The sequence below is a fragment of the Pseudomonas jessenii genome (genome assembly GCF_002236115.1).
Taxonomy (GTDB): domain Bacteria; phylum Pseudomonadota; class Gammaproteobacteria; order Pseudomonadales; family Pseudomonadaceae; genus Aquipseudomonas; species Aquipseudomonas jessenii.
Genome location: NZ_NIWT01000001.1, coordinates 115,343 through 229,772 on the forward strand (window position 1 = coordinate 115,343; position 114,430 = coordinate 229,772).

At 56.3% G+C, this 114,430-nt stretch carries 104 protein-coding genes, 1 tRNA gene and 5 pseudogenes (2 of these 110 cut by a window edge); 69 read left to right on the plus strand and 41 right to left on the minus strand.

Annotated features, from left to right (window positions below; translation table 11 throughout):
• The 4 genes from PSJE_RS00495 to PSJE_RS00510 all read left to right on the plus strand — a co-directional run.
• Window positions 1-620: the final stretch of a sugar ABC transporter ATP-binding protein gene (locus PSJE_RS00495; RefSeq protein ID WP_090455837.1), read on the plus strand. It extends 943 nt beyond the left edge of the window; the window shows 620 of its 1,563 coding nt (coding positions 944-1,563); its start codon lies beyond the left edge, outside the window; the stop codon is at window positions 618-620.
• 38 nt (window positions 621-658) lie between these two features.
• Window positions 659-1,660 (plus strand): ABC transporter permease, encoded by a 1,002-nt coding sequence (locus PSJE_RS00500; protein WP_090455835.1) that lies wholly within the window; start codon window positions 659-661, stop codon window positions 1,658-1,660.
• A 219-nt stretch (window positions 1,661-1,879) separates the two neighbouring features.
• Window positions 1,880-3,109, plus strand: coding sequence for a maltoporin (locus tag PSJE_RS00505; RefSeq protein WP_090455833.1), 1,230 nt, complete (start codon window positions 1,880-1,882; stop codon window positions 3,107-3,109).
• A gap of 227 nt (window positions 3,110-3,336) precedes the next feature.
• On the plus strand, window positions 3,337-4,077 hold the full coding sequence (locus PSJE_RS00510; protein WP_090455831.1) for a sulfite exporter TauE/SafE family protein: 741 nt from the start codon (window positions 3,337-3,339) through the stop codon (window positions 4,075-4,077).
• A gap of 200 nt (window positions 4,078-4,277) precedes the next feature.
• Here PSJE_RS00510 and PSJE_RS00515 read toward each other — a convergent pair.
• Window positions 4,278-4,659: pseudogene (locus tag PSJE_RS00515) on the minus strand (transposase); the annotation flags it as partial.
• Between the two features lie 247 nt (window positions 4,660-4,906).
• On the opposite strand from PSJE_RS00515, the gene PSJE_RS00520 reads away from it, so the two are divergent.
• The 9 genes and pseudogenes from PSJE_RS00520 to PSJE_RS00565 all read left to right on the plus strand — a co-directional run bounded on the left by PSJE_RS00520 (window position 4,907) and on the right by PSJE_RS00565 (window position 15,825).
• A complete protein-coding gene (locus tag PSJE_RS00520) occupies window positions 4,907-5,332 on the plus strand; it encodes an Rrf2 family transcriptional regulator (protein WP_090455829.1) in 426 nt (141 codons plus the stop codon).
• 61 nt (window positions 5,333-5,393) lie between these two features.
• Window positions 5,394-6,257: an SDR family NAD(P)-dependent oxidoreductase gene (locus PSJE_RS00525; RefSeq protein WP_159439185.1), complete on the plus strand. Its 864-nt coding sequence runs from the start codon at window positions 5,394-5,396 to the stop codon at window positions 6,255-6,257.
• A 437-nt stretch (window positions 6,258-6,694) separates the two neighbouring features.
• Entirely contained in the window at window positions 6,695-7,810 is a 1,116-nt protein-coding gene (locus tag PSJE_RS00530) for an oxidoreductase (RefSeq protein WP_159439184.1), read from the plus strand.
• 12 nt (window positions 7,811-7,822) lie between these two features.
• Window positions 7,823-8,725 (plus strand): NmrA family NAD(P)-binding protein, encoded by a 903-nt coding sequence (locus tag PSJE_RS00535; RefSeq protein WP_090455823.1) that lies wholly within the window; start codon window positions 7,823-7,825, stop codon window positions 8,723-8,725.
• Between the two features lie 298 nt (window positions 8,726-9,023).
• Window positions 9,024-9,326: pseudogene (locus tag PSJE_RS00545) on the plus strand (histone-like nucleoid-structuring protein, MvaT/MvaU family); the annotation flags it as partial.
• Between the two features lie 443 nt (window positions 9,327-9,769).
• Window positions 9,770-11,125, plus strand: a complete 1,356-nt coding sequence (locus PSJE_RS00550) for an MFS transporter (protein ID WP_090457905.1) — start codon at window positions 9,770-9,772, stop codon at window positions 11,123-11,125.
• A 227-nt stretch (window positions 11,126-11,352) separates the two neighbouring features.
• Window positions 11,353-12,996 carry an acetolactate synthase large subunit gene (locus tag PSJE_RS00555; protein ID WP_090455821.1) on the plus strand — a complete coding sequence of 548 codons (1,644 nt, stop codon included), beginning with the start codon at window positions 11,353-11,355 and terminating at the stop codon, window positions 12,994-12,996.
• Between the two features lie 59 nt (window positions 12,997-13,055).
• The gene (gene gabD, locus PSJE_RS00560) at window positions 13,056-14,498 is read left to right on the plus strand and encodes an NADP-dependent succinate-semialdehyde dehydrogenase (RefSeq protein WP_090455819.1); all 1,443 of its coding nucleotides are present in this window, start codon (window positions 13,056-13,058) and stop codon (window positions 14,496-14,498) included.
• 262 nt (window positions 14,499-14,760) lie between these two features.
• The gene (locus tag PSJE_RS00565; protein WP_090455817.1) at window positions 14,761-15,825 is read left to right on the plus strand and encodes an AbrB family transcriptional regulator; all 1,065 of its coding nucleotides are present in this window, start codon (window positions 14,761-14,763) and stop codon (window positions 15,823-15,825) included.
• A 102-nt stretch (window positions 15,826-15,927) separates the two neighbouring features.
• Here PSJE_RS00565 and prpF read toward each other — a convergent pair whose 3' ends face one another.
• Window positions 15,928-17,100: a 2-methylaconitate cis-trans isomerase PrpF gene (gene prpF, locus PSJE_RS00570; RefSeq protein WP_090455815.1), complete on the minus strand. Its 1,173-nt coding sequence runs from the start codon at window positions 17,098-17,100 to the stop codon at window positions 15,928-15,930.
• Between the two features lie 168 nt (window positions 17,101-17,268).
• Here prpF and PSJE_RS00575 point away from each other — a divergent pair, with 168 nt between their 5' ends.
• From PSJE_RS00575 to PSJE_RS00610, 8 genes are all read left to right on the plus strand, one after another.
• Window positions 17,269-18,174, plus strand: a complete 906-nt coding sequence (locus PSJE_RS00575; RefSeq protein ID WP_090455813.1) for a GntR family transcriptional regulator — start codon at window positions 17,269-17,271, stop codon at window positions 18,172-18,174.
• A 179-nt stretch (window positions 18,175-18,353) separates the two neighbouring features.
• On the plus strand, window positions 18,354-21,161 hold the full coding sequence (gene acnA / locus PSJE_RS00580; RefSeq protein ID WP_090455811.1) for an aconitate hydratase AcnA: 2,808 nt from the start codon (window positions 18,354-18,356) through the stop codon (window positions 21,159-21,161).
• An 80-nt stretch (window positions 21,162-21,241) separates the two neighbouring features.
• Window positions 21,242-21,949 (plus strand): TerC family protein, encoded by a 708-nt coding sequence (locus tag PSJE_RS00585; protein WP_090455809.1) that lies wholly within the window; start codon window positions 21,242-21,244, stop codon window positions 21,947-21,949.
• Between the two features lie 2 nt (window positions 21,950-21,951).
• Complete coding sequence (locus PSJE_RS00590; protein WP_090455807.1) at window positions 21,952-22,680, plus strand: ABC transporter substrate-binding protein; 729 nt, start codon at window positions 21,952-21,954, stop codon at window positions 22,678-22,680.
• A gap of 130 nt (window positions 22,681-22,810) precedes the next feature.
• The gene (locus PSJE_RS00595) at window positions 22,811-23,782 is read left to right on the plus strand and encodes a tripartite tricarboxylate transporter substrate binding protein (protein WP_090455805.1); all 972 of its coding nucleotides are present in this window, start codon (window positions 22,811-22,813) and stop codon (window positions 23,780-23,782) included.
• Between the two features lies 1 nt (window position 23,783).
• Window positions 23,784-24,278, plus strand: coding sequence for a tripartite tricarboxylate transporter TctB family protein (locus PSJE_RS00600; protein WP_090455803.1), 495 nt, complete (start codon window positions 23,784-23,786; stop codon window positions 24,276-24,278).
• 23 nt (window positions 24,279-24,301) lie between these two features.
• Complete coding sequence (locus PSJE_RS00605) at window positions 24,302-25,810, plus strand: tripartite tricarboxylate transporter permease (protein ID WP_090455801.1); 1,509 nt, start codon at window positions 24,302-24,304, stop codon at window positions 25,808-25,810.
• A gap of 344 nt (window positions 25,811-26,154) precedes the next feature.
• Window positions 26,155-28,281 (plus strand): TonB-dependent siderophore receptor, encoded by a 2,127-nt coding sequence (locus PSJE_RS00610; RefSeq protein ID WP_090455799.1) that lies wholly within the window; start codon window positions 26,155-26,157, stop codon window positions 28,279-28,281.
• Between the two features lie 139 nt (window positions 28,282-28,420).
• Here the strand turns inward: PSJE_RS00610 and cuyB are convergent, their stop codons facing one another.
• Complete coding sequence (gene cuyB, locus PSJE_RS00615; RefSeq protein WP_090455797.1) at window positions 28,421-29,941, minus strand: cysteate racemase; 1,521 nt, start codon at window positions 29,939-29,941, stop codon at window positions 28,421-28,423.
• A gap of 10 nt (window positions 29,942-29,951) precedes the next feature.
• Complete coding sequence (locus PSJE_RS00620; RefSeq protein WP_090455795.1) at window positions 29,952-31,238, minus strand: dicarboxylate/amino acid:cation symporter; 1,287 nt, start codon at window positions 31,236-31,238, stop codon at window positions 29,952-29,954.
• 229 nt (window positions 31,239-31,467) lie between these two features.
• Between PSJE_RS00620 and PSJE_RS00625 the strand changes: the two genes are divergently transcribed.
• The 3 genes from PSJE_RS00625 to PSJE_RS00635 all read left to right on the plus strand — a co-directional run bounded on the left by PSJE_RS00625 (window position 31,468) and on the right by PSJE_RS00635 (window position 34,367).
• A complete protein-coding gene (locus PSJE_RS00625) occupies window positions 31,468-32,397 on the plus strand; it encodes a LysR substrate-binding domain-containing protein (protein ID WP_090455793.1) in 930 nt (309 codons plus the stop codon).
• Window positions 32,398-32,563: 166 nt separating this feature from the next.
• Window positions 32,564-33,433: an isocitrate lyase/PEP mutase family protein gene (locus tag PSJE_RS00630; protein ID WP_090455791.1), complete on the plus strand. Its 870-nt coding sequence runs from the start codon at window positions 32,564-32,566 to the stop codon at window positions 33,431-33,433.
• A 382-nt stretch (window positions 33,434-33,815) separates the two neighbouring features.
• Window positions 33,816-34,367, plus strand: coding sequence for a cupin (locus PSJE_RS00635; RefSeq protein ID WP_090455789.1), 552 nt, complete (start codon window positions 33,816-33,818; stop codon window positions 34,365-34,367).
• Between the two features lie 99 nt (window positions 34,368-34,466).
• On the opposite strand, the gene PSJE_RS00640 is transcribed toward PSJE_RS00635, so the two are convergent.
• Entirely contained in the window at window positions 34,467-34,847 is a 381-nt protein-coding gene (locus PSJE_RS00640) for a winged helix-turn-helix transcriptional regulator (RefSeq protein WP_090455787.1), read from the minus strand.
• A 96-nt stretch (window positions 34,848-34,943) separates the two neighbouring features.
• Between PSJE_RS00640 and PSJE_RS00645 the strand changes: the two genes are divergently transcribed.
• A complete protein-coding gene (locus PSJE_RS00645) occupies window positions 34,944-35,351 on the plus strand; it encodes a DoxX family protein (RefSeq protein WP_090455785.1) in 408 nt (135 codons plus the stop codon).
• A 12-nt stretch (window positions 35,352-35,363) separates the two neighbouring features.
• Window positions 35,364-36,107 carry an SDR family NAD(P)-dependent oxidoreductase gene (locus tag PSJE_RS00650; protein ID WP_090455783.1) on the plus strand — a complete coding sequence of 248 codons (744 nt, stop codon included), beginning with the start codon at window positions 35,364-35,366 and terminating at the stop codon, window positions 36,105-36,107.
• A 60-nt stretch (window positions 36,108-36,167) separates the two neighbouring features.
• Here PSJE_RS00650 and PSJE_RS00655 read toward each other — a convergent pair whose 3' ends face one another.
• A complete protein-coding gene (locus tag PSJE_RS00655) occupies window positions 36,168-37,367 on the minus strand; it encodes an MFS transporter (RefSeq protein WP_090455781.1) in 1,200 nt (399 codons plus the stop codon).
• Between the two features lie 268 nt (window positions 37,368-37,635).
• Here PSJE_RS00655 and PSJE_RS00660 point away from each other — a divergent pair, with 268 nt between their 5' ends.
• From PSJE_RS00660 to PSJE_RS00670, 3 genes are all read left to right on the plus strand, one after another.
• Complete coding sequence (locus PSJE_RS00660; RefSeq protein WP_090457903.1) at window positions 37,636-38,553, plus strand: AraC family transcriptional regulator; 918 nt, start codon at window positions 37,636-37,638, stop codon at window positions 38,551-38,553.
• Window positions 38,554-38,837: 284 nt separating this feature from the next.
• Window positions 38,838-39,887: an NAD(P)-dependent alcohol dehydrogenase gene (locus PSJE_RS00665; protein ID WP_090455780.1), complete on the plus strand. Its 1,050-nt coding sequence runs from the start codon at window positions 38,838-38,840 to the stop codon at window positions 39,885-39,887.
• A 265-nt stretch (window positions 39,888-40,152) separates the two neighbouring features.
• Complete coding sequence (locus PSJE_RS00670; RefSeq protein WP_090455778.1) at window positions 40,153-41,262, plus strand: MBL fold metallo-hydrolase; 1,110 nt, start codon at window positions 40,153-40,155, stop codon at window positions 41,260-41,262.
• Between the two features lie 141 nt (window positions 41,263-41,403).
• On the opposite strand, the gene PSJE_RS00675 is transcribed toward PSJE_RS00670, so the two are convergent.
• From PSJE_RS00675 to PSJE_RS00700, 6 genes are all read right to left on the minus strand, one after another.
• Window positions 41,404-42,423, minus strand: coding sequence for an XdhC family protein (locus tag PSJE_RS00675; protein ID WP_090455776.1), 1,020 nt, complete (start codon window positions 42,421-42,423; stop codon window positions 41,404-41,406).
• A gap of 100 nt (window positions 42,424-42,523) precedes the next feature.
• Window positions 42,524-43,876, minus strand: a complete 1,353-nt coding sequence (locus PSJE_RS00680) for a c-type cytochrome (RefSeq protein WP_090455774.1) — start codon at window positions 43,874-43,876, stop codon at window positions 42,524-42,526.
• A gap of 12 nt (window positions 43,877-43,888) precedes the next feature.
• Complete coding sequence (locus PSJE_RS00685; protein WP_090455772.1) at window positions 43,889-46,147, minus strand: xanthine dehydrogenase family protein molybdopterin-binding subunit; 2,259 nt, start codon at window positions 46,145-46,147, stop codon at window positions 43,889-43,891.
• The gene (locus tag PSJE_RS00690; RefSeq protein WP_090455770.1) at window positions 46,147-46,614 is read right to left on the minus strand and encodes a (2Fe-2S)-binding protein; all 468 of its coding nucleotides are present in this window, start codon (window positions 46,612-46,614) and stop codon (window positions 46,147-46,149) included. Before PSJE_RS00690 ends, PSJE_RS00685 begins: the two co-directional genes overlap by 1 nt.
• Window positions 46,615-47,429: 815 nt before the next feature.
• Window positions 47,430-47,639 (minus strand): hypothetical protein, encoded by a 210-nt coding sequence (locus tag PSJE_RS00695; protein ID WP_090455768.1) that lies wholly within the window; start codon window positions 47,637-47,639, stop codon window positions 47,430-47,432.
• Between the two features lie 443 nt (window positions 47,640-48,082).
• Complete coding sequence (locus PSJE_RS00700; RefSeq protein WP_090455766.1) at window positions 48,083-48,862, minus strand: IclR family transcriptional regulator; 780 nt, start codon at window positions 48,860-48,862, stop codon at window positions 48,083-48,085.
• Between the two features lie 214 nt (window positions 48,863-49,076).
• Between PSJE_RS00700 and PSJE_RS00705 the strand changes: the two genes are divergently transcribed.
• From PSJE_RS00705 to PSJE_RS00735, 5 genes are all read left to right on the plus strand, one after another.
• Window positions 49,077-49,859, plus strand: coding sequence for an ABC transporter substrate-binding protein (locus PSJE_RS00705; protein WP_090455764.1), 783 nt, complete (start codon window positions 49,077-49,079; stop codon window positions 49,857-49,859).
• Window positions 49,856-50,524, plus strand: coding sequence for an amino acid ABC transporter permease (locus tag PSJE_RS00710; RefSeq protein ID WP_090455762.1), 669 nt, complete (start codon window positions 49,856-49,858; stop codon window positions 50,522-50,524). Before PSJE_RS00705 ends, PSJE_RS00710 begins: the two co-directional genes overlap by 4 nt.
• Entirely contained in the window at window positions 50,521-51,273 is a 753-nt protein-coding gene (locus PSJE_RS00715) for an amino acid ABC transporter ATP-binding protein (protein WP_090455760.1), read from the plus strand. The genes PSJE_RS00710 and PSJE_RS00715 overlap by 4 nt, the downstream gene beginning before the upstream one ends.
• Window positions 51,270-52,538 carry an NAD(P)/FAD-dependent oxidoreductase gene (locus PSJE_RS00720; RefSeq protein WP_090455758.1) on the plus strand — a complete coding sequence of 423 codons (1,269 nt, stop codon included), beginning with the start codon at window positions 51,270-51,272 and terminating at the stop codon, window positions 52,536-52,538. Before PSJE_RS00715 ends, PSJE_RS00720 begins: the two co-directional genes overlap by 4 nt.
• An 870-nt stretch (window positions 52,539-53,408) precedes the next feature.
• The gene (locus tag PSJE_RS00735) at window positions 53,409-53,801 is read left to right on the plus strand and encodes a MerR family transcriptional regulator (RefSeq protein WP_090455753.1); all 393 of its coding nucleotides are present in this window, start codon (window positions 53,409-53,411) and stop codon (window positions 53,799-53,801) included.
• Here the strand turns inward: PSJE_RS00735 and PSJE_RS00740 are convergent.
• The 6 genes from PSJE_RS00740 to PSJE_RS00765 form a co-directional block, all read right to left on the minus strand.
• Window positions 53,787-54,767, minus strand: a complete 981-nt coding sequence (locus PSJE_RS00740; protein ID WP_235863946.1) for an NAD-dependent epimerase/dehydratase family protein — start codon at window positions 54,765-54,767, stop codon at window positions 53,787-53,789. The two genes, PSJE_RS00735 and PSJE_RS00740, sit on opposite strands and share 15 nt — an antisense overlap.
• 342 nt (window positions 54,768-55,109) lie before the next feature.
• Window positions 55,110-55,427, minus strand: coding sequence for a hypothetical protein (locus tag PSJE_RS00745; RefSeq protein ID WP_090455749.1), 318 nt, complete (start codon window positions 55,425-55,427; stop codon window positions 55,110-55,112).
• 186 nt (window positions 55,428-55,613) lie between these two features.
• Entirely contained in the window at window positions 55,614-56,579 is a 966-nt protein-coding gene (locus PSJE_RS00750) for an endonuclease (RefSeq protein WP_090455747.1), read from the minus strand.
• A gap of 112 nt (window positions 56,580-56,691) precedes the next feature.
• Window positions 56,692-57,051, minus strand: coding sequence for a hypothetical protein (locus tag PSJE_RS00755; protein ID WP_090455745.1), 360 nt, complete (start codon window positions 57,049-57,051; stop codon window positions 56,692-56,694).
• A gap of 199 nt (window positions 57,052-57,250) precedes the next feature.
• Complete coding sequence (locus tag PSJE_RS00760) at window positions 57,251-57,442, minus strand: MbcA/ParS/Xre antitoxin family protein (protein WP_090455743.1); 192 nt, start codon at window positions 57,440-57,442, stop codon at window positions 57,251-57,253.
• A 39-nt stretch (window positions 57,443-57,481) separates the two neighbouring features.
• Window positions 57,482-58,000 (minus strand): hypothetical protein, encoded by a 519-nt coding sequence (locus PSJE_RS00765; RefSeq protein WP_090455741.1) that lies wholly within the window; start codon window positions 57,998-58,000, stop codon window positions 57,482-57,484.
• Window positions 58,001-58,119: 119 nt separating this feature from the next.
• Here PSJE_RS00765 and PSJE_RS00770 point away from each other — a divergent pair, with 119 nt between their 5' ends.
• The 6 genes from PSJE_RS00770 (at window position 58,120) to PSJE_RS00795 (ending at window position 61,728) form a co-directional block, all read left to right on the plus strand.
• Window positions 58,120-58,428 carry a helix-turn-helix domain-containing protein gene (locus PSJE_RS00770; RefSeq protein ID WP_090455740.1) on the plus strand — a complete coding sequence of 103 codons (309 nt, stop codon included), beginning with the start codon at window positions 58,120-58,122 and terminating at the stop codon, window positions 58,426-58,428.
• Window positions 58,429-58,577: 149 nt separating this feature from the next.
• Entirely contained in the window at window positions 58,578-58,796 is a 219-nt protein-coding gene (locus PSJE_RS00775; RefSeq protein WP_090455738.1) for a hypothetical protein, read from the plus strand.
• Window positions 58,797-59,191: 395 nt separating this feature from the next.
• Window positions 59,192-59,884 (plus strand): ImmA/IrrE family metallo-endopeptidase, encoded by a 693-nt coding sequence (locus PSJE_RS00780; RefSeq protein ID WP_090457901.1) that lies wholly within the window; start codon window positions 59,192-59,194, stop codon window positions 59,882-59,884.
• 20 nt (window positions 59,885-59,904) lie between these two features.
• Complete coding sequence (locus PSJE_RS00785; protein WP_090457899.1) at window positions 59,905-60,141, plus strand: hypothetical protein; 237 nt, start codon at window positions 59,905-59,907, stop codon at window positions 60,139-60,141.
• Window positions 60,138-60,608: a hypothetical protein gene (locus PSJE_RS00790; RefSeq protein WP_090455736.1), complete on the plus strand. Its 471-nt coding sequence runs from the start codon at window positions 60,138-60,140 to the stop codon at window positions 60,606-60,608. Before PSJE_RS00785 ends, PSJE_RS00790 begins: the two co-directional genes overlap by 4 nt.
• A 160-nt stretch (window positions 60,609-60,768) precedes the next feature.
• Window positions 60,769-61,728, plus strand: a complete 960-nt coding sequence (locus PSJE_RS00795) for a toll/interleukin-1 receptor domain-containing protein (RefSeq protein WP_090457897.1) — start codon at window positions 60,769-60,771, stop codon at window positions 61,726-61,728.
• A gap of 153 nt (window positions 61,729-61,881) precedes the next feature.
• Here the strand turns inward: PSJE_RS00795 and PSJE_RS00800 are convergent, their stop codons facing one another.
• Window positions 61,882-62,430: a hypothetical protein gene (locus PSJE_RS00800; RefSeq protein ID WP_208601463.1), complete on the minus strand. Its 549-nt coding sequence runs from the start codon at window positions 62,428-62,430 to the stop codon at window positions 61,882-61,884.
• A gap of 186 nt (window positions 62,431-62,616) precedes the next feature.
• Window positions 62,617-62,901 carry a hypothetical protein gene (locus tag PSJE_RS00805; protein ID WP_090455734.1) on the minus strand — a complete coding sequence of 95 codons (285 nt, stop codon included), beginning with the start codon at window positions 62,899-62,901 and terminating at the stop codon, window positions 62,617-62,619.
• Between the two features lie 253 nt (window positions 62,902-63,154).
• Between PSJE_RS00805 and gapS6a the strand changes: the two genes are divergently transcribed.
• Window positions 63,155-63,496: a GapS6a family protein gene (gene gapS6a / locus PSJE_RS00810; protein WP_090455732.1), complete on the plus strand. Its 342-nt coding sequence runs from the start codon at window positions 63,155-63,157 to the stop codon at window positions 63,494-63,496.
• 20 nt (window positions 63,497-63,516) lie between these two features.
• Complete coding sequence (gapS6b, locus tag PSJE_RS00815; protein ID WP_090455730.1) at window positions 63,517-66,855, plus strand: GapS6b family protein; 3,339 nt, start codon at window positions 63,517-63,519, stop codon at window positions 66,853-66,855.
• 155 nt (window positions 66,856-67,010) lie between these two features.
• Here gapS6b and PSJE_RS00820 read toward each other — a convergent pair whose 3' ends face one another.
• The 5 genes and pseudogenes from PSJE_RS00820 to PSJE_RS00840 all read right to left on the minus strand — a co-directional run bounded on the left by PSJE_RS00820 (window position 67,011) and on the right by PSJE_RS00840 (window position 70,755).
• Window positions 67,011-67,898, minus strand: a complete 888-nt coding sequence (locus PSJE_RS00820) for a TIR domain-containing protein (RefSeq protein WP_090455728.1) — start codon at window positions 67,896-67,898, stop codon at window positions 67,011-67,013.
• 105 nt (window positions 67,899-68,003) lie between these two features.
• A pseudogene (locus PSJE_RS30145) lies at window positions 68,004-68,199 on the minus strand (IS66 family transposase); the annotation flags it as partial.
• Complete coding sequence (locus PSJE_RS00825) at window positions 68,153-69,085, minus strand: DUF6216 family protein (RefSeq protein ID WP_425320316.1); 933 nt, start codon at window positions 69,083-69,085, stop codon at window positions 68,153-68,155. The gene PSJE_RS00825 and the pseudogene PSJE_RS30145, both read right to left, overlap by 47 nt.
• 773 nt (window positions 69,086-69,858) lie before the next feature.
• Window positions 69,859-70,338 (minus strand): hypothetical protein, encoded by a 480-nt coding sequence (locus PSJE_RS00835; protein ID WP_090455722.1) that lies wholly within the window; start codon window positions 70,336-70,338, stop codon window positions 69,859-69,861.
• A 326-nt stretch (window positions 70,339-70,664) separates the two neighbouring features.
• A tRNA-Ser gene (locus PSJE_RS00840) sits at window positions 70,665-70,755 on the minus strand.
• Between the two features lie 254 nt (window positions 70,756-71,009).
• On the opposite strand from PSJE_RS00840, the gene PSJE_RS00850 reads away from it, so the two are divergent.
• Window positions 71,010-71,681, plus strand: a complete 672-nt coding sequence (locus tag PSJE_RS00850) for a Bax inhibitor-1/YccA family protein (RefSeq protein WP_057714309.1) — start codon at window positions 71,010-71,012, stop codon at window positions 71,679-71,681.
• Window positions 71,682-71,741: 60 nt separating this feature from the next.
• On the opposite strand, the gene PSJE_RS00855 is transcribed toward PSJE_RS00850, so the two are convergent.
• Together PSJE_RS00855 and PSJE_RS00860 are read right to left on the minus strand one after the other, a co-directional pair.
• Window positions 71,742-72,071, minus strand: a complete 330-nt coding sequence (locus PSJE_RS00855; protein ID WP_090455721.1) for a YceK/YidQ family lipoprotein — start codon at window positions 72,069-72,071, stop codon at window positions 71,742-71,744.
• A 56-nt stretch (window positions 72,072-72,127) separates the two neighbouring features.
• Entirely contained in the window at window positions 72,128-72,565 is a 438-nt protein-coding gene (locus PSJE_RS00860) for an Lrp/AsnC family transcriptional regulator (RefSeq protein WP_090455719.1), read from the minus strand.
• A gap of 136 nt (window positions 72,566-72,701) precedes the next feature.
• On the opposite strand from PSJE_RS00860, the gene PSJE_RS00865 reads away from it, so the two are divergent.
• Window positions 72,702-73,595 carry a DMT family transporter gene (locus tag PSJE_RS00865; protein WP_056724342.1) on the plus strand — a complete coding sequence of 298 codons (894 nt, stop codon included), beginning with the start codon at window positions 72,702-72,704 and terminating at the stop codon, window positions 73,593-73,595.
• A gap of 16 nt (window positions 73,596-73,611) precedes the next feature.
• On the opposite strand, the gene PSJE_RS00870 is transcribed toward PSJE_RS00865, so the two are convergent.
• Both PSJE_RS00870 and PSJE_RS00875 read right to left on the minus strand, forming a co-directional pair.
• Entirely contained in the window at window positions 73,612-74,628 is a 1,017-nt protein-coding gene (locus tag PSJE_RS00870; RefSeq protein WP_191622261.1) for an FUSC family protein, read from the minus strand.
• A 47-nt stretch (window positions 74,629-74,675) separates the two neighbouring features.
• The gene (locus PSJE_RS00875; RefSeq protein ID WP_090455715.1) at window positions 74,676-76,301 is read right to left on the minus strand and encodes an NADP-dependent glyceraldehyde-3-phosphate dehydrogenase; all 1,626 of its coding nucleotides are present in this window, start codon (window positions 76,299-76,301) and stop codon (window positions 74,676-74,678) included.
• A 263-nt stretch (window positions 76,302-76,564) separates the two neighbouring features.
• Between PSJE_RS00875 and PSJE_RS00880 the strand changes: the two genes are divergently transcribed.
• From PSJE_RS00880 to PSJE_RS00890, 3 genes are all read left to right on the plus strand, one after another.
• Window positions 76,565-76,951, plus strand: coding sequence for a c-type cytochrome (locus PSJE_RS00880; protein ID WP_224795458.1), 387 nt, complete (start codon window positions 76,565-76,567; stop codon window positions 76,949-76,951).
• Window positions 76,952-76,973: 22 nt separating this feature from the next.
• The gene (locus PSJE_RS00885; protein ID WP_090455713.1) at window positions 76,974-78,368 is read left to right on the plus strand and encodes a D-arabinono-1,4-lactone oxidase; all 1,395 of its coding nucleotides are present in this window, start codon (window positions 76,974-76,976) and stop codon (window positions 78,366-78,368) included.
• Window positions 78,369-78,442: 74 nt separating this feature from the next.
• The gene (locus PSJE_RS00890; protein WP_167362894.1) at window positions 78,443-79,651 is read left to right on the plus strand and encodes a DSD1 family PLP-dependent enzyme; all 1,209 of its coding nucleotides are present in this window, start codon (window positions 78,443-78,445) and stop codon (window positions 79,649-79,651) included.
• Window positions 79,652-79,776: 125 nt separating this feature from the next.
• Here PSJE_RS00890 and PSJE_RS00895 read toward each other — a convergent pair whose 3' ends face one another.
• On the minus strand, window positions 79,777-80,721 hold the full coding sequence (locus tag PSJE_RS00895) for a SphA family protein (protein WP_090455709.1): 945 nt from the start codon (window positions 80,719-80,721) through the stop codon (window positions 79,777-79,779).
• Between the two features lie 208 nt (window positions 80,722-80,929).
• Here PSJE_RS00895 and PSJE_RS00900 point away from each other — a divergent pair, with 208 nt between their 5' ends.
• The 11 genes from PSJE_RS00900 to PSJE_RS00955 all read left to right on the plus strand — a co-directional run bounded on the left by PSJE_RS00900 (window position 80,930) and on the right by PSJE_RS00955 (window position 91,719).
• Window positions 80,930-81,970 carry an AraC family transcriptional regulator gene (locus PSJE_RS00900; RefSeq protein WP_090455707.1) on the plus strand — a complete coding sequence of 347 codons (1,041 nt, stop codon included), beginning with the start codon at window positions 80,930-80,932 and terminating at the stop codon, window positions 81,968-81,970.
• A 249-nt stretch (window positions 81,971-82,219) separates the two neighbouring features.
• Window positions 82,220-83,107 (plus strand): Dyp-type peroxidase, encoded by an 888-nt coding sequence (locus PSJE_RS00910; RefSeq protein ID WP_090455703.1) that lies wholly within the window; start codon window positions 82,220-82,222, stop codon window positions 83,105-83,107.
• Window positions 83,108-83,123: 16 nt separating this feature from the next.
• Window positions 83,124-84,107 (plus strand): Gfo/Idh/MocA family protein, encoded by a 984-nt coding sequence (locus PSJE_RS00915; protein WP_090455701.1) that lies wholly within the window; start codon window positions 83,124-83,126, stop codon window positions 84,105-84,107.
• Window positions 84,108-84,338: 231 nt separating this feature from the next.
• The gene (locus PSJE_RS00920) at window positions 84,339-85,091 is read left to right on the plus strand and encodes a GntR family transcriptional regulator (protein WP_090455699.1); all 753 of its coding nucleotides are present in this window, start codon (window positions 84,339-84,341) and stop codon (window positions 85,089-85,091) included.
• Complete coding sequence (locus tag PSJE_RS00925) at window positions 85,088-86,818, plus strand: fumarate reductase/succinate dehydrogenase flavoprotein subunit (protein ID WP_090455697.1); 1,731 nt, start codon at window positions 85,088-85,090, stop codon at window positions 86,816-86,818. The genes PSJE_RS00920 and PSJE_RS00925 overlap by 4 nt, the downstream gene beginning before the upstream one ends.
• Window positions 86,819-86,842: 24 nt before the next feature.
• Window positions 86,843-87,088: a 4Fe-4S dicluster domain-containing protein gene (locus PSJE_RS00930; RefSeq protein WP_008050632.1), complete on the plus strand. Its 246-nt coding sequence runs from the start codon at window positions 86,843-86,845 to the stop codon at window positions 87,086-87,088.
• Between the two features lie 213 nt (window positions 87,089-87,301).
• On the plus strand, window positions 87,302-88,708 hold the full coding sequence (locus PSJE_RS00935) for an ABC transporter substrate-binding protein (RefSeq protein WP_167362869.1): 1,407 nt from the start codon (window positions 87,302-87,304) through the stop codon (window positions 88,706-88,708).
• Between the two features lie 146 nt (window positions 88,709-88,854).
• Window positions 88,855-89,637 carry an ABC transporter permease gene (locus tag PSJE_RS00940; protein WP_090455695.1) on the plus strand — a complete coding sequence of 261 codons (783 nt, stop codon included), beginning with the start codon at window positions 88,855-88,857 and terminating at the stop codon, window positions 89,635-89,637.
• The gene (locus PSJE_RS00945; RefSeq protein ID WP_090455693.1) at window positions 89,637-90,485 is read left to right on the plus strand and encodes an ABC transporter ATP-binding protein; all 849 of its coding nucleotides are present in this window, start codon (window positions 89,637-89,639) and stop codon (window positions 90,483-90,485) included. The genes PSJE_RS00940 and PSJE_RS00945 overlap by 1 nt, the downstream gene beginning before the upstream one ends.
• Window positions 90,482-91,444 (plus strand): HEAT repeat domain-containing protein, encoded by a 963-nt coding sequence (locus PSJE_RS00950; RefSeq protein WP_090455691.1) that lies wholly within the window; start codon window positions 90,482-90,484, stop codon window positions 91,442-91,444. Before PSJE_RS00945 ends, PSJE_RS00950 begins: the two co-directional genes overlap by 4 nt.
• Window positions 91,441-91,719: a DUF971 domain-containing protein gene (locus tag PSJE_RS00955; RefSeq protein WP_090455689.1), complete on the plus strand. Its 279-nt coding sequence runs from the start codon at window positions 91,441-91,443 to the stop codon at window positions 91,717-91,719. Before PSJE_RS00950 ends, PSJE_RS00955 begins: the two co-directional genes overlap by 4 nt.
• Window positions 91,720-91,788: 69 nt before the next feature.
• Here the strand turns inward: PSJE_RS00955 and PSJE_RS00960 are convergent, their stop codons facing one another.
• Window positions 91,789-92,508, minus strand: coding sequence for an AAA family ATPase (locus tag PSJE_RS00960; protein ID WP_090455688.1), 720 nt, complete (start codon window positions 92,506-92,508; stop codon window positions 91,789-91,791).
• The gene (locus PSJE_RS31990) at window positions 92,508-93,251 is read right to left on the minus strand and encodes an ABC transporter permease (RefSeq protein ID WP_090455687.1); all 744 of its coding nucleotides are present in this window, start codon (window positions 93,249-93,251) and stop codon (window positions 92,508-92,510) included. The genes PSJE_RS00960 and PSJE_RS31990 overlap by 1 nt, the downstream gene beginning before the upstream one ends.
• A gap of 447 nt (window positions 93,252-93,698) precedes the next feature.
• Between PSJE_RS31990 and PSJE_RS00970 the strand changes: the two are divergent.
• From PSJE_RS00970 to PSJE_RS01000, 7 genes and pseudogenes are all read left to right on the plus strand, one after another.
• Window positions 93,699-93,808: pseudogene (locus PSJE_RS00970) on the plus strand (gamma-butyrobetaine hydroxylase-like domain-containing protein); the annotation flags it as partial.
• A gap of 66 nt (window positions 93,809-93,874) precedes the next feature.
• Window positions 93,875-95,107, plus strand: a complete 1,233-nt coding sequence (locus PSJE_RS00975; protein ID WP_090455685.1) for an MFS transporter — start codon at window positions 93,875-93,877, stop codon at window positions 95,105-95,107.
• A pseudogene (locus tag PSJE_RS00980) lies at window positions 95,089-95,209 on the plus strand (gamma-butyrobetaine hydroxylase-like domain-containing protein); the annotation flags it as partial. The gene PSJE_RS00975 and the pseudogene PSJE_RS00980, both read left to right, overlap by 19 nt.
• A gap of 165 nt (window positions 95,210-95,374) precedes the next feature.
• Entirely contained in the window at window positions 95,375-95,992 is a 618-nt protein-coding gene (lexA, locus tag PSJE_RS00985) for a transcriptional repressor LexA (RefSeq protein WP_090455683.1), read from the plus strand.
• A complete protein-coding gene (gene imuA / locus PSJE_RS00990; RefSeq protein ID WP_090455681.1) occupies window positions 95,992-96,609 on the plus strand; it encodes a translesion DNA synthesis-associated protein ImuA in 618 nt (205 codons plus the stop codon). The genes lexA and imuA overlap by 1 nt, the downstream gene beginning before the upstream one ends.
• Window positions 96,610-96,616: 7 nt before the next feature.
• Window positions 96,617-98,032, plus strand: a complete 1,416-nt coding sequence (locus PSJE_RS00995) for a Y-family DNA polymerase (RefSeq protein ID WP_090455679.1) — start codon at window positions 96,617-96,619, stop codon at window positions 98,030-98,032.
• The gene (locus PSJE_RS01000) at window positions 98,008-101,106 is read left to right on the plus strand and encodes an error-prone DNA polymerase (protein WP_208601462.1); all 3,099 of its coding nucleotides are present in this window, start codon (window positions 98,008-98,010) and stop codon (window positions 101,104-101,106) included. Before PSJE_RS00995 ends, PSJE_RS01000 begins: the two co-directional genes overlap by 25 nt.
• 186 nt (window positions 101,107-101,292) lie before the next feature.
• Here the strand turns inward: PSJE_RS01000 and PSJE_RS01005 are convergent, their stop codons facing one another.
• The 7 genes from PSJE_RS01005 to PSJE_RS01035 form a co-directional block, all read right to left on the minus strand.
• Window positions 101,293-101,955 (minus strand): flavin reductase family protein, encoded by a 663-nt coding sequence (locus PSJE_RS01005; RefSeq protein ID WP_007973324.1) that lies wholly within the window; start codon window positions 101,953-101,955, stop codon window positions 101,293-101,295.
• Between the two features lie 12 nt (window positions 101,956-101,967).
• Window positions 101,968-103,455 carry an amidohydrolase family protein gene (locus PSJE_RS01010; protein WP_090455675.1) on the minus strand — a complete coding sequence of 496 codons (1,488 nt, stop codon included), beginning with the start codon at window positions 103,453-103,455 and terminating at the stop codon, window positions 101,968-101,970.
• Complete coding sequence (locus PSJE_RS01015) at window positions 103,452-104,648, minus strand: amidohydrolase family protein (protein WP_090455673.1); 1,197 nt, start codon at window positions 104,646-104,648, stop codon at window positions 103,452-103,454. Before PSJE_RS01015 ends, PSJE_RS01010 begins: the two co-directional genes overlap by 4 nt.
• A 136-nt stretch (window positions 104,649-104,784) precedes the next feature.
• On the minus strand, window positions 104,785-105,852 hold the full coding sequence (locus PSJE_RS01020; protein WP_090455671.1) for an extracellular solute-binding protein: 1,068 nt from the start codon (window positions 105,850-105,852) through the stop codon (window positions 104,785-104,787).
• Window positions 105,853-105,868: 16 nt separating this feature from the next.
• Complete coding sequence (locus tag PSJE_RS01025) at window positions 105,869-106,657, minus strand: ABC transporter permease (RefSeq protein WP_090455670.1); 789 nt, start codon at window positions 106,655-106,657, stop codon at window positions 105,869-105,871.
• Window positions 106,654-107,571 (minus strand): ABC transporter permease, encoded by a 918-nt coding sequence (locus tag PSJE_RS01030; protein ID WP_090455669.1) that lies wholly within the window; start codon window positions 107,569-107,571, stop codon window positions 106,654-106,656. Before PSJE_RS01030 ends, PSJE_RS01025 begins: the two co-directional genes overlap by 4 nt.
• Before the next feature lies 1 nt (window position 107,572).
• Complete coding sequence (locus PSJE_RS01035; protein ID WP_057714359.1) at window positions 107,573-108,658, minus strand: ABC transporter ATP-binding protein; 1,086 nt, start codon at window positions 108,656-108,658, stop codon at window positions 107,573-107,575.
• A gap of 140 nt (window positions 108,659-108,798) precedes the next feature.
• Between PSJE_RS01035 and PSJE_RS01040 the strand changes: the two genes are divergently transcribed.
• From PSJE_RS01040 to PSJE_RS31205, 4 genes are all read left to right on the plus strand, one after another.
• The gene (locus PSJE_RS01040) at window positions 108,799-109,488 is read left to right on the plus strand and encodes a GntR family transcriptional regulator (RefSeq protein ID WP_007973313.1); all 690 of its coding nucleotides are present in this window, start codon (window positions 108,799-108,801) and stop codon (window positions 109,486-109,488) included.
• A 226-nt stretch (window positions 109,489-109,714) separates the two neighbouring features.
• Window positions 109,715-111,826, plus strand: a complete 2,112-nt coding sequence (locus PSJE_RS01045; RefSeq protein WP_090455667.1) for a hybrid sensor histidine kinase/response regulator — start codon at window positions 109,715-109,717, stop codon at window positions 111,824-111,826.
• A 224-nt stretch (window positions 111,827-112,050) separates the two neighbouring features.
• Entirely contained in the window at window positions 112,051-112,284 is a 234-nt protein-coding gene (locus PSJE_RS01050; RefSeq protein ID WP_090455666.1) for a hypothetical protein, read from the plus strand.
• A 107-nt stretch (window positions 112,285-112,391) separates the two neighbouring features.
• On the plus strand, window positions 112,392-112,553 hold the full coding sequence (locus tag PSJE_RS31205) for a hypothetical protein (RefSeq protein ID WP_167362868.1): 162 nt from the start codon (window positions 112,392-112,394) through the stop codon (window positions 112,551-112,553).
• Between the two features lie 145 nt (window positions 112,554-112,698).
• Here PSJE_RS31205 and PSJE_RS01055 read toward each other — a convergent pair whose 3' ends face one another.
• Window positions 112,699-113,778 (minus strand): SMP-30/gluconolactonase/LRE family protein, encoded by a 1,080-nt coding sequence (locus tag PSJE_RS01055; RefSeq protein ID WP_090455664.1) that lies wholly within the window; start codon window positions 113,776-113,778, stop codon window positions 112,699-112,701.
• Window positions 113,775-114,430, minus strand: partial view of a sterol desaturase/SRPBCC family protein gene (locus PSJE_RS01060; protein ID WP_090455663.1) — the 3' portion only. 490 nt of this gene lie beyond the right edge of the window; the window shows 656 of its 1,146 coding nt (coding positions 491-1,146); its start codon lies off the right edge, out of view; it ends in the stop codon at window positions 113,775-113,777. The genes PSJE_RS01055 and PSJE_RS01060 overlap by 4 nt, the downstream gene beginning before the upstream one ends.

Consider the following 114,430-nt stretch of genomic DNA (forward strand, 5'->3'; position numbering starts at 1 on the left):
CCGATGGATGCGATGAAGGGATCATCTACGTGAACGGTCGCCAGGTTTCTCCGTTTCGATCGCCTCGTGAAGGCATCGCTGCCGGAGTCGCGCTTGTGCCGGAGGACAGGAAGCAGCAGGCCTGCTTCTTGGGGCACTCCATTCGCTGGAACATGAGCCTACCGAGCTTGGGTGGGATGAAGCGCTGGGGCATGTTCATTGATGACCGAGCTGAAACCCAACTCATTCAGGACTACCAGAAGCGACTGCGAATCAAGATGGCTAACGACAGTGTGGCCATTGGGACTCTGTCAGGGGGAAACCAACAGAAAGTCATCCTGGCCCGATGCATGGCGCTCAAGCCGAAAGTTCTCATTGTCGACGAGCCAACGCGAGGCATTGATGTTGGGGCCAAAGCAGAAGTTCACCAAGTTCTGTTCGATATGGCGCGCGCTGGCATCGCCGTGATTGTCATCTCTTCCGAGCTGCCCGAAGTCATGGCCGTCAGCGACCAGATTGTCACGTTCCGGGAAGGAACAATCACCGGTGTTGTCTCGGCTGATGAGGCAACTGAAGAGCTACTGATGCAGCGAATGGCTCAGGGAGTGAGTTCGACGCTTTCACACCAAGGCGTGGCCTAAACGGGCCGCACCCGCATCATCTATCGAGTAAACATAAAATGATCAAACCAGCATCTAGTGAGTCGGCCGTGGAGCATCGGAAAAAATTCGAGATGGTCGGGTTCTTCGAGAAGTATGGCGTGGTGTTGTTCCTCGTCGCACTGATCGCCATTTTCACCCTCTACAACCCAATGTTCCTGTCGGTTCGCAACATCAAGAACATTCTCACCGAGGTCTCAATCTACGGGATTATCGGCGTGGGAATGACCTACGTGATTCTCACGGGAGGTATCGATCTGGCAGTGGGATCGCTGCTCGCATTTGCCGCTATTAGCGGTGCATTCCTGATGCAGGCATTGGGCGGCGACTTCTTCATGGGATGGCTTGTTGCGATGCTGGCAGCGTGTGCTGTCGGTACGATGGCAGGCTACCTCCACGGTAAGGTCGTGACTCGATTTGGCGTTCCTGCATTCATCGTGACACTGGGTGGTCTCACGGTATGGCGCGGTGCGACGCTCATTGTGAATGATGGTGCTCCTGTGAGCGGCTTCAATGAAGCGTTCCGTTGGTGGGGGAGAGGAGACGTGTTGGGCGTACCTGTTCCCGTCCTGGTCTTCATGATCGTCGCTTTGGTGGGATACATCGCACTGCGATACACACGCTATGGCCGCCAGGTTTATGCCGTTGGCGGTAACCCTGAGGCAGCTCGGCTTTCAGGTTTGAGCGTGCAGGCGGTTGTGTTGAGTGTTTACGTCATCACGGGCTTCCTCGCAGGTCTTGCAGGGTTCCTTCTTTCTGCCCGACTTGGGTCGGCTGAGGCGGTCGCTGGCTCGGGCTACGAACTTCGCGTCATTGCTTCGGTGGTGATCGGAGGGACGAGCCTGTTCGGTGGCCTGGGCGGTGTCGGCGGCACGATTATCGGAGCGCTGCTTATCGGCGTCCTCATCAATGGACTCGTGATCATGAACGTGTCCGCGTATTACCAGCAAGTGGTGATTGGAATCATCATCGTGCTGGCGGTTGGCTTCGATACCTACGCTAAATCCAGAGGCAAATCGTGATCAGAGCAGTTCGTTAAGACTGCTAATTTATAGCTCTAACTGAAGCTATACGAGTGCCTTACTGACTGTCAGTACCCACGCAGACAGTTTCGGTTTCAAGCTCTCATTCAATTACTGCAACTCAATAAAAAAGCCCACAACATCGGAAGAGAAATCTCCCGGAGTGGGCTCGGCTGTCCCGAAAAATAAAAAAAAACAACAACAAGTGGAGAGAAGAGCATGTCGTTCAACACCAAGGGAGCTTTCTGGTCTGTACTTTCAGTGGCGGTATTTCCGCTGTCTGCGCATGCGTTAGATTTCAGCGGCTATTTTCGTACCGGTGTCGGAGATTCTACGGAGGGAGGCCGGCAATCGTGCTTTCAGCTTCCAGGGGCACAATCCAAGTATCGCTTGGGTAACGAATGCGAGCAGTACTTCGAGTTTGATCTGCGTCAAGACCTGCTCAAGCTGGAGGACGGCTCTAAAATCAGTGTCGAGGGCATGGCGCAACTGTATAACGAATATGGACATACACCTAAATTCACCGGTGACTATGGCTTTGCTCGAATGAACCAAGCGTACGCCGAATGGAGCAAGATGCCTGTACTCAACGGTGGTTCCTTCTGGGCTGGCCGCCGTTACTATAATCGTAACGATATTCACATGACTGACTACTACTACTGGAACCAGAGTGCTAATGGCTTTGGTTTTGACCAGGTAGGTATCGGCGACCTCAAGTACAGCTACGTGTTCTCGCGCAAGGACAACCTCTTCCAAGAGGACTACACAAACCGTCACGACTTCACTGTCAGCGGCTTCGATACCAATCCTGGCGGTGGTCTGGAGTTAGGAGTCAGTTATCTCGAAAAGCCAGATAACAAGGAAGATTCCCACAGTGGTTGGTCAGCTATTGCGCAGCACAAGCAGAAAGGGTTTCTGGGGGGGCTCAATACCTTTGCTGTGCAGTATGGGCAAGGGCCAGGAACGGCTATGAGTTACACCGGCGATTCCTCTCTGGACAGCAACAATCAGAGTTGGCGCGTTGTAGAGTACTTCGACTGGCAAATGACTCCACGATTCAGTGGGCAATTCCAAATTGTGTACCAAAAGGATACCCACCCTAATGAAGATGATGACCAGAATTGGTTGTCGATCGGCGTCCGTCCTGTCTATGCGTTCACTGAGCAATTCAAGCTGGGCACCGAGGTTGGTCGAGATCAAGTGGATGCTCCCGGGGGGACGCGGAAATTGACGAAATTCACCATTGCTCCAACCTGGTCGCCGGCCGGGCCAGGCTACTGGTCTCGTCCGGAACTTCGCCTGTATTACACCTATGCCTCTTGGAACAAGGCAGCCCAACGGGCCGCGAGCGAAATGTCTGCTGGCTCAGCGCTCTCAGACAGTGGCGCCTTCGGTAATGCCCTTCATGGTTCGAACGTCGGCCTCCAGCTTGAGTACTGGTGGAAATGATGTGTAGTTCGCCAGCGTTGTGTAGCTGACCTGGAAGAAGTCCCACTAGGGCGATACCTCGGTGGGACTTCGATTAACGGATACGTGAAGAGGCTCGGAACCGCTCGCAAGATGTTCTGGGACGCAGAGGTGCGCTGTTGGATGCAAGTGGAGAACTTCGTCAGCGAGTTAGTCAATTTGAAGCTTGAGTCTGAGCCTCGGCCTCAAGGATCAGAATGGAGTAGGGCATGTCGCTAGTTGAGTTGTTCTTGTTGGGGGTACCGGCTGTCTTGCTGACGGGGATATCGAAGGGTGGTTTTGGAGGTGCGCTTGGCGGTATTGCCGTGCCGCTGCTTGCTCTGAATATGCCACCAACTCAGGCCGCAGCGATCATGCTACCGATCCTCTGCATCGCCGATATCACCGGACTGCGCCGCTTCCGAGGTAAGTGGGACATAAGCAATCTGCAGATCATGCTTCCAGGTGCTCTGGTTGGCGTGTTGATCGGAGCTTTATCGTTCGGTGCTCTAAGTGAACGTTTGATCGCACTGCTGATGGGAGGAATCGCGATCATATTTTTTTGCTTGAACGTCTGGGCTGCCCGTCACACCCTTGCGCCTGCGAATCCACATGTTGGTAAGGGAACGCTCTATTCTGGATTGGCGGGGTTCACGAGCTTTGTTGCTCACGCAGGTGGGCCACCGCTGATGATGTATCTTCTTCCTCAGCAAATGGACAAGGTGCGGTACGTCGCGACGACCAATGTGTTTTTCCTTCTAACCAACGCGATCAAGGTAGTGCCGTATGCGCTATTAGGTCAGTTCTCAGTGACCAACCTTGGGGCTAGCATGGCGCTTGCTCCGATCGTTATACCCGGCGTCTGGTTGGGCATTTGGTTGCAAAGCCGGGTGAACCAGAAATGGTTTTATCGGATCGCTTGGTTTGGGCTTCTTGTGACCGGATTACAGTTGGTGATACAGAACCTGTAGGTATGGAATCACAAAATCCTTAGAAAAGTGGAAAGCAGAACACGGCTCCGCGACCGTTGAGTCCCGGTTGACCAAGTGAGTTTGGTTTTAGTACAAGAAAAAGAGCCCAATGACAGACTGTGTGAAAACGCACTGAAGGCCGGCCCAACAAACGCCCCAACTTGTTCGGAGCGTTTGTTTTAGTGTGAGCGACAGACGTTTCAGTCCATCAGCGCCATCAACTGGCGGGTTCCGAGGCACGCTAATCGCTCGCTTGAGGTTGTAAGCGTTCACCGCCAATGCCATTACTGCTCTTGCTCCTTCCAACTGTCGCAGCAGGAAGCGACCATTCCCTAACAGCCATTGCTTGAGGTTACCGAAAGGGTGCTCAATGATGGATCTTCGGCTCGCCATCATCTGCGGATGGGCCAGCATTCGCTCAAAGGCTTCTTCATGGGCATGACGTGAGACATAGCGGCACTGGGCGCCAGAGCATTGGGATTTGAGCGGGCAGGCAGCGCAGTCGCTGACATCTGCCTGATAGATCCGATCCCCCTTGTTGCGCTGTTTGAGCGTCAACCACTTGCCTGCCGGGCACTCATATCCTTGGAATTATGAGGGCATAGCAGGGAGGTTTGGTTGGGGAGCAGGTGTCGATGCATCGTTAAGAGTCCAGTGCTCTTTTTTTATGTGATCCTTGTAACGAAAATGCCTCTCTGCTTGCGACAAGAATACGAAAGGAATGAGCGAAGTGATCTTCACCGTGGTTCATTCGACTAATCCAATGGGTTCGTTCATACAATTTCGCCCGCCTCTTGCATCAATAGGGATACTAATATAGTATCCATGGATGTCTTCAGTAAACACTCAATTCTCGATTGCCGTGCACGTATTGGCTGCGATCGCACACCACGACGGAGTTTTCGCTTCGGAGATTCTTGCGGGCAGCGTAAATGCCAACCCGGTTTTCGTTAAAAGGATTCTCGTTAAGCTATCGAAGGCGAAGCTGGCTAAAACGGCTGTTGGTAAGTCTGGAGGTTACGGCCTGGCACGAAGCCCGGAAAATATTTCGCTTTTAGAAATCTACTCTGCGGTAAGCCCTCCGGATGCTTTTGCTATCCACGCCTATCCAGTAAGGAAGGAGTGTGTCGTGAGCTCCAACATCAAGGAAGTCATGAGCGACGTACTGGTTTGTACTCAAGAGGCCGTCCATAAGGAGTTGAGACAGACGACGTTGGCAGATGTGGTGTCCAAAATCAGAGCTAAGTCCGCTTAGCTTTTTTTTGCCTATAATAGATACGTTAATAGTAGCTAATAAGCATTTAAAGGAACACGAAATGACGAAATTGAACGAAAAGTCCCCTGTGAATGACGGCACTGCAACCGGCCCTGCCGCTGCCAGGCATGACAAGGATTCGCCCACCGCCGTTCTCATCGGAGTGACCGGTGGACTTGGCCACGCGTTGGCCAGGCTCCTCGCCGCCGAGGGCTTTCGATTGGTGCTCGCTGCACGACGAGAGCACGACGCCGCCGAGATAGCCGGCAAAAGCGACGGTTCGGCGATTTACGTGCGCGCGGACGTAACCGATCCAGCTAGCCTCGAGAAGCTGGCTGTAACAGCCTTTGAACACCTCGGCCGGATCGATGCAGTGGTTAACCTTGCAGGCATCTCGCCCCGCAAACCTATTGAAGACTACACGCTATCCGACGTCGACGATCTGCTCGCTATCAACGTGAAGGGGCCCATCTTCGTGACTCAGGCATTCCTGCCTGGGCTGCGCAAGCAAGCCAGCGACGGAGTGATTGTCCACATCGGTGGCGCCATGGATGGCCGGGTGGCGCTGCCGTTTATGAGCGCCTATGCGGCGACCCGCGGCGCACTGGCGAGCTACGTGCAAGGCGCCAATCGCGAGCTTGAAGGGACAAACGTATCCCTGTCGTTCTTCGGGCCCGCCCCCTCCAACACCGAGTCGGAGTCCCCGTTTTTCGACATGTGGAAAAAGATGGGCGTCGACCTATGCGAGCCTGATGAAGTTGCACGCGATATCCTCGCCACGATCCGCCAGCGACGTAAGGAGCATGTTATGGGTGGCGCGCTACTCAAGATGATGACGCTCATGAACGCCATCTCTCCATCCGCTGCTGATGCGATAGGTCTGCGGAAATTTGGGAAGCTCATCAAGCAATATAGCCCGCGTTGATGATGAGCTTCGAACTTTATTCGGGGCGGGCAGAAGGGCTACGCTTCTCAGCCGTCCCTTATAACATGGCTTACCGCATGCAGTGCGGGTGTGCAAACTGTGGCTGCTTCTTACCGGCAAAGTCTAGGAAGGCACCTTTATGGGCGAAGAACTTTTGATCCATGAGATCAGGCGTGTGATTTCACCGAGAGCCAACTGCAATAATTCGCCCGCCTAAGATGCCTGAGCTTGCGACGATTGCAATAGCTCAACCGCCTTAAGCAGTTCCTTCCCGTTACAACCCGATACGCTAAAGCGCGAAAATCATTCTCGGCATTCCACAGCCTGGTCGCAGCCAACATATGGCTCCTATACAACTACAAGAGCCAAATGCCGAACAGGTGGGAATCTCGCATACGACCGATAACTCAATCGCTGACAAACGAATAGGATCCCAGGTGAACGAACAATTTTTCCAGCCCTACACTTTCAACAACGGAGCGACGGTAAAAAATCGGCTCTTTATGGCGCCGATGACCAATGGGCAAAGTCATCCCGACGGAGGCTTTAGCGAAGAAGAATTGAACTGGTTAACGATGCGTGCCCAAGGTGGATTCGGCGCGGTCATCACAGCCGGAGCTTCGCCCTACGAAGGCGACCTTTACATAGAAGGGCAGATCGGAGCTTTCTCAGATACTCACGAAGATGGACTCCGCCGCTTTGCCGACATGGTTAAGCGCGAGCAGGCGCTGTCGATTGTTCAGCTCATGCCCTCCGGAATGCGAGCAAAAGCCAAACTGAATAGAGGCAAGCAGCCGGCGGGGCCAAGTGTCGTTCAACTTCCGATTCCTGACTTTGAGCAACCTCGGGAGTTGAGCGAAGCACAAATCCACGCCATCCTTGATGCTTTCGTGGATAGCGCGCGGCGAGTGCATCGGGCTGGGGCCTCCGGAATCGAGCTACACGGTGCAAACGGCTACCTTTTTACCCAGTTCTTTAGTTTGACCACGAACCTGCGAAAAGATAAATGGGGAGGCTCGGTGGAAAATCGCGCACGATTTCTACTCGAAGCCATGCGGAGAATCCGGGCCGACTTACCCAGCGACTTCACCATCGGAGTTAAGATCCTCGTCGAAGACTGGAACAGCGGGCGAGGTTTCGACATTGACGATGGCTTGGAAATGATCCGGATGATGAACGATGTGGGGTTTAGTTACCTGAATCTTTCGGCCATGAACGCTAAGGAAGTATCCTGGAAATATCCCAATCAAAAGCAAACAAATCTCTCACGGGTTAGGAACGTTTTACGCAGCGACATTCCCGTGGTGGCAAGTGGATCGTTGTTAACGCCGCAAGAAGTTCAAGATGCGCTCAACGATGGTGCCGATATGGTTGCTTTGGGCCGCGCGGCGATATTAGCTCCGGACTGGCCGAAAAGGGCTGCTAGCCCTGACTTCGAAATTAAAAGTTTTCCGCTCACGCTTGAAGAGCTCTATGCGCTCGGAGTGTCACCGAAGTTTGTGCATGCGCTGCGAAATGGGCTTTCCATGTGGAAATTCATAAAAGAAAATTAGGAAGAGAACTCCATGAATATAAAGCAAAGTAAACCGCGAGTCTTGGTTATAGGTTCCAGTGGCCAAGTAGGTAAGAAAGTAGTTTCCAATCTAGAAGGCAACCTTGACGTTGACGTTAGGATTACTTCCCGCAGGCTTGAGGAGGTTTATCGTTTAAGCGGCGAGGGAAAGGACATCGTTCACCTTGATCTGGACGATCCCCGAACTTTCGGAGCCGCGCTCGCAGGCGTGGATCGAGTTTTCCTTTTAACCGGCTATACCGTAGCCATGCTTGCGCAGAGCAAGACGCTGGTGGACGCCGCCAGCAAAGCCGGTGTTAAGCATATCGTGCACCTCGGTGTTTTTGGGGAATGGGATTGCACGGGGCCAGCCTTTGCCTGGCATCAATTGGTTGAGGCCTATATTAAAACCAGCGGAATTTCTTGGACATTCCTTCATCCCAATATGTTTATGGAAAACATACTTACCCTTTGCTTAAAGGGTGACACCCTGACCACTTACTGGAACGAATATCGAACCGGCTGGGTTGCGGCGGCGGATATCGCTCTGGTTGCAGCTACCGCGCTCCAGGAGGGGCCGGCGAAGCACGCTGGAAAAGAGTATTGGTTAAGCAGCGATGTTGCTACAGGCCCTGAACTCGCCAAGCTGCTAGGCGAAATCCTCGATAAGGAGATCACTGCTAACGTCCTTGGCCCGGCAGAATTTCAGTCTATTTTCACATCGGCAAGTATCCCGGTGGAGTCGTGGTATGCAGATGGCGGCGTCGAGATCATGCGACAGGTAGTGGATGGGCGGATGGGATATCTCGGAAGCGTTCGGGATGATGTTCCGCATGTCACCGGAGAGCAGGCTTTAACACTTAAGCAATGGATTCTTGAGCATCGGCAGGAGCTAATTTCGATCGTCGGGCACTAGGGATTTTGCAATCAACTTGCCGCTTGAGGAGAGCAAGTCGAAATTTTCTCGAGCGCAGCGCTTAGGGATGCTCTGAAATAAACGGATGTTTCCGGCTAGGGAAGGGCACGTAGCGAATCTTGCGTCTCACTCAAGTTGCCTTGCATCATAATCACCCCAAGACGCCCAAGCTGCATTTGGATATCGAGCAAAAAATGCTCCTAGCTCCTGGCCAGCCTCACATATCTGTGCGATCCCATTGTGAACAAAATCGCCATTTTCTTTAAAGGGTGAGCAGCAGTGACATTTCGCTACATCGGAAGCGCTGAGCATTAATGCTGGCTTGAAGAAAGAAATTGAATTTGAGACCAAGCTGAGTGCACTGCTGGGTGAATACAGCTACAGCCTAAAAGACGTGATCAACCTGCTTGATCCGAAGTCTGATCGACGTGCGCCAGTTGCCGAGCCCCAAGCCAGTACTCGGACACCACGCCAGGCTAAGTTCTACAAGAACCCGAACACCGGTGAAATCGTCGAAACCAAAGGTGGCAATCACAAGACCCTGAAGGGATGGAGAGCTGAGCACGGCTCCACGACCGTTGAGTCTTGGTTGACCAAGTGAGTTTGGTTGAGCACGAGCGGCATTTTGCCGACTGAGCCGCTGGCTTCGACAATCGCCCCGACATATTCGGGGCTTTTTTTTTAGGCGGTCAGGCACGACGCGTTGCGCGCATCCGCCTGGCCCGAACCGCCAGCGCTCCATCCTGAAGCGTTCAGAGGGGGAAGCGATAGGCTTCACACTTTTACCGATATTTTGTCTTTATTAAGCAATAAAGTCAGATTATAGGATTTTTTTTGCTCCAGTTCTGAGCAAATTTACATTTTCTCAGCGATATTTCCCTAGGATGTAGGATCCACGGGCAGTCGACGACCGTGGTTTGTTTGAGGTCAGGGAGGAAAAGCCGATGGTCAGCAACATTGCGCTTTTTTGTTGACAAACGCAGGCAGGCTTACGATGATTGCATTGCGTTTTTGCACAATAATAAGCAACCTAGCAGGCCCACCATGAATGACCAGACAGTAAAGTGCGAAGTGGAAAAAGCGGTCGTCAGAAAGCTCACGCTGCGGCTGATCCCGTTCCTGATGTTTTGCTACTTCATTGCGTACGTGGATCGTGTGAATATCGGCTTTGCCGCGTTGACGATGAACAAAGACATCGGGTTGACTGCAACCATATTCGGGTTTGGCGCGACGCTTTTCTTTGTCGCCTACGTGCTCTTTGAAATGCCAAGCAACATTGCGATGGAAAAGTTCGGCGCTCGACGCTGGATTGCGCGGATTATGATTACGTGGGGGATCGTAGGATTCCTGACTGCCTTCATCACTGGCCCTTACTCCTTCGGTCTTTCACGCTTTTTGCTTGGTGCTGCTGAAGCTGGTTTTTTCCCAGGCGTCATCCTGTACCTCACTCAGTGGTTCCCCAAGGCATACATGGCACGTATCGTGGCTGTGTTCATGGTTGCCGTGCCACTGTCTAATTTCCTCGGTTCACCGCTTTCGGCAATCCTTTTAAAACTGGATGGGTTCTTGGATTTCCGAGGCTGGCAATGGCTGTTGATGCTCGAAGCCCTTCCAGCGGTAATCATGGGCATCTTGACGTTGTTCCTTTTGCCGAGCAAACCGTCTGAAGCGCGGTGGCTGACTGCAGACCAGAAAGACTGGCTCAGCAATCGTCTCGAGGCAGAAAGGCTGGAGAGAGAAGTTAAGGAGCGCGAGAAAGGTCTGGCCAAGGAGAAGACCAGAGGCAAGATCATGGCAGCTCTGACTAACAAAAACGTCCTCTTGTTAGCTGTCATCTACATGAGCATCTCTGCCACCAGTAACACGCTTTCGCTGTGGATGCCCCAGATCCTTAAATCCTTTCACCTGACTGACATGGAAACCGGTTTGTTGAATATGATCCCGTTCGGCTTGGGCGCGGTTTTCATGATCTTCTGGGGCATGCGAGCTGACAAAAAAGCCGAGCGGATCTTCAGCACCGCAATCCCGCTGGCAGTTACCGCAATCAGTTTTGCAGCCACTTTGCTTACTGATTCGCTCACGATCACGTTGATCCTGTTGTCCTTGGTACTGATTGGTAACTTTGCGTTGAAAGGGCCGTTCTGGGCTCTCACATCCGAAACCCTTTCTCCGGCTGTACTTGCTGCTGGTATTGCGGCGGTCAACACACTCGGTCACCTCGGTACTGGTGTTCTTAATTTCTTTGTCGGCGTTATCCGCGAGCACACTGGGAGCTTCCCTTTGGCGCTTCTGCCGCTCTCAGGTATGTGCGTAGTGGGCATCTGTTTAGTGTTCTATATCGGTCGCCAAAATACGAAGGAACTGGAGCGTCAACAGCGGGTAGCAGCCCTGAGCTCTTGAACCTTTAGTAAAAGCTGGCTCAACGATTGAAAAGTTTTAATGGTGGTATTTCATAGGGCAGAGGTTGGCTTGTGGATACCACCATTTTTTCGCCTGATCATGCATTTATCAACAAGCTAAATTTCTGGTGAGCGTCGATACGTCAACGATTATCCGATCAAGCATCATCATCATTACGTTCCTAGGGATTCCAATCCCGCTCTCCGCAACCAGAGGTAATAAGCAAGATGGCCAAGGCCGCTGACGTAGTTGTGCAATGTCTAGAAAACGAAGGTGTGGAATTCGTCTTTGGTATTCCCGGTGAGGAAAACCTTGACCTGCTAGAGTCCCTTCGCAAGTCGCAGATCAAGTTGGTGCTGACGCGCCATGAACAATCTGCCGGCTTCATGGCCGCTACTTATGGTCGTCTCACGGGTAAAACCGGTGTCAGTCTGTCGACCCTTGGGCCAGGTGCAACGAATTTGGTGACTGCCAGCGCGTACGCTTATCTGGGCGGCATGCCGATGCTGATGATTACAGGCCAAAAGCCCATCAAAAAGTCCAAGCAAGGCCGTTTTCAGATCATCGACGTCTGCGGCATGATGGCTCCTATCACCAAGTACACGCACCAATTCGCCTCGGCAGACAATATCCCTGCACGGATGCGTGAAGCGTTTCGTCTGGCGGAAGAAGAGAAACCCGGAGCCGTCCATTTGGAACTTCCGGAGGATATCGCCGCTGAGCAAACCGATAGCATGCCGATCCCTCCGAGTTTGCATCGCCGTCCATTGGCGGAGCACAAAGCTGTCGAGGCAGCTGTCGAGAAGCTGCAGAAAGCGCGCAGCCCAATCCTGGTCATTGGTGCTGGTGCCAACCGCAAGATGACGGCTAAGGTTTTGAAGCAACTGATCGACGATACGGGCATCCCGTTTATAACTACGCAGATGGGTAAGGGTGTGGTTGATGAGCGTCACCCTCGTTTCCTCGGCAACGCCGCATTGTCGTCGGGAGACTTTGTTCACCGCGCCGTCGAGGCTGCCGATCTCATCGTCAATATCGGCCACGATGTGATCGAGAAGCCGCCTTTCTTCATGGTTCGTGGCGGCACCGAAGTCATCCACATCAACTTCCGCTCCGCTGAAGTTGATGCTGTGTACTTCCCGCAGATTGAAGTGATTGGTGACATCGCCAATGCCGTTTGGCAGATCGGAGAAGCCCTGAACGACACCAGCCATTGGGATTTCACTCGCTTGATGGCCATTCGAGAAGCAAACGAAGCCCAGATCATTGAAGGTGCAGACGACGACCGATTCCCGGTCTATCCCCAGCGTTTGGTAGCGGACATTCGTCGCGTGTTGCCGTCCGAAGGCATCGTTGCTTTGGACAATGGCATCTACAAAATCTGGTTTGCCCGCAATTACAAGGCTCATAAGCCCAATACCGTCCTCTTGGATAATGCATTGGCGACTATGGGGGCGGGATTACCATCGGCTATGGCCGCACACTTGGTGTATCCAGATCGCCCGGTGATCTCGGTATGCGGGGACGGTGGATTCATGATGAACAGCCAGGAGTTGGAGACAGCAGTTCGCCTGAATATGAACTTGATTGTTGTAATCCTGCGCGACGATGGCTACGGCATGATCCGCTGGAAACAGGCCAACATGGGCTTCACCGATTTCGGCCTGGACTACGGCAACCCAGACTTCGTTAAGTACGCAGAGGCCTATGGCGCCAATGGCCATCGCGTTGAGAGTGCGGAAGGCTTCCTACCGCTGCTGGAGCACTGCATTAAAACGCCGGGCGTACACGTGATCGATTGTCCGGTCGATTACAGCGAAAACGACCGCATCCTGAACACGGAGTTGCGCGAGCGTAGCGCTGCCATTTGATGCATGGCGGGCAACCCAATGCCCGCCGTACTTTTATGAGTGAGTACAGGAGCTGCTCCATGCAATTTAATGATTCGAACCTTTTCCGCCAGCAAGCCTTTATCGATGGCGCTTGGGTTGATGCGGACAATGGTCAGACGATCAAGGTCTACAACCCGGCAACGGGCGAAATTCTGGGCACCGTGCCGAAAATGGGCGCTGCAGAAACCCGCCGTGCAATCGAAGCCGCTGACCAAGCGCTGCCGGCCTGGCGTGCACTGACCGCCAAAGAACGTGGGGGCAAACTGCGTCGCTGGTTCGAACTGATGATCGAGAACCAGGGCGACCTGGCTCGCCTGATGACCCTGGAACAAGGCAAGCCATTGGCCGAAGCCAAGGGCGAAATCATTTACGCCGCCTCCTTCATTGAGTGGTTCGCCGAAGAAGCCAAGCGCATCTACGGTGACGTGATTCCGGGCCACCAGCCAGACAAGCGCCTGATCGTGATCAAACAGCCAATCGGAGTGACCGCTGCAATCACTCCGTGGAACTTCCCGGCGGCGATGATCACCCGTAAAGCCGGCCCGGCCTTGGCCGCCGGTTGCACCATGGTGCTCAAGCCTGCTTCGCAAACTCCGTTTTCCGCTTTTGCACTGGCCGAACTGGCTCAGCGTGCGGGCATTCCTGCAGGCGTGTTCAGCGTGGTGTCCGGCAGCGCCGGCGACATTGGGAGCGAGTTGACCGGTAACCCGATCGTGCGCAAGTTGTCCTTCACCGGTTCGACCGAAATCGGTCGTCAACTGATGTCGGAATGCGCTAAGGACATCAAGAAAGTGTCTCTGGAGCTGGGCGGCAACGCGCCGTTTATAGTGTTTGACGACGCCGACCTGGATAAGGCCGTCGAAGGCGCGATCATTTCCAAGTACCGCAACAACGGCCAGACCTGCGTTTGCGCCAACCGCCTGTACATCCAGGATACGGTCTACGACGCGTTCGCCGAGAAGCTGAAAGTGGCTGTAGCCAAGCTCAAGATTGGTAACGGTCTGGAGGAGGGCACCACTACTGGCCCGTTGATCGATGAAAAAGCCGTGGCCAAGGTGCAAGAGCATATTGCTGACGCTGTTGCCAAAGGCGCCACCGTGTTGTTCGGCGGCAAGTCGATGGAAGGCAACTTCTTCGAGCCGACCATCCTGACCAACGTGCCAAACAACGCTGCCGTGGCGAAGGAAGAAACCTTCGGCCCATTAGCGCCGCTGTTCCGCTTCAAAGACGAAGCCGATGTGATCGCGATGTCGAATGCCACCGAGTTCGGACTGGCCTCGTACTTCTACGCTCGCGACCTGGGTCGTGTGTTCCGTGTGGCTGAAGCTTTGGAATACGGCATGGTTGGCGTCAACACCGGTCTGATTTCCAATGAGGTCGCTCCGTTCGGGGGCATCAAGAGCTCGGGCCTGGGCCGTGAAGGTTCCAAATACGGCATCGAAGATTATCTGGAGATCAAATATCTCTGCTTGGGGATCTAGCTGCGTCCTAGGTTTAACAAATCTGGACTCTTCGAGCGCTTGCATCCGAATGTGTGACGTTGAATATCCCCGTTCTTCAGCCACACCTGTGGGGTGGTAGCACTTCGCTTTTACCCCGCAGTTCGCTACCAGATGCTTTGAGAGTTCATATTCCTTTCGATAGTAGGCACCTTAGTAGCGACTTGGACAATGCATCGCTCCTCTTCGTCTACCGGTCTCAGCAATTCGAGAGATTATCAGGGCACGGATGGATGCGCCCTCAATGTTTGTGAAGAGGATACTCGTGGCAGAAATCCATTGGTCGAGATTTGTGACGACCCCGCTTATAGGGATCATTGGAGGGGTTCTTGCGAGTTACGTGCACTGGCCCTTGCCATGGATGGTGGGCTCGCTTGTCGCTGTGATACTGGTTAAATGCTGCGGCCCTTGGCAGATCGCCCCTCTACCTGGTGGGCGTAAGGCTGGCCAGTGGGTGGTGGGGGTGGGTATCGGACTGCATTTCAATGCGGCAGTCATTGAGCAAATCCTAAACTATTCCATCCCTATAGTTGCCGGCGCACTAATTACCACCATGGTGAGTGTCATTGCCGTTTGGTTAATGCGCTCCAGTGGGCACGACAGAGCGACCGCATTCTTTTCTTCCATGCCCGGAGGGGCTGCGGAGATGGTGAATCTGGGGCAGCGCAACGGTGCGCTGCTAAGCCAAGTGGCGGCAGCTCAAAGCTTGCGTGTAGTGATCGTCGTATTGACCGTTCCCGCTGCTTTCAAATTCTTCATGGGCGAAGGGGTGGCCGTGGCTTCCCATTCGGAAGTTAGCTATTACTGGTTATTGGTGTTGTTTCCCTTGGGCGGGGTCGCAGGTTGGCTGCTGCAATATATGCGACAGCCAAATCCATGGATGTTCGGCTCTATATTTGTAAGTGCATGCGCGAGCGTCTGGTTTGATTTGCATTTGTCTTTACCCACGGGAGCCAGTCAGTTTGGACAGTTGATGATCGGGAGCAGTCTTGGATGCTTCTTCGAGAGATCTTTCTTTAGAGATGCGCCAGGTTTTTTAGCGCGCAGCTTTTTATCTACCTGCTTGATGATAATCATAGCGGGAGCCGCCGCCGCAGGACTTGGATGGCTTGCGTGGCTCGATTTTCGCTCCTTGACGCTGGGCATGATGCCTGGAGGCATCGCGGAGATGAGCTTGACGGCGGAAACTTTGCAACTGTCTGTACCGCTAGTGACGGCGATGCAAACCCTTCGTTTGGTACTGGTGTTGTTCTTGGCCGAACCCCTTTTTCGCTACTGGCAACGAAAGGACAAGGCAAAGACACAGTGAAGGTGTCGCCGTTCGGGGACGAACAGTTCATTCAGCCATTGATGGTAAAACGCGCCACTAACAGCGAGTTCAGTCGCTATTAGTGGTTCGCGCATCACGGATTCAGGACGCCGAAACTATGTCCGAAGGAACCAGTACTTGCCCGATCATCAGCCGGCGAGCAGATCGACTCATCACGGCTTTCGATACCGTCCAAACACCGTCTTGCTCTATAGCTTCGGCGCCAACGGCAAGACTTCCTGATGGGTGGCCAAAATGAATCTGTCTGCCAATCGAATCTGGATTCAGTCGATTCAACACGGTTCCTGGAATGATAGAGGCGACCGCGATCGCCACTGCTCCAGTGCCTGTCATGGCATGATGCAGCTTGCCCATGGAGAAGATCCGCGCGTTCAGATCTAAAGTAGATGGATCAATTTGTTTGCCGTTTACCGCTGTATAGGCAGATGGTTCCGAGACAAAGGAAAGCTTTGGTGTATGCGGGCGTTTCAAGGTCGCTTCTGCAGCAGTCGCAGCAAGCCCCATTCGGACTGCTGCATGAGCTCGAATTGCTTCGGCCTTTGCCAGCAATTCGGGGTCACCGTTTACATCTTTCTGCAGCTCGTTTCCTTGCAATCCCAACACACTCGCCCGAATGAAAATCGCAGGGTTACCTGCGTTGATCATGGTCATTTCTACATCGCCGACTCCCGGAACTGAGAGGATATCGATAGGGTTGCCCGTTGGGAACATGCGGCCTCCCTCTTCGTCTTCGCCCGCGCCTGGATCAAGGAATTCGATTTTGATTTCTGCAGAAGGGAACGTTACGCCGTCCAGCTCGAAGTCACCTTCCTCAACGACCTGCCCATCTCTCATTGGCACGTGGGCAATGATTTTTGAGTTGATGTTGGCCTGCCAAATTTTAACTACAGCTATGCCGTCGGTAGGTGCATCCACCAAGCCTTCCGCAATCGCAAATAAGCCGACGGCGGAAGTGAGGTTTCCGCAGTTGCCTGACCAATCGATGACAGGCTGATCAATCGCAACTTGGCCAAATCGGTAATCGACATCGCAATCCGCCCGGTCGGAGCGATTGATCAGCACCACTTTGCTCGTGCTCGAGGTAGCGCCACCCATGCCATCAATTTGTTGACCATAAGGATCTGGACTGCCAATGACCCTTAACAGGATGCGGTCGCGCTCGATGACATCAGAGGGAAGCCAATCAGTTCGAAAGAAAACGCCTTTGCTGGTGCCGCCTCGCATAAATACGGCTGGATAGGCTACTTGTGGCATTGGGAAGCTCCGGTTGGGTCGTGAAATCCTATATTGCGTTTTTATGTTATAAAACACAATAATTCCGCCATTTCGATTGTCGGATGAATTTGCGCTTTTCACCACAGCGCTGCCCCACCGTGTATATTTGCTACTCCCAATGCCTTTAGATCAGCCAAGCCAACAGACATGACTCAGGATTTGACCAACAGTCAGCGCAAGGCGCTGCGGGAAATCATCAATTACGTCCGTAGAGAGCGGTTGCCCGTAGGTACCCACTTGCCGGAATGGACGCTTGCTAAGCTAATTGGTACCTCGCGCTCACCGATCAAGGTGGCTCTCGAGTGCCTGGTGACAGCCGGTTTGATGCGGTATGACAAAAATCGGGGTTTCCACATCCACGGCGACGTCGACAGCCTGACTCCGGAGGTTCTATCTCATTTAACTGAGACAGATGATCCGCTTTATTTGAAGCTCGCCAATGCGAGATTCCACGGTACTGTGCCGGAGTCGGTCACCGAGGCAGATTTAACCCGTGAATTGGGTGCTTCACGGAGTGAAATCGGTAAAGTTCTCGCACGCGCGCAGAGCGAAGGATGGGTGGAAAAAGAGGTTGGTTATGGGTGGCGCTTTTTGCCGATGATTGATTCTTTGGAAGCGTATGAAGACATGTACTCGCTACGTCTGGCCATTGAACCGGCGGGCATTCTGAGCTCTAAATTCAAGCCTGACATGGATCAATTGCATGCCCTGCGAAAGGAGCAGCAGGCGATCCTGGACGGTGGTTATATGACCATGAGCGCCATCGAGCGGTTTGAATCCAATGCAAAATTTCATGAAACGATTGCCGAATGGTCGGGCAACCGATTCGCTTTACAGACCTTGCGACGTCTTGATCAGGTTCGTCGATTGGCTGAATATCGGCAGACCAAGCATGACCTTCCGCGCCAGGCGCTAGCACAGGAACATTTATCGATTCTTGAAGCTATCGAGAAGGGCGACAATCTGGGGGCTGCGAGCTTCATGCGCCAGCACATTGAAGGCGCTTGGCGTAAAAAAGCTGTCTCTGCCGTCTTCGATCGAGAGCCAACCTAACACCTACTGAAACTGAAGCTCAGCACCATCTCATCAAAGCTCAGAGGCCGCCTTTCGCGGCCTTTTTTTTTCGCCTTTCGTCCTTCATTGCGTTTATGCGTTGACAAAATCAATATTCCAGTTCTACTCTAATTGTGTTTCTTAATAAAAATAAACAATTAGAGCCTGAGAGAAGCCTGATGACCGACTCAACCTTTCCTGCGATTAAGCGTCTGCAAACCTTTAAGACGTCCGATGGGCGAGTGCACCGTTACCATTCTCTGCCTGCTTTAAAGGCAGAAGGGTATCCGCAGTTGGGTCGCTTACCTGTAGTGATACGGATACTGTTGGAGTCTGTGCTGCGCAATTGTGACGACACCAAGGTTTTGGCTTCTCATGTTGACGACCTGGCCTCATGGCAGCCGCAGGAAGCCCGTGAGCGTGAGATTCCGTTTGTGGTGGGCCGTGTATTACTTCAAGACTTCACCGGTATTCCTTTACTGACCGACCTGGCTGCTATGCGCAGTCAGGCGAAAAAACGTGGCGCGAATCCCAAGGCTATTGAGCCATTGGTGCCAGTTCATTTGGTGGTGGATCACTCGGTGCAAACCGAGTTTTCCAATGTTCCCAATGCGCTACGTCAGAACATGGAGGTTGAATTCAAGCGCAACAGAGAGCGCTATGAGCTGATGAAGTGGGGCATGCAGGCATTTGAGACTTTCAAAGTTATTCCGCCGGGCATAGGTATTTGCCATCAAATCAACCTTGAATATTTGGCTCAGGGCGTAATTGAAAATAATGGCGTGGTCTATCCGGACACCCTTGTAGGAACAGACAGCCACACCACCATGATTAATGGTATCGGCGTGCTCGGTTGGGGTGTTGGTGGCATCGAGGCTGAAGCGGGCATGCTCGGTCAGCCGGTATACATGCTGATGCCCGACGTGATCGGTGTCGAACTCAAAGGCGCGTTGCGTGCAGGCGTTACCGCAACCGACGCAGTTCTGCAGATCACTCAAACGCTGCGTGCGGCGAAAGTGGTCGGTAAATTAGTCGAATTTTTTGGTGAGGGTGCTAGCTCCCTCAGCGCAACTGACCGCGCGACAATAGCAAACATGGCGCCAGAATATGGTGCCACCAGCGGTTTCTTTCCGGTTGACGAAAAAACGCTCGATTACTACGCGCAAACGGGACGTAGTGCTCAGCAGGTTGAGCTGATCCGAAAATACTTTGAGGTACAAGATCTGTTCGGCTCCCCTGCACCGGGCAGTATTGACTACTCCTCCGTCATTACAGTTGATCTTGATCGCATCGTTCCGAGTGTTTCAGGCCCTAAACGTCCGCAGGATCGGGTCGACCTTGTGGCACTTGGCCGCCGATTCGATGAGGTGATGCTGCAGGATGCCAAAAGTGGCGGCTACGCAAAAACGTCAACGCAACTTGAGGAACACCATACCGTTCATGCGTTGCCAGCTGGTGCCCCTGGCCCTGCTCAAACCTACGAAGTGGGTCATGGTCACGTCTTGGTTGCGGCGATTACGTCTTGCACAAATACCTCGAACCCTGAGCTGCTGATCGCAGCTGGTCTGTTGGCTCAAAAGGCGGTTCAAAAGGGTCTCGTTGCCAAACCGTGGGTCAAGACGCTCTTTACGCCAGGTTCCCGAGTGGTGACGGCATACCTTCAAGATGCAGGGTTGATAGAGCCACTGAGTCAGCTGGGATTCGATATTGCGGCATATGGCTGTGGTGCGTGTGTAGGTAACATTGGCCCACTTGATTCTGCGCTGGAAAAAGTCGTCATTGGCCAGGATCTGGTATGCAGCGCTGTGTTATCAGGTAACCGTAATTTCGAAGCTCGAATTCATGGGAATTTGCGCGCTAACTTTCTCGCCAGTCCGCCGCTTGTTGTCGCGTTTGCCTTGGCAGGAACCACACGTTGTGATTTGACCACTGAGCCTCTAGGCCACGACTCTAATGGACAGCCGATCCTGCTTGCCGATATCTGGCCTACCAACGACGAAATCAAAGCGTTGAGCGTCAAAGCGGCCAATGCAGAGCTCTACAAGAGTCTCTATGCAGACCTGACGCGTGACCACGATTTATGGAATGCCATCAAGACCACGGAAGGTGAGGTGTACGATTGGCCAGAGTCCACCTACGCAGCGGAACCTGATTTTTTCGACACTGAGCAAGCCGCTCGCCCGATCATTGCCGCCCGCGCGTTAGCAATTTTGGGTGACTCCATCACCACTGATCACATCAGCCCAGCAGGTTCTATTGCTGCTGATTCCAGTGCTGGTCAATGGCTTACCGAGCATGGCGTAGATCCGAAGGACTTCAACACTTATGGTGCTCGTCGTGGGCATTTCGAAGTGATGGTGCGCGGAACATTTGCCAACGTCCGATTGAAGAATCTGATGCTACCGACACGTGCTGACGGATCCGCTGATGAAGGCCCCTATACCGTGTTGCAACCGACGGGGGAAAGAGCGTCTTTGTTTGATGCCTCCCGGACGTATTTGGCAAACGAAACACCTGTCCTCATTTTCGCCGGTGAAGAATACGGTACGGGTTCGAGTCGTGATTGGGCTGCGAAAGGCACGCGACTTCTAGGTGTACGAGCTGTGATTGCGAAAAGCTTCGAGCGTATACACCGCAGTAATTTGGCAGGCTTGGGTGTTTTGCCTTTGCAATTCAAAAATGGAGAGGATGCGGCTTCGCTTAGGCTAAATGGCACAGAGTCTTTCGACATATTGGGCGTGGAGTCTGGCGTCCAGCCAACCCAGGACGTGACCCTGCGAATCCATCGAAAGGATGGCAGTCAGCAGGATGTCACTCTGTTAGCGCGCATCGATACGGCTATCGAAGCTACCTACTTCGCTAATGGCGGCATTCTCCCTTACGTATTGTCGAGCCTGCTGGAGCCTTCCTCTAACGATCAAGAGCGCGAGAGTCGCGCGATCAACGCTCCTGTAAATGAAGCAGGTGGTATGCATCTTCACCAGTAACCACTAGGCGTTAAAAAGCATTGGGCCAAGTTCACTTTGGCGATCCTAGAACACTCAACCGTTGAATCAAGGAGCATCTCTTGATTGAGCTTTTGAATACACCTGGTATCTGGCTAGCGATTCTACAAATCATCGCGATAGATATTCTGCTGGGCGGTGACAACGCAGTAGTCATCGCGTTGGCATGTCGGAAATTGCCGGAGGCACAGCGCAATCGCGCCATTTTGGGCGGCGCAATGGGTGCAATTTTGCTGCGGATTGCGATGATATTTTTCGCCTTGCAGCTTCTTGAATTGCCCTACCTTAAACTTGTTGGCGCAGCTCTATTGTTGTGGGTCGGCGTCAAATTGCTCATTCCAGAACAAGAGGATGCCCACGACAATTTGACCGCAAGCCCTCAGCTTTTCGGCGCGATCAAAACAATCATTGTCGCCGATGCGGTGATGAGTTTGGACAACGTCGTTGCCGTGGCAGGTGCCTCTGGTGGCAGCCTTGAGTTGGTTATTTTCGGCATCGTAATAAGCATCCCAATCATTATTTGGGGCAGCAAACTTGTGTTGCATTTCATGGATCGGTTCCCTGTAGTGATAACGCTAGGTGCAGCTTTGCTCGGATGGATTGCGGGCAGCATGGCTGTCACTGATATCAGCCTACCCGCACTTCCAGAATGGTCGCGCTATGTTGCCGGCTTGGCTGGCGTGCTGATGATTTTGGTTGTTGGGAAAATCATCGCGCGTGTTCGAGAAGCTACGCCCCAGCAAATACCAAATTGCGAGAGGAACGAATGAATATGTCTTTCGATATGTCGGATGTTAAAAACACCCTGTCGCCCTTGGGCCATCTTCGCGTAGCAATAAACCTGGGCAATCCAGTGCTGGCACAGAGAGATGGCGAAGGTGAGTTGAAAGGCGTCTCCGTCGATTTAGCCAGAGCGTTCGCATCTGAGTTGGACGTGCCCGCAAAGCTTTATGCATATGATGCAGCGGGTAAGGTGTTTGAAGCACTTGAGGTGGGTGAATGGGATCTTGCTTTCCTTGCCATCGAACCTTTCAGGGCCGAAAAAATTGCCTTTTCAAAACCCTACGTCATCATCGAAGGAACCTATTTAGTCAAAACCGACAGTGGGTTTCAGGGAGTAGCTGATCTAGATAAATCCGGCGTCACTATTGGCGTTGGAAAAGGTGCTGCTTACGACCTTTATCTGTCCCGCACCTTGAGCAATGCCACACTCGTTCGCGCTCCTACCTCTGCTGGCGCCGTTGATATTTTTCTTGCCGAACGTCTTGATGCAGCTGCCGGTGTGAGGCAACCACTTGAGCAATTCGCCCTTCAGAATGACGAAGTGCGAGTACTGCCCGATAGCTTCACGCAAATCCGGCAAGCCATGGCAATCCCTATTGAAAGAACGCATGCAGCGGCATATGTGCAGGATTTTATTCAGCGCCACATAGGGAGTGGATTTGTTGCCGAGTCGTTATCGAAAAGCGGCCAAGGAGAAGTGCACGTACCACCTCATTGATAGCTTTTGGCCAAGTAAAATATCCTCAAGTAAATGATTGTAAAAATGCGTTCTGTTATTAAAGCAGGGGTCACTCCCTGGACGAAATTCAACCGGCACCAACAAAAACAATAGTATCGGGAGAAACAGCATGTTCAATCCAATCCGTCGTTACAGTCGCTCTATGACGCTTCTTGCAGCCATTGCTGCTGCAACGCTCACAACCTCCGCTATGGCCTTGGATACCGTGAAATTCATGGCCCCAGGTTCAGTTGGGGGCGGGTACGACCAGACAGGTCGGATCTTGGGTAAAGCCTTAATAGAATCCAGCGCGGCAAAGTCCATTACATTCGAAAATAAGGGTGGGGCCGGGGGCACTTTGGGGCTTGCGCAATTTGCCAACAGCACCAAAGGTGATCCAAATGCACTGCTCGTGGTCGGTGCGATCATGGTCACTGCGGAAGAGCAGAATAAGCCTCAGATCACCATGAAAGATGTGACACCCATCGCCCGTTTGTTCACGGAGTACAACGTCTTCGCAGTTCGTGCGGAGTCGCCTTACAAAACCCTCGAAGACTTGTTGAAGGACTTCAAAGCAAATCCATCCAACATCAAATGGGGTGGTGGCTCCAAGGGGTCGATTGACCACATAGGCATCGCTGAGTTGGCAGGCAAAATGGACATTCCGATCAACAAAGTGAATTACGTTGCCTACGCAGGTGGCGGCGAAGTCGTTGCCGCGACGTTAGGTGGTCACATCACGGTGATCACTGGCGGCTACGCGGAACTCGCCAAATACGTTCAGTCCAAGCAGTTCCGTCTGCTCGCCGTTGGTGCTCCAGAGCGCGTGGCCGGTATCGATGCTCCAACGTTAAAAGAAAAAGGCTACGACGTGATCATCGGTAACTGGCGTGGGGTATATGGCGCGGCGAACCTGAGTCCAGAGCAGCGTAAAGAAGTCACCGACGCAGTTTTAACCTCGGTTGATAGCAGCGTCTGGCAAGACAATGTCAAAGCGAATGCATGGACACCTAGCGTCCTGACTGGCGATGAGTTCGGCAAGTTTGTCGATGATGAACATACTCGTCTTCGTGCCATGTTGGTTACTGTTGGGCTGCTTTGATATGGCCTGGTCAAGACAAGTATCGCCGGCTCAGCTGGCAATCGGAGCAGGTCTAATTGCAATCTGTTTGATATTGGCCGTGGGTGCCTTTCGATTTCCTCCAGAGCGAGGCTTTGTCATCCTGGGCGCTTATGTCTACCCCTATGCCGTTTCGTTGTTTCTTGGAATCGTTGGATTACTGCTTTGTCGCCAGGCGGCTTTTGGTGGCTTTCAAGAGCTGCCCGGCGGTAGCGATAAAACAAGACAAGCGCTGTCAGGCGGCAAAGCTGGTACGGCTTGGGTGACCGGAGGATTGGTATCGATCGCCTTGCTCATCAACATCATCGGATTTGTATTGACTGCTGCTCTTCTTTTCGTTTGTTCTGCTCGGGGATTTGGTAGCGGACGTCCGGTTCGAGATCTCGCTATCGGAATCGCTCTAACGCTGCCGATTTATTGGCTTTTCAATGCTGGGCTAGGGGTTTCCCTTCCGCCCCTAATCAACGCCTGGATTTGACTTAGGCAGAAGGAGATTATGAGGTGGAAATTCTCTTAAGCTTGGCATCAGGCTTTGCATCCGCGTTTGATCCAATCAACTTGGTGTGGGGCTTTATTGGCTGCCTACTCGGTACTGCCATCGGAGTGCTGCCAGGTATCGGCCCTGCATTGACGGTGGCATTACTGCTACCAATCACAGCGAAGGTCGACCCTACGGGTGCCTTAATCATGTTTGGGGGTATCTACTACGGCGCTCAATTCGGAGGATCTACTACTTCGATTCTGCTCAATACGCCGGGCGAGTCATCCTCCATGGTTACGGCGTTGGAAGGCAATCTCATGGCCCGCAATGGACGCGCGGGCCCTGCGTTGGCGACGGCGGCGATAGGGTCTTTTGTCGCTGGCACAATCGCAACGTTACTGCTGACCCTTTTTGCGCCAATAGTTGCGACACTGGCGCTGAAATTTGGCCCCGCCGAGTATTTTGCGATTCTGGTGTTGTCCTTCACCACTGTATCAGCGGTGCTAGGTGCCTCAATGTTGCGAGGATTCGCATCACTAGGTATTGGACTGACCATCGGGTTAATCGGGTTGGATTCCACTTCGGGGATTGCGCGATACACCATGGGTGTCCCAGAGATGGTCGATGGCATTGAAGTGGTGCTGGTGGCTGTTGGTTTGTTTGCTGTGGGAGAGGCGTTATACAGTCTTCTTTATCAAAAAGAGGAGGACGCTGGCCGGCATCGTATGACGTCGTTATGGATGACTCGTTCTGACTGGAAGCGATCTATTCCTGCCTGGATTCGAGGAACCATGATCGGCTTTCCTTTTGGTTCCATCCCTGCCGGCGGTGCTGAGATTCCAACTTTTCTCTCATACTCTGCAGAAAGGAAACTGAGCAAGTACCCCGAAGAATTTGCAGCCAGTAAAGGCAAGGGGGCAATCGAAGGGGTCGCAGGCCCTGAAGCCGCAAACAATGCGAGCGCTACTGGTTCCCTGGTTCCATTGCTGACGCTAGGCATTCCTACCTCGGCTACGGCGGCGATTTTGTTGGCAGCTTTTCAGAATTACAACTTACAGCCGGGCCCAATGCTATTTCAGACCTCGGGAGACCTGGTCTGGACGCTCATCGCCTCTCTGTATATTGGTAACCTGATACTGCTCGTTTTGAACCTTCCTCTGGTCGGCCTGTGGGTGAAATTGCTACAGATCCCTCGTCCATACCTGAATGCTGGAATCCTTGTCTTTGCCACCATCGGTGTGTATGGCATGCGCCACTCTTCATTCGATCTGATGCTGATGTTATTGATCGGCTGGATTGGGGTGTTGATGCGACGGTTCGACTTTCCTATAGCGCCTGTCATCGTAGGAATGCTTCTGGGCCCAATGGCGGAAAAACAACTTCGGAATGCACTGTCTATCAGTCAGGGGGATTGGACGATATTTATCACACAGCCGATTTCTGCAGCTGTTCTCGTGCTTACGCTATTTGTACTGCTCGTTCCTTACGTGCTTCATTCTCGAGGAATCAGGCTACAGGAAGACGATTAAGCACAAGTTTGAGGCTGCCGAAAGGCGGCCTGCTTTTACAGAACGCAGCCGACTATTGTCTGGGAACTCCCTCATGCCATGAGGGCTGTTAATAAAGTCTTGGCTGACCAAGTGATCTTGGTTTGAGTACAAAAAGGGCCCTTCGTGGGCCCTTTTTTGAGCGCCACTGTTTCTTCAACCGATGCATTTCAGGATTACTCGAACAGCGATTTACATAACCGAAGGTAACGTTCAGCAAATACAAATGCGAATACATATCAAATGCTGGCGATGTGGTATACCATGCGCCGCGATTTGTTGGCACGTATGCCATTCCATTTGGCTATTTTCTCAAGGTTTTCTCGATGCGTCGTACTCTGGTTTCGATCTGTGTGCTTCAGGCGATTTCCGTTTCCTCCTGGGCGGAGCAAGCGGCAACCGATAAATCCATTTTGGAGTTGCAAGCGACCGACATCGTCGGCACATCCGACTTTGAAACTGCCCTAGGGCCAGTGGACGGCTATCGCGCAACCCGTTCAGCCAGTGCGACCCGCACCGATACGTCGATCCATGAAACGCCGCAGTCAATCAGCGTGGTGAGCAAGGATGTCGTCGAGGACATCAGTGCCACTCGATTGCAGGATGCGCTCGATTATGCCGGGGGGGTGGGGCGAGCCAACAACTTTGGCGGCCAAGGCCTGACCACGTTCACGGTGCGAGGGTTTACCACAGGCGAGTTTTATCGCAACGGCTACCCGATCAACCGTGGCTATCCGAACATGCCGGATGCGAACACCATCGAGCGGCTCGAAGTGCTGCGTGGGCCAGCGACCATGCTGTATGGCCGAGGCGATCCGGGAGGCACCTTTAATGTCATCTCCAAGCAACCTCTGGCCGTGCCTACGGTCACGCTGGGCAGCCAACTCGACGACCAGGGTATGCAACGAGGCACCCTGGATGCTTCCGGCCCGCTTGATGAAGAAGGGCGCCTGGCCTATCGCCTGAACGTCGTGGGTGAGGGCGGTGATACTTTCCGCGATCATGTCGAAACCGAACGCTACGGCGTAACGCCGGTACTAGCCTGGCAGGCTAACGAAGACACCAAGGTGATTTTCGAAGGCGACTTCATGCGCAACAATCACCCGCTCGATCGCGGCGTGACGCGCTATCCGAATCAGATTGGCACCGCGTCCCGCGATACCTTCTTCGGCGAAAAAGACGTTGGCAAATTGCACAACGACAACAACATGGCGCAGCTGCGGTTCGAGCATGTGCTGAGCGATAACTGGACGTTGGGCGGTGGTTTCCAATGGCTCGATGGCACCCTTCAAGGCAATGCCGTTGAGGCCAACGGTGTCGCAGCCGACGGACGCACCCTGGGTCGTAACTTCAACTACCGCAAGCTGGAGTGGACGGATAAGGACACCCAGCTCAACCTGACCGGACATTTCACTGCAGGCGGTTTTGATCACACCCTGCTGACCGGCGTCGAGTACGAGGATTACGATTACAAGTCGATCATCCAGCGCTCCAGCGGCGCAGTGACTTCCTACCCGATCGATATCTTCGACCCGGTGTATGGCCAGCCGCGTCCAGCCTTGACCCGTACCCCGACCAACGACAAGGAAAACCTCAAGACCTACGCCGCTTTCGTCCAAGATCAGGTGGTCTTGACCGAGCGTTTGAAACTCTTGGCCGGCGCGCGTTTCGAGCGCTTCGAGCATGACTACGAAACCTTTGTGCCAGGCAGTAGAAGCTGGGAGGCCAGCGACAATGCCGTGACACCGCGTGTAGGGTTGACCTATGACCTGACCGACACCGTGGCGCTCTACGCCAATACGGCTCGCTCGTTCAAACCCAATACCGGTGCCAGTCGCCAGGGCGGAGGGTTTGACCCGGAAAAGGGCAAGTCGTATGAGCTCGGCGTCAAGTGGGATGCACTGGACAATCAGTTGAGTGTCGAGGCGGCGATCTACCAGATTGAAAAGCGCAATGTGCTCACCACCGATCCTGTGGACTCGACCTTCAGCGTGGCAGCAGGCGAGGTGCGCAGCCGAGGTTTCGACCTGAACATCGCCGGCAACCTGACCCCGCAATGGCGAGTGATTGGCGGCTACGCTTATGTCGATGCCCAAGTGACCAAGGACAACGTCATCCAGTCCGGCACTCGTCTAATGAACATCCCGCAAAACAGCTTCAGTCTGCTCAACGTTTACGAGTTTCAGGATGACGCACTCAAGGGATTGGGTCTAGGGACGGGCCTCAAGTACGTCGATGAGCGTGCGGGTCAGACGGCCAACACGGCGTTTTCGATGGGCAGCTACACCGTTGTCGATCTACTGAGCTACTACAAGGTCAACGACAAAATCAGGCTTAATCTAGATGTGAAAAATCTGACTGACGAAGACTATGAGGAAGGGGCATTTGGCAACGTTTACGCCTATCCAGGGGCGCCGAGAACCGTGCAGGTCGGTATTTCATATACGTTGTAATTCGCTTGTGTGGGGAGTATTTCATGTTGTGAAAACTCAACGCGGCTCCGCAACTGTCGAGTCCTGGCTGACCAAGTGAGATTGGTTTGAGTACAAAAAAGGCCCGATAAGGGCCTTTTTACTAAAGCGGAGTTTGACTCTAGAGCGGGTTTTTCTCAGTCGATAAGCCATCTGGCTGACTTGGCTTTGCTGTATTTTCCTGGGCTAGCTCAATGCACTTCAATGCCAAAATGGTTGTCGGGTCGACCAATGCGACCTCATGATTTTTGATCATGTAGGATTCACTGTGTTCAAGCACCAGGGGTAGTTCTGTGCACCCCAGGATGAGCACATCGGCACCCAGTTCACACAGATGCTCTGCAGCGGTCAGTAACTGGTCTTTGCAGATGCCGTCTGTGAAACCCGCCTTGATTCCGTGGTCTCCGTAAATCGACTCCATCACCAACGCTTGGTAATCGACACCAGGGGCAACTATTTGTAATCCAACCCGTCGAGCAGCCTCGTGATACACCTGACTTTTAATTGTGCCTGCGGTCGCTAGCAGCCCGACGGTTTTGCCAGCGCCATACCTCTGCACAATAGCCTCCACCGTCTCTGTCAGCATGTTCACAATAGGCACACGTAGGTGCGCTTGGATGCGCTCAACAAATGCATGAGCTGTATTGCACGGAATTGCTATGGCATTGGCGCCAGCGCTTTCCAGTCGCTTGCACGTTGCGTACATCGCCATCGTCGGGTCGGTTTCGTCATACAGCAGGTTGGCTGTGCGATCAGGGATCTGAGGGTTTTGTTCTACCACCATTTTGATGTGCTCTTGATCGCGACCTGCCGGTGTGTGCGCCACAACCTTACCCATGAAGTCGACCGTTGCCGCTGGCCCAACTCCACCCACGATCCCAAGCTTGAATGGCGGACGGGTCGACTGACCTTTCTCCAAGGTTGCGAAAGTGGCATAAATCTCGTTGATATCCAGGACAGTCAAGCCACGCCGTTGCAGATCACCGCAGACCAACGACAGCTCAGTCATGCCAGGCAGGATGATTGTGGCCCCCTGATCCTGAAGCGACAGGCAGGCCTGATAGACACACTCCAGCGGTACACCGTCAAGGTACCCATCCTTGATGCCATTAACGCCATACATCGCGTCCATCAACCCAGACTGCTCCTTATTGTTTGGATAAACGAGCTTGAAGTCATTGCCGAAATAGCGCTCAAACAACCCGGAGTGCCGAACATAGTCAGACGCGATTATGCCCAGTGTTGTACCAGGTTCAGCGAAATGATCCACGTGCTTGCGTAACGCCGCCATCATATCCAGAACGGGTATGCCAATTTCCTCCTGGATCTCCTCACGAAAGGTGTGACTGGCAAAACAAGGCAGTAAAACTGCATTGACTTCGCTGGCCTCGAATGTCTGACAAACCTGGAAAACATAGAACTTTCTGGAGGTCATACTGGCGCCCCGGTCTAGGGGCATCAGGACGTCTTTGAAGGGGTGTTGCTCAAAGAGGAAGTGATAGCGACCTTGATCCTCCAGAACAGCTCTGGACTTCACCAACTTGTAGAAAAGATCGCCGCCGGCCAGTGAGCCAAGCCCGCCGACGATACCTAGTTTGCGAGCAAACGATGACCCGCTGGACGGCTTCGATTTACCTTTCATGTTTAGGTTCTCAGGCGGTGGCTGCAGTATGAATTGGGAGCGGAGACTCAGTGCCGGGCGCGTCTTCAGCTTCTTCATGTGGTTCTGATTTGGCAACCACAGCGGTCGCGATGCTATTGCCAACCACGTTGGTGGCAGTCCTGGCCATATCAAGGAATTGGTCAATGCCAAGGATCAGCAAAATACCGGCTTCGGGAAGATTGAACATGGGTAACGTAGCCGCCACCACAACCACCGATGCTCGGGCTACACCCGCCATTCCCTTGCTGGTGATCATCAGCGTCAGCAAGATGAGCAGTTGCTGTGTGAAGCTCAAGTCGACGTTGTAGGCCTGAGCAATGAACATGATGGCGAATGCCTGATACATCATTGAACCATCAAGGTTGAATGAGTATCCCAATGGTAGAACGAAGCTGGATACGCGTTTCGGCGCACCAAACTTCTCCAGTGCCTCCATGGTTTTTGGATACGCGGACTCGCTACTGGCAGTCGAGAATGCCAACAGAACAGGTTCGCGGATGAGCTTGCCCAAGGTAAACACTGAGCGCCCCAGGAACAGGTAGCCGGCAGCGAACAACACGCACCACAGAATCACAATGCCCAAGTAGAACTCGGCAATCAGCTTTCCGTAATCGACTATCAAGCCAAGACCTTGAGTGGTGATCGCCGATGCGATGGCTGCGAAAACGCCGATTGGCGCGAAGGCCATGACGAAGTCCGTGACCTTGAACATCACCTTGGCCAGCTCTTCGATGCCATCGACCATCGTTGTGTAACCCGCTCGCTTCACACCCGCCAAGGCAAACCCGAAGAACAACGAGAACACCACGATTTGCAGGATTTCGTTATTGGCCATTGCTTCAGCAATGCTGCGGGGAAACACGTGACTGATGAAAACCTTGAGGCTGAAATCGCCGGTGTTCACCACGGGGCTCGCCGCATGTTGGACGACCTCCATGTTCAGACCTGCACCGGGTTGGAACAGGTTCACCAGTCCCATACCGATTGCCAGCGATATCACCGAAGCGGTGACGAACCAGACCATAGCTCGCAGGCCGATACGCCCAACAGAGCGGGAGTTTCCCATGCTGGCAATGCCGCCAACCAAGGTGGCGAACACCAGAGGCGCGATGATCATCTTGATCATGCGTAAAAATATGTCGGTGACCATCGAGAAGTAAGACGCGATCTCTTTGGCGCTTTGTTCGCTCCCTGCGAAATGGTGGCACGCCCAACCGACAAGCACGCCTAAGGCGATGCCAATTGCGATCCGACGCGGAAGTTTATTTTTCTTCACGGAGCTTTCCTCAAGTGGTTTTTTTGCTTTTTTTACTTGGCAGGAGACAAGTGTCATTCGGTCGAAGCTCTGTGGCCTCGCACCAACGTTTTCGATTCTAGGGTCGGGCTTGGAAGGGCGTGATGAGTAATCCCGATAGCCTCATGCGCATTTGGAATAGTTTTCGAAACTGCTGCTTTTTCCTGACTGGGGCGCAGTAAACTGCTCATTCGGGGCATGAGGTGTCGGTATGCAAATCAAATGGCTGGATGATCTTCTGGCGGTAGCGGAGTGGAAGAATTTTTCTCGGGCTGCGGAAGTTCGATGTGTGACTCAGTCGGCTTTGTCGAGGCGTATAAAGTCACTTGAAGAATGGGTAGGTGCGGAGTTGGTGGATCGTGGCACCTATCCTGTCCAACTGACCCCTGCCGGGCGCACATTTTGTGAAGAAAGCCGCGAGGCATTGGCGGGACTGATGAGGCTGCGCTCAAGCCTTCGCGAGGTAGAGCGGATGCCAGGGCGATCCATCCAGGTAACTGCCGGCCACAGCCTGTCGATGACATTCCTGCCGAAATGGCTGAAGCAATTTCAGCAGCACAATGAGCAATTCAATGCGCGGGTTGTTGCCGCCAACATCCACGACGCGGTCATATCTCTGGAAGAGGGGAGTTGTGATCTGATGATTGTTTATCATCACCCCTTGGCGCCCATTCTTCTTGATTCGGAAAAATTCGGGAGTTTGACCTTGGGTCATGACGCGTTTATTCCTGTTTGCGCACCTAACAGCGATGGGAGTCCGCTGTATCCCTTACCGGGCACGTCCAGCAAAACAGTTCCTCACCTCGCTTATACAGCCACGACTTTTCTAGGTCGTGTTGCCGACATCGTCATAAAGAATGGCCCGACTGCATGCATGTTGGAGCGGTGCTACGAGGCGGATATGACGATGCTACTGATGCGAATGGCAGTGGAGGGTTACGGGGTGGCGTGGTTGCCACAAAGCGCTGTCATAGACGAGCTTCAGCGAGGACAGTTGGTAAAAGCGGGTGGTGATGAATGGAGCACGCGACTGGAGATACGCTCCTACTGCTCCATCACCAATGAGAACCCTACGATGCGCAACTTATGGAAAACCCTCGAAGGAGCTTCCCGCGATCTACATGGCAAAACAGCCAGTTGATCGAAGCTCAAAAGCTCGAAAAGCATCCCTCAAGTATGGGTAATGATATCTGTGCATCGGGTCATTCTGAATCGTCATCACCCCCTATTTTTTGCATGATAGTCTCGCCGCACTTTTGAGTTGGCACTGATCGTTCACACGAAAACGGCCACAGTGAGGAGCGATCATGCCCAGAGTTTCCCACCAAGCATTACGCCATTCGTTTCGCGAGCTGCTGGCATCCAGTAGCTGTTTTCAGACCGCTTCAGTGTTTGATCCGATGTCAGCACGTATTGCCGCCGACCTCGGATTTGAAGTGGGTATTCTGGGGGGATCAGTTGCATCTCTACAGGTTCTGGCTGCACCAGACTTCGCACTCATTACCCTGTCTGAATTTGTCGAACAAGCGGCCAGAATAGGCCGTGTGGCGCAGTTGCCTGTCATCGCCGATGCCGATCACGGTTACGGAAATGCACTCAACGTCATGCGAACTGTCCAGGAGTTGGAGCGCGCAGGAATAGCGGCGCTCACGATTGAAGATACCCTCCTTCCGGCTCAATTCGGGTGTAAATCAACAGACCTCATCAGCACTGAAGAGGGTGTAGGTAAAGTGCGTGCTGCACTGGACGCGCGCGTGGATCCAGAGCTTTCGATTATTGCTCGAACCAACGCATCAGCCCGCCCGGTGCATGAGGTCATACATCGAACGCGGGCTTATCAACGGGCCGGCGCGGATGGCATTTGTATTGTTGGCATCCAGGATTTTGCGCACCTCGAACAGATCGCGGAACACATCACGATTCCACTGATGTTGGTCACTTACGGAAACCCAAGACTCAACGACAACGAACGGCTAGCCAAGCTAGGAGTTCGAATCATTGTTGCAGGTCATGGTGCCTATTTTGCCTCCATTAAAGCGACCTATGACTGCCTTCGTGAACAACGCCAGCTCACTCGCAGCACATCAAACTTAAGCGCTACCGAGCTGGCCTATACCTACACGTTGCCGGAAACATATTTGAATTGGGCCAGGGACTTCATGGATGTTCAGGAGTGATGAAAATCTCCTGATCAGCTCCCGTTGATCTGCCTACAGGTTTCCTCCTGCTTGAATCCGCAAGCATGATTTGCGTGCCGAGAAGAGCACTCGCACTCATGCGGTTTGGTCACCCTCGGTTGCGTATTCAGCAGTTTGCTTCCGGAGCGATCTGGAAGCTTTTTTTCTTCTCAATAAAGCGCTCGAAGCCCTACGTTTTTTCGCCTTGCTCATTGGCTCTGAGCATGGGGGGCGAAGTATTTTTCGAGCCGGAAAACGAATGAGCGCTACTAGCCAGTAGCTGTCTGTCTTAAAGAGTAGCCATCGATTGTGGATTCACTGATGGGTGCAACCGATTGGCTTTAGCTGTCAGCGAGCGTTGGTACGCTCCGGAGATCTTCCAATGTTCGGGTCACAATCTGGGGCAGTTTCTATGCAAATCCTGATGCTTGAACACAATGGTTGGGTTCCCAATAACCCACGCCTACCTGTAGTCATATACCTCAACGCGATTGCAAGTCGGCGCATCGACTTGGCTTCACAGTTCGAGGAGACATTCAGCGCTAATGGCTGGCCACCGCAATGGCGTGACGGGGTATACGGCGATCACCATTATCATACTGAAGGGCACGAGGTGCTTGGCATCGCCAGTGGCCACGCCCGCTTGATGCTAGGCGGCCCTGATGGCTTTGTGGTTGAAGTCAGGGCAGGTGATGCGTTGCTACTACCCGCCGGCACAGGTCACTGCAATTTGGACTCCAGCGACGACTTTCTGGTGGTCGGCGCTTACCCGCCAGGACAGCACGCAGACATATGCCGCGAAGCACCAAACAAGTCGCAACTGGAGAGGATCTACGAGCTGCCGTTTCCAAATCAAGACCCGGTGCAACGCGTGCATGGCGCCGTACGTAAATATTGGGTTGACCGCTACATACAGCAGTACCTTTCGAATTGAGGCTAGGTCGAGCAGGGTGGTAACGCAGCTATCTACTGCGATAAGTGGATACCTGCCTGGGAACGTTTCGAAGGTGAATCGGGCGACAACACTCAATGCTTAACCGCTTTTAGGTTTACGACCCCGCGAGCTTGGTTTCATCGGTACGCTTTTACCATACTCACTCCACCATAGCGCGAGTGCCTCCATCGTTGGCCCTAGCGCACGGGCTTTTGCCGTCATCTCATATTCGACGCGTGGGGGGACTTCTGCGAAGACTGTTCGCGATACCAGGCCATCGTTTTCAAGTTCACGAAGCTGTGCTGTCAGCATGTGCTGAGTGATACCGCTGATCGCTTTACGCAGTTCTCCGAAGCGATAGATTCGCTGGTTCAACAACCACATGATTTCCAGCTTCCACTTGCCTGAGAGGAGCGCGAATGCACGGCGCATTTCCTCATGCATGTTGATCTGATCGTCATCAATAGTCTGGTTTTCCATACTAAGCACCACTTTTTCATCCTACTTGTAGCTTTTCATATTAGGCGACATCGTAGACCTAAGTCGACGCATCAATGCCTGCTTAGGAAAAGTCTCATGATTGAAATCTACATTTACTGGATCAGCACAACACTTCTGTCGTTGTTGTATTTGGCTTCGGCGACGATGTACCTGTTCAAAAGGGAATGGGTTCGTCAAGCACTCGCCGACCTTGGATATCCCGCCACCCTGATGCCGCTGCTCATTGCGGTGAAGATCCTGGCCGTGGTTGCCATCCTTCTACGCATTAATGTCTCGCTTAGTGATCTCGCCTACGCCGGCATGCTTTATCACTTACTGCTCTCAGCGTTCGCGCATTTAAATGTCCGCAAGCCTAGCGGAGCCTTACCGGCGGCTATCTGTCTCGCGCTGCTGATCACTTCTTTTGTCACCCAAAATGCCGCTCGTGACGTGCCGTCACCTTACGTGCAAGTAGCTGCGGCTCATTCATTAACCTCTAGATAACTGGAGATCGTAATGTCCCGACTAAACGGAAAAGTAGCCATTGTCATCGGAGCCGGTCGTGGTATTGGTCGCGCTACCGCAAAGCTCTTTGCAAAAGAAGGCGCGAAGGTCGCCGTTGTTTCAAGGACGGCTGAGAATGTGGCTGGTGTTGTCGCTGAGATCCAGGCTGCGGGCGGTACCGCCCTCGGAGTAGTCTGCGATGTATCCGACCCGAGTCAGATCAGTGTCGCCGTGGAAAAGGTCGTGGTTGAATATGGGCGCATCGATATTCTTGTGAATAATGCCTTTGACCCTTCAGTGGTCTCATCCTCCGTTCTCGACTTGTCGACCGAGCAGCTGCAACGCAATTTGGAGATAGGGCCGATTGCCTATCTGCGGACGATGCAAGCCTGCTACCCACATCTCAAAGCCAGTGGGGAAGGGCGTGTCATCAACTTTGCATCGCTGGCAGGTGTGATTGGCTTGCAAGGTTATGCACCGTACAACATGGCGAAGGAGGCAGTCCGTGCTCTTACTCGCTCGGCAGCAAGGGAGTGGGGCGCTGACAACATTACTGTCAACAACGTCATGCCGGTCGCTGACACTTGGGGGGTTGATGCCAGTACGCCCGCGCCAACCAACGCACTTAACCGTTATGGATCACCTGAGGAGGATATTGCGCCGGTCGTACTGTTCCTCGCCAGCAGGGATGCACAATTCCTGACCGGTTACAGCCTTACCCCGGACGGAGGTCAAATCATCGATAGTGCTCGATAACAGTTACTTCAAATCACCGAGCAAAACCACAAGGCATGCCCCCGTGCCTTGTGGACATTACTAGACCATTTTTGCCAATGCAGAAGTCTCCCGCATTGATACGCGTGCCGCTAGGAAGGCCAAAATCGCTGCCACTCCCAGTAATGCTGCACTTAACTTAAAGGTGGCCCGGTATCCGCTTGAGTCAAAGACTAGCCCGCCAACTGTTGCCCCAGATGCGATAGCTAGCTGGATGATTGCAACCATTAAGCCGCCTCCTGCCTCGGCCTCCTCTGGCAACGTTTTTGCCAACCAAGTCCACCATCCCACGGGTGCCGCAGTCGCAACCAGTCCCCACAGGCCAAGCAAGATAGTCGTGGTAGTCGCTGAGCTTCCAAATGAAACGAGCGCCAGCGCAATGATCGCCATAAAGATTGGGATGACGATGAGGGTGCGATGTAGGCCATTTTTCAGAAACGCTTCAATCAGGAAGGTTCCGGCCAGGCCCGCCAGACCCAAGACAAGCAGCATCAACGACAGCATGGAAACACTGACGTGTGTGACAGTCTCAAGAAACGGGCGCAGATAGGTAAACAGCATGAACTGTCCCATGAAAAACACGCTGACCGCCACCATACCTAACGCGACAGGCGTGCTCTTCATCAATTTGAAGACGTTACCCGTGCCCGAACCGCTTTGCGATTTCATCGGAGGAAGGCTTAACAATAGCCATACACAAGCGACTATGGCGACTGGGATGACGCACAAAAATGCTCCGCGCCAGCCAATCAAGGCGCCGAGAAAGCTGCCCAATGGCGCCGCCACGACTGTCGCCAAAGCGTTGCCGCCGTTGACGATTGCCATTGCTCGAGTGACCTGGTCATCGGGCACCAGGCGCATGGCGGTTGCCGCTGAAAGTGACCAGAATCCACCGATGGCTACTCCGATCAGTGCTCGACCTACCATGAATACCCAGTAGTTCGGCGCGAACGCGACGACTGTCCCTGAAATGATCATCAGCAGTGTCAGTGAAAGGAGCAGCGGTTTACGGTCGACCCGCGCAGCCACCGATGCGATCAGAAGACTGGTGAATAGGGCAAACAGCCCCGACACGGAAATTCCCTGGCCAGCTTGTCCCTCGGTGATATGTAGATCTAACGCAATAGGTGTGAGCAGGCTGACGGGCATGAATTCCGAGGCCACTAGCACGAAGGCGGCGAGCGACATGGCGAATACGGCGCCCCACGATTCACGGGGCACAGATGGGGAGTGATCATTCATTACTTGAATCCTGTATTACGCGAAGCGTCGTAGCTCCGAGAAACGGGGCTACGAGAGAGGAGATGCCGGGTACCCGCGTGAGCACCGTAGGCTCTGAAAGCATGGGAGCGTCCTCGATGGGTTTGCAGGATGGACATTCTCCCGCTCTATCCAGCACCTCTGTAGTGCAATCCGCTGGATTACTTGCCTGATTCTATGAGTCTCCGCTTTTGGGCAGGACGGTTGAGGGCGGGCGGGTTAGAGTTCAACGAAGAGGTATGAGATGAACATGACGAACAAACTCAACACAGTGGCCCAACTGCTATCCACGCAAGAAAAGCTTGCGCGGGTCATCGGCTCGCAAATATCCATACCAGGTGATTACAGAACGGCCATTACAGGTCTTGGTTTTTTCAGGCGCGAACATCCAGCGGCGCCCATTATCTGTATGGTCGAGCCGAGCATCATTCTCGTTGCGTGTGGCGAGAAGCAGCTTTGGGTGGGGGGAGAGGGCTACCCGTATAACTCCTCGAAATTTTTGATTACTTCACTGGATTTGCCTGCAAATTCAGAAGTGCTGGTCGCGAGCCCGGATCAGCCATGCTTGGGACTGACGTTGAAACTCGACTTGCGCATCCTATCTGAGCTGATTGCGCAAAGTGACCTGCCGCCGACCCGTGATCGAGCGGTAGTGAAAAGCGTGGGCATTGGTTCCGTGACACAACCGATACTGGCCTCGTTTGAGCGCTTGTTAGCGTTGTTCGATGAGCCAGAGTCCATTCCTGTCCTTGCCCCGTTGATCCAGCGCGAGATCCACTACCGTCTACTACAGAGTGATCAGGCAGGGAGGCTTCGGCAAATAACTTCTGTCGATGGCCAGGGCTATCGGATCGCCAAAGCAATCGATTGGCTTAAGCTGAACTACGCATCGGCGCTCCGCGTCGACGAACTTGCTGCCAAGGTTCAGATGAGCACTCCGACCTTTCACCACCATTTCCGCCAACTCACTACGATGAGCCCCTTGCAGTATCAAAAGTGGCTTCGGCTGAATGAGGCTAAACGATTGATGCTCAACGAGCATCAAGACGTATCAAGCGCAGCATTCAAGGTTGGATATGAAAGCCCATCCCAATTCAGTCGTGAATACCGTCGTCTTTTCGGGGTGCCACCAAAGCGAGATATCGCAGTCTTGAGAGGGCAGGGTTAGTGGCCTACAGCGAGCGGGAGTGTTCTTTGGATGGAGAGAGACATATCCGGTTTTCCCGTAAATACGATGCGATTGTCATCTCATTGGAATAGGCAAGAAATCCAGAGGAATACCCTAATGCTTCAGCTGTGATCCATGGAAAATGATCCTGACTATCCGCAACGGGAGGATCGATCCATGAATCCCGATTACGATTTCAGCGCCAAGGTCGCGTTAGTAGTTGGTGCCAGCATTGGCATTGGCTTGGTCTTGTGCTCGTCGATGAGGCCTATCTAGGAGTTCTAATGAAAACTTACGCATATGCTGCCACTGCGGCGGATAAACCACTCGCCCCTTTCTCCTTCGAGCGACGTGCACTTCGTTCGAATGACGTGGCAATCGAGATAATGTATTGCGGCGTTTGTCACTCCGACCTACATACAGCACGTAACGACTGGTCTTGGACGAATTACCCGATTGTGGTTGGCCATGAGATTGTGGGACGGGTAATTGAAGTGGGGCCTGATGTCACGCGCCACAAGGTTGGAGACCATGTCGCAGTCGGGACTATGGTCGACAGCTGCCAGCACTGCGATCAGTGCCATAAAGGCGAAGAACAACTTTGCCGTGACGGGAATACTCAGACCTTTGCGGGTGTTGACCGTATCTCTGGCGAGCCAACCATGGGGGGATATGCAAAGCACATCGTAACCCGTGAAGAATTCGTACTTCACATTCCACAGGGACTTGATTTGGCGAAAGTAGGCCCACTGCTTTGTGCTGGTGCAACGACCTATTCGCCGCTGCGTACTTGGAATGTCGGGCCTGGCAGCCGTGTTGGCGTCATTGGCATGGGTGGTCTAGGGCATATGGCTATCAAGCTTGCGGTTGCACTGGGCGCTCACGTAACGGTTCTGAGTCGCTCGGCTAAAAAAGAAGCGGATGCCAAGACGCTCGGCGCCGAGAGCTTTGTGGTATCGAATGACGAAGCTGCGATGACGAAAGCGGCTTCGTCATTCGACCTCATTATTGATACCGTTCCTGCCAAACACGACCTCACACCTTACCTTCCTTTGCTCGATATAGACGGTACCTTGTGTGTCGTAGGTCAGATCGGCCCGCTTGATGAGTTGAATAGCCTACCGTTGCTATTGGGCCGGCGTCGTGTCGCAGGTTCGGCCATCGCTGGTATTGCTCAGACGCAGGAAATGCTGGAGTTTTGCGCTCGGATGAACGTTTTGCCGGACATTGAAATGATCCGTATCGATCAAATCAACGAGGCCTTCGAGCGGTTGGAACGTTCCGATGTGCATTACCGTTTTGTGATCGATATGGCGTCTCTCACTCAGTCTTGAGCTAATCAACTCTATGCGTAAGCGCCGGCTAGATAGCCGGTGGCTTCCGCGCGTGTCTGGATGCACCGGTCAATGTGGGGGCGTTCGGAGGAAATCGCTTATGAAAATTGGCATCCTGGGTTCAGGACTGATGGGTGCGAATATCGGTTCTGTATTTGCGCAACTTGGCCATGCCATCCTGCACATGCATCTTCCTAGCAGTGTGATGATTGCCTGACTCCCCTTTGACTAATCCACCGCAGAGCGCATAGGTGGCGCCTTCATCATGAAAATGCATGGAGCTCTTGCCCTGATAGCACTAGCTGGGATCGCGGTGGTGGGGCTCAGTGCTGCGACCGGATATCTGCTGCCGCCTGTATTGGGTGCGTTACCCAGCGGCGCGCGTTTGGAGGCGATTTCTCATTCGCCTAACTATATTGATGGCGCATTTCGCAATCAGATCGAAACTCCGATGCGCACAACTGATCAGTCCGAATGGGCTATGTGGGCCGAGATGATTTTTGAGCCTGAAAGCCATGTTCGACCTCCCGACATCGTTCCATCCATCAAGACCAACCTGAAGGCGCTTGATCGTGCCCAAGACTTAGTGGTCTGGCTCGGCCACTCGTCTTACTACGTGCAGCTCAATGGGCAGCGGGTTCTAATAGATCCAGTGTTGAGCTCAAACGCGTCCCCAATTCCCTTCACCAACACTGCCTTTGAAGGCACTAGCATCTACAGCGCAGAAGACATGCCCGAGATCGATTTTCTTTTGATTAGCCATGATCACTACGACCACTTGGATTATCCGACAGTTACAGCCTTGAAGCATAAAGTCAGGCAGGTGGTCGTGGGCCTAGGGGTAGGCGCCCATTTTGAGGCGTGGGGGTATGACATGCGAACGGTGTCTGAAGCCGACTGGAACCAATCTGTTGGCAGTGCACCTGGGTTGCAGGTACTTGTTGCACCGGCTCGACACTTCTCTGGCCGTGTTTTTACCCGAGATCAATCGCTGTGGGTCGGTTTCGCTTTGATTTCCCCAAGTCGTCGCCTGTTTTTCAGTGGAGACACCGGTTACGCAGGGCACTTTGCTGCAATCGGTCGTGAGCATGGCCCATTCGACTGGGTAACGCTCGACACCGGCCAGTATGATCCGCGCTGGGCCAATGTGCATATGAATCCAGAGCAGGCCGCACAAGCTGCGCAAGATTTGCGGACAAAGGTGCTGGTACCAGGGCACGTAGGTCGTTTTTCCCTTGCTCCGCATGCATGGGATGACCCCTTCAAACGGCTCGCTGTTTCAACTCAGAATCGCGGCTATGACCTGTGGACGCCGAAAATAGGGCAGCCGATGTTTCTCGACGGCGAACAGCAGAGCTTTCCATCTTGGTGGTAGGGCGGCAGCTTCAGATACTTCCGATAACCAGACACTCAAGCGCCATAGGGGCAATCTAGTCGTCTTTCTGAACGTAGAGACGCCTCGGCAGAGAAACGCCTTGCTGCATCGGGTGAAGAGGCTGTCGCGGCAATAGGAGCATCAGGAAAGGAGTCGTCGCTCACGCTCTCCCTTTGCGATGGCAACTTGCGACTCATTCGGTAAGAAAACATCATTTTTTGCAGCAATGATCTCAGCCATAACGCTCACAGCAATCTCGGCAGGAGTTTTACTACCGATATAAATTCCGATAGGGCCTCTCAGGCGCTGCAAACTCGTTTCGGAATGGCCGAAGTGCTCTATAAGACGCTCGCGGCGAGACTGATCGTTTCGTCGTGAACCTATCGTGCCTACATAGAATGCGGAACTCTCCAGGGCTGCAATCAGAGCGAGGTCATCGAGTTTGGGATCGTGACTGAGGCAGACAATACAGGTGCGCATATCAGGAGCAAAATCACGAACGGCGTCGTCCGGCATACCTACAATTTTATCCACGCCATCGACGCTCCAACCACTCATATACTCAGATCGGGGATCACAGACTGATACTGAGAAGCCGTTAAATAACGCCATTGTCGCAAGGTATTCCGCTAGCGCGCCTGCCCCTATCAACAGCGCTCGAAAGCCTGGCCCAAGCGTATTCACCATATATTTGCCATCAAAGCAAAACCGTTCGGGAATGGCTGTAGGTGCCAGCTCAACCGCACCGTCACTTAGCGCTACCTGGCGTCTGACTAAAGATCCCGCGTCTAGCTCGCTTAACAGCCGGACGAGGAGAGTTAGGGAGGGGCAGAACTCGAGTATCAGCTCAACGGTACCCCCGCACGGCAGACCAAATCGATGTGCCTCAACCGCACTAACGCCATAGCGAACCAGCTGTGGTGGTTTTGCGTAGATGCCTTGTTCACCGTACGCTTGGGTAAAGCGATGGATAAGGTCGTCTTCAATGCACCCTCCTGAAACACTTCCAACTACGCGGCCATCATTTCGCAAAGCCATCATGGAGCCAACAGGTCGGGGGGATGACCCCCAAGTGCGCGCGACAGTGGCGAGCAAGACGTTGTCGCCTTGAGCGATCCAGTCTCGAGCACTTCGTAGAACTAATAGGTCGATGCTTTCCATCCGAGTCAATCATCCTTCTCTTGTGTGACCCGTTTATTGAGGTTCAAACGAACCGCTGATTGGAGGTCAACATTCTCTTTGCTTACGACTACGGCAGTTCTCAGCGCATCTGCAAGATGATTGGGCTACTGCTTGCTGGGTCAGTTTTCTCGCGCAGCTTACCGACCGCTTCTGTAGTGATCGCGTCGCTTTGATTGCCCCAAGTGCTGCGAACGAAAGTCAGCAAGTCAGCAATCTGCTTATCCGACAGTTGTTCACGGAAAGCTGGCATGCGATAGGCGTCCGGGACACCTGCTGCGACCACCCGCTGCGAGCCATTGAGGGTGATGTTAATTGCTGAGGCAGTTTCTTTGGACAGTGCTGAAGTCGCTCCCGCCAGCGGCGGCATCCATTCAGACTGGCCTTTGCCGTCCAATCCATGGCAGGAGGCGCAGCGCTCTACATAGGTATGGGCACCAGGAGCGTCCATTTGCGTAGCCGCTGACACTGCTTCGTATTGCCACGGTTTTCCGTCGCGCTGCCTGTCACCGGGTAACGACTTCAAGTAGCGGGCGATTGATGTCAGATCATGGTCGCTCATGAACTGCGTAGAATTGTTAAACGCTTCGGTCATCGATCCAAACACCACGGCGTGCTTGTTACGGCCTGTTTTCAGGAATTGGACGATCTCGGGCTCGCTCCATCTTGCAAGGCCAAAATTGTGATCGTCGCGAAGACTTGGGGCGTACCAGCCGTCCAGCAAAGCACCGGCGAGGAACTGAGTACCAGATTCATCGAGAGCCTTTTCGTTGAATGCCAACCCTCGTGGCGTATGACAGCTACCACAATGACCAGGGCCTTGAACAATGTAGGCTCCACGGTTCCACAAGGCGTCCTGCGTAGTTTTTGTGGCATAGGATCCGGTGTCCGTGAAAACACCATTCCACAATGCGATGGGCCAGCGCATGTTCAGCGGCCAGGGTATTGCGCTCGGGATGTTTGCCTGCCTAACGGGTGCCACACCTTTCATGAAGAAAGCGTACAACGCGCGCATGTCTTCGTCGCTGAGCTTGGCGTATGAGGGGTAAGGCATGGCTGGGTACAAACGACGTACACCCGGAGCCACGCCGTGGCGCACTGCTCGGTCAAAGTCGCCCAGACTATAGTTGCCGATGCCCGTTTCCCGGTCAGGAGTAATGTTTGTAGCGTGAATCGCACCAAGAGGGGTGGCCATTTCAAGACCTCCGGCGAACGGAGATCCGCTAGGTACACTATGGCACGCCACGCAGTCACTCAGACGCGCTACGTATTCACCACGCGCTACAAGATTGGGAGCGATGTCGACCCCGGCAGTCTGTTCATCTTCCAGGAGCGATTTTGGCTCGCGGGTGACATACCAAGCGAGTAATGCTGCCGCGACCAGGCATGGCAAAGCCAACCAGCCAGCGGTTCTTACGAATCGGCTGTTGTTCATGGGCGCTCCAGGTCAGGTGAAGGTGTATCGGCTTAATGGCATGCTGCGAATACGCTGCCCTGTTAGCTGTGAGACGGCATTGGCTACAGCAGGCGCCACCGCAGGCAATGGCGGCTCGCCGATACCACCCATTTTCTCCCCACTTTCAATGACCCTTACATGCACGCGCGCCATTCTCGACGGGGGCAATATTGGATACAGGTCATAGTTACTGGCACGAGGCTTGCCGTTGATGTACACCGCTTCCTCCACCAGCACTTGAGATAAACCCAGAGACACGGCACCGTTGACTTGCGCTTCCACAATTGCCGGATTGACTATGCTGCCTGGGTCAATTGCTTGCCAGATGTCGTGCACCTTAACCTGTCCATTCTCGATTGATACCTCGGCAATCACGGCAGTATGGGTGCCGAAAGGTGAGGCCATTGCTACGCCACGGGCTCGTCTAGTGCCATCCTCGGCAATGAACGGGCCACGCTTCCAGCCTCCCGAAAGCTCGCCTGCGGTCTGTAGCAATTTCGTAAGGCGCGGGTTGTCACGCAGAAGACGGAGACGCAACTCGAATGGATCCTTGCCGCCTTTATCGGCAATCTCGTCGAGAAAAGCCTCATAGAAAAAGTCATTCAGGGAGTTGCCAACCGAGCGCCAGTAGCCAAGCATGACCGGGCCTTTAACGTAGATCTGAGCGATCCGCTTGTTAGCAATTGCATATGATTTACCTGCGAGTCCCTCGATAGCCGTCTCATCAATTTTTTCGCCCTGCTTTCCTGCGATGGCCTCTGTTGGGCCTTCAGTTGCGCTGATGGCTTCAATCGCCACGGGCATGCCATCGTCATCTAAAGCGGCTCTAAACCTGACAGCTGCCACCGGGCGAAGCACATCACGGAGAAACTCCTCCTCCCTGCTCCAGATTAGCTTCACAGGACGGCCAACTGCCTTCGCAAGAGCGATGGCCTGGGGGTAGGGGCTCGCTGAGTCGTAAAGAAAGTGCCGTCCAAAGAAACCGCCCAATAATGGGGAGTGCACAGTGATTCTTGAAGGATCCAGTCCGGTACGTTTGGCGATGTCGGCTCGGAACATATCCGGAGCTTGGTTTGGCAGCCAGATTTCCAGAGATCCATCAGTGTTGAATCGTGCCAGCGCTGAAGGGGGCTCGAGTTGAGCATGATGCAGGTATTGGTTCTGGTAGGTGGCTTCAAGCGTTGTTTTCGCGCTAGCAAGGCTTGCGGCAACGTCACCCTCTTTTTCGGCATCTCGGGAAGTGCCTTGTGCAACGGACAATTGTTTTAGGAATTCGTCGCTGGAAAAGTCTGCCGGCATCGGGCGTACTTTGGAGTCACCGCCAGGCTCTTGCCAATTGACCTGAATCGCTTCCACTGCGCGTTTGGCGTGCCACCAGCGTTCAGCTACCACGGCAACTGCACCTGGGAGCAGGTGTACGGAATGCACGCCTTTCATTCCTCTCACCTGGTCTTCATTGCGCAGACTACCCACCGTCATACCATGCCGAGGCGCATGCTGCACTGCGGCGTGTAGCATGCCGTCCACTTTCAAGTCGATGCTGTATAGCGCCTTGCCAGTGGATTTGTCATACGCATCGAGGCGTTTCACTGGTTGGCCGATCCATCGGAATTTACTTGGATCACGAAGCTGCACACTTCCCGGGTTGGGCACCGGTAAATCCATAGCGCGTTGCGCCAATTCGCCGTAGGCGATGGAACGACTGGAGGCGATATGAACTACTTTCCCAGGCTCGGTGGACAGTTCGCTCACAGGTACTCTGAGTTTCTCCGCACCTGCCTGTAAGAGCATCGCACGTGCCAGGGCGCCGAGACGGCGCATGACCGGATAGCTCATGCGCACCGACATACTTCCGCCAGTAATTCGCCAGCCGTTCTCAAGCACAACGTATTCTTCGCCGGGAGGGGCGCTTTCAACAAGAAAGGTCGACGGGTCAGCGTCCAACTCCTCACCGACTATTTGCGCCATTGCGGTGAAAGTGCCTTGTCCGCCTTCCATGAATGGGGAGAGGAGGCGAACAGTATTGTCTGGCCGGATCTCCAGAAAAGCTGGTACTTGGGTTCCGCGTTCGGCAGAAGCGGCAGCGGCAGCGGCGGCTGCCTGTACCCTAGATGAGCCGAGCGGAAGGCCGAAACCGAGCACCAAAGCGCCTACTGCCGTTCCTGTCAAAAAGCGGCGACGGGACAGGTTGACCGGATCGCTCGAAGGCCAGTTCAAGACGTCCTGAGCAGACTTGATCCGAATGCTCATTAGACACCTTCCTTCTGCGCAGTCATTCCTGCGAGTTCATGGACTGCCGCACGAATCGAGTTGTAGGTACCGCAGCGGCACAGATTGATCATGGCGGCTGAGATCTGAGCGTCAGTTGGCTTGGGGTTGTGTTTGAGCAAGGCGGTGGCCGCCATAACTTGCCCGGATTGGCAGTATCCACACTGGGCGACTTGATGCTCGATCCAGGCATCCACCACGCGTTTCCCTAATTCGTCCGTTTCGATTGCCTCGATGGTTGTGACTTCAAGGCCAATCACTCCAGAGACCGGGGTGACGCAAGATCGAACGATATTGCCATTTACCAGAACCGAACATGCGCCACACTGGGCCAAGCCGCAGCCGTACTTTGTTCCAGTCATACCCAAGTCATCCCGGATGACCCAAAGCAGTGGTGTGTCGTCGTCGGCATCGACTTGGTAGGTCTTCTGATTGATTCGTAATTCCATGACTCACCCGCAGATCATCGGTTGATTTAGCGCAATAAGCGGTTGGGCGCACTTAGCCGCTCTACCCGCAAAATGCCCCTCAATCGGCTTCAGGAACTTGGCCATGCGGGGTTCGAATGTCTCCTATCTGTGCAGTTGCGAATTGTCTTTGTGGTCAAGACCGTAAGACTATTTTTCGCTACTGCCAGTGAGCACCCGAGAACGCGCTGGCTTCGCTGAGCTCGTATCAGAGGTAGTGCTTTTCTTACAACGCTTCCCTCTAGGATTTTTCGTCCTTATTTCAGGTGAGAGGAGCCATCCATTGGAGTAGGTAGGGCGGGGCGTTGGTTTGTTCTCGCCAGACTCTAACTTCCAGGAGTCGTTATTCCTATCTTCTACCTTGAAGGTTCAGAGGATCAGGCAAGTATCCGAGCGGATTGAGCTAGTGAGGTTTCTGGACGGCGCGTAATTACCGTACTCGGCTTGCCCGATAACATAGGTTCCGCTTCCCGCAGTTGAGCGCGAACTACATCGTGGCTCGAAACAATTGTTCAGCTTCTTGAGTAGTCGACTGGCGTTAGGTGCTGCTGCAAGTGGGTTTTCTGGCGAATGATTGACGCGAGGTCTTTGGCTCGGTTTCTCGCGTCTTCGCGGCGTTTTTTTCAGTGTATGGGGGCCGGATGGCAACACGTGGACGGAATGAGTCCGCGCGTTTCCGCTACGTCGCTTCCCTCCTGATCTAGAAGAACTGCTGCGCGAAGTAGCAGTTTAGCCCAGCGTGCTGTTCCTTCTTTCGACAATCCTGAAGGTCATCCACGATGGGGAGGTCGACCAGATCACTCAGGTGTCATGAGCACAGCAAGCGTCATGTTGATGAATTCTTCATTCTTGCTGATTGTGTCCAAAGCACCACGAACGTTGCCGGCGACTTCCGCTGATCCACGCTGCTCAACCCAAAGCGTCAGCTCCATGATTGCAGCTTCGAGGGCGAGTTGGTTCTGATTGATCTTGAAGAGTAGGGAAGGGAGTAGGTCTGAATCCGACACGGGGATACCTCCATGGAAAGAGGTCAGCGTAGCAGGCTGGTGCTATTCCCGTTCTACCTACCGGGCGATTAAGATTACCGCTTCCATTTTAGAAATCAGCTCTCTAAGCATCTGCATAAGGGCGAGCGAGATGCTCTGTCGGCAAAGTAGGAACATCCACGCACCAACGGTATCGAGTGTTCAGCACTGAGGAAACAGCGTCCACCTCTGTCCTGACCCGGAACACATCATGCTTTCTAGCTGAACCTCCCTGTACAAAATCCACGACCTCTATCGCGTGGTGTCATCGCCTAGTGTGGTGGTCAATCACCTTAAATCTTGACTGTGTGGTGCGATCTCTGCTGAAAGCGCAGTTTTAAAGAAGCCGGCAACACGTACCGACTTAAACTTCGTAACTGGCTTCATTAAAAGCGCAGAAACGATCCCTCCCTGCCGCTTTGAGATCAATCTAAATTCCGCGCGGAGTTGGTCAACGCACGAGAGCATTGCAACAGCGCCGGTGCCAGTTGCCGCTCGGCATCCGCGCGGCTCCAGCGACTGGTAGGTGCTACCACATGCACCGCAGCTACCGGTCGGCCATTAGCGCCCAGCACGGGTGCACCGATGGTCATATCACCGAGAAAAAGTTCTTGGGTATTGACCGCATAACCTTGCTCGCGCACTTCCTCAAGAGACTCCAGGATCTTGTCGACCTGCGTCAACGTATGGCTGGTGTGAGCGATTCGCTGGCTATTTTCAATCAACACCAACGCTTCATCCTGTGGCAGCGCGCTTAAGTAAGCCCTGCCGGACGCAGTGCAATACATCGGCACGCGCGACCCAATCGGCATATGCACCGGCACAAAACCTGAGCTGACAAATCGCGCAATGTAGGTCATGTCGTAGCCCGCTGGCTCAGTAAGGCAGGAGGTCTCACCGGTCAGGCGCGTCAGTTCGGAAAGGAACGGGTTGGCCACTTCAATCAGCGAATGGGCATCCAGGTAACTGAAGCCGAGTTCCAGCACACGTGGTGTCAGTTGGTAATGGCGTGTGCGGGAGTGTTTCCGAAGGTAACCAAGGCTTTCCAGAGTAAACACCATGCGCTGGGCGGAGCTTTTGGTCATGCCAGCGGCGTCAGCCACCTCTGCAAGGCTCATGCTACGGCGCTGTGCGCTGAATGCCTTGAGTACCGACAGGCCTTTTTCTAGGGATTGATTATGCAAACTGTTGCGTTCTTCGGTCATGGCCCACTCGTTGTCAGTTGGATCAACTCTCAGGAGATTTCTACACCACAAAGCAAAAATTGACCATCAAATATCGCATATCGATACGAATGAATCATTTATCGTAATTTATCAATCGATATGCACTCTAGAATAATCGGAATGGCATGAGGCTTGCGATTGTTCTCTTGCCGCTAGCGGTACTGACAATCCGTTTTCCTTCTGGAGTAACCCGATGAACAGTCTTTCACACGTGTTTCGCCGCCTTGCCTTCGGCCTATGCGCCACCCTTTGCGTGTCCACCGCGCACGCGGCCAGTGCGACCTCGTACAAAGTTGGTGCAACCGCCAGCGGTTCGCCGTTTACCTTCCTTGATATCAAGAGCAACAGCATTCAGGGGGTGATGGTCGATGTTGCGCAGGCGGTAGGCAAGGCCGGGGGCTTCACCAGCCAGATCGAACAGACCAACTTCGCCGCGCTTATTCCTTCGCTAACGTCCGAAAAGCTCGACTTCATTTCCGCCGGCATGCTGAAAACCGAAGAGCGTAAAAAAGTCGTCGACTTCAGTAGCCCGGTCTACGCCTACGGTGAAGGCCTGATCATCAGCGCCGATGACAATGCCGCATACCCCGACCTAAGCCCGCTCAAAGATCAGGTCGTTGGTGTACAGGCCGGCACCATTTTTTACGACCAGCTCAACAAGCTCGGCATCTTCAAGGAGATCCGCACCTACGACTCCATTGGCGAAATGATCCGTGACCTGTCCCTGGGTCGCATCAAGGCTGCCGTGGGTGACCAGCCGGTGGTGGCCTACCAGATCCGGCAGAACCTGTTCAAAGGCGTGAAACTAGCCGCCGACTACAAACCCACCAATGTCGGCGAGGTTTGCCTGGTGGTGCGCAAGGGCGATACCGAAACCCTCGAGCGATTGAATCAGGCCATCGCCAGTATCAAGGCTGACGGAACCCTGGCAAATATCCTCAAGAAGTGGGGGCTTGATGCCCAGGTGAACCTATGAGCCCCACTGAATTCCTGCAAAGCGCCGTGGATTTTTTACCCATCCTACTTCAGGGCGCCTGGGTGACTATCCAGATCACCGTGCTGTCGTTCCTCCTCAGCAGCGCGATCGGCCTGGTGTTGGCGCTGCTCAAGCTGTCACCGATCCGTGTGCTGTCGGTAACGGCGAGTACGGTGATCAACGTGATTCGCGGCCTGCCGATCATCGTACAGCTGTTTTACATTTACTTCGTACTGCCGGACATGGGCGTTCACCTGACCGCCTTCCAAGCTGGGGTGATCGGCATGGGCATCGCCTATTCCGCCTATCAGGCCGAGAACTTTCGCACCGGCATCATCGCCGTGGAGCAAGGACAGCGCGAAGCCGCCGAAGCCTTGGGCATGCGCTCGGTACTGATGATGCGCCGCGTGATTCTGCCCCAGGCATTCCGTATCGCCTTGCCACCCTATGGCAACACCTTGGTGATGATGCTCAAGGACTCCTCACTGGTATCCACCATTACCGTCGCCGAGATGACGCGCCAAGGGCAATTGATTGCCTCATCCACCTTTCAGAACATGACTGTTTATACCCTGGTGGCTTTGCTCTACCTGCTGATGAGCCTGCCGTTGGTGTATGGCCTGCGCCGCATGGAACAGCATCTGAGCCGGAGGAAAAAAGCATGATCGAGATTCGCCAACTGCAAAAACAATACGGCAGCCACCGGGTGCTGCACGGCGTAGACCTTGACGTCGCCAAAGGGGAGGTGGTGTGCCTGATCGGCCCCTCCGGCTCGGGCAAGTCCACGTTGCTGCGCTGCATCAATGCACTGGAAACCTACGAAGGCGGTGTTATCACCGCGTTCGGCGAAACCGTGCAACGGGGCAGTAAAACCGTGCACGCGCTGCGAAGCCGCATGGGCATGGTGTTCCAGCGTTTCAACCTGTTTCCCCATCGCACTGTGTTGGAAAATGTCATGGAAGGCCCGGTATACGTCAAGGGTGAGTCACCCAATCAAGCGCGTGCAGAAGCCTTGGCCTTACTGGAAAAGGTTGGTCTCTCGGCAAAGGCGGACGCCTATCCGGAACAACTTTCCGGTGGCCAGCAACAGCGGGTGGCCATCGCGCGCGCCTTGGCGATGAAGCCCGAAGCCATGCTGTTCGACGAACCTACCTCGGCCCTCGACCCTGAACTGGTGGGTGATGTACTGGCAGTCATGCGTACCCTGGCAGATGAAGGCATGACCATGATCGTGGTCACCCATGAAATGGGTTTTGCCCGCGAAGTGGCTGACCGCGTGTGCTTCCTCCATGGCGGTTACATCGTTGAAAGCGGCCCGGCGGAGCAAGTCCTGGGCAATCCGCAGCAGCCGCGAACCCAAGACTTTTTGCGCCGGGTACTGCATCCGACCGCCAGCACCCGGAGCCTGTCATGAAGTCACTTTGGGCAGCGACGGCACCACCTGCCGTACCAACACCAGCGTTGAGCGAGTCGTTGAAGGTGGATGTGGCGATTGTGGGGGCGGGGTATACCGGTTTGTCGACGGCCCTGCATCTGGCGGAGAAGGGTGTAAGGGTCTGCGTCCTGGAAGCTAACGAACCTGGTTGGGGCGCTTCGGGCCGTAATGGTGGGCAGGTCAACCCGACGTTGAAATACGATCCGGATCAACTGGTGCAAATGTACGGCGCTGAGCGCGCTGAACCATTGATCGACACCGTGTCGAGTTCTGCTGACCTGGTGTTCGATCTGATCAAGCGGCATGAGATTGATTGCGCGCCGATACGAAAGGGCTGGATGCAGGTTTCCTACTCGGACAAAGGCGTGGCCGGGCTGCATGCCCGGGCGGATCAGTGGGCCCGTCGTGGTGTGCCGGTGCAGTGTCTGGATGCCAGCGCAGTGGCTACGCGCATGGGCAGTGAAGCCTTTGCCGGCGGTTGGCTGGATGGTCGAGCGGGGTCGATTCAGCCTTTGGCCTACGCACGCGGATTAGTGCGCGCGGCGCTGGCGGCAGGTGTGCGGATTCACGGCCAGAGTGCCGTGACTGAGTTGCAGCGCCAGGGCTCTGGGTGGCAAGTGCAGACTGCCTGCGGCGCACAAGTCACGGCGGATCAGGTGGTACTGGCAACCAACGGCTACAGCAGCAACCTGTGGCCGGGGATGGCGCAGAGCATATTGGCCGCCAATAGTTTTATCGTCGCCACCAAACCGTTGAGCGGGTCGGTAGCCGAAAGTATTTTGCCAGGGCAGGAAACGGTTTCTACGTCGCAACGACTGCTGCTGTATTTCCGTAAGGATGCCTACGGTCGTCTGTTGATGGGCGGGCGCGGGTTGTTCAACGATCCTACTGGGCCAACCGACTTTGCTCACCTTGAACGCTCGCTGGCATTGCTGTTTCCGCAGTTGGGGCCACTGGAGTTTGAGTATCACTGGGCTGGCCGGATCGCGATTACTCGGGACTTCATGCCCCATGTTCACGAACCGGCGCCGGGGCTCACCTTGGCGCTGGGGTGCAATGGGCGGGGGATTGCCTTGTGTACCAGCCTTGGGCAGCAGTTGGCAGGACGCTTGTGTGACCGCCATGCGGCTTTTGCTTATCCGGTGTCGCCATTGCAACGGTTACCATTACATGGGCTGCAGCGCTTCTACATTGGCGCGGGGGTGGCTTGGTACAGCTTGTTAGACCGATTAAATGTGAGCTGAAGAAATCTCAGCTATCAGCGTCAGAAGCTGCGTGATTCATGCCGCGCGATGTAAGGGGAACGGCAGTCAGAAAATGAGATAAAAGCTCAGAAGCAAAGCCGTGTACCCATGTCGTGGGAGTGCCTATGGAAGGGCTCCTACTGCTCAAGTTTGAATGATTGGCTTCTGCGTCGTCATTCAAGTTTGGCGGAAAATAAGCCATTGCATATGAGATGCCGTATCTGTTCACACTAGGTGCTATGCAATGCCCGCGTTGCCAACTGAATAGGATGATCAGCATTCAATGTCGAGCAAACAGCCTCCGCCTCTGTTCTAGCTTTGAACACACCATGCTTGCTGGCTGAGCCTCCCTGTACAAGGTCGACAACCCTGTATCGCTTGCTGCCATCGTCCAGTGTGGTCGTCTCAATCACTCTGAATCTTGCTTGCATGGTTGCTTTCCGTTCATGACATTGGTGGACTAGAACTACCGGCTAACCAGGACGATTTCAAGATCGAGGCAGGGTTGAGCTGAGACAATTTATGACAGCGATTGCCTTCGTTCTTCCAGATTTACCGTTGGGGTAGGAAGCGTAAGGGCACGGAGCATCATGCAAGTTTGGCTGAATCTCAAATATCGAAAGATCTCGTCATGGTTTTTCCGGGCTTCGTTTGACGACCGCCGGCAATGAGCAAAAATTTGTAGACCCTGACCAACAGGAGCACGGATGATTTCCACCTTAGAGCTTCGTCACATCATTGAGTGTGGGTTTCAGCCGCTCTCTTGCACGTGCACGTGCAATCCCGCTGAGCATGAGGATGCCCCAAGACAACACATAGCCACAGCCACTAAACTGTGGGACTGGAGCTGGCTGAGGAGGAGGGAGTTGTATGTACATAGGTGAGCTTGCCAAGTTGTCGGCGTGCACTCCCAAAGCTATTCGTTTGTATGAGCAGTTGGGCCTGCTGGCCCCACAACGCCTTGGTAGTTATCGGCTGTACTCGGCCCATCACTTGACGCTGGTGCAGATGATACGCACTGCTCAGATGGTGGGGTTCAAACTGGGAGAGATGAGCGAGTTGTTGGCAGCCAAACAACATCAGGCCCCGTTTCCCCTTGCCCTGGCCAATCAGGGCATTGAGGCCAAGCGCTTAGAGCTCCAAGCACAGATCCTGGCCTTGCAGAATCGGGAGCAGCAACTAACGCTGTTGCAACAACAGATCAATCAGAAATTCGCATCTGCATCAGTGCCAAGCACTGCGCAGGCATCAGCGAGCCATTAGGTGTGCAAACGCTTCCTTGAGGGCGCTCTGCGGCGAGCGCGGCCGGTAGCCCAGCTCATTGATGGCTTTGTCGATGCAGTAAACCTGATGCACCCCATAAAACATCTGCACCTGGCTGAGCAGCAATTGGGCTGGTTGACCGGTGTACCGTGCCCTTTGTTCTTGCAGCCAGGCAATCAGCATCAACAAGGCTTTAGGTGCGCGGCGCGGCGAACGATAGCCGGGGCAAAGCGTGTTGAGCACCTCAATCACCTCAGCCAGTGATGAAGCCCGCTGATTAGCTAGTATGTAGCGCTGGCCGGGGCGGCCTTTTTCAGCTGCGCGGATCAGGCCATCGGCCACGTCGCGCACATCGACAAAGTTAAAGTAGAAGTTCGGGTCAAGCACCAGTTTGCGCGCCAGCACGGCCACAAGAAATCCCATAGTGTCGGTCAACCGCGTGGCATGGGGGCCGATGATTGCCGAGGGCAACACCGCGACCATTGGCAAGCCATAGGATTGGGCAGTCTCCCAGGCAACGCGTTCAGAAAGGATTTTTGAGCGGTAGTACGGGTTGTTCCGATCGGTGTTCCAGCTGTTTTCATTTAGGCGTTGGCCGTTGTGCCCAACCGCTGCTACTGAGCTGACATAGACCACACGGCGGACTCCGGCTTCGGCGGCGGCCCGCAACACATTACGCGTACCTTGCACGTTGACATCGATGATCTCGGCGTGTGGATTCCTCGCCCAGTGTTTGAACACTGCCGCTACCTGGTACAGCACGTCCACTCCTTGCATGGCCTGGCGCAGTGAGTCAAGGTCTTGTAGTTCGGCGCGTACCAACTGGCAGTCGAGCCCGTTCAAGACAGCGCTTTGGGCTGGGTCACGGACGCCAGCGCGTACTTGTTGCCCTCGGGCTAGCAGTGCCCGAACCAAGGTGTTGCCCAAATGCCCATTGGCACCGGTGACCATTGATAGCGTGTTCATGGAATACCTTATCCGCTGAATCTGAAACAGATAAGGCAGGGTGTGGGTTGTCCTTAGGGACAGAGTCAAGCGCTGGAATCAGGCCTTATCGTAGATGGCAACACAGAGTCTTCACTGGTTCGAGGAGCGCCAGAATTGAGCAAAAGGGGGCACACCACGATGCTGATCTATCGATCATATGCACCTCTCAAAATAGTGTTGCGAGCACTGCACGATCGAATTGAGAAACGAGTAATTGCCAATTGCTTGGCACGTACAAGTTATTCAGATGGCACTGAATAAGCAATCAAACGAAAAGTCTGCTCTTCAATTTGCTCGGAGCAGCTCCTGTTGGATTGTTCATCATATGAGAGGGCGAGTGGACAAATTTAAGCGGCGTTGTTCCGAGCGTTCTGCCTCCGCCTTAGCCCTGACGTCAGCCTTGATGAGCGCGCTGCGCAGGCTGGCCAAGACGTAGCCAGCGTGAAAGTCATAGTCGGCTTTGGCTTGCTTGACCACCTCTGCCTGGGCCTCGCAAGCGGCAACGTCGACCGGATCCGGTGGAACGGCAAACAGCTTGGCTTGTAGCGTCAGCCACTGCTCGCGAGCGGCTTGCAGATTTTGCATGGCTTCGTCGGCGGTGTGCATCAGCCCCGGTAGGTCAGCTATTTCAATCAACATGGCGACGCTCCCAGAACGGGTTGGTGAATCGAGCATAGCCTGTGGTCGATCCCTGCGCTTCTGATTTTTGCTCTTCAGCGGGAGGGAGAGAGCATGTCTGCATCTGCCCCCCGCCGAGGTGTCCCTTACCCCATAAAGCTTTGAGCAGTCTCCCTACCAGGCCTGCATTAATTCCGTGAGGAGCAGCTATTTACAGTTGCCAGCCTTTCGATATCCCGCAGCCAGGGCGTCAGATTCAGAATCAAAAGTAATTTGGTTTTTCGCCGACACCTGACCATAACCAGGGCACCCCATTGAGAGGTGGTACACCTGACTCTTCCTGTTACCAATGATCGTACCTACCCCGGTCGCGCTCGCCAGGGTTGGCTGGGTTGCGGCTCGCGGAGGATTGCCAGGAAGGGCGCTAACTACCCCATCACCAACCGCTTTGTATCCTTGCGACCAACGTCGGTCACCGGTTACGAAAGGATTGGCGTGCCCCATGATTGCCGCAATGCGTTTATCTCGCTCTTTCTCCCAGGCCGAAACCGGGTACTGCTTGTCCCAGGCCATCAGTAGCTGTTGCTGCTGACGAGACATGCTCAGGTTGTATCTGTCGAACATGTAGAAGGTTGTCCTGGCGACCAGCCCTTTAACCTCGTCACGCGGCTCCGCAGCTCGTTGATCGAAGTCAACCCGTGTCTTGCACTGCCCATACTGCGGCGCTACCCCGGAGGCCATACCGTAGTTGAAATTACTGCGGTCGCCATTCACCTCCCCAACAGATGGGTAGAGGTTGAACAGGTCTGCCTCCATTGCTCGAAACACGGGATCATCATCCACACAGTGCTCCCGTCCGCCGTTCTTCCAGCATTGGCGTTGGTTACCGAATGTCCAGGCAGGAACGATGTGTTCCCACTCAGTCCGTTCAGCACGGCTCTGCTGCTTCCTGGTTTGATAGCCGCAAGACTCGGAATCGATCCGGCCACCTGATTTCCCCACCCATGTCCATTTGCAGCCGCAATACAACTCGCCCATGGAGCTGTTCGCCTGGTCGAGGTAGATTTTCTGCTTGGCTATGACCTTGGCTTCGGAGAAGGTCGAGGGAGGGCTAGAGAAGGCGGGGGCAATTACTGCGAGGGTTAGCGTTACTACGGACAGCAGTTTTTTCATTGGAAAACATTAGCAAATTAGGGGGCGTGCATTATACGCACGCCTCAATGTCTGCCGACGGAAGACAGGAAACCACCGGCGGCATGAAAAGTTTGCTTCAGTGATCTGAGCCTCACACCCCGAGATCGAGTTGCAATCTCCACTCCAACAAGTCTTTCGTCAACGTATCTGGTGGCAACGCACCTACGATACCGCGCAACAGATGGTAGCGTTGGCCGTTAGGCAACGCGACGGCGTTAGGATTGTCTTCGAACAACCGAGGCCCCTTTGCAGCCAAACGCTGGCCTTCAAGGAGAGCCTGCAACGCTTCAGCACCCAGCCACTCACTCCGTAGGTAACCGAGGATATCCACTGGGCGGGTTTTCACATAGCTGGCCAAGAGCTCAACAACCAGGTGCGCCAAGCTCTCCACGCCCAGTGTCGCAGCGGCAAGCTGCCAAATTTTTCCTTCTTGGGGAACAGTAATTGCCATGAGCCTATGTATCATCCTTGAGATCTGACGCTGACGCGCCTTTCAATTCAAGTAACGAGTCCAGCAATCGAACGTCCTCACGCGGATCGTCTGACATCGGTATGGACTCCTCAACGTGCCGGAGAAGGGCTTCGCTGTCGGTGGTTTTGAGATCAAAACCAATCGCGCTGATTCCAGGTTTTGGAGGATGGGACTCGTGCTAACAGGCGAACCCGTGACTGAGTCTTTCGAGCTCTGCCTTCACGAGTTCGTATCCCGCTTCACTGTGGGCCGCTTGCAGCCGCGAGCTTCCACTGGTCTCGACTAACGGCTGATTCAGCCAATGATCGGCTTTCATTTTGTTGCCAAATACCTGCTCTGCCTGGTGTTGAACCAACTCAACGTAATTCATTTTCTGGCTCTCGGGAGAATTGCCGGCATCTGCTCGGTTTTAGCCAGCGGTCGAGGTCGAAGTTTGTGCCTTGGCGCAATATTCGCGAAACGCGACGATGCCGCGCGTGATATTTCGCACAGGTTTAATCATGAACCTGTACGCGACGAATAGATTCAGCGCGATCCAGCCCATTTGATAACTCGTCCCATGGAAACCTCCGTGGTGCTCGCTGGCTTGCCAAAAACCGTAGGCTACGAAGATTGTGAAAATTGCGACCATCAACGGAAAGATACTTAGTCGGCCCAGCGACACCGCAATGAAGGGAATGTTAACGACCGACCGAACCGGCTCACCCTCAACCTGGATGGCCCAGATTCTGGCGACCTTGTCTTTGCCCAGCTGAGATGTCACTCGCACCCGATCCCCTGCCTTGACGTGAGCATCTAGCACATCTGGGATTTCGAGGGTTTCGAGCTTCTTGCCGTCAATTTTCCAATAGTGGTAGCTGACCATGTCGCCGCCGAAGCCGCGCGATTTTTCGTCGAGTCGCCCGTCTACGATCTGCATTTCCTTCATGTTGATCGCTGTCCTGCGTTGCGGAGTGATGGCAAAAGGATATTTCTACAGAATCCTAAGTAAGTCTTAGTACGTCGTCAAAGAGAATTTAAGAATCTCTTAGTCTTTCGGCTAAGAAAATGACCACGTTCGGCAAGCGTCTAAAAGAAGCGCGAAAGGCAGCAGGCTATTCACAAGAACGCTTGGGGATAGACGCAGGGATCGAACCTGCTTCGGCCTCAGCGCGGATGAATCAATACGAGAAGGGTGTGCACGAGCCAGGGGAAAGCACCGTGCAGCAGATTGCTGCTGTCCTTAATCTGCCAGCGGCGTACTTTTATTGTGAGGACGATGGTGAGGCGCACCTGCTGCAGTGCTTTCACTGCCTGAAAAAAGACGATCGAAAACAGGTGATCGATTTGGCTGAGAGTCTTGCTTTCAATCACTGAGGTTGGGATCGGATAGAATTTTTCACGTCGCGTTGCCCCCACGTTGGCGGGGATAGATCGCCTTGTTTTCGCTGTGCCATTTTTCAGCGTTCCCGCTGTCGCCGGCCTGGCCTAAGATCTGCCTCTAACCGCTGACTGGAGTAACCCTGTTGAATCAAAAAAAGACGGTGTCACTGGCGGAGCATGAGGGGTTGCAATCGGTGATTGATAACGCACGAAAGCATGCCGAAGCAGGCTATCCAGACATTACAGACACTGATCCTGCTGCCTTCGACGCGGACTTTATGATCAATAGAGAGCGAGAGGGAATGAGTGTCGCGCAGGCGCTTGAGGCATTGGTGGAATTCAAGCGCAGTCGTTGTTCATGAGCTTTACCCTCTACTTCTGCTGTAGCCGGCTTGCAAATGACACGTCGAGCCGCTGTAAAAAAATCAATCAGATCCGCAAGACAGAAGTGAAGGGCTGAGGATATCGGCCATTTACAACGCGCCGGTGTTGTCGTACAGGCTGATATTCTGGCTGAAGCCGGGGACTTACTAGAGCTGCGTGGCCTGATCACCAACTGCTTTGGCGACAATGATTATGTTCGGAATTCGGATGCACTTCGTCACATTCTATTGACCCTTGAATCTCCAGATAGAGCGGCTAGGGACTCATGACTCCAATCGCCATAAAAAGCTGGTGATAAACAGATCCAAAAAAATTGCCGAATCTACATGTTGTGCTTTAATTTATTGAATGGCACATCATGTGGTGTTTTTCTATGAATAGATCCAATATTCAGCAAGAAGTCGCGCTGCTGCATCGGGAAATTTGGAAGCAAAAGGAAGTGCTGTGGCCCAATCGACAGCTGATGCCCCTTCAAATGCTAGAACCCGACGCTGCAGCGTACCTGCTGGATGTTGAATACTTGACGCTCCCAAACCTGGGCTCCACCAAATTCATGCGTTCTGGCCAGGGCCCAGGAATCGCGGGACTCATCGATCGCCAGGCCAACAAAATTGCCATTTCGATGGCCTACCCTGAGCAAGTTCAGCGGTTTACTGGCGCTCATGAAGTGGGGCACTTCATGCTGCACGAGGGTCAGATCATGCTCCGTGACCGTCCACTGGACGGCTCTGCCAATGCCGGTCATAGATCAGACATTGAACGCGAAGCGGATTATTTCGCCGCATGCTTTCTCATGCCGCCGAACCTTCTGACGGCGCATTTTGAAGCGCAGTTTGGATGCAAAGGCGCCTTTAAGTTTACCGAAACGACGTCCTTCCACCTGAACCACAACGATCCTGACTCGTTGCAATATGCTTCGCAGGGCTCCCTGGATCGCGAGTTTGCCTTGGCTCGCTGTGAAAACTTTGGCGGCCGAAGAATGAATTCCCTGGCTAAACAATTTCGGGTCTCCGACAGCGCGATGGCGCTTCGGATCAAAGAGCTCGGACTGGTGGTGTGGCCATGACATCCAACCTGGAGACCGACATGAACATTTCCGAGCAGCACACCATTCAATGTCCTCAATGCGGTGGTACTCAATTCGAACAGCCGCAGATTTTGAGTGACGGTGATTGGGTCACCTGCGTTACCTGCGCTCAGTCTTTTCCAGTGGACGACATCCGCCAGGTGGGACTCGACCAGGCGATGGGGGTAGTGATTCCCGAAATCAAAGCTGAGGTGGAAAAAATGCTGAAAGGTCTGTTCAAGGGCAAGCTCAAATGACTTTGTATGAAACGTTGACGCTGCTGGCGTCTCTTCTCGCTCTGGTTGTGTCTACCGTGTCTTTGGTTCGCGGCCGAAAACTGGGTCAGGTGCAGGAAGACCTAGCCAAGATCACCTCAGAGCTCGCCCTGCGACAAATCGATTCACTCGAAATCGCCAAGCTGGAGAAAGCGGTTCCGCAACTGGGTGTGCATATCACGAGCTTGGCCAAAACGAGCTATTTCATCATCACGAATACGGGGCAGGGAAGTGCTTTTGATGTCGATCTGGAGCTGATTGATAGTCCCGACAACCCTCTGGTGACGGCGCGTGATCTCTTGCCGTGCCCTGAGCTCAAGCCTCGCAGCACGGTAAAACTGTTGGCGAGCTTTCACTTAGCGAGTCCGCTTCGGTACCAGGTTAAGCTGCGGTGGACGACGGAAAGTGGAGGAGGGGAATCCGAGGTTTTTTGGGTGTCGCAGGCTTAGAGTAGATTTGTCAGAGATACCACAATGAGGCGGTCATTGTGGCGTAAAGTCGTCTTGGATGACTTTTCGATCTCGACGACGCCAGAATGCCTTCCACAGATTCATACAGACCTGAGAAGCCATGGTAACGTCGTGACAATGGATGCATTTGGGGAAGGCAATGGCCAAAATCTTCTTTTCGTACAGTCATGACGACGAAGCTCTTCGAGACCAGCTAGAGAAACATTTGGCTTCCTTGAAGCATGAGGGGGCGGTGGAGTCGTGGCATGACCGTCGTATCCTCCCGGGGGAAAATCTTGATGGAGCAATTGACTCGCATATCGACTCGGCCGAGGTGATCCTACTCTTGGTAAGTGCGAGTTTTTTAAGCTCGCATTACTGTTACTCAATTGAGATGCAGCGCGCATTGGAACGACATGCGAAAGGTGAGTGCAAGGTCGTACCGGTTATCCTGCGGGCCTGTGACTGGAGTCATAGCCCTCTCGGAAAGCTAATGGCGGTACCCCAGGATGGTAAGCCGATCACAAGCTGGACGAATCTTGATGAGGCCTTTACCGACGTGGTACGGCAGATCCGATTGCTCATTCAGGAGATGTCCCGCAGTCCGGCAAATTCGATTGAGCAAGGACTATTTCAGGGAGCGCCTTCCACGTCCGTGAAGATTTCAGCCCTGGCGGACGTCATCCGGTCGAGCAACCTCAGGCTACGTAAAACTTTTACCGACTTTGACAAAGACCAGTTCGCTCACGATAGCTTCGACTACATGCGGCGTTTTTTTGAGAACTCATTAATTGAGCTTGAGGCGCGCAACCCGGGTATCCAGGGCACCTTTCGGCGAGTCAGTGATGTGCGATTTACAGCCTCGATCTATCGAGAAGGAAAGGTCGCTGCAGAGTGTGCCATCGCTATTGGTGAAAGCTTCGATCGAAACAGCATTACCTATTCCGGCCAGATATCCAGCAACGGATACAATGAGGCGTTGTCGGTCGAGGTTGACGATCAGGCCATTTATTTTAAGACGCTAATGGGGTCGCACTATTCAGGTCGCGCGAACAAGCTGAGCCAAGAGGGGGCTGCTGAATTCTTTTGGGCCCAACTCTTGGAGCGGCTGCAACGGTAACAGCTGGTGCAGCGGAATCTTTTGTTCGCCCGGCCAACCCATTGCGCGGAAGGCGCCGATTTCCACCTCTGCGGCATCGGCTCTGCATTTCCTTCACCCTCGACGTCGGTACCCCGTCCATATTCGACGGGCACCGTCGTCAGACCGGAGAAGCTACAACGCAAATGCCCGCCCGTTAGTCTTCGGCGCTCCGCCTTCGAAGAACTCAACCGATGCAACCTGATTGATGCGATCGACCATGATGAACGCCCCCAAAAGGTATCCACAGACGTGCTCGGGATGAGTGACACCGTCATACGACCAGACATCGTCAAAGCTTTTTTTGGTGAGAGCCATCAGTCGCAGCCTATCCGAGTGTATCTGTTCAGCAGTTTTATCGGGCTTGGCCATTTCAATGGCGATTAGATTATCCCGTCCTTTCTCCCCACGACTGTGCACGATGAGATCGCAGGTGACGTTGATCACCTCTGTATTATTCAATAGGACAGTCTTGATCTTCCCGCCTTGCTTTCTGTTGTACTCAGGATCTGCGCAGTAACCTTCAAGACTGTACGAGGGAAGCAAGCTTTCGAACTGCATTGCGAGCCGACCGCAGAGATTTCTTTCGGCAGTATTGTCCCTGATGCTAGCTGCGTCCTTGACCAAGAAGCGGGTGAATGCGTCTTCAAAAAGCTGGTACATGGTGCTCCGCGAAATTTCCATTCTAATAACTCCAGTCCATTGCCAAGAACGTTGGCTCTTACGATACGCCACTCAACGCGTAGGCTGGGCATCGCCTTCTAATAACTCATTAGGTACATTGGGTAAAAGGCACGTGCAAGCACCTGCCTTTTTCGGGGAGGCCAATCACTTTAGCGATTGCCAAGGTTCAATCAGCGAAAGGCAACCTTAGACTCGCGCATTGATCCAATCCCAAACGCTCTTTTCAAGCCAACCTTCACGTTCTCCGCTGTTTACCTTTGTGACAAAGATGCGATCGTTGTTGTCCAGTTTAAGCTTAAGATCGTCACTGATCTGGGTTGGAGTGGCATGACTCTCAATCCATCGCACAGTCTCCAGTCCCGAGTCTTTGGTATTTGGGTAGCGTTCCAAATGCGCGATGAATGCTCGACGAGCCTGATCGTAATTACCGCGTTCCTTGTTGAGATTCCACGTGACCATGTAGACAGACATCGATACCTCCTTGTTGAGCCGAGAATGGCTATTGTGAGATTAGATGACTGCGTAGCGGATGGTAGAATTTTGTCAGCCGTGATCCCTCTAGAAGCTCGACCACAGATCCAGTCTAATACCGCGTTAAGTAGCGCTAAAAAATACTGATTTTGGTTCTCACTGCCCTATGCGCTTGGTCATGCGAGTAGTAGGTTTAGCCAGGAAGCCAAGTCATGGCCGCCACCAATTCTCTCAAACCAAAGGAGCGTCCGAAATGGACTTCATCACTACTGGAATCATCGCTAGCTCGGTTTACGACGTCCTCAAGCACGGCCTGAAACTGAGTGCTGGAATGCTCAAGGAGCGCTTGAGTGAATGGATCAAAGAGGACGTTGTAGCAGAGGCAGTGGCTGAAGAGCTTGCCAAATTGGGAATCGATGACGGGATGAGCGAAATAGCCATTACTCGCCGTCTTGAGCAATCGCCTGCGATAATTGGTTTGATTCGCGATATCAACGCGAAGGTGGCGGTAGTCGCACATTCCACGATCACCAATGTGACACAGACCCACAGTGGTAGCGGTGACAACGTCGCCGGCAACAAAATCGCCAAGTGATTCGAACTGAGGTAGCACGCTTGACTAGCATTGAGCAGCACCACAGTGGCAGCGGCGATAACGTCAGGGACAAGATCTACATAGAGATCAAGTCGCTGGCCCCGTCTGATCTACTCATTCCCATGGAAATGGTGTTCGAGAGCCTGCGCAAAAAAGACCTGGCCACTGCAAAGATACAGATGACGATGCTGAAGGCGATGGCCCAGAAAGCCCCTGAAGCAGCAGCGTTGGTTGAAGTCATTTCCATCTATGGTGAACTGGTCGAGGTCGAAGAGCAGGGCACCGCTTGGGGAACGGTTTCGAAAAACGCAGCGTCAGCCAAAAACGCTATCGTCAAAGACGTCTGTTTAGCTGCTCTTCTGCGCCTGGCCCGTCGCACCGAGCGGGAATCGGCGGCAAAAGAGCATTACCTCGCGGAACCTGCTCCAGGGCCGTACTCCAAAGAAGCGTTCTTGCGCTCCTACGCCGATACAACTCAACTTGAGGCGGCAAGCCAGCAATTCATCCTATCGGAAGGGGAGCTTACGGGGATCGTTGAAGGGGCTCTTCGACTGGATCTGGACGATTTGGCAAATCGTATGGCGAAGCGTCTGAGCGATGAGTATAAGTCCTACAACGCCGATGTACTTCAAGCGATGGCGAGCGCTTCCACCCTGAATGGACATCTGTTCTCACAACATCTTTGGCTGAGTTCGCCGGAGGTGAAACAACGTCTGGACGACCTCACCGCGCAGGTCGTTGAACTCATGGAGCGATCGGACGGTACCGATGCTCGCCTCTATAACATGGCATGCCCCATTTTTGAGACCTATCAAGGCTTGGCTCCGCCAACACTGTTTGAACTACTCAAAAAGAATCTCCAAGTATTCGACCCTATCCATCCCGAAACCGCCGCCCGATTCAAAGCCATCGCCGGAGACCGCACGCACCTTCCCCAATGGCAGCAAGACCTTTGGGATGCCAAAGAAAACCCGCAGAAACGAGCCGCATGGTGTCGGCTGTTTCTAGTAGCAGATACTCAAAAGCTTGTGGAGGTGATTCCCTTCATCCACCTCGCGACCCCGGCTGAGATTGGCGTGTGGCTATCCAAGGAAACACCGATTGGCGAAACGTCAGAAATGGAAGTTCCTTTCCTGAGACTTCTCGCTCGCGCATTCCGTAGTGCTGAAGAGGAGGGTGACCTGCTGCAACGAAGTGCGTTGGCTGACCAGGTTGACCGCTTCCTAAGCGACTGGGGCGACAAGATCCCAAGTATCGCACCTGAGCGAATATTCGAGCTCGCTGAAAAGCTGTTCGACGCAAAGCTGCCCCACAAGTCGCTTGGCATTACTTCACGATTGATACCCGCCCACGCTTTGTGGCCTTCGCCCTTTGTAGTCATGCACTTGAAGTGTCTGCTGGAGACGCAGCAATACAAGACCTTTGACGACGTCGTATCCCGGGTTGCAGGGGCGGATACGTCTCTTATGATCATGAGCTTTTGCTCGCTGAGAGATGAGCAGTTGGGTGACATCGCATCGGCAATGAACATCAGCGACCAGATGGTTGCGCTTGCGCCCAAGGTGCCATACGGCTGGTATCGAGGCTGCTACTTACGCAACCGCTATCGAGATGAATCTGAACAGAAAGAGTTTCACGTACAGATACCTGACTCACTGCTGCAAGATTATTCGCGTGAGGTGGCGGCGATACTCTATTTCCTCACCAAAACAGGGAATTTCAAGCGAGCAGAAGCCAGATGGGTGGAATGGTTTATCGATGATCCCAGGGGGCTCGCGGTCGAGCTTGTGAATTTCCATTTTGGATTGATCACCGGTGGCTGGAGTCAATTTGAGGATTCGCCTGAGCTGGAGTTATGTAAGGCCGCTTTTCAGTTTGAGCAAGACGACAGCACGATGATCAGACTGATCGTCGATGACCACCATCCTTCCAATGAGTGCACGTTGAAAGCCTCCAGCCAATTGGCGGAGCTACTTCAGAGATTGCCCATCGGCGAAAGCGCCAACTTGGGCATGACTAGTTATAAAGTTCAGCAGCGCCTACCGCCCTATGTGGCTTGCTTGCGAATCGCACTCCAGCTTCGGCATATCCACAACGACGGCAGCGACTGCTTCGCGATGATGAAGATGCCGTCGGATACTGCTGAGATGGTGCCTTTTCTGGAAGAGAAATTGGGGTTTGGAGGCGACAAACAACTGACGACAAAGGTCGACGATGTTCCTCTTTTCATGCGCGGGCATGCCCTGTATCCAGACAATGCTTTCAAAGGAGCATTGAATTGCTGGACTGACGTTTCCATTCCTAAGTCGTGGCTCTTCGCTGAAGGAGAAGCCGAACCCCAAGCGGTTGTGCTTGATGCCTACAGTATCGGTTATCTAGCCGTCACTGATCTGGCACAGCATTTATTGAGCGTAGGCGTCTCGTTCGTTTTGCCGGCTACTACCAAGGAGGCCCTCAGCGAATGGCTTGAAGAAATCACTGCAGAAAATTTCATGGCACTGGGCGTGACTGAAGGGGGTAGGTTGTTTCGCACCACCGCAGCAGATATCCGAGCCCGTGATGGGCATATCCTGCAGGCACTACGTGTAATTCTGGACAACGCAACTGTTGCCCATCCCGTCCTGCACGACACCGAGCTTGAGATCTATTCGATCAAGGAAGGCATCGACTCTACGGCGTACGACGCGATGCAACTTTCGCTCGCAAACGACATTCCGTGGCTTTGCATGGATGGAACGTTTGCCACGCTTCATCATTCGACGGGATACAAAACTGCGAATGCGAATGCACTTGTTGCGCGTGCGATAGCCAGCTCACCGTCGGACTTTGAGCACAAACGCCACGGGCTCTTGCTCTATGCTTTAGGCGCGCTTCCATTGCCGCTCACCTTCGGTGAGATCCATCATTTGGCCGCGAACCCGAATGCACTGGCCGGGTTTATTTTGTTCAAGATCATCCAGAACCACGGGCATCAGATTTTTCTGAAAAACGATCAGTCACTGTTCCTGTTGGACATGATCTTGACTCACCTCACGAGCCGCTTTTATTCGGGGAACAGTCACAAAGCAGCTCGGCCAGCCTATACGCCCTGGACAAATTACACCTCACACGTTTTTAACCATGGAATGAAGCTTTTTTTGGCAGCCTATGACGTGGGCACCATCGAGTATCGGCTGGCCGCAGCGATGATGTACATGGGATCATCGATCAGCTTCAACAAACCTCTCAAGAATTTCGTCATTGGTCATTTCATGGACTTTGCAAGAGGACATTTTCTGGATGTCGAGGCCATCAAGGAAAATCTTCGATCGTGGAGCCAGGTGATGGATTCGAGTTCCGTTGAAGCTGGTCAGGAATAGCGACAAAGAGTCTTGGCGCGATAGGCATGCGTCCGTCCGATTCATCTCCCCAAAGGGCCTACACTTCGACGAGAGCTGCAACGATAAGGCATAGCTGGCCTATCGTTGCAGCTGAGTAATGTTGAAACTGGATTTTCAGCAGGTAAGGGGGGCTATCAATCTTGCGGCGCTTGGCTTGTCATTTTCGAGAAGTCACTGCCACCTTCTTTGAGAATGACATAATCTAGCGTAACGATATCTTCCTTGTCGCCGCCGTACTTGGCCATCACATCTACAACCTTTATCGCAGCATAGAATCCGTTTGTATTGACGAGCACCACTGACTGCCCCTCATATGCGATCCTTGATCTGGAACTGAATACTAGGCTGCTTGCATCACCTAGCTCACCTATCTGTGCTACATGATCGGCAAGCGCAACTCCACGAATGCTTGGAGGGTCATTGAGGAACTGAATGCAGTTGGTGTGAGCACCGTAGACGTAAATCTCAAAAGTCCATTCATCCTTGCCGATCATGTAACGACCGTCGTGATCAACGTGGCAAAAACTGATAGTTCCTTGAGCGGGAGTAGACCAAGGAGGTGCGACCTGGTTCGATTTGAGGGTCTGGCTCATGCCGAGTTGCTTGCAGATGGCTACCGCCAATTGCTCCGGCGTTTTTTCGGACGCTAGCAGGTATCCGGTGCTAGTAGGCATGCCAGGAAGAGCGGTGTTATCGAAACGTACAGGAAGTACGTACTTGGTACGAAGGGTGATTGCTTTTGAGAGAGCAGCTCGACGTTCAACGTTCGTGAAGGGCTTCTCAACATACTCCTTTGACACAAATACAACCACTCGCTGCATGCGCTCGGAATAGAGGTCGTTCAAGGTATCGATCAGATCGCATCCCCATAAGGCATCTTCGTGAAATGAATCATAAAAAACCTTCACGCCCCTTGCTTGCAGACTGAGTGCAACCTCTTGCACATAGCTTCGCTGCTCGCCAGCGAACGAGAGACCTACTGCAAATTCTTCCCCTTCCAGGGCGGTGAGTCCCGTAACCATTTTTCCTCCTGTGGTCAACTGAAGCGTGTCGGCGATCTGCGGCTTTAGCCTATCAGTTCCAGATAATCATTGAGTATAAGCGTTCGACCAATCCGCCTTGCATGACTAAGCCGGACACCACTTGTGCGGCAGCAGCTCCGCAACCTCATTGGCCCACTGCCGGGTTGTGACCATTATCCCGAGCCGTTTGGATCGAACTCATAATTGCAGTCGCGCGCTTGTCACTTCGCAGTGATCCAGCAAAGAGCCAGTTCTTACGCCCGAGAGTCAACTGGCGGGGGAGCGAGTTCTGAATGTGGTTCACCAGCAGCCAGCGCTTCTCTGGAGATTTCAACCCCCAATCGGGCACGTAACTCTTTCGCCCGTTCGAGGCGAAAAGCAAAAATCCCAAGTAGGAAAAAGCATGCACAGCTGCCGATTTTCAGAATCTGAGCTGTTTTGATTTGGCTATCGATGGACTCTGCGATGAATTCGTCATTAAGTCCCAATACGAGATTACAGATAGCATCCTTGTCCCACATGTCGATCGCGATTTTAGGATCGTCGGTATAACGACATTCAGCTTGCTGGAGATGCCAAGTCTTACCCTGCAGCATGTGTGGGAGATCGAATGTCGGGCTGTGGGCTTCATTGTTTCCGGCCCAAAACCAGGTGCCGGTGAAATTAATCCGCAGGAGGGCAAAGTCGTCCTTATCCACGAATTGGCCGATTGCGAGCAATAAAATCCCCATCACCACGTAGGCACCCCGGACTAGGCATAACCGCCACAAACCTGGAATGTCAAAGCTCAACTGGTTGGCGTTGAAGTACCCGCCAGCCCGTCGTAATTCCGTGAACTCCAAATTGTGCTCTCGCATCCAGTCATGCAACTTCGCTTTGGCTTTGACCGAGCGAAGGTGAAATCCTGTCTTCAGATTGAATTTGTTCAGATCGAGATAATCGTCGGCAACCTTTTGGTCGTCCGCATTCGTGTACTTGCCTTCAAGACCCAGCCACTTCAAAAGCTGGTGAACCATGAAGAAAAGCGATCTTGTGCGCCACCAGACGGCGCCAACGACGAAAATGCCGCATGCTATGGGCCAGAGCTTATAGAGAACGTCCAGCACATGCATCACGGCTGTAAAAGTTTGTTCGGTCAAGATTTGAGGGCTCCAGTCGGTCGGTAGGGCGGTTAATTGGGAAGGCACACAGTAAAAACTTCGACGTTTGCGCCTGCAACCGAATAGCCATGTAAAACTGAGGAGGATGAACAGGTGAGGGTCTAGCTGTTGGTCAATGGTTCGTCATAAAACCTGATGTTTCGTTCAAACCAATCCCTTCATGCAGGCAACCTTTACCCATTGTCAGCTCCGAACAAATTCAACTGATTATCCGGAATTTTCAGGCAGTATTTTGGCGTGCGCTGGAGCGCGCTGCGGCGGACGATAGAGCGGTGCAATTTTGCGCATCTTGGAGGATTTTTTTGTGCAAACCTTACGATAGCTCTTTTGCCATACCCAAACGAGGCTGGCCAAACGCATTGTGGCCTGGACGTTGTTTCCCTACGTTATCTTTCAAACCGTTCAATCCTCGCAGGCGCTCATGCGCGCTACCGTCCATGTGATTCAGGATTTGGGCTTCTGGGAGTCGCTTCCCTACACGCTGGCATGCGCTATAGCGGCCGCCATCACCTGCCAGGCTAAAGTAGTAGCTCGTAATTTGCGCAAAACCTACAAGCTGTTCTAGCCCTCGAATAGAACTCTATCTGCCCGCGTAGACAGAGGTCTATTTTAAAACTCAAGATCGCCTGGGCGTTGACTGCGAGTTCTGACCAAAATCAATGCCTTCGGCGTCGGTGTGTTTTCTAAGCGTTGAACAGCTAATCACCAAGGTGCAGGTCAAAAAGAACCCGCTCGGATTTGGCGAACCCTAGCTGGCCGGATTGCCCTCATCAGGCAATGGTGTGTATCGATATCCCTGGTCACAGACCCAAATCCATCTCAAGCTTCGCAACCACCAGGTGCTCAGGCAGCCACTCGACAGAACACCACTCAAATACTGTGAGGGTGAGCGTGTTCCATATCGTTAGCTGAATGCGAAGTGCGTTGTATTCATCATGCACGAACATTCCACGATAAGGCTTCAGGATCTGTTTCAGAATCAGCATTACCCCGCGTGGGTAGCGTCCACGACCTTTGCTGTCCGCTATGGGGACATACCGAAAGCAGTCGTGGGGTTGAAAGTACTTCTCCTTGACCACCTTTGCCAAGCTCGCCCGAAGCTCCTTCTTGCTCATTCGAGACGCTAATGTCCACCAAACGAATTCGACGTCATCGAGCTCCCATCCGTCAGGCGGATAGTCCTCGTAATCTTCGTAGTAGGCGAAAGGCAGAGGGCGGTTCGGGCGAGGCCATGGGCGGGCAGGTTGGCCAGGAATGAGTGTGATCTGGGAGTCAGTCATGTGCTGCTTTGGGGGCAAAAAGTAGGAAGGGTACTAGAACTCATGCGGTCGCAGAGAGCAACCAAGCGTCATGAAAATTATGTCTAAACAGTGGGTTATCAGCTTCGAATGTGCCACGGCAATCACGTGCTTCAAGTGTGCAGTTGGCTTTTTTTGAGTGCCAAAGAATGCAGTAGTATGCAGTAGAGTGCAGCTGGCTCAACTGCATACTATGAAGCTTGGCTTCTGTTGCTGAGGGGATCGTCGGGAAGGCTCGCGTTTGCGCGAGATAATAGGCATAAAAAAAGGACTTAGATCTCTCTAAGTCCTTGATTTATAAGGGTTCGTGGTGGAAGGCCAGGGATTCGAACCCTGGGTACGGTATTAGCGTACGCTGGTTTTCAAGACCAGTGCTTTAAACCACTCAGCCAACCTTCCAAAGGGGTGTTGCTAGGGGGAAAACAACGCTGCAAGTATGCAGTTGGGGAGTACCTAAGATAAGAACTCATGGACCTGTTACAGTCGACGGTTTTCAAGACCGTTGCCTTAAACCACTCGGCCACACCTCCGTTTGCGTTGCGGGCGCCATAATACCTGAATGAAACACACTGTCAAACTCTCTGCATAGCTTGTTACAGAGCGTCTGTTATGATCTTTGCGACTGAACGTTTCAAACCAACAGGAGTGTCGCCATGCGCGAACAGGATTACGCAGTTAATAACAGCGTGCAGGCTGAGCAGCTAGAGGTTAGCCGCGTCCTGCGCAACACATACGGCTTGCTCGCCCTGACCCTGGCTTTCAGCGGTGTGACAGCCTACGTTGCCCAGCAGATGCATGTTGGCTACCCGAACATTTTCGTGGTGCTGATCGGCTTCTACGGTCTTTTCTTCCTCACCAACAAACTCCGTGATTCGGCCTGGGGCCTGGTGTCGGCATTTGCCCTGACCGGTTTCATGGGTTTCCTGCTTGGCCCGATCCTCAACCGTTACCTGGGTATGCAGGGCGGCGCTGAAGTGGTCAGCTCGGCTTTCGCGATGACGGCGCTGGTGTTCGGCGGTTTGTCGGCATATGTGCTGATTACCCGCAAGGACATGAGCTTCCTCGGCGGTTTCATCACGGCAGGCTTCTTCGTGCTGCTGGGTGCGACGCTGGCGAGCCTGTTCTTCCAGATCAGCGGCCTGCAACTGGCGATCAGCGCAGGTTTCGTGCTGTTCTCCTCGGTCTGCATTCTGTTCCAGACCAGCGCCATCATTCATGGCGGCGAGCGTAACTACATCATGGCCACCATCAGCCTGTATGTATCGATCTACAACCTGTTCGTCAGCCTGTTGCAGCTGTTCGGCATCATGAGCCGCGATGACTGATCCTCGGCCTTGAACTAAAAAACCCGCTCAGGCGGGTTTTTTATTGCCACAAATCCAGGCTTACTCTGTAATGACGATGCTGCCGTCGGCTTGCTGGCGGTAGATGGTGTAGGGCAGCAGCAGTGTGTCCATCGCCCCGGACACGACCACGTCGAGCAGCACGATAGCGGGGGCGGGACCATGTACCTGCGCATCCCGGCCGTCTTCGAGGGGCGCGTTCAGGTAGCAGAAGTCGTAGGTCACGCCGCTGTAGATTCGCGGTACCGCGCCGCAGTAACTCTTTTGTTCCTTGAGACTTTTCGAGGCCACTTCGTCACTGCGCACAACCGTCTGAATCGTGCCGCAACCCGCCAGCATCGTAGCCACCAGTAGCATTGCCTGAGTTTTCATGCCGTCAATCCTTCGCCGGAAACCATCAATCTACTTCAGTCTGAAACAAATATCACTCACGCCATGGGCGGCAACCGGCGCTTGACCGGGGTTTTCTTGACGATCGCCGTATTGGTTTCAGCGTGGGTGTTGAGTCGGTCGAGCAGGGTGTCCAGTTGTTCCATCGAGCGCACATGCAGGCGCGCGATGAAACAGTCGTCGCCGGTGACCTTGTCGCACTCGGTGAATTCGGGAATGGCCATGATTTGCCGCTCCACTTCCTGCAATTGCCCCGGCAACGGGCGAATACGCACGATGGCCTGGAGTTGATAGCCGAAGCTTTTCGGGTCGATTTCAACGGTGTAGCCCTTGAGTACGCCTCGCTCTTCCAGGCGGCGCAGACGCTCGGCAACACTGGGGGAAGACAGGCCGCTGATTTGCGCCAGGGCCTTGAGCGAGCGTCGCGAGTCCTCCATCAGCGCGGTGATCAGCAGCTGGTCGATGTCATCGGTCATGGCGAAACCCTCTGTTAGGCATTTTTTCAAAAAGGCCTTGATAAAAAAGGCAGATCCCGAGTTTAGCCTGCTTTTTGCTCTGGAGTAGCCCCTGGGTGCATTGGCATACTTTGGCCACAAACACAGGAGTCTGATGATGGACAAAACCCTACGCCGCGGTTCGTTCGAAATGACGGCCGCCATGCTGATCTCCGGCACCATCGGCTGGTTCGTGCTGGTGTCCGGGCAACCGGTGCTGGATGTGGTGTTCTGGCGCTGCCTGTTCGGTGCTGGCACCTTGCTGCTCATTTGCGCGGCTTTCGGCTTTCTGCGCCCCGGCATTCTGACCCGCACCACGTTCCTGCTCGCAGTGCTCAGCGGTGTGGCGATCGTCGGCAACTGGGTGCTGTTGTTCGCGTCCTATTCCCGGGCGTCAATTGCCATCGGCACCGCCGTCTATAACGTCCAGCCGTTCATGCTGGTCGGGCTGGCGGCGTTGTTCCTCAACGAAAAGATCACCGCGCAGAAACTGACCTGGCTGGGCGTTTCGTTTCTCGGGATGTTGGCGATTGTTAGTGCCCATGGCAGCCAGGGCGAAAGCGGCAGCGATTACCTGATGGGCATTGCCTTGGCGTTGGGCGCGGCGTTTCTCTACGCAATTGCCGCGTTGATCATCAAGCGCCTGACTGGAACTCCACCGCATTTGATCGCGCTGATCCAGGTCAGCACAGGCGTGCTGTTGCTCGCGCCCTTCGCGAATCTTTCGGTGCTGCCGCAGGCGCCAAGCGCGTGGGCCAGCCTGGTGACGCTGGGTATGGTGCACACCGGCGTGATGTATGTGTTGTTGTACGGCGCGATTCAAAAACTGCCGACGGCGTTGACGGGCGCGCTGTCCTTCATCTACCCGATCGCGGCGATTTTCGTCGACTGGTTTGCCTTCGGTCATCGCCTGGAGCCACTGCAATGGATTGGAGTCGCGGCGATTCTGTTGGCCGCTGCCGGCATGCAACAAGGCTGGTCGCTGAAGTTTCGGCGCACGGTGACGCCTTGAGTGCCAACCAGGAGCGTCAGATGTTCCAGCGCGGTGCGCTCTTGGCCAAGCGCTGGCGCATCTCCCCGACGTTGGCGGCCAGTTGTTGGGTCAGCAAACGATACCCGTCCAGCGTGTTGTAGACCGGCGCATCAAGGCTGACAAGCGGCACATCCACGGGGCGATTGAGCCGCTGGGCGGCGCCTGATTTCAACGCCCGGGCCATGCCGATCAATTGCACGCGAATCTGTCGATGCTCGGCTTTCAATGCCGTTTGCATCAGCGACATCGCCTCGAGGTCATTGGCATCCGGTCGGGTATTGCCGAGGATTTCCAGGGTGCGCTGAAGGGCATCGAGTTCGGTCATGGAAATCTTCACTTCCTTGGACACCGAGGGCATCAGTGAGCGAAGTTGCACCATCGCCGCGTTCAGGCGAGTCATGAGCTTGAGGTGTTCGTCGGCGGTGATGGCCTGGCCGTCAATGATGCGCCCGTAGACTTTCGCGCAATCACGCAGCGCATCGGCCAGGTTGTAGCGCCAGGAGTAAACCGCGTACAGCGGCAGGGCAAAGGAAAACGCCAGGGCCAGGGCAATGCCGATCAGGATATCCACCCCGCGCCACAAGCCATCGGTGACCGGATTGTCGCCGTGCCCCGCGACGATGAACACGGTAATCGCCGACAGCAGCGCCGTGTAACCACCCTTGCCGATGGCGTGATACGAGAAAAACCCGCAGACCACCGACATCGCGAAATAGGTCAGCCAGGGCATCCCCAGCCAGGCCTGTTGTGCCACCAACACCAGGCCGACACCGGCGCCGATCAAGGTGCCAATGGCGCGCTCGGCGGCTTTCTTGCCGATGTTGCCGTGGTGCTGCAAGCCGCCTATCACCACCAGCATGGTTACCGACGCCCACTCACCGTGGGGCAGATGGATGCCGGTGGTCAGCAGGATCGTCGCCAGCAACCCGAGCGACACCCGCACCGCATGGATCACCCGGGCATGGCGGTAGCGCCGGTACGGGTCCAGCAACGGACGCAGCAATCGGCGCAGCAGTGGTGGCAGTCGATGGGCCCTGGATGTACTCAGGCTGGCTCTCCTCAGAAGATGTAGTCGGTGGTCAGGAAGCTCGAACTGCGGCCGCTGATGATCTCGCTGATCAGGTCCTTGTTGGTCTCCTGGAACTTGGTCGCCACCAGGGTGCGGATCGAAAACACCCGCAGTGCGTCATGGACCGACAAGGTGCCTTCGGCCGAGTTCTTGCGACCATTGAAGGGATAGGTGTCCGGGCCGCGCTGGCACTGGGCATTGAGGTTGATGCGCCCGACCTGATTGGCGAAGGTGTCCACCAACCGGCCAACCGCCACCGGGTTGGTGCCGAAGATGCTCAATTGCTGGCCAAAGTCCGACTCCAGCACGTAGTCGATCACGGTATCCAGATGACGGTAGGGCACGATGGGGATGACGGGACCGAACTGTTCTTCCTGATAAACCCGCATCTGCGGCGTGACCGGGTACAGCACCGCCGGGTAGAAGAATGACGCACGAGCCTCGCCACCGTTGGGGTTGACTACCTTGGCGCCTTTGCTTTCGGCATCCGCCACCAGTGCATGCAGATAGTCGACCTTGCCCGATTCCGGCAGCGGTGTCAGGGCTACGCCACTTTCCCAGGGCATGCCGGGTTTGAGGTTGGCGAGCCTGGCATTGAATTTGTCGATGAAGGACTCGACCACGTCTTCGTGGACAAACAGGATCTTCAGGGCGGTGCAGCGCTGGCCATTGAATGACAGCGAACCGGTCACCGCTTCACTGACCGCGTTGTCCAGATCCACTTCCGGCAGGACGATGCCCGGATTTTTCGCATCCAGGCCCAGCGCCGCACGCAAGCGGTGGGGTCTCGGATGGAGTTTTTTCAGGTCACTGGCGGCCTTGTTGGTGCCGATGAAGGCAAAGATGTCGATCTTGCCGCTGGCCATCAGTGCGCTGACCGTCTCGCGGCCGCTGCCATAGATGACGTTGATCACCCCGGTCGGAAAGCTGTCGCGGAAGGCCTCCAGCAGCGGGCGAATCAGCAGCACGCCGAGCTTGGCCGGCTTGAACACCACGGTGTTGCCCATGATCAGCGCCGGGATCAGCGTGGTGAAGGTTTCGTTCAACGGATAGTTGTAAGGCCCCATGCACAGGGCCACGCCCATCGGTACGCGACGGATCTGGCCGAGGGTGTCCTGTTCCAGTTCGAAACGGCTGGAGCGGCGATCGAGCTCCTTCAGAGCGTTGATGGTGTCGACGATGTAGTCGCAGGTGCGGTCGAACTCCTTTTCCGAGTCCTTGAGGTTCTTGCCGATTTCCCACATCAGCAACTTGACCACGGCGTCGCGCTGCTCGCGCATGCGCCCGAGGAAGGTTTCGACGTGCTGGATGCGTTCGGCCACGCGCATGGTCGGCCACAGGCCCTGGCCACGGTCGTAGGCACGGACCGCTGCGTCCAGAGCGGTCAAGGCGGTGTCGGCATCCAGCAGCGGCGTGCTGCCGAGGATCACCTGTTCATCGCCATTCGGGCCGGCCAGGTACACCGGGCTGCGGACCAGGGCCAGCGGCCCGTTCCAGGTTCTGAGTTGGCCATCGACCAGGTACTCGCGCTGCTCGGTCTGGCCGTCAAGGCGGTACTTTTCCGGGATCTCGGCGGGGCTTGGGAACAGGTTCTGGAGATTATTGGCTGTGGTCATGTCGCTACCCCTCTGGATTGGCTGATGCACTGGTGAATCGTTTTAGCAGACCTCAGCAACGCTTGTCATGACTCATCTCAGGGTTTTGCCGAACAGCATGATGTCCGGGGATTTATCGGTGCCGAGCGTCATGGCCTCAGAAGCGCCCCTTGTTGGCCCCCAATGCCCTCAACCTGCCCGCGCAGGGTGCCTTAATGTTGACTCTCCTTGATCACAACAAAAAAGTGCACCCGGCTGGCCGGGCAGCCATTGAGAGGACAGCCATGCGGGCAAGCCGATTAACTGAAAAGCCTAGCCTTTGTTTGGCCTTGGTGGGCTGTGTCTTTGCGGCGTTGCTTGCAGGGTGCGGCAAAGAACCGAACAACCCGTCGACCCGCAGCGAAGCAGGTGCCGCGAGGCCCGCCGACGCGGAACTCGCGCAGGTCTACGACAACAGCTGCAAGCTTTGCCATGCCAATCCGGCGGCCGGGGCGCCGCTGACCGGCGATATCAAGGCCTGGCAACCACGGGTATTACAGGGCGCCGACACGCTGCTCGATCACGCGATCAACGGTTACAACGGCATGCCGCCGATGGGGATGTGCATGCAGTGTTCGCAAGAACAGTTCCTGGCGCTGATTGCCTTTATGTCCGGCCAGCAAATCCAATAACAAGAACGGCAGGGTGCGATTCATGACGATGGACCTGACACGGCGTCAGTTGTTGCAACGGGCGAGCGTCATTGGCGCCTTTACCGCGCTCGGCTCAACGTCGGCACTGGCCGAGCTGCTGCGCGCGCCACGCCTGATTCCCTGGCGCAACTGGTCGGGTGGCCAGAGTTGCCTGCCGGCTGTGCGGTTGGCGCCCAAGAACCTGGATGAGTTGACGCAAGTGGTGCGCCAGGCCCCCGGCAAGATTCGTCCGGTGGGCTCGGCGCATTCCTTCAGTGCGCTGGTGCCCACCGACGGCACCTTGCTGTCGCTGAGCTATTTCACGGGTTTGCTCGATCACGATCGGCAAACGCTGCAGGCCGAGTTCGCTGCTGGCACGCCGATGTCACGTATGGGCACGCCGCTCAAGGACATCGGCCAGGCCCTGCAAAACATGGCTGACATCGATTACCAGACCCTTGCCGGCGCGATCTCGACCTCGACCCACGGCACCGGCAAAGACTTTCAATCGTATTCGGCGCATGTCTGCGGCTTGCAGTTGGTGGCCGCCAACGGCGACGTGCTGGACTGCGATGCCAGCCGCCATCCTGAAGTGTTCAGTGCCGCGAGGGTGTCCTTGGGCGCGTTGGGCGTGGCCACCAGGGTACGCCTGCAAAACCGCCCGGCGTATCGATTGCGGGAGCGCCAATGGATCGCTAAAACCGAAGAGCTGCTGGAAGACCTGGACAAGAACACCCGGGAAAACCAGCACTGGGAAATGCTCGTGGTGACCCATTCCGACTACGCCTTGTCGATCGCCTTGAACGAAACCGGCGACCCGGCGACACCACCGGTCCCGGCGGATGAGGAGGGCGGCAACGAGTTTGTCACGCTGATCGAGAAGATCGACAAATACGTCAGCGACTTCCCGGACCTGCGTCGCACGATGCTCAATAACTTGCGCCACCTGGCCAGTTTCGATGACCGGGTGGGTGACTCGTTCGACATCTATGCCAACGTGCGCACGGTACGTTTCAATGAAATGGAATACTCCGTGCCAGCCGAATACGGCCCAGCCTGTTTGCGCGAGATCCTCAAACTGATCCAGGACAAGGACCTGCGCACCTGGTTTCCGATCGAGTACCGTTACGTCAAGGCCGACGACATTCCCCTGAGCATGTTCGAAGGTCGCGACAGCTGTTCGATCTCGGTCCACCAGCATTACCAGATGGATCATCACAACTTCTTCGCCGCCATCGAGCCGATTTTCTGGAAGTACAACGGCCGGCCGCACTGGGGCAAGTTGCACACGCTGAATGCGAAAAACCTGCAGCCGCTGTACCCGCGCTGGCAGGAATTCATCCAGGTGCGGCAGGCGCTCGACCCCAGCGGCAAATTTCTCAACGCGCACTTGTCATCCATTCTGGGGGTGAGCTGATGGCCGTCAATCGCCGCAATTTCTTGCTCGGCACCGCCGGTGTCGGCGCCTTGTTGGTGGGTGTCGGGGCGTGGCTGCGGCCGGGTGACCGAGGCGCGCCGTACAGCGATTACTTCCTTGCGCTGAACCGCGAACTCAAGGACCACGGCCCGATGCGACCGGTGATGCTGATCGACCTTGATCGGCTGGATCACAACATCGATGTGGTGATGCAATCGGTCAAGCGCGCCGGCAAGCACCTGCGCCTGGTGGAAAAATCACTGCCGGCACCGGGGCTTCTGGCCTACATCGCCCAGCGCGCCGGTACGCAACGGCTGATGTCGTTTCACCAACCGTTTCTCAATCATGACGCGGTGCAGTTTGCCGAGGCCGATATTCTGCTGGGCAAGCCGCTGCCGGTGCGTTCGGCCGAGTTGTTCTATCAGTCGCACAAGGGACCTTTCGACCCTTCGAAGCAATTGCAATGGTTACTCGATACGCCGCAACGCTTGCAGCAATACCTCGCCCTGGCTCAAGGGCTGGGCACGCGAGTACGGGTGAACATCGAACTGGATGTCGGGCTGCATCGCGGTGGCGTCAGTGACCTTGGCGTACTCGGGCAGATGCTGGCGCTGATCAGCCAGCACCCGCAGCACCTGGAATTCGCCGGGTACATGGGTTACGACCCGTTCGTGGGCATGGGCGTGCCGGGGATCCTGGGCTCGCCCGAGGAGCTGTTCGCCAAGGTGATGGTGATCTACAACCGCTTCGTCGATTTCACCCGTCAGCACTACCCCGGTCTGTGGCGCGAAGGGTTGACCCTCAATACGGCCGGCAGCCCGAGCTATCGCATGCATGAACACGAACAGCTCAGCAGCGAAGTGTCGGTGGGGACGGGGCTGCTCAAGCCCACTCATTATGATTTGCCGTCACTGGCGGAGCATGTGCCCGCCGCTTTTATCGCCACGCCGGTGCTGAAAAGCACCGGGGCTGTAAACATCCCGGCGCTGGATGGCAAGTCCAGGCTGTTTTCCTGGTGGGACACCAATCAGCGCGAGACGTATTTCATCTATGGCGGTAACTGGATGGCGGAGTTCGAATCGCCAGCGGGGTTGCAGAGCAATGGCGTGTATGGCCGCAGCTCGAACCAGGAAATGGTCAATGGTTCGGCGGCGGCGGGGCTGACGGTGGAGGACCAGGTGTTCTTGCGGCCTGCCCAGACGGAGTCGGTGTTGTTGCAGTTCGGGGATTTGCTGGCGGTTCGGGGTGGGCGGATTGTGGATAGCTGGCCGGTGTATTCCTGAAGTTTTTCAGTGTTTGTTCCGCCGTCATCGCGAGCAAGCTCGCTCCCACAATTTGGAATGCATTTCCCAGTTGGAATGCATCCCCCCCTGTGGGAGCGAGCTTGCTCGCGATGGCGTCAGTTCAGTCAAAACGCATACGGAATGCTGACCTTGGCCCAAAGCATTTCCCCTTCAGGCCGGTTTTCCACGTCGAACTCCTTGGCCCAGCGAATCTCCGCGCTGGCGTATTCGAGAAAGGTCCAGTGCAGCGCTGGACCAATGGCAAACACCTGGCCGCGCACCCCGTCGTTCACGTCCTGGCCATTGAACTGCACGGTGTGGCCGAACTGTTTGTCGTCGGTGGTTTGCTTGAGGTAGTAGCCGTTCAACCCGAGCATCAGGTCGTCGGTGATCTTGAAACTGGCGGAATAATCGAAGTGGAAAATCTGCCCCGACTTGTAGTCGGTGTCCTTGTTTTTCTCGTTGAAACTGTAGGTGGTCTTCATCGACACCTCGGTTCTGTCCGTCGGCAGCCAGGTGAAGGAGAACAACGGTTTGTAGGTGTAGAAGTTGTTGCTGGTGTTGGCCAGGCGGTCAACGCTGTACTCGCCGGTCGGCACGGTGATTTCGATGGCGGCGCCGAGGGTCAGGTTCGGGCCCATGTCCCAGAGGATGATCGGCGCGACCGTGGTGTCGCCCATGCCTTCGCGGGTGTCCTGCAAGCCGAACACCGAGACTTCCTGCTTGAGCCAGGGCTGCGCGATGTAGCCGGCCAGCCGGCCGCCAAACACTCGCACCGGGCTGAGGTAATCCAGGCGCGGAATGACCGCCGTGGACTCGATCTCGACGTTCGGCACCTTGCCGCCGAGCGAGCTGATATTGAGCTTCGTGGCTTTGTAGTGGTTGTAGTAGAGGTTGAACGCAACCATGTTGTCCGGAAGGCTGTCGGGCGAAAGCGGCAACATGAAAAAACCGTCGGTGCCGGTGCCGATGTTGTCCACGCCAGTCTCGGTGGCCAGTGCCGGTTGCAGGGCGCAGACGCCGGCCAGGCCAATGGCCGTCAGGGGGAGTGTCGTGCGGGTCGGGATCATGGGTGTACTCATTATTATTGTTGTCGGGCTGTCCGGCATCCATACGAGGGCCGCCACATAGAAATAAGCTGTCTGTGCCCTGCAAGGCAGGGTATTGGCGGCCATTTAGGGGGACTTCTGCGGACAGTCTTTGAGCCCTGTGCTAACTTCCTTCGACATAACTGGTTACAAAAATAAGAATGCAGCTCGCCCCGGAATGTATAGCCCCATGCAAATGAAAGTGATCGATCCCACCTTTGAACTGGCGCTGGTGTCGCCGTTTCTCCTGCACACCCTGGCCGAAGTCGCCGAGCAAAAAGGCATCCACCCCGAGAGCCTGTGCCGAGGGTTGGGATTTGACTTTGAAGACCTTCAGGACCCGGCACAGCGCATTTCCTATCGCCAGGCCGTGGCCATGATTCAGCGCGCGCTCAAAGTCCTGCCCAATCAGGGGCTGGGCTTGTGGGTCGGCGCGCAGAATGTGCTCGGTACGCTGGGGTTGTTGGGCCATGTATTGTCGCTGTGTAAGACCTTGCGCGATGCCTTTGAGCTGGGCATTCGCCATCAACACACGTCCGGCAGCATTGTCGTGTCGAGCGTGGAGGAGGCGGGTGATCGGGTGTTTGTCGACGTTGAATGCCGCTTGCCGTTCGCCGACGTGCAGTTGTTCGCGGTCGAGGAGTTTTTCGCCAGCCTGCTGGTGTACGGCCGGGCGCTGGTCGGGGCGGATTTCAAGCCGACGGCCGTTGAGTTCGTGCATGCCGCGCCAGACTATCTCAGCGAATATTCGCGCCTGCTGGGGCCGGACGTGCGTTTCGGCTGCCTGCAAAACCGCATGGTGATCGATGCGCATTGGTTGGGCGTTCAGTTGCCCAATCACCATTCCCTGGCCCTGCGCCAGGCCGTGAAACTGCTCGAACTGGAAGCCGCGCAGGTGCACCGGAAAATGGATTTGATCCAGGCGGTGGAACGGGCGATTGCCCGGGACCTGACCGAGGGCAGCCACATCGAGAAAATCGCCGGCGACCTGAACATGAGCAGCCGCACCTTGCGCCGCCGCCTCACCGAGCATGCGCTGACGTTCGAAACGCTGCTGGAACAAGTGCGCCAGGCCCGCACCATGAGCCTGCTGGCCAACCCGGACATGTCCATCGAACGCATCACCGAGGAAGTCGGCTACAGCGACGTGCGCAGCTTTCGCCGGGCTTTCAGGCGCTGGACCGGCAAGAGCCCGAGTGCGTTCCGCAACGAAAGCCCCAGCGTGGTTTGATCTTTTGTGGCGAGGGGGCTTGTGTGGCGAGGGGGCTTGCCCCCGTTGGGTTGCGAAGCAGCCCCAAAACCTGGCGACTCGGTATGACTGAAAATGTAGGGGAGCGCTACGCGCTCCAACGGGGGCAAGCCCCCTCGCCACAGAAACCGCTCGCCACACAAGCCCCCTTTGCCACAGGTTCCTGGCCTCTGACGGCACACAAACCCTCGTACTCCGGTTAAACTCCATGCTCTTTTTCAAGGAGTTCATATGAGTCATTACCAGCCGGGCATTCTCGCCACCCCCGTTCCGCCTCAAGCTCGCCATATGTTCTTCGCCCTCGAATCCGTTGCGGCACTGCCGGCCGCGCTCGACAACTTGATGCAACTGGTGGACGGGAAATCGGCTGTCGTCGGCTTCGGCGAGTCCCTGGTCAAGGCGCTGGATGGGCAGATCGAAGGCCTGCGCACTTTCCCGGCACTGACTGGCGTCGGCGTCGACAATCCGTCGACCCAACACGCGCTCTGGTGCTGGCTGCACGGTGAAGACCGTGGCGAATTGCTCAACCGCAGCAACGCCATCTCGGCGGCACTGGCCCCGGCGTTGCGCCTGGTGCAGATGAACGAAACCTTCCGCCACATGACCGGCCATGACCTGACCGGCTACGAAGATGGCACCGAGAACCCCCACGACGCAGCCGCCGTGACCGCCGCCCTGGTGGGTGAGGGCGCGGACGGCACGGTGGGTGGCAGCTTCGCCGCGATCCAGCAGTGGCAGCATGACTTGAAAGGTTTCCATGGGCTGTCGGCGGATGAAAAAGACAACATCATGGGTCGCCGCTTGAGCGATAACGAAGAGATCGACGACGCGCCGGTTTCCGCCCACGTCAAACGCACCGCCCAGGAAAGCTTTGCGCCTGAAGCCTTCGTGGTACGCCGCTCGATGCCGTGGATCGAAGGTGACCGTGCCGGCCTGATGTTCCTGGCCTTTGGTTTTTCCCTCGACGCCTTCGAAGCCCAACTGCGCCGCATGAGTGGCCTGGAAGACGGCATCACCGACGGTCTGTACCGCATCAGCCGTCCGATCACCGGTGGCTACTACTGGTGCCCGCCGCTCAAGGACGGTCGACTGGACCTGCGCGCATTGCGCGTCGGCTGAGCCGCAAGGAGTACCTATGAACCTGGTGCGCTGGGGCATGATCGGTTGTGGCTGTGTCGCTGAACGCAAAAGCGGGCCGGCCTTCTACAAGGCGCCCGGATCGGCGTTGGTCGCGGTGATGGGCCGGCGCCTGGAAGCCGTCACTGACTACGCCACGCGCCACGGCATCGCTCGGGTCTACACCGATGCGCAGGCGCTGATCAACGATCCCGAGGTCGACGCGGTGTACATCGCCACGCCGCCCGACAGCCATCACGCCTATGCTTTGCAGGTGGCTGCGGCCGGCAAGCATTGCTGCGTGGAAAAACCGATGGCGCTGAATGCCGGGCAAAGCCGTGAAATGCAGCAGGTGTTTGCCGATGCCGGGTTGCACCTGTTCGTGTCCTATTACCGACGTTCGCTGCCACGCTTCCGGCAAGTGCGGCAATGGCTGGAAGAGGGGCGGATCGGCGAGGTCCGGCACCTGAGCTGGACCCTCACCAAAGCCCCGTCGGCAGCGGACCGGAGCGGCACCGATAACTGGCGCACCGACCCGGCAATTGCCGGTGGAGGTTACTTCGCCGATCTTGCCAGCCATGGCCTGGACCTGTTTCAGTACCTTCTCGGCGATATCGTCGAAGTCGCCGGATTCACTGCGCGGCAGGCTGGTTTGTACGCGGCCGAAGATGCCGTCAGCGCCACTTGGCGGTTTGCCAGCGGGGCACTGGGGATGGGCTGCTGGAACTTCGTTGCAGACCGTCGCGAAGACCGGGTCGAAGTGATTGGCAGCAAAGGCCGGATCACCTTTTCAGTGTTCGATGAACACCCGGTCGAACTGCACGCCGACGAGCTGCACGCTGGCGAGCACCTCAGCCTGACCATCGAGCATCACGCACACATTCAGTGGCACCACGTATTGGGCATGAATGCGCATATTCGTGGCGAGGCGCAGCACCCCGCCGTGGCCGAGCAGGCGCTGAAGACCGATTGGGTGATGGACCAGATTCTCAAGCGGCACTGATTTCTCAGATCACACACAATCCCCTGTAGGAGCGAGCCTGCTCGCGATGGTCGTCAACGATAACGCTGGAAGCCTGACACCCCACGGCGTTCTCGGGTTTATCGCGAGCAGGCTCGCTCCTACAGTTTTGGATTGCGTTGTGCATCTAACCTTATGCGCATTCGGTATTTCTCAACCCTGTCATAACTTATCTAAGATCACGTCATAACTCGTTATAACAAGTGATCTGCCATGACCGATAACGTTCTATCCCTGAGCAGCGTCCCGTTGCACACCCAGCTGCGAGATGTTCTGCGCGCCCGCATCCTCGACGGCGAATACCCGCAAGACAGCCAGATGCCTTCAGAAAGCGAGCTTGGCGCGTTGTTCAAGGTCAGCCGCATCACCGTGCGTCAGGCTTTGGGCGACCTGCAAAAGGAAGGGCTGATCTTCAAGATCCACGGCAAGGGCACTTTCGTCGCCAAGCCGAAAACTTTCCAGAACGTCAGCACCCTGCAAGGCCTGGCCGAGTCCATGACCGATCGCGGCTATGAGGTGATCAACCGCCTGCGCAGCTTCAAATTCATTGCCGCCGACAAGCTCGTGGCCGAGCGTTTGCAGGTCGCCGAAGGCGAGGTCGTGGCGCAGATCAAACGTGTGCGCCTGATCAATCGCGAGCCGGTTTCCCTGGAAATCACTTACCTGCCCAAGGCTATTGGCGAGCGCCTGGAAAAAGCCGACCTGGTCACCCGCGATATTTTCCTGATCCTGGAAAACGACTGCGGCTTGACCCTGGGGCACGCCGACCTGGCCATCGATGCGGTACTGGCCGACAGCGACCTGACCCACGCGCTGAACGTTGAACCTGGCTCGCCGATCATGCACATCGAACGCCTGACCCACGATGTCGACGGTCGGCCGCTGGACTTCGAACACCTTTACTACCGTGGCGATGCCTTCCAGTACCGCCTGCGGATCGACCGGGAAAAAGGGGATCAGGCATGACCCGAAGCACATTGGAGCAGGAATACGACATCGTCGTGATCGGCGGCGGCACCGCCGGCCCCATGGCGGCGATCAAGGCCAAGGAACGCAACCGCGACCTGCGGGTGTTGTTGATCGACAAGGCCAACGTCAAGCGCAGCGGCGCGATCAGCATGGGCATGGACGGCCTGAACAACGCGATCATTCCCGGCCACTCGACACCGGAGCAGTACACCAAGGAAATCACCATCGCCAACGACGGCATCGTCAACCAGGCCGCGGTGTACGCCTATGCCACCCACAGTTTCGAAACGATCGAACAACTGGACCGCTGGGGCGTGAAATTCGAGAAGGACGAAACCGGCGACTACGCGGTGAAAAAGGTCCACCACATGGGCGCTTATGTGTTGCCGATGCCGGAAGGGCACGACATCAAGAAAGTCCTCTATCGGCAGTTGAAGCGCGCGCGGGTGAGTATCACCAATCGCCTGGTCTGCACCCGATTGCTGACAGATGAAGAGGGCGCGGTCAACGGCGTGATGGGCTTCGACTGCCGCACGGCGGACTTCCACGTGATCAAGGCCAAGGCGGTGATCCTCGCTTGCGGTGCCGCCGGACGCCTGGGGTTGCCGTCTTCGGGCTACCTCATGGGCACCTACGAAAACCCGACCAATGCCGGCGACGGCTACTCAATGGCCTACCACGCCGGGGCCGAACTGGCGAACCTGGAATGCTTCCAGATCAACCCGCTGATCAAGGATTACAACGGCCCGGCCTGCGCCTACGTCACCGGCCCCTTGGGCGGCTACACCGCCAACAACAAGGGCGAACGCTTCATCGAGTGCGACTACTGGAGCGGGCAGATGATGTGGGAGTTCCATCAGGAACTGGAAAGCGGCAATGGCCCGGTGTTCCTCAAGCTCGATCATCTGGCCGAGGAAACCATCCAGAACATCGAAGAGATCCTGCACAGCAACGAGCGTCCGAGTCGCGGCCAGTTCCACGCCAATCGCGGCACCGACTACCGCACGCAGATGGTCGAGATGCACATCTCGGAAATCGGTTTTTGCAGCGGGCATTCGGCGTCGGGGGTGTGGGTCAACGAGAAGGCCGAGACCTCGGTCAAGGGCTTGTACTCGGCGGGAGACATGGCTGCGGTGCCGCACAACTACATGCTCGGTGCGTTTACCTATGGGTGGTTCGCTGGCCACAACGCAGCGGATTTTGTCGCCGGGCGCGAGTTTTCAGCGCTGGATGCCCGGCAGATCGAAACCGAAAAACAACGGGTCTACGCACCGCTGGAGCGTGAGCACGGCCTGCCGCCAGCCCAGGTCGAATACAAGCTGCGGCGCTTGGTCAACGACTACCTGCAACCGCCGAAAGTGACCAGGAAGATGCAGATCGGCCTGCAGCGCTTCAGCGACATCCAGCGCGATCTCGACCAGATCAAGGCGCACAACGCCCACGAGCTGATGCGCGCCATGGAAGTCAGCATGATCCGCGACTGCGCCGAAATGGCCGCCCGCGCTTCATTGTTCCGCGCCGAAAGCCGCTGGGGGCTTTACCACCATCGCGTCGATCACCCGCAACGCAACGACCGCGACTGGTTCTGCCATTGCCACCTGAAGAAAGACGAAAACGGTTTGATGAGCAGTTTCAAGAAAGCCGTCGAGCCTTACATCATCCCGCTCGATGCCGACGAGATGCAGGCCTACGACCGGCTGCGGGTCGGCGCGGATGCCGCCTGAGCATCACTCAAGAGAGACCGTGAAATGGCCTATCAAGCCCAGGAAATTTTCTTCCGTTCCAACGCCCCCGTCACCGTCGACGAGGACAAATGCATCGCCCACAAAGGCTGCACCGTGTGCGTCGACGTCTGCCCGATGGACCTGCTGGCGATCAACCCGGCCACGCAAAAGGCCTACATGGCGTTCGACGAATGCTGGTACTGCATGCCCTGTGAAAAGGACTGTCCGACGGGTGCGGTGAAAGTCGAAATCCCGTACCTGCTGCGCTGAAATACTGTCCCTGTGGGATCGAGGCCAGTCGCAAGTCCTGCATACACCAGAAAAACCTGTGGGAGCGAGCTTGCTCGCGATGAGGCCAGCTCGAACAACCCAAAACGCCATCCGGCACCACCGGACGCCTGATTCAAGACACCCCTCGTTTCCCACCGCGCCCTGATCGTGGCGGAGACGAACATCCTATAAATGATTCGAGGGGAAACACTCATGATGTTGCGTGCAGCTTTGGCCGGTCTGGTACTGGCTTCATTCACCCTGTCGGCCTCGGCCGAAACCATCCGCATTGCCATCGGTACCCAGGACACCACCATCAACTGCGCCGCCGGCGGATTGTTGATTCGCGAACTTGGGCTGCTGGACAAATACCTGCCCCACGATGGCCCCTACAAGGACGCCCAATACGAGGTGCAGTGGAAAAACTTCACCAGCGGCGCCCCCCTGACCAACGAAATGGTGGCCGGCAAACTCGACTTCGGCGCCATGGCCGACTTCCCCGGCGCGTTCAACGGCGTGGCGTTCGAAACGGCGGGCAAGCACAGCCTGTTTATCAGCGTGCTGTCGGGCAGCATCAAGGGCAGTGGCAACGGCATCGTGGTGCCAAGCGCATCGGGTGTGCAGTCCCTGGCAGAGCTGAAGGGCAAGACCATTTCCGTGCCGTTCGCTTCCACCGCCCATGGCATGCTGCTGCGCGCCGTCGCGGCCCAGGGCTGGGATCCGCTCAAGGATGTGAACATCATCGCCCAGCCGCCGGAAGTCGCCGGCTCCGCATTGCAGGCCGGCAAGATCGATGCTCACGCTGACTTCGTGCCCTTCGCCGAACTGTTCCCCAGCCGCGGTTTCGCCCGCAAGATTTATGACGGTTCCCAGGCCAACGCGCCGACCTTCCATGGCGCGCTGGTCGATCAGGCCTATGCGAAAAAGTACCCGGAAATCGTCGTCGCTTACCTGCGGGCGAGTATCGAAGCCAACCAGCTGCTGGCGGCTGAGCCGGAGAAATACAGCGAGTTGATCGCCAAGGTCACCGGGGTCGATGCCGAGGTCAATTATCTGTTCCATGGCCCACTCGGTGTGCAGACCCGCGACCTGAGCTGGAAGCCGGAATACCGTCAGGCCGTGGGCACCGCCATCGATACCCTCAAGTTGTTGAAGAAGGCCGATCGCGGTCTGGATCTCAACACCTTCATTGACGACCAATACATCCGCGCCGCCTTCAAGGCCTCGAACCTGGACTACAGCGCGCAACTGGCCAGTTACGGGCAGGCGCCGCTCAAGGCCGTCGATGCCGCCAGCGGCCAAACCATCACCGACTTCAGCCACGTGGCGGAAATCTGGGTGCGCGGCGAGCCGAAAGTCCGCCAGTACGCCTCGGCGCAAGCGGCGTTTGCCGCGCTGGCCAGCCTCAAGCAGGAAGGCCGGAGCATCCGCGCGGTGTACGCCCAGGCCAGTGACAGCGGGATCAAGCTGCTGGCGGATCAGGCGTGGTTTGCCACCGACGGGAAAGGGCAGCTGAGCGCGTTCCTGCTCAAAGGCCAGGCCCAACAGTTCGCCACGGCGCAGGGCGGCAAGGTCTTTGACTTTACCGATGCCACTGCCCAGGCCGTGGCTGTTCGCTAACAGCCGAAACACTACAGCCCCCTGTAGGAGCGAGCCCGCTCGCGAAAAACGTCCAGACAACGCGATCCGTCAGACAGCGCGCGTAATCGTTGGCGTTCTTCGCGAGCAAGCTCGCTCCTACAGGAGGTGGGTTGAGAGGAATAATTGTGTACCGATCATATTCACGCTGGATCCCCAGAGCCGCATCCTTGCTGCTCTGCCTGCTGTTCTGGCAACTCGCCGCCAGCTACCACTGGAACCTCGGCCTGGTGACCTTCGCCAACGTCCCGACACCCTTGGCGGTCATTGAAGCCGCCCTCGGCCTCGGCGACTCGGGCAAGCTCGCCCAGCACCTGGGCAGCAGCCTCGGCCGGGTGTTCGCCGGTTACCTCGCGGCGCTGATCATTGGCGTGGCCCTGGGCCTGGCCATCGGTCGCTCGAAATGGGCCGAAGATCTCTTGCTGCCGCCCCTGGAAGTGCTGCGCCCGATCCCGGCAGTGGCGTGGATTCCCCTGGCGATCCTGATGTTTCCCTCGTCGGAACTGTCGATGGTGTTCATCACCTTCACCGGCGCATTGTTCCCGATCCTGCTCAACACCGTGCACGGCGTCGAAGGCGTCGATCCACGGCTGATCGCCTCGGCGAAAAGCCTCGGGGCAGGGCGCCGGGCAATCCTGCTGGAGGTCGTTCTTCCGGGCGCTGCGCCTAGCATCATCACCGGCCTGGCCATCGGCATGGGCACCTCGTGGTTCTGCCTGGTGACGGCGGAAATGATCTCCGGCCAGTTCGGCATCGGCTATTACACCTGGGAGTCCTACACCATCCAGAACTACGCCGACATCGTCGTCGGCATGTTGCTGATCGGCGTGCTCGGGATGGGCAGCAGCCTGTTGATCAAGCGTCTGGGCGGGCTTTTCACGCCTTGGCATCGACCACGAGGAAAAGCCTGATGAGCGTTTTTCAACACCTGGAAGGGCGTATCGACATTCGCGGGCTGTCAATCAGCCTGGGCGAGGGGGACGCGGCTTTCGAAGCGGTACAGGGCCTCGACTGCCAGATCGAGCCAGGGCAGTTCGTGTGCATTCTCGGGCCGTCCGGTTGCGGCAAGTCCACCTTGCTCGGCGCCCTGGCCGGCCACCTGCAACCGCGCACCGGCACGCTGAAAGTCGATGGCGCAGCAGTGTCGGGCCCATCGCCCCAGCGCGGCATGGTGTTCCAGCAGCACACACTGTTTCCTTGGCGCACGGTGCGTGACAACGTCGCCTTCGGCCTGAAAATGCGTGGCGTCGGCAAGGCCGAACGGCACAAGGCGGCGGATGAAATCCTCGCCCTGGTGGGCCTCGAAGGTTTTGCCGGGCGCTGGCCCGACCAGCTCTCCGGCGGCATGCAGCAACGGGTGGAAATCGCCCGGGTGCTGGTCAACCGTCCGCGCCTGTTGTTGATGGACGAACCCTTTGGCGCCCTCGATGCCCTGACCCGGTTGAACATGCAGGAACTGCTGCTGGATATCTGGACGCGCATCCGCACCACCGTGGTGTTTGTCACCCATGACATCGACGAAGCGCTGTTCCTCGCTGATCGCCTGTTGGTCATGAGCTCGCGCCCCGGGCGAATCATCGAAGACCTGCGCCTGGACTTCCCCAGGCCGCGCAGCACGGAACTGATGACCCGCCCTGAATTCTCGCACCTCAAGCGCCATTGCCTCGAACTCCTGCGGCACGAAGACGGTCGGCAACTGCCGCGCCTGAACCCGCTCGGACTTCCCCCTGAAAACAAACTGCCGCGATTTGCCCTATGACCTCACTATTCGATGTAACCGATAACGACGACATTCTTGCCCTGCAACCGCGCCTGACCGATGACGACCCCGGCGTACGCCGGATCGCGCTGATCGAACTGGCCGATCTCGAGGAGCCGGATGGCCTGCTGTGGTTGATCGATCGACTGGCCGAAGACCCGATTGCCGACGTTCGCGCCGAAGCCGCGCGGTTGCTGGAAGCCTGGGAGGATGAGCCCGTGGTCGAGGCGTTGTGCCAGGCGCTGACGGATCCATCCCCGGCGGTGCAGGCAGCCGCAGCGCAGAGCCTTAGCCTGCTCAAGAGTGAAGCGGCGGGCCGGGTCATTCTGCCGTGGACCGGGCACGCCGACAGCGGCGTACGCATTGCCACATTCAGGGCGTTGCGCGAGTTGCGTTGCCCCGATGCCGCCACGGCGGCTGCCGCTGCATTGGACGATGAAAGCGCCAGCGTGCGCCGCGAGGCGGTGGGCGTGCTCGGCTGGCTCAAGCAACTCGATGCCTTGCCGGCCCTGGCGCGGTTGGCCAGCGCTGACCCGGACACTGAAGTTCGGCGTGCCGCCACCGGGGCGTTGGGCCTGGCGTCTGACGCGCAGGTGCTGCCGGCCCTGCGCCAGGCCTTGCGCGACGCTGCCTGGCAAGTCCGCGAAGAAGCCGCCACCACCCTGGGCAAGGTCGGCCACCTCGACGCCGGCCCGGCCCTGATCGACGCCTTGGGCGACGATTACTGGCAAGTGCGTCTGCGCGCCACCCGCAGTCTCGGTCGCTTGCGTTATGGACCGGCGCTCGATGCGTTGATCGACACCCTCGGCCACCGCATCAGCAACCTGCGCAAGGAAGCCGCCCTGGCCCTCGGCGAATTGAACGACCCACGGGCCATAGCGGCATTGCAGGCCGCGCAGGACGACGGCGACCCGGAAGTGCGCAAGGCCGTGCGCATTGCCTTGAGTCAACTGCAATGAATCCGCTGGCGGTGGGTAATTCACGGAGCAGACAACAACTGCGCCTGAGTTGGCCGGATGGCCGCGAACAGTGGCTGGACCACGCCGAACTGCGCCGGCAGTGCCCGTGTTCGCAGTGCCGGGCGTTTCGTATGCGGGGGCTGACGCCGATGGTTGATGGGCGGGTTCGGGTTGTTGAATTGCACTCGCAGGGGTATGGACTGCAACTGGTGTTCAGCGATGGGCATGAGCGGGGGATTTATCCGTGGGCTTATCTCTCCAGCCTTACCGACTGAATCAAATTTCACTCATCATCGGGACCTGTCGCAGTCTGTGACAGCTCCCCTCGTGTGCGCTTCCGTTGCTTATGTTGCGAATACAGGTTCAGTAACTGCTCGGATAAACGCATCGTCCACTGTCTTTACTCCATACCGATTCATAAACTCACTACCATTGGCAAAGCGATTGAAGCGTTGCTGGCTAATCATATAAAAATAATCGCAATGATTAATTACCTCATCAACATTGTGCGAGGAAACAAGAATAGCGGTGCCTTCCCTGGCGGCACCCTGAAGACATTGCCAAATATAGTGACGAAACTCTGGATCTACACCGGCAGTAGGCTCGTCAAGAATCACGAAGTCTGCAGAAATTGAAAGAAGAGAGAGAGTAAAGAACCAGCGTGTCTCTCCGTAGCTGCATAACGATGATTTTTTGTTCCATATGTCTTGGTATCGGTTAACTATCGCAGGGCTCCATGCACTTAGTTTTTTTAAGGTTTTATCTTGTGTCATGGGCTCGTTTGATGACAGCGCAGTCACCATTTTAAAAATGTCGCGCATTCGCAGCGGTGGGGGAGTGGTGATGATTTGAGAAAGGTATAAAAAGTGACTGAAGTCGTTTTTTATGAAACCGGACTTTGCTTTTTTAAGGTCACAGACGATATCGAAAAAAGTTGTTTTTCCAGAACCATTGGGTCCCAGAATGCCGACAATGTCGCCTTGAGCAACCTCAAGAGATGCCTGGGTTAAGAGGGGGTTGTCTGAATAGGAAAAGTCAATGCTCTGCGCCGCGAATTTTTTCATCAGTATCGGCTCCATACGGGATTGATTCTTAGGTGTTTGAAGGTTTTGTGCAGTACTGAAATAAATAAAAGAACTATTGCAATTGTAATGGATTTGTTGGGTTCAAGACCTTCTTCCATTATCTGGCTAGCAAGTGTTAGTGGGTTTGCGAGGTTCAAAGCGTCGGTAATGTGGTTTGATCTGCTAGCACTCATTACTCCGAGGATCAACATGCAGAACGAAAAAATGGAAAGCAAAGTGTTAGAGTTCTGAAAATTGATCGGTAGCAATGAGAATGCAGCCCCGAGAGCGCAAAACATCAAAAAACAGATGTAAAAGCGTAGTGCGATATTCAGTAGTTCATTCAGGTCGTAGTTTCCAAATGGAAACTTGGTCGTTAAGTAAAAGGTTGTGCAATAAGATATCGATATTAGCGAGTAGGCAATGAAGTGCGATAAAAGGAAAATCAGTTTTGATTCCTTGGAGTAAATAAATGATCGAGTGAATCCACTTTCCCTTCTTCCGATTATATAAAAGGCGAATCCGAATAATGCGACGCTTGAAGAGATGTAGGCATAAAACCATGCTGAAGTAGTAATGTAATTGCTGGAAAAATAATTTGGATCCTGTCTGGTTGTTGCAAAAAAATAGAACATCGCACAAGGTGATATCATGATCCAGAAAAAGGCAATGGGTTCTTTCAATTGTTCTTTTATGAATATGGAGGTTAGGGAAAAAACTCTGGGTAAGATATTTTTAGTCATTGGGTTGTGCTTTTCAGGATTGTTGTTTTTTATTTTGCTTTTATTTGTGGAGTTGCCGATTGGTATTAAGTGGTGCTGCAAGGATTAGTTGATTTTGCTGTTGGACGCAAGCGAGAGAATTTTGTGTTGTAGGGGGATTCCTGCATGCTTTTAAGATGCGTCCTACATGATGTTAGGAATCTTAGTGGCTTGGTTTTGTTTTAGTGTGGATAGTCTCTAGTGTGGAACTGTGGAATTCCTTTTTGAATCTGTATTTTAGTTTTCGGCAAGCAGAAATGATCCTGCTATGTTGAGTAGAATATTTCTGTAGGAATAAATGTGCGTTTTGTACTTTTTTTATTGATTTTTATTTTCTTCAGGTGCTTATTTTTTTAGAAAGGCGACGAACGGTAGACCTTGTTTTTTGATCGTCCGTTTTGTTCGAGTAAGGAGCGCTGGGCTTTACGTCTGCGGGTTATCGAGTTGCACGCCAGGGCTATGGCCTGCAACTGGTCTTCAGCGATGGGCATGAACGGGGGATTTATCCGTGGGCCTATCTGACTGGACTCACTGGCTGAACCGGCCTCCTGTAGGAGCTGCCGCAGGCTGCGATCTTTTTGCTCTGGTCTCAAGGAAGATTACTTATGATCTCCATTGCCGATCGCTTATCACCTTATGCCGAAGCGCTGAGCGTCTCGTCTTTTCGCAAGTTGCTCATCGGCCAAAGTCTCTCGATGGCCGGCGACGCTATTTGTCTAGCCGCACTGCCAATAGCGCTTATCCGGACCGGCTACGGAGGAGAAGTATTCGGTTTTGTTATGGCGGCAGTCGGGGTAGGGAGCGTGATCGGAGCCCTGGTCGGAGGTTTGCTGGCGGATCGAAAGTCGCCGAAGCAAGTACTGATTTACACCGACACGGCGAGGGGTTTTGCGCAACTGGCCGCGGTGGCGCTGATCGTCTTCGGTGCGTCCTGGTGGTGGCTGGTCTTTGCCTATTTGATATTTGGCATCGGTATAGGGGTTTCCCGTCCGTGCGCTCAGGTACTACTCGTCAATTTGCTGCCCAAGCGAGCACTGGTGGCGGGCAATGGTGCGATGAACTTTGTCGACAACCTGGTCGCTGTGCTGTTTCCCGCGACGCTGGGTGTATTCATCATTTTCTGGGATCCGGTCTGGGGCATATTGATCGATGGTCTGACATTCTTCTGCGCCGCCGTTTATACGGCGATGTTGCCCAATGTGGAGCCTCATGAGTTCGAGGAGGAGTTCTCGATCCGAGAAGCGGTCAATGGCATTGCTATCGTTACCGGCAACTCCACGCTTTTGCTGGGCTTCGCGGCCACCCTCGTGGTGAACGTATTGTGTTTCCCGATTTTCCTGGTCGTCGCGCCCTATGCGATCAGCGATCGATTCAACGAAGAAATGTGGGGGGTGTGTCTGGCCGCCTCGGGATTCGGTGCGTGCATTGGATCAATTATCACGGTGCTTGTTTCCGGACATAAACGACTGATTGGACTTGCAGTGACCTGCGGTTTGTTCCTGGCTGGCGCGATGGCCCTTCTCGGCATGGGAAGCTCGTCCTGGATGGCGATACTGGGGGCGACCCTGGTGGGGATTGTCGAAGCGTCCTGGTTGACTGGTTGGGCCACGGCGATGCAGACACTGTCTCCCGAGAAGGACCTTGGCAAAGTGGTGGCAGTCGATACGTTCTTTACCAGTGGCGTGCACCCCTTCATTTATCTCGGTAGCGGAATCGTCGGCGGGATGGTCGGTTATTCCCAGACCCTTTCCCTCACGGCAATCCTCAGTGCCGTAGGCACACTGTTAATTGTTCTGGTGTCCTTTACGCTCATGCCAAGGATGCGCGGGTTTGGGTGATCGAATTGCACTCGCAGGGGCTATGGCCTGCAACTGGTCTTCAGCGATGGGCATGAACGGGGGATTTATCCGTGGGCGTATCTGGCACGACTCACCTCTTGAGTCACTGAAATCCAATGTGGGAGCGAGCTTGCTCGCGATGAGGCCCGGTCAGTCGACACACATGTTGAATGAAAGACCATCGCGAGCAAGCTCGCTCCCACAGGTCACTGGTCCTGCCACCAGATGATTGACGGTTCTTGCCAGGCAAAAGCCAAAAGAGTACAAATGTACTCCATGACGACTCTGACTCCCCGCCGTACCGCCATCCTGACCTTTATCCGCGATCGCATCGCCGAGCACGGTCAGCCTCCGAGCCTCGCTGAAATCAGCGAGGCGTTCGGTTTTGCCTCCCGCAGCGTGGCGCGCAAGCATGTGCTGGCGCTGACCGAAGCCGGGTTTATCGAGGTCAACCCGCATCAGGCCCGGGGTATTCGCCTGCTCGGGCAGCCGTCGCGTCCCGAGTTGCTGGACATTCCGGTGCTCGGCCGGGTGGCGGCCGGTGCGCCGATCGGGGCCGATGCGGAGGTCCATAGCCGCTTGCTGCTCGATCCGTCGATCTTCTCGCGGGTGCCGGACTACATGCTGCGGGTCCGGGGTGACTCGATGATCGAGGACGGCATTCTCGATGGCGATCTGGTGGGCGTGCACCGCAACCCCGAGGCGCTCAATGGCCAGATCGTCGTGGCGCGACTCGACGGCGAAGTCACCATCAAGCGCTTCGAGCGGGTCGGCGATGTGGTTCGCCTGCTGCCACGCAACCCGGCCTACCGGCCGATCATTGTCGAAGCCGACCGGGACCTGGCCATCGAAGGCGTGTTCTGTGGCCTGGTGAGGCAAGGCTGATGGGTGCCGTCGTTGCGCTGGATACGCTGTTCAATGGCGGCCAGGTCTGGAAGGGCCGGCCTGCGCCACCGGCCGCCAGCCCGCAACCCACCGGGCATGCCGCGCTGGACGCCGCATTGCCCAGCGGAGGCTGGCCGGAGGCGGCGCTGACGGAAATCCTCTTGGCCGGGCAGGGCGTGGGCGAGTTGCAACTGGTGTGGCCGACGCTGGCACGGCTGTCGGCGGCGGGCGAGCACATCGTGCTGGTGGCGCCGCCTTATGTGCCGTATCCCCAGGCGTGGCAGGGTGCCGGGGTCGATCTGCGTCAGTTATCGATCATCCAGGCCAGCGAGCGCGATGCGCTGTGGGCCGCGGAACAATGCCTGCGTTCGGGCAGTTGCGGCGCGGTGCTGTGCTGGCCACACAAGGCCGATGACCGTGCCTTGCGCCGCTTGCAGGTGGCGGCGGAAACCGGCCAGACCCTGGCCTTCGCCTATCGCCCCCTCAGTGAAGCGATCAATCCTTCGCCGGCGGCCCTGCGCATTGCCATCGATGCCCGACCGGCACAACTGCGCGTGCTCAAGTGCCGCGGCGGCCTGGCCCGTTCGGCGCCGATTGCCTTCGCCGTGGGGCATTGAGGTTGCCATGCGCTGGGTCTGCATTGTTTTCCCGCAATTGGCGCTGGACGCGGTACTGCGTCAGCGCGCCGATCCCGAGGAGCCCCTGGCGTTGCTGACCGGCCCGGCCCAGCGCCGGGTGCTGAAGGCCGTCAACGGCGCAGCGCGGGCGCTGGGCTTGTGTCCCGGCCAGTCCATGAGCGCGGCACAGGCCTTGAGCAAAGGCTTTGTCACGGCCGAATACGACGCCGCTGAAATCGAACACTGGCAGCAGTTTCTCGCCGCCTGGGCCTATCGCTTCAGTTCCCAGGTCAGCGTGCATTACCCCCGGGCCGTGGTGTTCGAGATCGAATCCAGCCTCGGTTTGTTCGGCGCCTGGCCGCAATTCGAAGCGCTTTTGCGCCGTGAGCTCGACGAACTGGGATTTCGGCACCGCATCGTGGCCGCGCCCAACCCGGTGGCGGCGCGGGTGCTGGCCAACGCCTATGACGGTCTGGTGGTGCCGGACGATCAAGCCTTGCAGCATCACCTGGGGCAAATGCCTGTCGACCGGATCGGCCTCGAAGCCTCGGTCGCCACGGCCTTGTCGCGCATGGGCTTGCGCACCTTGAGCCAGGTGCAGGCGCTGCCCCGGCATAGCCTGGCCCGGCGTTTCGAGGCTCAGGTGCTCAAGCATCTGGATGCCCTGTCGGGTTTGCGGCGGCTGGCGCTGGCGTTTTACCTGCCGCCGGACCGCTTCGATGTGCGGATCGAGCTCAATTTCGATGTGCAGTCCCATCAAGCCTTGCTGTTTCCGTTGCGCCGGTTGACCGGCGACCTGTCGGCGTTCCTCTGTGGTCGCGACAGCGGCGTACAGCGTTTCGACCTGCATCTGGAACACGCCGGGTTGCCGGATACGCTCATCAAGGTCGGCCTGCTCAGCGCCGAGCGCGATCCGGCGATGCTCTTCGAACTGGCCCGGGGGCGGCTGGAGCAAGTCCAGGTCGAGGCGCCGGTGCGCGGCTTTCGCTTGCGCGCCGAGGATTTGCCGACCTTCGTGCCCCAGCATCGGGAACTGTTCGACGATCGCCCGCAGCAGTCCTTGCCCTGGGAGCAACTGCGCGAACGTCTGCGTGCACGGCTGGGGGATGACGCGGTACATGGCCTGCGCTTCCAGGCCGATCACCGGCCCGAGTGTGCATGGCAGGCCAGTGCCGACAGCCAGCCCTGCGCGGTGCCGGCCGCGGTGAAACGGCCGGGCTGGCTGCTGACTGAACCGCTGGCCGTGCATCAGGGCTCGGCGCGCATCCTCATGGGGCCGGAACGCATCGAGTCCGGTTGGTGGGACGGTGACGACGTACGCCGTGACTATTACCTGATCGAAACCCGTGCAGGCCAACAGGGCTGGGCCTACCGGGCGGTCGGTGAGGACGGCCCGCTGTGGTTGCAGGGCTGGTTCGCATGAGCATCGACTATGCCGAACTGCACTGCCTGTCGAACTTCAGCTTCCAGCGCGGTGCCTCCAGTGCCCTCGAGCTGTTCCAGCGCGCGAAAAAACAGGGTTATCAAGCCCTGGCGATCACCGACGAATGTACCCTGGCGGGCATCGTTCGCGCCTGGCAAGCGGCGAAGTCCGTGGAGTTGCCGCTGATCATCGGCAGTGAAATACGCATCGAGAACGGTCCGAAACTGGTGCTGCTGGTGGAGAGCCTCGAGGGCTATCAGGCGCTGTGCCGATTGATCACACGCGCCCGGCGGCGCACGCAGAAAGGCCAGTATCAGGTGCTGCGCGAAGACTTCAGCGAACCGTTGCCGGGCCTGTTGGCGTTGTGGGTGCCGGACGCTGTCGATGCCTTTGAACAGGGGCGCTGGCTCAAACAGGTCTTCGCCGAGCGCGTGTGGCTGGCGGTGCAGTTGCACCGCGGTCAGGACGATGCCCGGCGCCTGAACGATCTGCTGAGCCTGGCCAGGGAGTTGCGTATTGCGGCCGTGGCCAGTGGCGATGTGCACATGCATGCTCGCGGCCGGCGCGCCTTGCAGGACACCATGACCGCGATCCGTCATCACCTGCCGGTGGCCGATGCCGGGCTGCGCCTGCATCCCAACGGCGAACGCCATCTGCGCAGCCTGGACGTGCTGGGGGAACTTTATCCGCCCGGCTTGCTGGCAGAAACGCTGAACATCGCCCGGCGCTGCACCTTTGATCTTGGCCAGTTGCGTTATCAATATCCTCGCGAACTGGTGCCAGAAGGGCACAGCGCAGAGTCCTGGCTGCGGGCGTTGACCGAGCGAGGGATGCGCGAGCGATGGCCCGACGGTGCAAGCGAAAAGGTTCGCGGGCTGATCGACAAGGAGCTCGGGCTGATCGCCGAGCTGGGTTATGAAAGCTATTTCCTGACCGTTCAGGACATCGTCGCCTTCGCTCGGCGCGAGAAAATTCTCTGCCAGGGCCGAGGCTCTGCGGCCAACTCGGCGGTGTGTTTCGCCCTGGGCATCACCGAGATCGACCCCGAGCGAATGAACATGCTGTTTGAGCGCTTTCTCTCCAGGGAGCGCAACGAGCCACCGGATATCGATGTGGACTTCGAGCACGAACGCCGCGAAGAAGTCTTGCAGTACGTGTTCCAACGCTATGGTCGGACCCGCGCGGCACTGACAGCCGTGGTCAGCACTTACCATGCGGCCGGTGCGGTGCGCGATGTGGCCAAGGCGCTGGGTTTGCCGCCAGACCAGATTAATGCCCTGGCCGATTGCTGTGGTCACTGGAGTGATGAAACGCCGCCCGTGGAGCGCCTGCGTGAAGGCGGTTTCGACCCTGAAAGCCCGGTGTTGCGCCGGGTGTTGAGTTTGACGCAGCAACTGATCGGCTTCCCCCGGCATCTGTCCCAGCACCCCGGCGGCTTCGTCATTTCCGAGCAGCCGCTGGATCACCTCGTGCCGGTGGAAAACGCCGCGATGGCCGAGCGCACTATCATCCAGTGGGACAAGGACGATCTCGATGCGGTCGGGTTGCTCAAGGTGGATATCCTGGCCCTGGGCATGCTCAGCGCGATTCGTCGCTGTTTCGACTTGCTGCGCCGTCATCGCAACCGGGACTTGAGCCTGGCAACGGTGCCCTCCGAGGATTCACAGACCTACGACATGATCGGTCGTGCAGACACCATCGGCGTGTTCCAGATCGAATCCCGGGCGCAAATGTCGATGCTGCCCAGGCTCAAGCCCCGCAAGTTCTATGACCTGGTGATCGAGGTGGCCATCGTTCGCCCCGGACCTATCCAGGGCGGCATGGTGCATCCGTACCTGCGTCGTCGAAACAAGGAAGAGCTTGAAACCTACCCCTCCGAAGAGTTGCGGGAGGTGTTGAAACGCACCCTTGGCGTTCCTCTGTTTCAGGAACAGGTGATGCAGATCGCCATCGTCGCCGCCGACTACAGCCCCGGCGAGGCCGACCAGCTACGCCGCTCCATGGCTGCCTGGAAACGCCACGGCGGGCTCGAACCGCACAAGGATCGACTGGCCGCCGGCATGAAGAAAAAAGGCTACACGCCGGAGTTCGCCGCGCAGATCTTCGAACAGATCAAGGGCTTTGGCAGCTACGGTTTTCCCGAGTCTCACGCGGCCAGTTTTGCCTTGCTGACTTACGCCAGTTGCTGGTTGAAATGCCACGAGCCGGCGGCCTTCGCTTGTGCGCTGATCAACAGTTGGCCGATGGGGTTCTACAGCCCGGACCAGATTCTGCAGGACGTCCGGCGCCATCATTTGCAGGTTCGCCCGGTGGACGTGCGCACCAGCGACTGGGATTGCAGTCTGGAACCGATCAGCGATGCGCAACCGGCGATTCGCTTGGGGCTACGCATGATCAAGGGCTTTCGCGAGGACGATGCCCGACGCATCGAGGCGGCACGCTCCAAAGGGGCGTTTGCCGACATTGCCGACCTCGGCGAACGGGCGCGACTCGATGCCCGCGCCCAGGAGCAACTGGCCGATGCCGGCGCGTTGCGTGGACTGGCCGGCGACCGGCATCGGGCACGTTGGGAAGTGGCCGGGGTACAAAAGCAGCTGGGTTTGTTTGCCGGCCTGCCGAGCCGGGAGGAGGACGCGGTGTCGTTGCCAAAGCCCACTGTGGGCGAGGACCTGCAAGCCGATTACGCCAGTGTCGGCACCACCCTCGGGCCGCATCCGTTGGCCCTGTTACGCGGTGAGTTGAAGGCGCGGCGCTGCCGCAGTTCGAAGGAGTTGCTGGACGTCGAGCACGGTCGGCCAGTCAGCGTTGCCGGGCTGGTCACCGGCCGACAACGTCCGGCCACCGCCAGCGGCGTGACGTTTGTCACCCTTGAGGACGAGTTCGGCAACGTCAACGTGGTGGTGTGGCGCGACCTGGCCGAGCGTCAGCGCCAGGTGCTGGTCGGCTCGCAGTTGCTCAAGGTCGATGGCCGCTGGGAGAAAGAGGGCGAGGTCCGGCATCTGATAGCCGGACGCTTGAGTGACCTGAGTCCGTTGCTCGATGGCATTACTGTGCGCAGTCGGGATTTTCATTGATCTGCTGCGGGAGCTTTTGTGGCGAGGGGGCTTGCCCCCGTTCGGCGGCGAAGCCGTCGTAAAACCGTTGAATGCGGTGTGCCTGAAATTATTGCGGTGATTGGTTTGGGGGCTGCTTCGCAGCCCAACGGGGGCAAGCCCCCTCGCCACAAAAGCCGCTCCCCCCAGGGTTTGTGTCAATGCCTGTTATTTGGCCAGCGGCCAAAACCGCTCGCCACCCCCCGGCGCATCCGTCCAGGCCTGCAACGAGCGTGTCGGTAAGTCGAAGTAATCCCGCGTACGCGCATAGCCATGCCCGCCCATGCGTCCGATCGCATCCAGCCCCAACTGGTCGATGTACAGGGTTTTCGGATCGATCAGTTCGTCACGCACATGGGCCATCAGCACTTCACCAAAGATGATCTCCCGGGATTGGCCGATGGACAGGGCCATCATCCGGCGGCACTCCAGCGCCACCGGAGCTTCGCCGATGCGCGGGCATTTGACCGTGGTGCCGGGGATGGCGGTGAGGCCGGCGGCGGTCAGTTCATCGAAGCCGGGGGCGAAGGGCACGGCGCAGACGTTCATGGCTTCCACCAGGGCATCGCTGACGATGTTCACGGTGAATTCCTGGTTGAGCTGGATATTGCGAGTGGTGTCCTTGGGGCTTTGGTCGCCGTAGTTTTCCACGCCCAGGGCGAGGATCGGTGGATCGGCGGAAAGCGCATTGAAGAAGCTGAACGGTGCCGCGTTGATCCGGCCTTCGCCGTCGACGGTGGTGACCAGGGCTATCGGCCGTGGCACGACGCTGCCGATCAGGATCTTGTATTTGTCCCGTGGGCTCAATGTGCTGAAGTCGAAGCTTTGCATGGGCAGAAATCTCTAGAGAAGTGGATCAATCGCGCTCAGTGGCGCCTGTGCGCTGTAGTCGTCGGCGAACGGGATGGCGGGCTGGAACAGGCTTTTCCAGTCCGGTTGGCCAAAGGCCCGGTCGCTGTGGCTGCGCATCAATTTTTCGAATTGGCGTTGGGCCTGGCGTTGCAGGGCGGGGTAGTCGAGGCCCTCGACCTGGCCGTCCTGCATCACGCAGCGGCCGTCGATGTAGCTGGCGATACAGTCGTCACCGCGACCGGCCAGAACAAGATTTTTCAGTGGATCGAATAGCGGCCCCAGGTGCATCCCGCGCAGGTTGAACACGGTGATGTCGGCCTTGGCCCCGGGCGCCAGGCGTCCGAGATCGTCGCGGCCCAGTGCCTTGGCACCGCCGAGGGTCGCGGCGTTGTACAGGTCCAGCGTGCTGGTCAGATCGTTACCGCCTTCCATAAGGCGAGCGATGTTCAGGCCCTGGCGCATGTTGTCCAGCAAGTCCGCCGGCCAGGTGTCGGTGCCCAGGGCGAAGTTGATGCCTTTGGCCCGATAGCGTCCGAACGAGTTCAGCGCCTCGCCATCCCGGGCGAACACCACCGGGCAATGCACCAGACTTGCGCCACCATCCACCACCCGTTGCAGGTCGTCATCGCCTCGGGTGTAGATGCCGTGGGGCAGCAGGCTGCGCGGGGTCAAAAGCCCATGCTGCTGCAACCAGCCCAGTGGCGAGGTGCCGCGCAGTTGCTCGACCATCGCCACTTCACCGAGGCCCTGGCAGCAGTGCAAACGCATCGGTGCGTTGAGTTCCCGGCTCAGCGCGGTGGTGCGTTGCAGCAACGCCGGGGTGCAGGTCTGGATGCGATCGGGCAGCAGTGCACCGCGAATCAGGCCGTTGTGCGCGCCGTCGAAATCCCGGAAAAACCGCTCGGCGGCGTCGAGCCCGGCCATGCCCCGGGTTTCGTCCCAGTGGTGCGCCAGGGTTCCATCGGCCTGCCAGTAACTCATGCCGCTCATGTAGCAGGGACCGAGGTAAGTGCGTAGCCCCAGTTCGGCGGCCACACCTGCCACCGCCGCAAATTCGTCGTAGGTCTCGGCCCACTCGCGGTAATACATCGAGGTGATCGGCATGGCCGTGGTGATGCCGTTGCGGATCAGTTGGGTGAAGGCGTAGCGGTATTTGAAGACTTCTTCTTCGGGGCTGTAGCTTTCCCGCGATCCACGCGCCAGATACTGCGCCGACCACATCCGGCCCATGTCGCGCTCGTCGCCGTTGTCCAGGGTCAGCACCGTGGAATCGAGATCGCCCAAGGCATCCAGATCGATGAAGCCGGGACCGATCAGCGCATTACCGTAATCAACCCACTGATCCACCGGCCCCGCATAGCCACGCCCGACAAACTCGATGCGTGCGCCTTCGAACACCACTTCGCCATCGCGCCACAACACATGCCGCGTGCCGTCGAAACCGACCACGCAGCTGGCCCGCAAGCCGATGCGCTTCACAAACGGCTGTCCAGCAAGCGACCACCTGCAGCAATCAACTGGCCCGCGCGATAGACCTGACGCAACGGCCGCGAAACCACCGCCTCACCCAGTGTTTGTACCGGCATCAACAGGAAGTCCGCCGGCTGGCCAATCTCCAGGCGATTGGCTTGGCAACCCAGCGCCTGGGCGCCGTTGACGGTCGCCGCCTCGAACGCTGCCGCCAGTTCTTCGTCCTTGTTCAAGTCGAAGCGGAACGCCAGCAACATCGCCCGCTCCAGCATGTCGCCGTTGCCCATGGGCGACCAGGCATCACGAATACCGTCCGAGCCCAGGCACACATTCACGCCGGTTTCGCGCAGGGCCAGGAACGGCGGCACCGCGCAATCGGCCGGGGCCGAGCTCATCAGCGAAATGCCCAATGTGGCCAGACGTTCGGCCACCGGTTTGACCTGGCTCCACGGCAACATCCCCAGGCAGTACGCGTGGCTGATCATCACCCGGCCTTGGCGGCCGAAGCGCTCGGTGTAGTCGGCAATCAGGGCGATCTGCCACAGCCCCAGCTCACCTTTGTCATGCAGGTGAATGTCGACGCCCCGGTCGAATTCGCTGGCCAGTTTGAAGACGAAATCCAGTTGTGCGACAGGGTCGTTATCGATACCACACGGGTCCAGCCCGCCGACGTTCTCCACGCCCAGGGCCATGGCTTCGCGCATCAGTTCGGCGGTGCCGGGGCGGCTGATCAAACCAGTCTGCGGGAACACCACCAGTTGCAGGTCGATCAGGTCGCGGTAGTTTTCACGCAGTTGCTGCATGGCCTCGACATGCCGCAGGCCGAATTCCGGGTCGATGTCGACGTGGCAACGCATGGTCAGCGAGCCGCGGGCGATGCAGTTTTCCAGCAGGGCGCCGGCGCGTTGCGCAATCGGTGTGGTGACTTCACGCAGGATGCGCCGTTCGTTGGCGATGTAGTCCTTGAGGGTCGGGCCGGCACTGTTGGGGCGCCAGGGCTGGCCCCAGAGGGTTTTGTCCAGGTGCACGTGGCTTTCCACCAGGGCGGGGGTGAGCAACTGGTTCTGGCCGTCGATGTCGGTGGCCGACAGGGCTTCGTTCGAAGCGGGGCGGCGTTGGCTGAAGCGGCCGTTTTCGATCAGCAGGTCTTCGGCGGTGGCGCCGTAGGGGCGCACGTTGCGCAGCCAGCGGGGTTGATTCATTGCAAACCTCAAATTCAGTGGTGTCTTGGCGGGCCTCATCGCGAGCAAGCTCGCTCCCACAGTAGATCTTTGACGCTCACAAAATCCCTGTGGGAGCGAGCTTGCTCGCGATGGGCGCGACTCGGTCTAAAGGCAATCAGCCCTTGAGCTTGGCCCAAATGCGGTCCTGCAGCTCCCGCGCCTTGTTGCTGCATTCCTTTTCCGGGCGCAGGCGCGCGGCGAATTCGTCGGGCATGTTGATGGCGTCCATCACTCGCCATTTGGCGTCGATCAGCTTGTCGCTCTGGATGCCGTTGGCGTAGGCGATGGCGTTGGACACGGCGGCGGCGTTCTCCGGTTTCATCATCCAGTCGATGAAGATCTTCGCGTTGCCGGGGTGCGGTGCGCTTTTCGGTACGGCGAAGTTGTCCTGGAACATCGCCAGGCCTTCACGGGGGTAGACGTACTTGATGGTGCTCTTCTGCAGGGTGGCCCGCGCTGTAGAACCGTTCCAGTTCTGCATCATGATCACCTCACCGCTGGCCATGCGGTCGACGGTGTTGTCCGAGCTGTACATCTTCAGGAAGGGTTTCTGTTTTTGCAGCAGTTCGAGGATGCGCTTGGCGTCCTGCGGGTTTTCGCTGCACTCGTCGACATTCAGGTAGTGACTGGCGGCGTTGATCACGCTGCTGGAGGTGTCGAGGGCGGCGAGCTGACCTTGCAGTTCCTTGCGCGGCTCGAAGAACTCTTTCCACGAGTCGTCGAGCTTGCCGCCGGGCACCCGGGCGCTGTCATAGGAGAACCCGGTGGTGCCCCACAGGTACGGTGCCGAGAACTTGCGGCCGGGGTCGAAGCTCGGGTCGCGGAACGCCGGCTTGACGTACTGGAAGTTGGGCAGGGCCGAGGCGTCGATTTCCAGCAGCAGGTCCTGGTTGATCAGGGTGCGCATGATCGATTGCGACGGCACGATCACGTCGTACGCCGCGCCGCCGGCCTGCAACTTGGCCAGCAGGGTTTCGTTGCTGTCGTAGCCGTCCATGGTGACCTTGATCCCGGTCTCCTTTTCGAACTTGGCCAGCAGTTCCACCGGGTAGTAGTCGGTCCAGTTGTAGAAGAACAGTTCCTTGGGCTCGGCGGCCTGGGCGCTGAACGCCGTGAACGCGGTGAAGCAACTCAAGGCCAGACCGGCAACGGCGAAACGCATGCTTTTCACTTTCTTGCTCATATAGAAGTCTCCAGGCTTATTGTTGTTTGCCGCGCTGTCCCAGCCAGAAGGCCAGCACTACCAGCACGATGGAAATCACCAGCATCAGGGTCGAGATCGCGTTGATCTCCGGTGTTACGCCGGCCTTGATGGCCGAGAAGATGTACACCGGCAGGGTGGTCGAACCGGGACCTGCGACGAAGAAGGTCATGATGAAATCGTCGAGGCTGACCACGAACGCCAGCACCGAACCGGACAGCACCGCCGGCCACAGCAGCGGCAAGGTCACCCGGCGAAACACCTGCCAGGGGTTGGCGTACAGGTCGTTCGCCGCTTCCAGCAGGCTCTTGTCCAGGTCGTTGAGCCGCGCGCGGATCGGCAGGTAGGCGAAGGGAATGCAGAAGCCGATGTGCGCGACGATCACCGTCAGCAGACCGAGCTTGATCCCCAGTGCCATGAACAGCAGTAGGGTGGCCACGGCGGTGACGATCTCCGGCAGGATCAGTGGCAGGTTGATCCCGCCCTCGACCATTTTCTGTCCGTAGAACGGCCGGTAGGTCGCCAGTGCCGCGAGCAGGGCAATCGCCGTGGCGCAGACCGTAGCGATGCTGGCGACGATGATCGAGTTGAGCGCGGCGGTCTGGATCGACGGGTTGGCCAGGATTCGCCCGTACCAGTCGAACGAGAACTCGGTCCACACCGTCGCCGAGCGGTTGGCGTTGAAGCTGTAGGCGATCAGCACGAATATCGGCAGGTACAGGTAGGCCAGCAAAAACAGGCTGACTTCACGGGTCAGGGGCAGTTTCTTCAGGTGCAGGGCGATCATGCTTGTGCTCCCGGGCGTTGGGTCTTGGCGGCTTTGCGGCTATAGAGGGCGTAGAGCACCAGGGACAGCAACATGATCCCCAGCAACAGGAACGACAGCGAACTGCCCAGCGGCCAGTTGCGCGCGGTACCGAACTGCTGCTGGATCAGGTTGCCGATCATCAGCGTCTTGCCGCCACCAAGGATCGCCGGGGTAATGAAGGCTCCCAGGCTTGGCACGAACACCAGCAAGGCACCTGCGATCACCCCCGGCATCGACAGTGGCAGGATGATCCGCCGCAACGCGTGCCAGCGATTGGCACCCAGGTCATAGGCGGCTTCCACCAGACGCCAGTCGAGTTTTTCCAGGGTCGAGTAGATTGGCAGGATCATGAACGGCAGGAAGCTGTAGACCAGGCCGACGCTGACCGCGAAGTCGTTGTAGAGCAGGGTGATGCCACCGGCCTGGGGGAACAGCGCGTTGAGGCTCTGGGCGACCCAGCCGTGCTCGCGCAGGATGATCAGCCAGGCGTAGTTGCGGATCAGCAGGTTGGTCCAGAACGGGATGGTGATCAGCAACACCATCAGGTTGCGTCGACGGGGTGTCAGGCTCGACATCCACAACGCCACGGGGAAGCCGAACAGGAAACACAGGACCGTGGTGCCACCGGCCTGGAACACCGAACGCAGCAATGCCTGGGCGTAGACCCAGTTCAGCTCCAGTTCGCCGTCGAAACCTTCCTGGAAAAACAGTTGCACGTAGCTTTGCAATTGCCAGTCGGCCTGCCAGTCGACGCCGCCATAGACGTTGCGCGGCAGCAGGCTGATGTAGCCCATGATGCCCAGCGGAATGGCGATCAGGGCCAGCAGGGTCAGGACCACCGGGCTGAGCAACAGCGCGCGGTTGAGGGCTGGGGAAGTGCTGCTGACGCTCATCTCAGGCCTCCATCAACAGGCAGGCGTGGGGCGGCAGGTTGACCGCGACGCGATCACCCACCACCCGACCGTGGTTCAGGCCTTCGTTGTTCTCGCGCAGCATGACCTTGATGTCGTTGTTCAGGCGGCATTGATAAAGCGTGGCCGTGCCGACATACAGCACGGCCTCGATCACACCGCGCAGATGATGCGGTTGGGTCGGCTCGACCAGTTGCGAACGCTCGGGGCGAAACGCCAGTTGCACCTTGCTGCCGTCAAAGCCCTGGGCCGGGCAAGGGATTTCCACGGGCATGCCGTTGGGCACGAAGAGCTTTTCGTTCTGTTGGCCACGTTTGATATGGCCGGGAAGGAAGTTGATGTCGCCGATGAATTGCGCGACGAACTGGTGTTGCGGCCGTTCGTAGATTTCATTGGGCGAGCCGATTTGCAGGATCTTGCCGGCGGACATCACGGCGATGCGATCGGACAGGGTGAGCGCTTCTTCCTGATCGTGGGTGACGAAAATGAAGGTGATCCCGGCTTCTTTCTGTACGCGCTTGAGTTCGACCTGCATTTCCTTGCGCAGCTTGAGGTCCAGGGCCGACAGCGGTTCGTCCAGCAACAGCACTTTGGGCTTTGGCGCCAGGGCTCGGGCCAGAGCCACCCGTTGCTGTTGGCCACCGGACAGCTCGGCCGGTTTACGCTTGGCCAGGTGCTGCATTTGCACCAGCGCGAGCATCTCATCGACCCGCTGCGGAATCAGTTTGCGATCTAGGCCCTGCATCTCGAGGCCGAAGGCGATATTCTGCGCAACACTCATGTGCGGAAACAGCGCGTAACTCTGGAACACCGTGTTGACCCGACGCTTGAACGGCGGCAAATCGTTGACCGGCTCGCCCGCGAGGCGGATCTCACCGTCACTGACATGCTCGAAGCCGGCGATGGTGCGCAGCAGGGTGGTTTTGCCGCAGCCGGAGGGGCCGAGCAGGGTGAAGAATTCGTTGTCGGCAATGTCCACCGAGACGTTATCGAGGGCTGGTGCCAGCCCCGGATCGTCGGAATATCGCTTTGAGACGTTTCGCACTTCGATTGCTGTTGGATGACCCATTATGGTGCATTCCTCTAATTATTGTATGCAAAATCTGGATGCAATTTAGAAATACCCGGATTAATCTGTCCGTGCAAGCCCCTTTTTCAATGGCTGTTCATTCGCCAGGGTCGTTTGCACAGGGCGCAAGGAGTTGATGAATGACGGAAAAGAAACTGGAAACTACGGTCGACCGCGTCTACCAAGGGGTTTACGAGGCGATCAGCAAGCGTTCGTTGCGTCCGGGCATGAAGCTCGGCGAAGCCTCTTTGGCCGAGCTGTTCAATGTCAGCCGCACGTCTGTCCGGGCCGCGCTCAAGCAATTGGAAGCCGACGGGCTGGTCACCACCGAGCCCAATAAAGGTGCGTCGGTGTCGCTGCCCAGTGACGAAGAGATCCGTTCGCTGTTCGAAACCCGTCGCCTGGTCGAGATCGGCATCGTCAGCGAACTGTGCCGTCGGCGTGATACGGCGGTGACCCAGGACCTGCGCGATCACTTGCTGTTGGAGGATGAAGCGCATCAAAGCGGTGATCACGAGCGGTTGATTCACCTGCTCGGCGAGTTCCACATCAAACTGGCCCGCAGCCTGAACAACCCGGTGTTGCTCGACTGGTTCCAGAAGCTGATTTCCCGGGCGTCGCTGTATGCCGCCGCTCTGGATGATGACAGCCACGAAGCCTGTCGCGACGACGAACACCTGCGGCTGATCGAATACATCGAAGCAGGCAACCAGAGTGCGGCCATCGAACTGACCTGCATGCATTTGAATGGCATCGAGAAGGCCATTCTGGATGTCGCGGCCACCCTGAAAAGCAGTTACAACCCGCTAAAGCACTTGATCGAGGTGTAGTGCACGGACTCTCGGTTACCGAGGACCAAATTGTGGGAGCGGGCTTGCTCGCGAAAGCGGTGTATCAGCAGACGAATATGTTGAATGACACACCGCCTTCGCGAGCAAGCCCGCTCCCACAAGGGATCTCCAGTGGTCCGCGAGAATCAGCTATACCTCTATGAAACGAATAACGTGCAGGATGCTCGAAACAAACGGGTGCAACTTACCGGGATAGAGCCAACCGATGCAGTTTCTAGAGGAAAGCCACGGGTGCTCCGGGTGGAACGGCGAAATGGCCGGGCGCATTCGTGCGTTCGACTGGAGCCGGACCGAACTTGGCCCGCTCGATTCATGGTCCAGGAGCCTGAGCAGCGCGGTGCAGTTGATGCTCGCGTCCCCATTGCCGATGGTGATGCTCTGGGGCCAGTCCGGGTACATGATCTATAACGACGCTTATTCCAAGTTTGCCGGTGGGCGTCATCCGTATCTGCTCGGCTCTGCCGTGGAACTGGGTTGGCCGGAAGTTGCCGAATTCAATCGTCACGTGGTCGACACCTGCCTGGCGGGCGGCACCTTGTCCTATCGCAACAAAGAACTGGTGCTGCTGCGTGACGGGGTTCCGGAAGATGTCTGGATGGACCTCTACTACAGCCCGGTGGCCGACGATGACGGGCGCCCGGCCGGGGTCATGGCCATGGTGGTGGAAACCACCGATCGGGTGATCTCCGAACACCGGCGACAGGCGGCTGAAGACGCCTACCGCGCCGACAACGAACGGGTACGCCTGGCGCTCAACGCTGGCGCCTTGCTCGGTTCCTTTGTCTGGGACATCAAGGCCAACGTGATGTCGGGTGACGAGCGCTTCGCTCGCGCGTTCTCTTATCCACCCGGGCAAGACCTGCAAAACCTGTCTCAGGAAATCGCTGAAAGCCGGATCCATCCGGATGACCGCAGTTGGGTTCAGGAACGAGTCAAACTGTCGGTGGAGACGGGCGAGCCCTACAACGTCGAATACCGGATCCGGCGCCCGGATGGCAGCTACCTCTGGGTACTCGCCAGTGGTTGTTGCGAGTTCAATGAGCAGGGCGAGGCGTTTCGTTTCCCCGGCGTGCTGATCGACATCCACGAACGCAAGACCGCCGAAGAGTCCCTGCTCAAGTTCACCCGCAACCTGGAACAGCGGGTGGCTGATGAGGTCGAGGCGCGGCTGGCGGCGGAAGAACAACTGCGCCAGTCACAGAAGCTCGAAGCCATCGGCGGTCTCACCGGTGGTGTGGCCCATGACTTCAACAACCTGTTGCAAGTGATCGCCGGCAACCTGCACCTGCTCGCGCGCCATGAGCCGGGTAACGCCAATGTGCAGCGCCGGGTCTCGGCGTCGATTGCCGCTGTCGAGCGCGGTGCCAAGCTGTCTTCGCAATTGCTTGCATTCGCCCGCCGTCAACCGTTGTCACCCGCGGTCTTCACCTTGCGGCAGATTTTCGATGGCCTGGCGGAGCTGTTGCTGCGTGCCCTGGGTGAAACCCTTCAGGTTCACATGACGGCACCCGAAGACTCCTGGAATGTGTTTGTCGATCGCAACCAACTGGAAAACGCCATTCTCAATCTGGCGATCAATGCCCGTGACGCCCTTCAAGGCGAGGGCAGGATTGACCTGTGCGCGGAAAACATCGTCCTCGATCGCAAATTTTGCGCTGCAAAGGGTATTGCCCCCGGGGACTATGTGCGGGTGTCCGTGACGGATACCGGCGTCGGCATGCCGCCGCAGGTGATGGCCCAGGCGTTCGAGCCGTTCTTCACCACCAAGGCCGACGGTCAGGGCACCGGCTTGGGCTTGAGTATGGTGTTTGGCTTCGTCAAGCAGAGTGGCGGTCATATCGAAATCGCCAGCGACGTGGGGCGGGGGACCCGGGTGCAGCTGTACTTCCCGCGCACCTTGCGCGCGGCACCCAGCGAAACGCCGGGCCCTGATGTGCCGCAACGGGGCGGGCACGAACGCATCCTGGTGGTCGAGGACAATGAGGCCGTGAGGGTATCGGCGGTGGAGTTGTTGCGCGAGGAGGGCTATCAGGTCCTCACGGCCACCAACGGTGACGTCGCCATGCAAATGTTGCTGGAAGGGCTGGCGGTGGACCTGATTTTCACCGACGTGGTCATGCCCGGCCTGATCAAGAGTTCGGACCTGGCGGCCTGGGCGAAAGTGCAGGAGCCACCGGTGGCTGTGTTGTTCACCTCGGGGCATACCCGCGACATCATCTCGCGCAATCACCAGCTCAGCCCCGACACCCACCTGCTGAGCAAACCCTACAACCCCGAAGCACTTACCCGAATGGTTCGCACGGTGCTTAACGGCTGACAAAAACAGGTGATTCTCCACGCAGGTTTTCAAAGGTGACCGAGTGATCGTCAACCGGTGGAGGCGCCGGCGCAGGCAAGGTTTTATCGCATTGGCGACCGGACGACGAACGGACACCGCTGGTCTGACAGGTGGTCGACAGAACGGGCTAACCGAGGCCATTCTGATAGTTGGTGAACGCAATTGATCGCGTTTCGCTGCCGATCAACAAACGGAGGTGTTCCATGCCGGTGCCCCATGACCTTTATCAGGATCTGAAACGCTCAAAGGAAGAAGTCCAGCAGAAACGCACCAAGGATCCGTTACTGGATTCACTGCTTAACAAGTATTCCCAGGCGGATGCCGAAGTGGTGAAAGCAGAGGAGGCCAAGTCCAACGATGACATGGTAAGGAAGCTCAAGGAGGCACGTTTGCTGGTCAAGGACAAGATCGTCAAGCAACTTGGCTCGTCGTCCTGACCCAGCGTGCTGCCACCGACGACCGGTGGCGGGAAAGTTGGAACGGCATCAGAAACGGCACCTCGAATGTTCAGAGACCGCTGTTATGGCTCTCAACGAGGTGCCTCATGACCCAGCCCAAATACCCCAGTGAACAACAGGGTGGCTACGACCCGATCCCCACTCATCCCGAACCCCTGAGCCCCGAACACACCACGGTCAATCCCGAGGAAGAGCCGGGCATTGATGAGTGGCCGGAAGAAGAAGGTGTCGACGTCGATTCAGAATGAACACCGCCCTCTGTAGGAGCGAGCTTGCTCGCGATGGTCGTTAACGATGCCGCGTGTTTACTGACTAAACGCAGTGCTTTTGAGTCCATCGCGAGCAGGCTCGCTCCTACAGGGGGGCTTCGGTGAATTCAGGAAGGAGGACTGTTCATTGCAATGCCTTGCTCAAAGGCAATCGCACCATGTTCCGGGCTTTCAGCGAACCAAAATACAACCAGTCCCCATACTCGCGCACGGTGGTGATGGGGGAGTAATTGTCGCTGCTGCCGTCCTGCAGGTTGGCGATCACTTTGCCGTCAAGGTCCAGGCCCAGGGCAAATCCGTGTTTTTCCACGGGCTTGGGCAAGACGGTCATGGCCCGCACGATCATCTTGCGCACGAACGGATGCGCCGCCGTGGCGTCGAGCAAGGGGTTTCGGGGGGCATACAGCGCCACCCAGAACCGGTCGTGGCCATTGAACGAAAGGTTGTCCGGCAGCCCTGGCAGGTTGTCGATAAACAGGTCGTGGGTGCCGGCCTTCGGACCGCTGAGCCAATAACGAGTGATGCGGTAGGCGCCGGTTTCATTGACCAGTACATAGGCATCGTCCGGTCCCAGGGTCACGCCGTTGGCAAACTCCAGCTTATCCAGCACAACCGAGGTTTTGCCGGTCTGGAAGTCGTAGCGTAGCAGTCGACCGTCGCCGCCGTGTTCGATCACGGCCTCACCGTCGTGGCCATAGCCGAAGCGGCTCGAAGCATCGCTGAAATAAGCGTAGTGACCGGGTTTGTCGATGGCCACGTCGTCGGTAAAACCGAAGGGAACGCCGTCGGCCTCTGTGGTCAAGGCCACCAGGCGTCCCTGGGCGTCGAGGGACAACAAGCCTTTGACGGCATCGGCGATCACCAGCAGGCCATTGGGATGCCGGGCCAGGCCCAGTGGCCGGCCACCGGTATCGGTCAGGATTTTGGTGGTCTTGCCGTCCAGGCTCGTACGGATCAGGCGCCCGTCGTGCAGGCCGGTGATGAGCGTGTCGTTTTCCAGCAACAAGGCTTCCGGCCCGTCGATATTGGCGGCGCCGACGCGTTCCACCTCCTTGAGCCGCTGATTGTCGGCGTAGATTCCGCTGGTGAGGGACGGCGCGGCTTGTGGTGTCCAGGCCACCGGCCGCACCTTGGTCGGCATCAGCAGCAGGAAGGCGCCGATGACGACGATGACCAGCAACAGACATTTGAAGGTTCTGCTCACACGCCGACTCCTGTCGCGGCCAGATACTTCTGTGCCATGTCGCGCAATGCCAGCATCGACGCCGCCGATTCCCGGTCGATGCGCCGCTTGAGCAACAAGCGGTTGGCAATGCGCATTGCCAGGCCGCTGAATTGATATTCCAGGGTGCGGACGAAACGTGTGTCCTCGCCGGTGGCATCGCATTCATAGGTCACCACCAGCGACAGGCCGTGGTCACCCCGGGCCTCGGCGCTCCAGCGCCGCCCGGGCAGGTACTCCGCTACCTCCCAGCGCAAGTGCCCGTCGCGCCCGCCGGCACGGATGTCTTCCTCGAAACGTGCGCCGGCATGCAGCGGGCCTTTTGGCCCGTCGATGCGCAGCGACGACGGATGCCATTGCGGCCAAAGGGTCACGGTGCTGGCGTAGGCAAGTACCTGGATCGGGTTTCCGGCAATGACAACCTGATGCTGCATGCGGGTCATGGGGGTTCTCGTCGGGTTGAGCGGCTCAGGATCCGGCTCCCAATAGAGGGTGCCGAACAGGTAGTCCATCAGCGGGAAAACGATGTTGAAATTACGCGCCTGCATCAGTTCACGGCGGTGGTGCAGTTCGTGCAGCCGGCGCATCTGGCGGATCCACGGCAGCCGTGTGAGCGGGTTGCGAGCCGGCAGAT

What these genes read in the sequence shown, in the direction of transcription:
- PSJE_RS00740 (WP_235863946.1), bottom strand. Translation starts at nt 54,767, where the DNA reads ATGAACACGCTATCAATGGTCACCGGTGCCAATGGGCATTTGGGCAAC.
- acnA (WP_090455811.1), top strand. Translation starts at nt 18,354, where the DNA reads ATGACCGACTCAACCTTTCCTGCGATTAAGCGTCTGCAAACCTTTAAG.
- PSJE_RS01015 (WP_090455673.1), bottom strand. Translation starts at nt 104,648, where the DNA reads ATGAATCAACCCCGCTGGCTGCGCAACGTGCGCCCCTACGGCGCCACC.
- PSJE_RS00975 (WP_090455685.1), top strand. Translation starts at nt 93,875, where the DNA reads ATGATCTCCATTGCCGATCGCTTATCACCTTATGCCGAAGCGCTGAGC.
- PSJE_RS00720 (WP_090455758.1), top strand. Translation starts at nt 51,270, where the DNA reads ATGAAGTCACTTTGGGCAGCGACGGCACCACCTGCCGTACCAACACCA.
- PSJE_RS00645 (WP_090455785.1), top strand. Translation starts at nt 34,944, where the DNA reads ATGATTGAAATCTACATTTACTGGATCAGCACAACACTTCTGTCGTTG.
- PSJE_RS00595 (WP_090455805.1), top strand. Translation starts at nt 22,811, where the DNA reads ATGTTCAATCCAATCCGTCGTTACAGTCGCTCTATGACGCTTCTTGCA.
- PSJE_RS01005 (WP_007973324.1), bottom strand. Translation starts at nt 101,955, where the DNA reads ATGCAAAGCTTCGACTTCAGCACATTGAGCCCACGGGACAAATACAAG.
- PSJE_RS00785 (WP_090457899.1), top strand. Translation starts at nt 59,905, where the DNA reads ATGAACATTTCCGAGCAGCACACCATTCAATGTCCTCAATGCGGTGGT.
- PSJE_RS00550 (WP_090457905.1), top strand. Translation starts at nt 9,770, where the DNA reads ATGAATGACCAGACAGTAAAGTGCGAAGTGGAAAAAGCGGTCGTCAGA.
- PSJE_RS00820 (WP_090455728.1), bottom strand. Translation starts at nt 67,898, where the DNA reads ATGGTTACGGGACTCACCGCCCTGGAAGGGGAAGAATTTGCAGTAGGT.
- PSJE_RS00690 (WP_090455770.1), bottom strand. Translation starts at nt 46,614, where the DNA reads ATGGAATTACGAATCAATCAGAAGACCTACCAAGTCGATGCCGACGAC.
- PSJE_RS00610 (WP_090455799.1), top strand. Translation starts at nt 26,155, where the DNA reads ATGCGTCGTACTCTGGTTTCGATCTGTGTGCTTCAGGCGATTTCCGTT.
- PSJE_RS00835 (WP_090455722.1), bottom strand. Translation starts at nt 70,338, where the DNA reads ATGACTGACTCCCAGATCACACTCATTCCTGGCCAACCTGCCCGCCCA.
- PSJE_RS00780 (WP_090457901.1), top strand. Translation starts at nt 59,192, where the DNA reads ATGAATAGATCCAATATTCAGCAAGAAGTCGCGCTGCTGCATCGGGAA.
- PSJE_RS00635 (WP_090455789.1), top strand. Translation starts at nt 33,816, where the DNA reads ATGTTCGGGTCACAATCTGGGGCAGTTTCTATGCAAATCCTGATGCTT.
- PSJE_RS01035 (WP_057714359.1), bottom strand. Translation starts at nt 108,658, where the DNA reads ATGGGTCATCCAACAGCAATCGAAGTGCGAAACGTCTCAAAGCGATAT.
- PSJE_RS00565 (WP_090455817.1), top strand. Translation starts at nt 14,761, where the DNA reads ATGTTTGTGAAGAGGATACTCGTGGCAGAAATCCATTGGTCGAGATTT.
- PSJE_RS00675 (WP_090455776.1), bottom strand. Translation starts at nt 42,423, where the DNA reads ATGGAAAGCATCGACCTATTAGTTCTACGAAGTGCTCGAGACTGGATC.
- PSJE_RS31990 (WP_090455687.1), bottom strand. Translation starts at nt 93,251, where the DNA reads ATGACTAAAAATATCTTACCCAGAGTTTTTTCCCTAACCTCCATATTC.
- PSJE_RS00535 (WP_090455823.1), top strand. Translation starts at nt 7,823, where the DNA reads ATGAATATAAAGCAAAGTAAACCGCGAGTCTTGGTTATAGGTTCCAGT.
- PSJE_RS01040 (WP_007973313.1), top strand. Translation starts at nt 108,799, where the DNA reads ATGACGGAAAAGAAACTGGAAACTACGGTCGACCGCGTCTACCAAGGG.
- PSJE_RS00575 (WP_090455813.1), top strand. Translation starts at nt 17,269, where the DNA reads ATGACTCAGGATTTGACCAACAGTCAGCGCAAGGCGCTGCGGGAAATC.
- PSJE_RS00795 (WP_090457897.1), top strand. Translation starts at nt 60,769, where the DNA reads ATGGCCAAAATCTTCTTTTCGTACAGTCATGACGACGAAGCTCTTCGA.
- PSJE_RS00640 (WP_090455787.1), bottom strand. Translation starts at nt 34,847, where the DNA reads ATGGAAAACCAGACTATTGATGACGATCAGATCAACATGCATGAGGAA.
- PSJE_RS00745 (WP_090455749.1), bottom strand. Translation starts at nt 55,427, where the DNA reads ATGTTGATTGAAATAGCTGACCTACCGGGGCTGATGCACACCGCCGAC.
- PSJE_RS00860 (WP_090455719.1), bottom strand. Translation starts at nt 72,565, where the DNA reads ATGACCGATGACATCGACCAGCTGCTGATCACCGCGCTGATGGAGGAC.
- PSJE_RS00665 (WP_090455780.1), top strand. Translation starts at nt 38,838, where the DNA reads ATGAAAACTTACGCATATGCTGCCACTGCGGCGGATAAACCACTCGCC.
- PSJE_RS00895 (WP_090455709.1), bottom strand. Translation starts at nt 80,721, where the DNA reads ATGATCCCGACCCGCACGACACTCCCCCTGACGGCCATTGGCCTGGCC.
- PSJE_RS00660 (WP_090457903.1), top strand. Translation starts at nt 37,636, where the DNA reads ATGACGAACAAACTCAACACAGTGGCCCAACTGCTATCCACGCAAGAA.
- PSJE_RS00505 (WP_090455833.1), top strand. Translation starts at nt 1,880, where the DNA reads ATGTCGTTCAACACCAAGGGAGCTTTCTGGTCTGTACTTTCAGTGGCG.
- PSJE_RS00655 (WP_090455781.1), bottom strand. Translation starts at nt 37,367, where the DNA reads ATGAATGATCACTCCCCATCTGTGCCCCGTGAATCGTGGGGCGCCGTA.
- PSJE_RS01050 (WP_090455666.1), top strand. Translation starts at nt 112,051, where the DNA reads ATGCCGGTGCCCCATGACCTTTATCAGGATCTGAAACGCTCAAAGGAA.
- PSJE_RS00520 (WP_090455829.1), top strand. Translation starts at nt 4,907, where the DNA reads ATGTCTTCAGTAAACACTCAATTCTCGATTGCCGTGCACGTATTGGCT.
- cuyB (WP_090455797.1), bottom strand. Translation starts at nt 29,941, where the DNA reads ATGAAAGGTAAATCGAAGCCGTCCAGCGGGTCATCGTTTGCTCGCAAA.
- PSJE_RS00945 (WP_090455693.1), top strand. Translation starts at nt 89,637, where the DNA reads ATGAGCGTTTTTCAACACCTGGAAGGGCGTATCGACATTCGCGGGCTG.
- PSJE_RS00995 (WP_090455679.1), top strand. Translation starts at nt 96,617, where the DNA reads ATGCGCTGGGTCTGCATTGTTTTCCCGCAATTGGCGCTGGACGCGGTA.
- PSJE_RS00630 (WP_090455791.1), top strand. Translation starts at nt 32,564, where the DNA reads ATGCCCAGAGTTTCCCACCAAGCATTACGCCATTCGTTTCGCGAGCTG.
- PSJE_RS01045 (WP_090455667.1), top strand. Translation starts at nt 109,715, where the DNA reads ATGCAGTTTCTAGAGGAAAGCCACGGGTGCTCCGGGTGGAACGGCGAA.
- PSJE_RS00915 (WP_090455701.1), top strand. Translation starts at nt 83,124, where the DNA reads ATGAACCTGGTGCGCTGGGGCATGATCGGTTGTGGCTGTGTCGCTGAA.
- PSJE_RS00510 (WP_090455831.1), top strand. Translation starts at nt 3,337, where the DNA reads ATGTCGCTAGTTGAGTTGTTCTTGTTGGGGGTACCGGCTGTCTTGCTG.
- PSJE_RS00935 (WP_167362869.1), top strand. Translation starts at nt 87,302, where the DNA reads ATGATGTTGCGTGCAGCTTTGGCCGGTCTGGTACTGGCTTCATTCACC.
- PSJE_RS00910 (WP_090455703.1), top strand. Translation starts at nt 82,220, where the DNA reads ATGAGTCATTACCAGCCGGGCATTCTCGCCACCCCCGTTCCGCCTCAA.
- PSJE_RS00850 (WP_057714309.1), top strand. Translation starts at nt 71,010, where the DNA reads ATGCGCGAACAGGATTACGCAGTTAATAACAGCGTGCAGGCTGAGCAG.
- PSJE_RS01030 (WP_090455669.1), bottom strand. Translation starts at nt 107,571, where the DNA reads ATGAGCGTCAGCAGCACTTCCCCAGCCCTCAACCGCGCGCTGTTGCTC.
- PSJE_RS00920 (WP_090455699.1), top strand. Translation starts at nt 84,339, where the DNA reads ATGACCGATAACGTTCTATCCCTGAGCAGCGTCCCGTTGCACACCCAG.
- PSJE_RS00735 (WP_090455753.1), top strand. Translation starts at nt 53,409, where the DNA reads ATGTACATAGGTGAGCTTGCCAAGTTGTCGGCGTGCACTCCCAAAGCT.
- PSJE_RS00805 (WP_090455734.1), bottom strand. Translation starts at nt 62,901, where the DNA reads ATGTCTGTCTACATGGTCACGTGGAATCTCAACAAGGAACGCGGTAAT.
- PSJE_RS00925 (WP_090455697.1), top strand. Translation starts at nt 85,088, where the DNA reads ATGACCCGAAGCACATTGGAGCAGGAATACGACATCGTCGTGATCGGC.
- PSJE_RS00680 (WP_090455774.1), bottom strand. Translation starts at nt 43,876, where the DNA reads ATGAACAACAGCCGATTCGTAAGAACCGCTGGCTGGTTGGCTTTGCCA.
- imuA (WP_090455681.1), top strand. Translation starts at nt 95,992, where the DNA reads ATGGGTGCCGTCGTTGCGCTGGATACGCTGTTCAATGGCGGCCAGGTC.
- PSJE_RS00885 (WP_090455713.1), top strand. Translation starts at nt 76,974, where the DNA reads ATGACGATGGACCTGACACGGCGTCAGTTGTTGCAACGGGCGAGCGTC.
- lexA (WP_090455683.1), top strand. Translation starts at nt 95,375, where the DNA reads ATGTACTCCATGACGACTCTGACTCCCCGCCGTACCGCCATCCTGACC.
- PSJE_RS00760 (WP_090455743.1), bottom strand. Translation starts at nt 57,442, where the DNA reads ATGAATTACGTTGAGTTGGTTCAACACCAGGCAGAGCAGGTATTTGGC.
- PSJE_RS00715 (WP_090455760.1), top strand. Translation starts at nt 50,521, where the DNA reads ATGATCGAGATTCGCCAACTGCAAAAACAATACGGCAGCCACCGGGTG.
- PSJE_RS00865 (WP_056724342.1), top strand. Translation starts at nt 72,702, where the DNA reads ATGGACAAAACCCTACGCCGCGGTTCGTTCGAAATGACGGCCGCCATG.
- PSJE_RS00930 (WP_008050632.1), top strand. Translation starts at nt 86,843, where the DNA reads ATGGCCTATCAAGCCCAGGAAATTTTCTTCCGTTCCAACGCCCCCGTC.
- PSJE_RS00790 (WP_090455736.1), top strand. Translation starts at nt 60,138, where the DNA reads ATGACTTTGTATGAAACGTTGACGCTGCTGGCGTCTCTTCTCGCTCTG.
- PSJE_RS00600 (WP_090455803.1), top strand. Translation starts at nt 23,784, where the DNA reads ATGGCCTGGTCAAGACAAGTATCGCCGGCTCAGCTGGCAATCGGAGCA.
- PSJE_RS00950 (WP_090455691.1), top strand. Translation starts at nt 90,482, where the DNA reads ATGACCTCACTATTCGATGTAACCGATAACGACGACATTCTTGCCCTG.
- PSJE_RS00590 (WP_090455807.1), top strand. Translation starts at nt 21,952, where the DNA reads ATGTCTTTCGATATGTCGGATGTTAAAAACACCCTGTCGCCCTTGGGC.
- PSJE_RS00875 (WP_090455715.1), bottom strand. Translation starts at nt 76,301, where the DNA reads ATGACCACAGCCAATAATCTCCAGAACCTGTTCCCAAGCCCCGCCGAG.
- PSJE_RS31205 (WP_167362868.1), top strand. Translation starts at nt 112,392, where the DNA reads ATGACCCAGCCCAAATACCCCAGTGAACAACAGGGTGGCTACGACCCG.
- PSJE_RS00955 (WP_090455689.1), top strand. Translation starts at nt 91,441, where the DNA reads ATGAATCCGCTGGCGGTGGGTAATTCACGGAGCAGACAACAACTGCGC.
- PSJE_RS00670 (WP_090455778.1), top strand. Translation starts at nt 40,153, where the DNA reads ATGAAAATGCATGGAGCTCTTGCCCTGATAGCACTAGCTGGGATCGCG.
- PSJE_RS00960 (WP_090455688.1), bottom strand. Translation starts at nt 92,508, where the DNA reads ATGAAAAAATTCGCGGCGCAGAGCATTGACTTTTCCTATTCAGACAAC.
- gapS6a (WP_090455732.1), top strand. Translation starts at nt 63,155, where the DNA reads ATGGACTTCATCACTACTGGAATCATCGCTAGCTCGGTTTACGACGTC.
- PSJE_RS00880 (WP_224795458.1), top strand. Translation starts at nt 76,565, where the DNA reads ATGCGGGCAAGCCGATTAACTGAAAAGCCTAGCCTTTGTTTGGCCTTG.
- PSJE_RS00705 (WP_090455764.1), top strand. Translation starts at nt 49,077, where the DNA reads ATGAACAGTCTTTCACACGTGTTTCGCCGCCTTGCCTTCGGCCTATGC.
- PSJE_RS00770 (WP_090455740.1), top strand. Translation starts at nt 58,120, where the DNA reads ATGACCACGTTCGGCAAGCGTCTAAAAGAAGCGCGAAAGGCAGCAGGC.
- PSJE_RS00800 (WP_208601463.1), bottom strand. Translation starts at nt 62,430, where the DNA reads ATGGAAATTTCGCGGAGCACCATGTACCAGCTTTTTGAAGACGCATTC.
- PSJE_RS00750 (WP_090455747.1), bottom strand. Translation starts at nt 56,579, where the DNA reads ATGAAAAAACTGCTGTCCGTAGTAACGCTAACCCTCGCAGTAATTGCC.
- PSJE_RS00525 (WP_159439185.1), top strand. Translation starts at nt 5,394, where the DNA reads ATGACGAAATTGAACGAAAAGTCCCCTGTGAATGACGGCACTGCAACC.
- PSJE_RS00765 (WP_090455741.1), bottom strand. Translation starts at nt 58,000, where the DNA reads ATGAAGGAAATGCAGATCGTAGACGGGCGACTCGACGAAAAATCGCGC.
- PSJE_RS00650 (WP_090455783.1), top strand. Translation starts at nt 35,364, where the DNA reads ATGTCCCGACTAAACGGAAAAGTAGCCATTGTCATCGGAGCCGGTCGT.
- gabD (WP_090455819.1), top strand. Translation starts at nt 13,056, where the DNA reads ATGCAATTTAATGATTCGAACCTTTTCCGCCAGCAAGCCTTTATCGAT.
- PSJE_RS01025 (WP_090455670.1), bottom strand. Translation starts at nt 106,657, where the DNA reads ATGATCGCCCTGCACCTGAAGAAACTGCCCCTGACCCGTGAAGTCAGC.
- PSJE_RS00700 (WP_090455766.1), bottom strand. Translation starts at nt 48,862, where the DNA reads ATGACCGAAGAACGCAACAGTTTGCATAATCAATCCCTAGAAAAAGGC.
- PSJE_RS01020 (WP_090455671.1), bottom strand. Translation starts at nt 105,852, where the DNA reads ATGAGCAAGAAAGTGAAAAGCATGCGTTTCGCCGTTGCCGGTCTGGCC.
- PSJE_RS00710 (WP_090455762.1), top strand. Translation starts at nt 49,856, where the DNA reads ATGAGCCCCACTGAATTCCTGCAAAGCGCCGTGGATTTTTTACCCATC.
- PSJE_RS00685 (WP_090455772.1), bottom strand. Translation starts at nt 46,147, where the DNA reads ATGAGCATTCGGATCAAGTCTGCTCAGGACGTCTTGAACTGGCCTTCG.
- prpF (WP_090455815.1), bottom strand. Translation starts at nt 17,100, where the DNA reads ATGCCACAAGTAGCCTATCCAGCCGTATTTATGCGAGGCGGCACCAGC.
- PSJE_RS00555 (WP_090455821.1), top strand. Translation starts at nt 11,353, where the DNA reads ATGGCCAAGGCCGCTGACGTAGTTGTGCAATGTCTAGAAAACGAAGGT.
- PSJE_RS00625 (WP_090455793.1), top strand. Translation starts at nt 31,468, where the DNA reads ATGCAAATCAAATGGCTGGATGATCTTCTGGCGGTAGCGGAGTGGAAG.
- PSJE_RS00755 (WP_090455745.1), bottom strand. Translation starts at nt 57,051, where the DNA reads ATGGCAATTACTGTTCCCCAAGAAGGAAAAATTTGGCAGCTTGCCGCT.
- PSJE_RS00855 (WP_090455721.1), bottom strand. Translation starts at nt 72,071, where the DNA reads ATGAAAACTCAGGCAATGCTACTGGTGGCTACGATGCTGGCGGGTTGC.
- PSJE_RS00500 (WP_090455835.1), top strand. Translation starts at nt 659, where the DNA reads ATGATCAAACCAGCATCTAGTGAGTCGGCCGTGGAGCATCGGAAAAAA.
- PSJE_RS00900 (WP_090455707.1), top strand. Translation starts at nt 80,930, where the DNA reads ATGCAAATGAAAGTGATCGATCCCACCTTTGAACTGGCGCTGGTGTCG.